The sequence below is a fragment of the Gordonia sp. 11cp genome (assembly GCF_057767225.1).
Genome location: NZ_CM173437.1, coordinates 4,197,001 through 4,312,343, shown reverse-complemented (window position 1 = coordinate 4,312,343; position 115,343 = coordinate 4,197,001). Strand labels below are relative to the sequence as shown.

101 protein-coding genes and 1 riboswitch (2 of these 102 only partly in view) are annotated in these 115,343 nt (G+C 68.7%); of the genes, 25 read left to right on the top strand and 76 right to left on the bottom strand.

Going from position 1 to position 115,343, the window contains the following annotated elements; all coding sequences use genetic code 11:
• From AC3B6C_RS19340 to AC3B6C_RS19330, 3 genes are all read right to left on the bottom strand, one after another.
• Positions 1-986, bottom strand: the 5' portion of a protein-coding gene (locus AC3B6C_RS19340) for an SPFH domain-containing protein (RefSeq protein ID WP_010841049.1). It extends 241 nt beyond the left edge of the window; 986 of the gene's 1,227 nt are visible here — the first part of the coding sequence; it begins with the start codon at positions 984-986; its stop codon lies off the left edge, out of view.
• A 63-nt stretch (positions 987-1,049) separates the two neighbouring features.
• Positions 1,050-1,478, bottom strand: coding sequence for an NfeD family protein (locus AC3B6C_RS19335; protein WP_010841048.1), 429 nt, complete (start codon positions 1,476-1,478; stop codon positions 1,050-1,052).
• Between the two features lie 82 nt (positions 1,479-1,560).
• The gene (locus AC3B6C_RS19330) at positions 1,561-2,388 is read right to left on the bottom strand and encodes a DUF3097 domain-containing protein (protein ID WP_010841047.1); all 828 of its coding nucleotides are present in this window, start codon (positions 2,386-2,388) and stop codon (positions 1,561-1,563) included.
• A gap of 144 nt (positions 2,389-2,532) precedes the next feature.
• Here AC3B6C_RS19330 and AC3B6C_RS19325 point away from each other — a divergent pair, with 144 nt between their 5' ends.
• Positions 2,533-3,399, top strand: coding sequence for a serine/threonine protein kinase (locus tag AC3B6C_RS19325; RefSeq protein ID WP_488373787.1), 867 nt, complete (start codon positions 2,533-2,535; stop codon positions 3,397-3,399).
• 70 nt (positions 3,400-3,469) lie between these two features.
• On the opposite strand, the gene AC3B6C_RS19320 is transcribed toward AC3B6C_RS19325, so the two are convergent.
• The 8 genes from AC3B6C_RS19320 to AC3B6C_RS19285 all read right to left on the bottom strand — a co-directional run bounded on the left by AC3B6C_RS19320 (position 3,470) and on the right by AC3B6C_RS19285 (position 12,158).
• Positions 3,470-4,612: a ferrochelatase gene (locus AC3B6C_RS19320; RefSeq protein ID WP_488373786.1), complete on the bottom strand. Its 1,143-nt coding sequence runs from the start codon at positions 4,610-4,612 to the stop codon at positions 3,470-3,472.
• The gene (gene inhA, locus AC3B6C_RS19315; RefSeq protein ID WP_004019121.1) at positions 4,609-5,448 is read right to left on the bottom strand and encodes an NADH-dependent enoyl-ACP reductase InhA; all 840 of its coding nucleotides are present in this window, start codon (positions 5,446-5,448) and stop codon (positions 4,609-4,611) included. Before inhA ends, AC3B6C_RS19320 begins: the two co-directional genes overlap by 4 nt.
• 62 nt (positions 5,449-5,510) lie before the next feature.
• Positions 5,511-6,245, bottom strand: coding sequence for a 3-oxoacyl-ACP reductase FabG1 (gene fabG1 / locus AC3B6C_RS19310; protein ID WP_010841043.1), 735 nt, complete (start codon positions 6,243-6,245; stop codon positions 5,511-5,513).
• A gap of 123 nt (positions 6,246-6,368) precedes the next feature.
• The gene (locus AC3B6C_RS19305; protein WP_010841042.1) at positions 6,369-7,337 is read right to left on the bottom strand and encodes a VWA domain-containing protein; all 969 of its coding nucleotides are present in this window, start codon (positions 7,335-7,337) and stop codon (positions 6,369-6,371) included.
• 4 nt (positions 7,338-7,341) lie between these two features.
• Entirely contained in the window at positions 7,342-8,280 is a 939-nt protein-coding gene (locus tag AC3B6C_RS19300; protein ID WP_488373785.1) for a DUF58 domain-containing protein, read from the bottom strand.
• Positions 8,270-9,466, bottom strand: a complete 1,197-nt coding sequence (locus AC3B6C_RS19295) for an AAA family ATPase (protein ID WP_488373784.1) — start codon at positions 9,464-9,466, stop codon at positions 8,270-8,272. Before AC3B6C_RS19295 ends, AC3B6C_RS19300 begins: the two co-directional genes overlap by 11 nt.
• A 193-nt stretch (positions 9,467-9,659) precedes the next feature.
• A complete protein-coding gene (locus tag AC3B6C_RS19290; protein WP_010841039.1) occupies positions 9,660-11,171 on the bottom strand; it encodes an NlpC/P60 family protein in 1,512 nt (503 codons plus the stop codon).
• Between the two features lie 375 nt (positions 11,172-11,546).
• Positions 11,547-12,158, bottom strand: a complete 612-nt coding sequence (locus tag AC3B6C_RS19285) for an Rv1476 family membrane protein (RefSeq protein WP_488373783.1) — start codon at positions 12,156-12,158, stop codon at positions 11,547-11,549.
• Positions 12,159-12,531: 373 nt separating this feature from the next.
• Between AC3B6C_RS19285 and AC3B6C_RS19280 the strand changes: the two genes are divergently transcribed.
• The 8 genes from AC3B6C_RS19280 to AC3B6C_RS19245 all read left to right on the top strand — a co-directional run bounded on the left by AC3B6C_RS19280 (position 12,532) and on the right by AC3B6C_RS19245 (position 23,940).
• On the top strand, positions 12,532-15,354 hold the full coding sequence (locus AC3B6C_RS19280) for an aconitate hydratase (RefSeq protein ID WP_148281189.1): 2,823 nt from the start codon (positions 12,532-12,534) through the stop codon (positions 15,352-15,354).
• 15 nt (positions 15,355-15,369) lie between these two features.
• Positions 15,370-15,936, top strand: coding sequence for a TetR/AcrR family transcriptional regulator (locus tag AC3B6C_RS19275; RefSeq protein ID WP_010841036.1), 567 nt, complete (start codon positions 15,370-15,372; stop codon positions 15,934-15,936).
• 205 nt (positions 15,937-16,141) lie between these two features.
• Positions 16,142-17,707, top strand: coding sequence for a GMC oxidoreductase (locus tag AC3B6C_RS19270; RefSeq protein WP_488376309.1), 1,566 nt, complete (start codon positions 16,142-16,144; stop codon positions 17,705-17,707).
• A 112-nt stretch (positions 17,708-17,819) separates the two neighbouring features.
• Positions 17,820-19,373, top strand: coding sequence for an AMP-binding protein (locus tag AC3B6C_RS19265; RefSeq protein WP_488373782.1), 1,554 nt, complete (start codon positions 17,820-17,822; stop codon positions 19,371-19,373).
• Positions 19,374-19,548: 175 nt separating this feature from the next.
• Positions 19,549-21,198, top strand: a complete 1,650-nt coding sequence (locus AC3B6C_RS19260; protein WP_488373781.1) for a thiamine pyrophosphate-binding protein — start codon at positions 19,549-19,551, stop codon at positions 21,196-21,198.
• Complete coding sequence (locus AC3B6C_RS19255) at positions 21,195-21,860, top strand: hypothetical protein (protein ID WP_014926687.1); 666 nt, start codon at positions 21,195-21,197, stop codon at positions 21,858-21,860. Before AC3B6C_RS19260 ends, AC3B6C_RS19255 begins: the two co-directional genes overlap by 4 nt.
• Positions 21,857-22,885 (top strand): 3-oxoacyl-ACP synthase III family protein, encoded by a 1,029-nt coding sequence (locus AC3B6C_RS19250; RefSeq protein WP_488373780.1) that lies wholly within the window; start codon positions 21,857-21,859, stop codon positions 22,883-22,885. The genes AC3B6C_RS19255 and AC3B6C_RS19250 overlap by 4 nt, the downstream gene beginning before the upstream one ends.
• Entirely contained in the window at positions 22,882-23,940 is a 1,059-nt protein-coding gene (locus tag AC3B6C_RS19245) for a pyridoxal phosphate-dependent aminotransferase (protein ID WP_488373779.1), read from the top strand. The genes AC3B6C_RS19250 and AC3B6C_RS19245 overlap by 4 nt, the downstream gene beginning before the upstream one ends.
• Here AC3B6C_RS19245 and AC3B6C_RS19240 read toward each other — a convergent pair.
• A complete protein-coding gene (locus AC3B6C_RS19240) occupies positions 23,924-25,552 on the bottom strand; it encodes an ABC-F family ATP-binding cassette domain-containing protein (protein WP_010841029.1) in 1,629 nt (542 codons plus the stop codon). The genes AC3B6C_RS19245 and AC3B6C_RS19240 overlap by 17 nt on opposite strands.
• A gap of 99 nt (positions 25,553-25,651) precedes the next feature.
• Here AC3B6C_RS19240 and AC3B6C_RS19235 point away from each other — a divergent pair, with 99 nt between their 5' ends.
• Together AC3B6C_RS19235 and AC3B6C_RS19230 are read left to right on the top strand one after the other, a co-directional pair.
• Positions 25,652-26,461 (top strand): SDR family oxidoreductase, encoded by an 810-nt coding sequence (locus AC3B6C_RS19235; RefSeq protein WP_488373778.1) that lies wholly within the window; start codon positions 25,652-25,654, stop codon positions 26,459-26,461.
• Positions 26,462-26,519: 58 nt separating this feature from the next.
• Entirely contained in the window at positions 26,520-27,647 is a 1,128-nt protein-coding gene (locus tag AC3B6C_RS19230) for a lycopene cyclase family protein (protein WP_488373777.1), read from the top strand.
• A gap of 15 nt (positions 27,648-27,662) precedes the next feature.
• On the opposite strand, the gene AC3B6C_RS19225 is transcribed toward AC3B6C_RS19230, so the two are convergent.
• The 10 genes from AC3B6C_RS19225 to AC3B6C_RS19180 form a co-directional block, all read right to left on the bottom strand.
• The gene (locus AC3B6C_RS19225) at positions 27,663-28,652 is read right to left on the bottom strand and encodes an SGNH hydrolase domain-containing protein (RefSeq protein ID WP_488373776.1); all 990 of its coding nucleotides are present in this window, start codon (positions 28,650-28,652) and stop codon (positions 27,663-27,665) included.
• Between the two features lie 23 nt (positions 28,653-28,675).
• Positions 28,676-29,914, bottom strand: a complete 1,239-nt coding sequence (locus AC3B6C_RS19220; protein WP_488373775.1) for an acyltransferase family protein — start codon at positions 29,912-29,914, stop codon at positions 28,676-28,678.
• Between the two features lie 105 nt (positions 29,915-30,019).
• On the bottom strand, positions 30,020-30,412 hold the full coding sequence (locus AC3B6C_RS19215) for a DnaJ family domain-containing protein (RefSeq protein WP_488373774.1): 393 nt from the start codon (positions 30,410-30,412) through the stop codon (positions 30,020-30,022).
• Between the two features lie 103 nt (positions 30,413-30,515).
• The gene (locus AC3B6C_RS19210) at positions 30,516-30,941 is read right to left on the bottom strand and encodes a metal-sulfur cluster assembly factor (RefSeq protein ID WP_051129751.1); all 426 of its coding nucleotides are present in this window, start codon (positions 30,939-30,941) and stop codon (positions 30,516-30,518) included.
• On the bottom strand, positions 30,938-31,405 hold the full coding sequence (sufU, locus tag AC3B6C_RS19205; protein WP_010841021.1) for a Fe-S cluster assembly sulfur transfer protein SufU: 468 nt from the start codon (positions 31,403-31,405) through the stop codon (positions 30,938-30,940). The genes AC3B6C_RS19210 and sufU overlap by 4 nt, the downstream gene beginning before the upstream one ends.
• Before the next feature lie 3 nt (positions 31,406-31,408).
• Positions 31,409-32,698 (bottom strand): cysteine desulfurase, encoded by a 1,290-nt coding sequence (locus AC3B6C_RS19200; protein WP_488373773.1) that lies wholly within the window; start codon positions 32,696-32,698, stop codon positions 31,409-31,411.
• A 44-nt stretch (positions 32,699-32,742) separates the two neighbouring features.
• Entirely contained in the window at positions 32,743-33,516 is a 774-nt protein-coding gene (sufC, locus tag AC3B6C_RS19195; protein WP_010841019.1) for a Fe-S cluster assembly ATPase SufC, read from the bottom strand.
• Between the two features lie 51 nt (positions 33,517-33,567).
• Positions 33,568-34,755, bottom strand: coding sequence for a Fe-S cluster assembly protein SufD (gene sufD / locus AC3B6C_RS19190; RefSeq protein WP_010841018.1), 1,188 nt, complete (start codon positions 34,753-34,755; stop codon positions 33,568-33,570).
• Complete coding sequence (gene sufB / locus AC3B6C_RS19185) at positions 34,755-36,206, bottom strand: Fe-S cluster assembly protein SufB (protein ID WP_010841017.1); 1,452 nt, start codon at positions 36,204-36,206, stop codon at positions 34,755-34,757. Before sufB ends, sufD begins: the two co-directional genes overlap by 1 nt.
• Positions 36,203-37,054: a helix-turn-helix transcriptional regulator gene (locus AC3B6C_RS19180; protein WP_014926676.1), complete on the bottom strand. Its 852-nt coding sequence runs from the start codon at positions 37,052-37,054 to the stop codon at positions 36,203-36,205. Before AC3B6C_RS19180 ends, sufB begins: the two co-directional genes overlap by 4 nt.
• Before the next feature lie 133 nt (positions 37,055-37,187).
• Here AC3B6C_RS19180 and mptB point away from each other — a divergent pair, with 133 nt between their 5' ends.
• The 4 genes from mptB to AC3B6C_RS19160 all read left to right on the top strand — a co-directional run bounded on the left by mptB (position 37,188) and on the right by AC3B6C_RS19160 (position 41,979).
• Positions 37,188-39,017, top strand: coding sequence for a polyprenol phosphomannose-dependent alpha 1,6 mannosyltransferase MptB (mptB, locus tag AC3B6C_RS19175; protein WP_010841015.1), 1,830 nt, complete (start codon positions 37,188-37,190; stop codon positions 39,015-39,017).
• Positions 39,018-39,083: 66 nt separating this feature from the next.
• Positions 39,084-40,115, top strand: a complete 1,032-nt coding sequence (locus AC3B6C_RS19170) for an ABC transporter ATP-binding protein (protein ID WP_488373772.1) — start codon at positions 39,084-39,086, stop codon at positions 40,113-40,115.
• Complete coding sequence (locus AC3B6C_RS19165) at positions 40,112-40,927, top strand: ABC transporter permease (RefSeq protein WP_010841013.1); 816 nt, start codon at positions 40,112-40,114, stop codon at positions 40,925-40,927. The genes AC3B6C_RS19170 and AC3B6C_RS19165 overlap by 4 nt, the downstream gene beginning before the upstream one ends.
• Entirely contained in the window at positions 40,924-41,979 is a 1,056-nt protein-coding gene (locus AC3B6C_RS19160) for a COX15/CtaA family protein (protein ID WP_488373771.1), read from the top strand. The genes AC3B6C_RS19165 and AC3B6C_RS19160 overlap by 4 nt, the downstream gene beginning before the upstream one ends.
• 13 nt (positions 41,980-41,992) lie before the next feature.
• Here AC3B6C_RS19160 and AC3B6C_RS19155 read toward each other — a convergent pair whose 3' ends face one another.
• A complete protein-coding gene (locus AC3B6C_RS19155) occupies positions 41,993-42,379 on the bottom strand; it encodes a hypothetical protein (RefSeq protein ID WP_055474620.1) in 387 nt (128 codons plus the stop codon).
• Between the two features lie 32 nt (positions 42,380-42,411).
• Here AC3B6C_RS19155 and AC3B6C_RS19150 point away from each other — a divergent pair, with 32 nt between their 5' ends.
• The gene (locus tag AC3B6C_RS19150) at positions 42,412-43,386 is read left to right on the top strand and encodes a quinone oxidoreductase family protein (RefSeq protein ID WP_488373770.1); all 975 of its coding nucleotides are present in this window, start codon (positions 42,412-42,414) and stop codon (positions 43,384-43,386) included.
• A gap of 7 nt (positions 43,387-43,393) precedes the next feature.
• Here AC3B6C_RS19150 and AC3B6C_RS19145 read toward each other — a convergent pair whose 3' ends face one another.
• Positions 43,394-44,389 (bottom strand): heme o synthase, encoded by a 996-nt coding sequence (locus AC3B6C_RS19145; protein ID WP_010841009.1) that lies wholly within the window; start codon positions 44,387-44,389, stop codon positions 43,394-43,396.
• 309 nt (positions 44,390-44,698) lie between these two features.
• On the opposite strand from AC3B6C_RS19145, the gene tkt reads away from it, so the two are divergent.
• From tkt to pgl, 5 genes are read left to right on the top strand one after another with little or no spacing between them, the layout of a single operon-like run.
• On the top strand, positions 44,699-46,777 hold the full coding sequence (gene tkt, locus AC3B6C_RS19140) for a transketolase (protein WP_010841008.1): 2,079 nt from the start codon (positions 44,699-44,701) through the stop codon (positions 46,775-46,777).
• Positions 46,778-46,828: 51 nt separating this feature from the next.
• The gene (gene tal / locus AC3B6C_RS19135; protein ID WP_010841007.1) at positions 46,829-47,950 is read left to right on the top strand and encodes a transaldolase; all 1,122 of its coding nucleotides are present in this window, start codon (positions 46,829-46,831) and stop codon (positions 47,948-47,950) included.
• A gap of 6 nt (positions 47,951-47,956) precedes the next feature.
• Positions 47,957-49,510: a glucose-6-phosphate dehydrogenase gene (zwf, locus tag AC3B6C_RS19130; RefSeq protein WP_010841006.1), complete on the top strand. Its 1,554-nt coding sequence runs from the start codon at positions 47,957-47,959 to the stop codon at positions 49,508-49,510.
• A 49-nt stretch (positions 49,511-49,559) separates the two neighbouring features.
• Positions 49,560-50,492 carry a glucose-6-phosphate dehydrogenase assembly protein OpcA gene (locus AC3B6C_RS19125; protein ID WP_010841005.1) on the top strand — a complete coding sequence of 311 codons (933 nt, stop codon included), beginning with the start codon at positions 49,560-49,562 and terminating at the stop codon, positions 50,490-50,492.
• Positions 50,489-51,226 carry a 6-phosphogluconolactonase gene (gene pgl / locus AC3B6C_RS19120; RefSeq protein WP_010841004.1) on the top strand — a complete coding sequence of 246 codons (738 nt, stop codon included), beginning with the start codon at positions 50,489-50,491 and terminating at the stop codon, positions 51,224-51,226. Before AC3B6C_RS19125 ends, pgl begins: the two co-directional genes overlap by 4 nt.
• A 29-nt stretch (positions 51,227-51,255) precedes the next feature.
• Here the strand turns inward: pgl and ppc are convergent, their stop codons facing one another.
• From ppc to AC3B6C_RS19025, 19 genes are all read right to left on the bottom strand, one after another.
• Positions 51,256-54,087, bottom strand: a complete 2,832-nt coding sequence (ppc, locus tag AC3B6C_RS19115) for a phosphoenolpyruvate carboxylase (protein ID WP_488373769.1) — start codon at positions 54,085-54,087, stop codon at positions 51,256-51,258.
• Positions 54,088-54,132: 45 nt separating this feature from the next.
• Positions 54,133-54,369 (bottom strand): preprotein translocase subunit SecG, encoded by a 237-nt coding sequence (gene secG, locus AC3B6C_RS19110; RefSeq protein WP_010841002.1) that lies wholly within the window; start codon positions 54,367-54,369, stop codon positions 54,133-54,135.
• Positions 54,370-54,499: 130 nt separating this feature from the next.
• Complete coding sequence (gene tpiA / locus AC3B6C_RS19105; protein WP_055474622.1) at positions 54,500-55,288, bottom strand: triose-phosphate isomerase; 789 nt, start codon at positions 55,286-55,288, stop codon at positions 54,500-54,502.
• Positions 55,289-55,291: 3 nt separating this feature from the next.
• On the bottom strand, positions 55,292-56,503 hold the full coding sequence (locus tag AC3B6C_RS19100) for a phosphoglycerate kinase (RefSeq protein ID WP_488373768.1): 1,212 nt from the start codon (positions 56,501-56,503) through the stop codon (positions 55,292-55,294).
• Positions 56,504-56,536: 33 nt separating this feature from the next.
• Positions 56,537-57,556 carry a type I glyceraldehyde-3-phosphate dehydrogenase gene (gap, locus tag AC3B6C_RS19095; protein WP_010840999.1) on the bottom strand — a complete coding sequence of 340 codons (1,020 nt, stop codon included), beginning with the start codon at positions 57,554-57,556 and terminating at the stop codon, positions 56,537-56,539.
• 192 nt (positions 57,557-57,748) lie between these two features.
• Entirely contained in the window at positions 57,749-58,726 is a 978-nt protein-coding gene (gene whiA, locus AC3B6C_RS19090) for a DNA-binding protein WhiA (RefSeq protein ID WP_174316851.1), read from the bottom strand.
• A 70-nt stretch (positions 58,727-58,796) separates the two neighbouring features.
• Positions 58,797-59,822, bottom strand: coding sequence for a gluconeogenesis factor YvcK family protein (locus tag AC3B6C_RS19085; RefSeq protein WP_014926662.1), 1,026 nt, complete (start codon positions 59,820-59,822; stop codon positions 58,797-58,799).
• A complete protein-coding gene (gene rapZ, locus AC3B6C_RS19080) occupies positions 59,819-60,751 on the bottom strand; it encodes an RNase adapter RapZ (RefSeq protein ID WP_488373767.1) in 933 nt (310 codons plus the stop codon). Before rapZ ends, AC3B6C_RS19085 begins: the two co-directional genes overlap by 4 nt.
• Complete coding sequence (uvrC, locus tag AC3B6C_RS19075) at positions 60,744-62,795, bottom strand: excinuclease ABC subunit UvrC (protein ID WP_488373766.1); 2,052 nt, start codon at positions 62,793-62,795, stop codon at positions 60,744-60,746. The genes rapZ and uvrC overlap by 8 nt, the downstream gene beginning before the upstream one ends.
• A gap of 10 nt (positions 62,796-62,805) precedes the next feature.
• Positions 62,806-63,300 (bottom strand): PH domain-containing protein, encoded by a 495-nt coding sequence (locus tag AC3B6C_RS19070; protein WP_010840995.1) that lies wholly within the window; start codon positions 63,298-63,300, stop codon positions 62,806-62,808.
• Entirely contained in the window at positions 63,297-63,809 is a 513-nt protein-coding gene (gene ribH / locus AC3B6C_RS19065; RefSeq protein WP_010840994.1) for a 6,7-dimethyl-8-ribityllumazine synthase, read from the bottom strand. The genes AC3B6C_RS19070 and ribH overlap by 4 nt, the downstream gene beginning before the upstream one ends.
• Complete coding sequence (locus tag AC3B6C_RS19060; protein WP_010840993.1) at positions 63,806-65,128, bottom strand: bifunctional 3,4-dihydroxy-2-butanone-4-phosphate synthase/GTP cyclohydrolase II; 1,323 nt, start codon at positions 65,126-65,128, stop codon at positions 63,806-63,808. The genes ribH and AC3B6C_RS19060 overlap by 4 nt, the downstream gene beginning before the upstream one ends.
• Positions 65,129-65,148: 20 nt before the next feature.
• Complete coding sequence (locus AC3B6C_RS19055; protein WP_488373765.1) at positions 65,149-65,787, bottom strand: riboflavin synthase; 639 nt, start codon at positions 65,785-65,787, stop codon at positions 65,149-65,151.
• A gap of 44 nt (positions 65,788-65,831) precedes the next feature.
• Positions 65,832-65,988: riboswitch (FMN riboswitch) on the bottom strand.
• 82 nt (positions 65,989-66,070) lie between these two features.
• A complete protein-coding gene (gene ribD / locus AC3B6C_RS19050) occupies positions 66,071-67,096 on the bottom strand; it encodes a bifunctional diaminohydroxyphosphoribosylaminopyrimidine deaminase/5-amino-6-(5-phosphoribosylamino)uracil reductase RibD (protein WP_488373764.1) in 1,026 nt (341 codons plus the stop codon).
• Positions 67,097-67,100: 4 nt separating this feature from the next.
• The gene (gene rpe, locus AC3B6C_RS19045; RefSeq protein WP_488373763.1) at positions 67,101-67,805 is read right to left on the bottom strand and encodes a ribulose-phosphate 3-epimerase; all 705 of its coding nucleotides are present in this window, start codon (positions 67,803-67,805) and stop codon (positions 67,101-67,103) included.
• Between the two features lie 53 nt (positions 67,806-67,858).
• A complete protein-coding gene (locus tag AC3B6C_RS19040; RefSeq protein ID WP_488373762.1) occupies positions 67,859-68,590 on the bottom strand; it encodes a hypothetical protein in 732 nt (243 codons plus the stop codon).
• Between the two features lie 32 nt (positions 68,591-68,622).
• A complete protein-coding gene (locus AC3B6C_RS19035) occupies positions 68,623-71,157 on the bottom strand; it encodes a TPR repeat domain-containing protein (RefSeq protein WP_488373761.1) in 2,535 nt (844 codons plus the stop codon).
• A complete protein-coding gene (locus AC3B6C_RS19030) occupies positions 71,157-71,465 on the bottom strand; it encodes a hypothetical protein (RefSeq protein ID WP_488373760.1) in 309 nt (102 codons plus the stop codon). The genes AC3B6C_RS19035 and AC3B6C_RS19030 overlap by 1 nt, the downstream gene beginning before the upstream one ends.
• Positions 71,466-71,562: 97 nt before the next feature.
• Positions 71,563-72,822, bottom strand: coding sequence for a DUF222 domain-containing protein (locus AC3B6C_RS19025; RefSeq protein WP_488376308.1), 1,260 nt, complete (start codon positions 72,820-72,822; stop codon positions 71,563-71,565).
• Between the two features lie 190 nt (positions 72,823-73,012).
• Here AC3B6C_RS19025 and AC3B6C_RS19020 point away from each other — a divergent pair, with 190 nt between their 5' ends.
• The 3 genes from AC3B6C_RS19020 to AC3B6C_RS19010 are packed head-to-tail and all read left to right on the top strand — an operon-like array spanning position 73,013 to position 74,468.
• Positions 73,013-73,357 carry an ArsR/SmtB family transcription factor gene (locus tag AC3B6C_RS19020; RefSeq protein WP_488373759.1) on the top strand — a complete coding sequence of 115 codons (345 nt, stop codon included), beginning with the start codon at positions 73,013-73,015 and terminating at the stop codon, positions 73,355-73,357.
• Entirely contained in the window at positions 73,357-73,836 is a 480-nt protein-coding gene (locus AC3B6C_RS19015; protein ID WP_488376307.1) for an SRPBCC domain-containing protein, read from the top strand. Before AC3B6C_RS19020 ends, AC3B6C_RS19015 begins: the two co-directional genes overlap by 1 nt.
• The gene (locus AC3B6C_RS19010) at positions 73,833-74,468 is read left to right on the top strand and encodes a dihydrofolate reductase family protein (RefSeq protein WP_014926651.1); all 636 of its coding nucleotides are present in this window, start codon (positions 73,833-73,835) and stop codon (positions 74,466-74,468) included. The genes AC3B6C_RS19015 and AC3B6C_RS19010 overlap by 4 nt, the downstream gene beginning before the upstream one ends.
• Before the next feature lie 15 nt (positions 74,469-74,483).
• Here AC3B6C_RS19010 and AC3B6C_RS19005 read toward each other — a convergent pair whose 3' ends face one another.
• The 18 genes from AC3B6C_RS19005 to AC3B6C_RS18920 form a co-directional block, all read right to left on the bottom strand.
• A complete protein-coding gene (locus AC3B6C_RS19005; protein ID WP_488373758.1) occupies positions 74,484-75,857 on the bottom strand; it encodes an RsmB/NOP family class I SAM-dependent RNA methyltransferase in 1,374 nt (457 codons plus the stop codon).
• On the bottom strand, positions 75,854-76,813 hold the full coding sequence (fmt, locus tag AC3B6C_RS19000) for a methionyl-tRNA formyltransferase (protein WP_488373757.1): 960 nt from the start codon (positions 76,811-76,813) through the stop codon (positions 75,854-75,856). Before fmt ends, AC3B6C_RS19005 begins: the two co-directional genes overlap by 4 nt.
• The gene (locus tag AC3B6C_RS18995; protein ID WP_014926648.1) at positions 76,814-78,778 is read right to left on the bottom strand and encodes a primosomal protein N'; all 1,965 of its coding nucleotides are present in this window, start codon (positions 78,776-78,778) and stop codon (positions 76,814-76,816) included.
• Positions 78,779-78,842: 64 nt separating this feature from the next.
• Positions 78,843-80,051, bottom strand: coding sequence for a methionine adenosyltransferase (gene metK / locus AC3B6C_RS18990; protein WP_488376306.1), 1,209 nt, complete (start codon positions 80,049-80,051; stop codon positions 78,843-78,845).
• A gap of 88 nt (positions 80,052-80,139) precedes the next feature.
• Entirely contained in the window at positions 80,140-81,411 is a 1,272-nt protein-coding gene (coaBC, locus tag AC3B6C_RS18985; RefSeq protein ID WP_488373756.1) for a bifunctional phosphopantothenoylcysteine decarboxylase/phosphopantothenate--cysteine ligase CoaBC, read from the bottom strand.
• Between the two features lie 15 nt (positions 81,412-81,426).
• On the bottom strand, positions 81,427-81,726 hold the full coding sequence (gene rpoZ, locus AC3B6C_RS18980; protein ID WP_010840978.1) for a DNA-directed RNA polymerase subunit omega: 300 nt from the start codon (positions 81,724-81,726) through the stop codon (positions 81,427-81,429).
• Between the two features lie 41 nt (positions 81,727-81,767).
• The gene (gene gmk, locus AC3B6C_RS18975) at positions 81,768-82,397 is read right to left on the bottom strand and encodes a guanylate kinase (protein WP_014926645.1); all 630 of its coding nucleotides are present in this window, start codon (positions 82,395-82,397) and stop codon (positions 81,768-81,770) included.
• Positions 82,398-82,437: 40 nt separating this feature from the next.
• Positions 82,438-82,752 carry an integration host factor, actinobacterial type gene (gene mihF, locus AC3B6C_RS18970; RefSeq protein WP_004021989.1) on the bottom strand — a complete coding sequence of 105 codons (315 nt, stop codon included), beginning with the start codon at positions 82,750-82,752 and terminating at the stop codon, positions 82,438-82,440.
• 475 nt (positions 82,753-83,227) lie between these two features.
• Positions 83,228-84,088 carry an orotidine-5'-phosphate decarboxylase gene (gene pyrF / locus AC3B6C_RS18965; protein ID WP_488373755.1) on the bottom strand — a complete coding sequence of 287 codons (861 nt, stop codon included), beginning with the start codon at positions 84,086-84,088 and terminating at the stop codon, positions 83,228-83,230.
• The gene (carB, locus tag AC3B6C_RS18960; RefSeq protein ID WP_488373754.1) at positions 84,085-87,420 is read right to left on the bottom strand and encodes a carbamoyl-phosphate synthase large subunit; all 3,336 of its coding nucleotides are present in this window, start codon (positions 87,418-87,420) and stop codon (positions 84,085-84,087) included. The genes pyrF and carB overlap by 4 nt, the downstream gene beginning before the upstream one ends.
• Entirely contained in the window at positions 87,420-88,589 is a 1,170-nt protein-coding gene (gene carA / locus AC3B6C_RS18955; RefSeq protein WP_488373753.1) for a glutamine-hydrolyzing carbamoyl-phosphate synthase small subunit, read from the bottom strand. The genes carB and carA overlap by 1 nt, the downstream gene beginning before the upstream one ends.
• A complete protein-coding gene (locus AC3B6C_RS18950) occupies positions 88,586-89,206 on the bottom strand; it encodes a PH-like domain-containing protein (RefSeq protein ID WP_488373752.1) in 621 nt (206 codons plus the stop codon). The genes carA and AC3B6C_RS18950 overlap by 4 nt, the downstream gene beginning before the upstream one ends.
• Entirely contained in the window at positions 89,203-90,528 is a 1,326-nt protein-coding gene (locus AC3B6C_RS18945) for a dihydroorotase (protein WP_488373751.1), read from the bottom strand. The genes AC3B6C_RS18950 and AC3B6C_RS18945 overlap by 4 nt, the downstream gene beginning before the upstream one ends.
• Positions 90,529-90,559: 31 nt before the next feature.
• Positions 90,560-91,510, bottom strand: coding sequence for an aspartate carbamoyltransferase catalytic subunit (locus AC3B6C_RS18940; protein ID WP_488376305.1), 951 nt, complete (start codon positions 91,508-91,510; stop codon positions 90,560-90,562).
• On the bottom strand, positions 91,510-92,094 hold the full coding sequence (gene pyrR / locus AC3B6C_RS18935) for a bifunctional pyr operon transcriptional regulator/uracil phosphoribosyltransferase PyrR (RefSeq protein ID WP_010840970.1): 585 nt from the start codon (positions 92,092-92,094) through the stop codon (positions 91,510-91,512). The genes AC3B6C_RS18940 and pyrR overlap by 1 nt, the downstream gene beginning before the upstream one ends.
• 118 nt (positions 92,095-92,212) lie before the next feature.
• Positions 92,213-92,698, bottom strand: coding sequence for a transcription antitermination factor NusB (gene nusB, locus AC3B6C_RS18930; protein ID WP_010840969.1), 486 nt, complete (start codon positions 92,696-92,698; stop codon positions 92,213-92,215).
• Between the two features lie 3 nt (positions 92,699-92,701).
• Entirely contained in the window at positions 92,702-93,265 is a 564-nt protein-coding gene (gene efp / locus AC3B6C_RS18925; RefSeq protein ID WP_010840968.1) for an elongation factor P, read from the bottom strand.
• A 21-nt stretch (positions 93,266-93,286) separates the two neighbouring features.
• Positions 93,287-94,396, bottom strand: coding sequence for a M24 family metallopeptidase (locus AC3B6C_RS18920; protein WP_488373750.1), 1,110 nt, complete (start codon positions 94,394-94,396; stop codon positions 93,287-93,289).
• Between the two features lie 96 nt (positions 94,397-94,492).
• Between AC3B6C_RS18920 and AC3B6C_RS18915 the strand changes: the two genes are divergently transcribed.
• Complete coding sequence (locus tag AC3B6C_RS18915) at positions 94,493-95,023, top strand: B-4DMT family transporter (protein ID WP_010840966.1); 531 nt, start codon at positions 94,493-94,495, stop codon at positions 95,021-95,023.
• A 40-nt stretch (positions 95,024-95,063) separates the two neighbouring features.
• On the opposite strand, the gene aroB is transcribed toward AC3B6C_RS18915, so the two are convergent.
• From aroB to aspS, 15 genes are all read right to left on the bottom strand, one after another.
• Positions 95,064-96,224, bottom strand: coding sequence for a 3-dehydroquinate synthase (gene aroB, locus AC3B6C_RS18910; protein WP_488373749.1), 1,161 nt, complete (start codon positions 96,222-96,224; stop codon positions 95,064-95,066).
• A gap of 11 nt (positions 96,225-96,235) precedes the next feature.
• The gene (locus AC3B6C_RS18905) at positions 96,236-96,805 is read right to left on the bottom strand and encodes a shikimate kinase (protein WP_014926636.1); all 570 of its coding nucleotides are present in this window, start codon (positions 96,803-96,805) and stop codon (positions 96,236-96,238) included.
• Entirely contained in the window at positions 96,802-98,010 is a 1,209-nt protein-coding gene (aroC, locus tag AC3B6C_RS18900; protein ID WP_014926635.1) for a chorismate synthase, read from the bottom strand. Before aroC ends, AC3B6C_RS18905 begins: the two co-directional genes overlap by 4 nt.
• Before the next feature lie 51 nt (positions 98,011-98,061).
• The gene (locus AC3B6C_RS18895; RefSeq protein WP_488376304.1) at positions 98,062-98,466 is read right to left on the bottom strand and encodes an A24 family peptidase; all 405 of its coding nucleotides are present in this window, start codon (positions 98,464-98,466) and stop codon (positions 98,062-98,064) included.
• 87 nt (positions 98,467-98,553) lie between these two features.
• Positions 98,554-99,441 (bottom strand): shikimate dehydrogenase, encoded by an 888-nt coding sequence (locus AC3B6C_RS18890; protein WP_488373748.1) that lies wholly within the window; start codon positions 99,439-99,441, stop codon positions 98,554-98,556.
• On the bottom strand, positions 99,438-101,333 hold the full coding sequence (gene mltG / locus AC3B6C_RS18885) for an endolytic transglycosylase MltG (protein ID WP_488373747.1): 1,896 nt from the start codon (positions 101,331-101,333) through the stop codon (positions 99,438-99,440). The genes AC3B6C_RS18890 and mltG overlap by 4 nt, the downstream gene beginning before the upstream one ends.
• Positions 101,320-101,781 carry a Holliday junction resolvase RuvX gene (ruvX, locus tag AC3B6C_RS18880; RefSeq protein WP_014926631.1) on the bottom strand — a complete coding sequence of 154 codons (462 nt, stop codon included), beginning with the start codon at positions 101,779-101,781 and terminating at the stop codon, positions 101,320-101,322. The genes mltG and ruvX overlap by 14 nt, the downstream gene beginning before the upstream one ends.
• Positions 101,781-104,492, bottom strand: coding sequence for an alanine--tRNA ligase (gene alaS, locus AC3B6C_RS18875; RefSeq protein ID WP_488373746.1), 2,712 nt, complete (start codon positions 104,490-104,492; stop codon positions 101,781-101,783). The genes ruvX and alaS overlap by 1 nt, the downstream gene beginning before the upstream one ends.
• A gap of 121 nt (positions 104,493-104,613) precedes the next feature.
• Positions 104,614-105,999, bottom strand: coding sequence for a replication-associated recombination protein A (locus tag AC3B6C_RS18870; RefSeq protein ID WP_010840957.1), 1,386 nt, complete (start codon positions 105,997-105,999; stop codon positions 104,614-104,616).
• 7 nt (positions 106,000-106,006) lie between these two features.
• Positions 106,007-107,182 (bottom strand): hypothetical protein, encoded by a 1,176-nt coding sequence (locus tag AC3B6C_RS18865; protein ID WP_035716982.1) that lies wholly within the window; start codon positions 107,180-107,182, stop codon positions 106,007-106,009.
• Between the two features lie 148 nt (positions 107,183-107,330).
• Positions 107,331-108,236, bottom strand: coding sequence for a transglutaminase family protein (locus tag AC3B6C_RS18860; RefSeq protein WP_488373745.1), 906 nt, complete (start codon positions 108,234-108,236; stop codon positions 107,331-107,333).
• Positions 108,233-110,941 (bottom strand): circularly permuted type 2 ATP-grasp protein, encoded by a 2,709-nt coding sequence (locus AC3B6C_RS18855; RefSeq protein ID WP_488373744.1) that lies wholly within the window; start codon positions 110,939-110,941, stop codon positions 108,233-108,235. The genes AC3B6C_RS18860 and AC3B6C_RS18855 overlap by 4 nt, the downstream gene beginning before the upstream one ends.
• Positions 110,938-114,423 (bottom strand): transglutaminase family protein, encoded by a 3,486-nt coding sequence (locus AC3B6C_RS18850; protein ID WP_488373743.1) that lies wholly within the window; start codon positions 114,421-114,423, stop codon positions 110,938-110,940. Before AC3B6C_RS18850 ends, AC3B6C_RS18855 begins: the two co-directional genes overlap by 4 nt.
• Entirely contained in the window at positions 114,420-114,572 is a 153-nt protein-coding gene (locus AC3B6C_RS18845) for a hypothetical protein (RefSeq protein ID WP_488357802.1), read from the bottom strand. Before AC3B6C_RS18845 ends, AC3B6C_RS18850 begins: the two co-directional genes overlap by 4 nt.
• Positions 114,573-114,593: 21 nt before the next feature.
• On the bottom strand, positions 114,594-115,343 hold the final stretch of the coding sequence (gene aspS / locus AC3B6C_RS18840) for an aspartate--tRNA ligase (protein ID WP_488373742.1). The gene runs 1,083 nt beyond the window's last position; the window shows 750 of its 1,833 coding nt (coding positions 1,084-1,833); its start codon lies off the right edge, out of view; its stop codon occupies positions 114,594-114,596.

Sequence of the window (115,343 nt, the reverse complement as noted above, 5' to 3'; positions counted from 1 at the left end):
GGCGGTGAGTCCGCCGGTTCGTACCGGAACACGCCGTCGTCGCCCTGCACACCGAAGGACTTGGCGAAACCCTGCAGGGCCGAACCGAAGTCGGAGGGCACCACCCACACCTTGCTGCCCTCGCCCTTCGCCATCTCGGGCAACTGCTGCAGGTACTGGTAGGCCAGCAGCTCCGGGGTCGGCTTGGCGGCCTTGATCGCGGCGAAGGTCTTCTCGATCGCCTTCGCCTCACCCTGCGCGTTGAGGTACGACGCCGCGCGCTCACCCTGCGCGCGCAGGATGCGCGACTGCCGTTCGGCCTCGGCGGCCAGGATCGCGGCCTGCTTGGCACCCTCGGCGGCGAGGATCTGCGACTGCTTGTTTCCCTCGGCGGTCTTGATCGCCGACTCGCGCTGGCCTTCGGCCGAGAGGATCGTCGCCCGCTTCTCGCGGTCGGCCTTCATCTGCTTCTCCATCGACTCCTGGATCGACGGCGGCGGCATGATCGATTTCAGCTCGACGCGTGCGACGCGGAGTCCCCAGCGGCCGGTCGCCTCGTCGAGCACGCCGCGCAGCTGACCGTTGATGGAATCGCGGGACGTCAAGGTCTCCTCGAGCGTCATCCCGCCGACCACGTTGCGCAGTGTCGTGATGGTCAGCTGCTCGACGCCCGCGATGTAGTCGTCGATCTCGTACACGGCGGCCCGCGGGTTGGTGACCTGGAAGTAGACGACGGTGTCGATGGACAGGGTCAGGTTGTCCTCGGTGATGACCGGCTGCGGCGGGAACGACACCACCCGTTCACGGACGTCGACGCGGGCACGGATGCGGTCGATGAACGGCAACAGCAACGTGAGCTGTCCGGACACGGTTCGTGTGTAGCGGCCCAGCCGCTCGATGACCGCTGCCTCCGCCTGCGGGATGAGCGCCACCGACTTGACCAGGATCACCACCACGAGCAACACGAGCAAGACGAGGACGGTCAGGCCGAAGATCTCGTACTCCATGGTCACCTTCCTGCGTTGTCGTTCTCGGCGGTCCGCGCTGCTGGTGCCGCAGCGCTGCACGTCTCAGGCGCGAAACACCACCGCGGTCGCGCCGTCGATCTGCACGACGGTCACGTGGGTTCCGGGTTCGAGCACCTGGGACGGGTCCATCGCGCGGGCCGACCACACGTCGCCGTCGATCTTGACGCGTCCGTCGGTGGCGTCGACCTGTTCGGTCACGACCGCCGGTCGTCCCTCGAGTGCCTCGGTGTTCATCAGCACCGCGGGTCGGTTGAGCATGTGGCGGCGGGCCACCGGACGGATCGCGACCAGCAGCAGCACCGAGACGAGCGCGAAGACGAGACCGTCCACCCAGAGCGGTGGCTCGAAGACGAAATCGACGCCTGCGGCGGCGAGTGCACCGCCGGCCAGCATGAGCAGGACGAGTTCGCCCCCGAACATCTCCGCGACCGTCAGGACGATCGCGGCCGCCAACCACAGCAGGGCGCTCACGCGTCCAGTCTGCCAGAAATGCCCGGACCGGCCTCGCCGCTCGGGACCCGGATGGGCCGCCGGCGGCGTCCGGCCGACGGCGTCAGCTGGGTTCTTCGGCCGCGGTCACGAAGTCGATGAGTTCCTCGACCGAGCGCAGGAGATCGACCTCGAGGTCGCGGAAACTGCTCACGCCGTTCAGCACTCGGCGCCAGCCGGCGCGGGGATCGCCCCAGCCGAGCTCGGTGCACACCCCCGTCTTCCAATCCGTGCCCCGCGGGATCCGCGGCCACGCCCGGATGTCGACGGAGGCAGGCTTCACGGCCTCCCAGACGTCGATGTAGGGATGCCCGCACACGAGGACGTGCTCACCCACCTCGGCGGTGAGGTGTGCCTCCTTGGAGCCGGCGACCAGATGGTCGACGAGTACCCCCGCCCGACGGTGGGGCGCCGGCTGGAATTCGTCGAGCGCCGCGTCGAGGTTGTCGAGGCCGTCGAGACTGACCACGACCACGCCCTCGGCGCGGAGATCGTCGCCCCACACGCGTTCGAGAAGCGTGGCGTCGTGCACCCCCTCGACGAAGATCCGGCTCGCGCGGGCCGTACGCGCGCGGGCACGGGGGGCGGCGCGCGAACCCGACGCCGTCGTGGCCGGCTTCTGCGGGCCCCTGCTGCGCGGCCGCACGAGCGTCACGGGCCGCCCGTCGATCAGGAACGCGCCCGGGTGCATCAGGAACACCCGCGTCTGACCCCGGCGATCCTCCAGACGTACGAGGTCGCCGGCGTAACTCTTCTCGAGTCCGACGACCGCACCGCAGAATCCGGTGGCGGCGTCCTCGACGACCAGGTCTCGCTCCGCCGCGACCTCCGCAGGACGCGGCTTCGCCCGGCGGGGCTGAGAGAGCACGTCGCGACCGTATCGGTCATCCATCGCACACCACCTTCTCGATCCGTCTTCTCGCCGCCGTGGTGGAACCCGTTTCGGTGGCGCACACACCCTAAGCCCCGGCGACTTCGACCACCGGGTTGCCACGCCCGGCCCGGCCGTCGGCCCCGGCGGTATCCTGGCATCTTGATGAATCGCAGCCTCTTCTCCTCGACCGTCGCGTGGCCGACGTGCGCACTCGGCGCATGGTCGGCCGCCTGGCTCACCGGTCGTTGCTCCCCCGACGACGTGATCGAGGCACTCGCGGAATCCGCCGACCGGCACGCGGTGCGGTGGCCGGACGGGCCCGGAACACCGGACGAACAGGTGTCGCCCGCAACGGGTTCGGCGAACGGCGTGCTCGATCTCCTCGCGCTTCTCCGACCGGCGCGGCGCCTCGTGGTCCGCCTGCCGTCCACGGGCGACCCGCAGGGTCTGCCGCCTCATCCCGCGACGTCGGCCGCCCTCGGCGCGGGCGAGGTGCTGCTCGTCGACGACGCGTCGAGCACCGGCACCCTCGCACTCGTGCCCGCATTCACCGCGCGGGCGTCCGCCGCGGAGGCCACCGACCCGCCGTTCGTCTCGTGCACATGGTCGGCCTACCGCTACGACGCCGCACTCGACCTCGGGCACCTCGTGTCCGCCGGACCCAGCGCCGGTGACCTGGAATACGAACTGCGCCAAGCTGTTCGGGATGCGACCTCGATCATCGGCGGGCTCGGCGGACGCCGGACGGCCGACGCGACCGATCTCCGGACTCAACTCGCCGCGCTCACCTCACGGCACCGGGTCGCCCTGCCCCCGCACATCCTCGACGCGCGGTCGACCCGTCTGATCGACACGGCCGCGCAGGTGGAGGCCATCGTCGACCTCGCGGGCGCACGCAGTGTCGAGATCGGCGACACTGCCGGACAATGGGATTCCGGCGACGCGACCCTTCGTGGACTGCAGGTGCTGACCCGGACGGCGCGTGCGGCCGCGGTCAACCAGACGATCCTCGAACTGCTGCGCCGCTGAGTCCCCGACCTGTCGCACCCGTGGCCGCGGCGGGCGTTCGGAGACGACGCTGCACGGGTTGCCTGCGTCTCTACCGACCGCGGCCGGCAGGACTCGCCGACGACCTCGGACGAGCCGCGGGCACACAACAGTTCTCCCGGCACGTGCGGCCGTTGTCGGCGCACCCCATCGCGGAGAGATCACCGAGCCCCCCGGCGTAGGCCTCCACGAACTCGCCGATCATCGAGATGAAACGCGGGTCGGCACCCACGGTGTCGGCGCGCGCATAGTCCATGCCCAGGCGTTCGGCGACCTCGGCGGCCTCGTTGTCGAGGTCCCAGATCACCTCGAGATGATCGGAGATGAACCCGACCGGGTACACCACCACTCGCCGGACTCCCTCGGCGGCAAGGTTCTCCAGATGATCGCAGATGTCCGGCTCCAGCCACGGGATCTGCGGTGGACCCGACCGCGACTGCCAGACCTGGTCGAAGTCGGTGACGCCGAGCTCGTCGGCGACCGCCTGCGACGCGGCCATCACCTGACGCGAGTACAAGCGCCCACCGTCCGCTGCCGGACCCGACGCGGCGTCGGCCGAGGTCGGTACCGAGTGGGCGGTGAACACCAACCGCGGCGTCTCGTCACCGGGCCCCAGGGTGTCCAGCGCGCGGCGCACCGCATCCGCCCCCGCCGCGACGAACGCGGGGTGCGACCAGTACTGGGGAAGCTTGCGCAGCACCACCGTGGCGTCGGGTCCGGCGCTCGCCGGCACACGTTCGGCCAGGGCCTTGCGCGCGCGGTCGATGTCCTCGTGGTACTGCCGGCATCCCGAGTAGCCACCCCACGCCGACGTCGGGAACACGAGGATCCGGCGGTGTCCGGCCCGGTACATCTCTTCCAGCGTGTCCTCGACCATCGGGTGCCAGTTGCGATTTCCGAAATACACCGGGAGGTCCACACCGCGTCGGCCGAGCTCACGCCGAAGCGCGTCGATCATCTCCAGGTTCAGGCGGTTGATCGGCGAGACACCCCCGAAGTGGAGGTAGTGCTCGGCCACCGACTCGAGCCGCTCGCGCGGGATTCCCCGACCGCGGGTGACGTTCTCCAGGAACGGCATCACGTCCTCGGGTCCGTCCGGCCCGCCGAACGACAGGAACAGGACGGCGTCGAAAGGAGCCGAATCGGTCGGAGTGGGGTCGACGGGTGCCGCATTCCCCGGTGCTGACGAGCTCATGAGCCGGTGGTCATGCCCTCCGGGAACCAGGTGTTGTGGCTGGCCCCGCCGTCGACGTAGACGATGGAACCGGTGGTCGCCGGCAGCCAGTCGCTCAGCAGCGCACAGACCGACTTGGCGACGACGGTCGGGTCGTCGACATCCCAGCCGATCGGCGACGCGCCGTCCCAGTACTCGTTGAGCATGTTGAGCTGCTTGGCGTCGTCGGTGGCGGTGCCGGCGATGGCCTTCGCGGCCAGGGTCTTGATCGGTCCGGCGGCCACGAGGTTCGACCGGACGTTCTTGGCGTTGCCCACTTCCCGCGCCACGTACCGGTTCACCGACTCCAGGGCCGCCTTCGCCACGCCCATCCAGTTGTAGTACGGCATCGCGGTGCGGGGATCGAAGTCCATGCCGACGATCGAGCCCCCCTCGTTCATGGCGGGGAGCACGGCGCGCGCGAGCGAGGCGTAGCTCCACGCCGAGATCTCGAAGGCCTTCGCGGCGTCGGGGCCGGGCCCCTCCAGGAACGGCTTGGCCTCGGGACCCATCAGCGTCCGGGGCGCGAAGGCGATCGAATGCATGACGCCGTCGATGCCCTGCGGCGCCAGCTCGGTGATCTTCCCGGCGAGCGCGTCGAGGTCGTCCTCGTTGGTGACGTCGAGCCCGATCGCGGGCGGCACCTCCTTCGGCAACCGCTTGGCGATCCGGTCGATCAGCCGCAGCCGCTCGGGGATGCCGGTGATGATGACGGTCGCGCCCTGCTCCTGCGCCATGGCGGCGGCGTGGAAGGCGATCGACGCATCGGTGATGATGCCCGTGATGAGGACGGTCTTCCCGTCCAGGATTCCGCTCACGTAGATGTGCTCCTGAGATCGACGTTGATTGACGTGTCGTGCAGCCGCGCGGTGCGGGTCGGTCAGTGCCCCATGCCCATGCCGCCGTCGACGGGCAGGACCGCACCCGATATGTAACCGCCCTCGTCCGAGGCGAGGAAGCTGATGGCGGCGGCGACGTCTTCGGGCTTGCCGGTACGGCCGAGCGGGATCGCCTGCTTGGCCATCTCGATGTAGCGGTCCTCCATCGACGCGGTCATGTCCGTCTCGATGAACCCGGGCGCGACGACGTTGGCGGTGATGTTGCGCGAGCCGATCTCCCGCGCGATGGAACGCGCCATACCGATCAGGCCCGCCTTCGAGGCCGCGTAGTTCACCTGGCCGGGGATACCGGACATCGCGACCACCGAGCCGAGGAAGATCATCCGCCCCCACTTTGCGCGCTGCATCCCCTTGGTGGCGCGCTTGGCGCAGCGGAATGCCCCGGTGAGGTTCGCGTCGAGAACCTTCTCGAAGGATTCCTCGGACAGTCGCATGAGGAGCATGTTCTCGGTGATTCCCGCGTTGGCCACGAGGATCTCGACGGGTCCCTGGTGCTCCTCGACCTCGGCGAAGGCGCGGTCGACCGACTCCGAGTCGGTCACATCGCACTTGACGCCGAACAGGCCGTCCGGGGCTCCGGAACCGCGATGGGTCACCGCGACCCGGTGGCCGTCCGCGGCCAGGCGCTGTGCCACGGCCAGGCCGATTCCGCGGTTGCCGCCGGTGACCAAGACCGAGCGGGAGGGATTCTGCGCTTCGTTGCTAGCTGCCGTCATGGGTGTTCAACCTATCCGTTCTCGTTGCGGGGGTGGCATCGCGGTGGCCCGCTCGGGCCGGGACGACCCCGGCGCCGTGTCAGTGTGGGCCGCTCGCTTCCATCCCGGCGCCGGCAACCCGACTCAGGGCAGCCGGCGGTTGATGGCCAGCGCTGCGAACGCCGACACCAGCGCGAACAACGTACCCGCGATCAGCCACGGCTTCGAATTGTCCCCTCGACGGGTCTCGTAACCGATCTCGTCCTGGAGCTGCTCGTAGACCTTGTTCAGTTCGTCGAGGCTGGCCGCGGTGAAGAAGTCGCCACCGGACAGGTTGGCGATCTTGCGCAGCGAGTCGTCGTCGACGGGGACCGGCACCCGGTCACCCTCGAGTTCGACGGTGCCCGTCCGGGTGCCGAAGGAGATGGTGGAGACCGGGATCTTCTCTTCCTTGGCCTTGCGGGCCGCGGTGAAGCCACCGCGCGGGTCGTCGGGATCGTCCGGGACGGTCTCCTTGCCGTCGGACAGCAACACGACGCGGGCGGGCGGCGCCCCTTCGGTGCCGCCGAGGACCGCGTTCAGCGTGCTGATCTGCTGGAGCGCGGCGAAGATGCCCTCACCGGTCGCCGTCTTGTCGTCGAGCCGCAGCTTGTCCACGGCGACCTTGGTCGCGTTGTGGTCCGGTGTCGGCGACACCAGGCTCGCCGCGGTCCCGGCGAACGAGATCAGTCCGAGGTTGATCCCCTCGGTCAGCTCGTCGGCGAACTTCTTGGCCGCCTCCTGTGCCGCGTGGATCCGCGAGGGCGACACGTCCGTGGCATTCATCGACCGCGACACGTCCATGACCAGGACCACGGTCGCCTTGTTGCGCGGTACCTTCCGGTCCGCCTGTGGGCCGGAGAGCGCAACCGTCAGCAGGATCAGCGCGATGATCAGCAGCGCGATCGGCACGTGCCGCAGCCGGCCGCGGTCGGCCGGCGCGACCGACTTCAGCAGGTCGAGGTTGGCGAAGGTCAACGCGCGTTGGCGGCGGCGGCGCAACATGTACACGTAGGCGACGCCGAGCAGCACGACGACCAGGAGCAGCAGCAACCACCAGGGACTGGACAACATCGGCCTACCCCACCCCCGCCGCCAGCCCGCGGCGGCGTCGTGCGACGAACTTGACGGTGTCGGCGATCCATTCCCGGTCGGTGCGCAGCGTGAGGACCGAGCCGCCACAGCTCCGCAACGTGCGGTGTACCCGTTGCTGGTGAGCCGCGGCCGCGGCCGCGAAGTCGCGCCGGAGGTCCTCGGTGATCGTCACGTCGTGGATCTCGCCGGACTCGGCATCCGCCAGGGTGACCTCCCCGATCGCCGGGAGGTCGAGGTCACGGGGGTCGAGGACCTCGACCGCCAGCAGTTCGTGATGGGCGCCGATGGCGCGTAGCGACCGTTCCCAGTCGATGGGTCCGAGGAAGTCGCTGATGACGACCGCGAGGCCGCGCCTGCGCTGAGGCCGGCGGAGCGCCTCGATACCCGCCTTGAGATCACCGCGCACGCCGGGTGAACTGCGCCGGGTGGTGGCGATGGCCTTCAGCAGGTTCTGGGCGTGCGCGCGTCCGGCCCGGGCCGGCACCCGCACGATGTTGTCGCCGGTCACCACCAGCGCACCGTGCCGGTTGCCGCCGCCGGTCGTGAGGTGGACCAGAGCCGCGGCCGCGGCCACCGCGAGGTCGCGTTTGGTGCAGTCGACGGTGCCGAAGTCGAGACTGGCCGAGGCGTCGACCACCAGCCACGTCTCGAGTTCCCGGTCGGCGATCATCTGTCGGACATGGGGCTGGGTGGTGCGGGCGGTGACCGACCACTCCATGCGCCGGACGTCATCGCCCGGCTGGTAGGCCCGTGCCTCCCCCGGTTCCGAACCCGGTCCGGGGATCAGCCCGAGGTGCTCGCCCTGCAGCACGCCGTCGAGCTTGCGTCGCACGGTGAGCTCGAGCATCTTCAGTGCCGCCGTCAGTTGCGGCTCGTCGAGCAGACCGGCGCCGAGGCGCGGAAGGTCCCGGTTAGCCGCCATACTGAGGCGAATTCCGGTTCGCCGGGGCCGAATTCGGGTCCAGCGGGCCGGCGGACTGCGAGACCTGTTGTCCTGCATAACCGTTCGGCCCGTGCCCGGCGTTGGGCGCCTGTGCCTGCCCGGCGGGGTACTGCCCCTGCGGCACGGGCTGCGCGCCGACCTGCGGCAGTCCGACGGTCTGCAGGACCCGGGCGATGACCTGATCGGCATCGATCTCGTCGGCCAGTGCGTCGTACGACAGCACCAGACGGTGCCGGAGCACGTCGGGCATGATCTCGACGACGTCCTGCGGGATCACGTAATCGCGCCCGCGGACCAGCGCCAGCGCCCGGGCGGCGGCCACGATGCCCAGCGTCGCGCGCGGGGACGCGCCGTAGGACAACCAGGACGCGACGTCGTTGAGGCCGAGCTCGGCCGGGCGGCGGGTGGCGTTGATGACTCGGACGACGTAGTCGACGAGGGCGTGGTGGACGAAGACGTTCGCCGCGGTCCGCTGCAGACGGAGCATCGCCTCGGGGTCCAGGACCTGGGACGCGGTCGGCGGGACGTTGCCCATCCGGTAGACGATCTCGCGCTCCTCCTCCACCGACGGATAGTCGACGAGGACCTTGAACAGGAAACGGTCCCGCTGCGCCTCGGGCAGCGGGTAGACGCCCTCGTTCTCGATCGGGTTCTGCGTCGCCATCACCAGGAACGGATCCGGCATCGCATACGTCTTGCCGCCGATCGACACATGACGCTCGGCCATCACCTCGAGCAGGGCGGACTGCACCTTCGCGGGTGCGCGGTTGATCTCGTCGGCGAGCAGGAAGTTCGCGACGACCGGGCCGAGTTCGGTGTCGAACTCCTCACGGCCCTGCCGGTAGATACGCGTACCGATCAGGTCGGTCGGCACCAGGTCGGGGGTGAACTGCACACGGGAGAACGATCCGCCGACGACGCGGGCGAACGTCTCGACCGCGAGTGTCTTGGCGACGCCGGGCACACCCTCGAGCAAAATGTGGCCGCGCGCGAGGAGTCCGACGAGTATGCGCTCGACGAGCTGATCCTGGCCGACGATGACGCGCTTGACCTCGTAGATGGCCCGCTCGAGCAGGGCGACGTCGGCGTCGCTCAGCACCGAGTCCGCTCCTGCCGCCGCGGGATCCCCCGTGGCCGCCTTGCCGAGGGAGTGCGATTCGGTCAACCCGTGCTCCTGTTCCTCTGGACTGCTGTTCCGTCGAACCACGATGCGTCGGCCCGTGGGCGCGGCCGCGATCGCGCAGCGCGCAGGCGTCGACCCCGCGTGTCTGTGCCAGCCTAGCCGTGTGAACTGAAAAGGTGCCAAGAAGACTCGGCGGGTGTCGGTCGTTCACGAGCCCCGCCCGAATCGTCGGCTGTCAGAGCAGACGCACCACGTTCGGCATCGCGCCGTCGGTGCGCAACGGCGACACCTTCACGACGTCACCCGACTGCGGTGCCTCGACCATCTTGTTGTCACCGAGGTACAGCGCGACGTGTGCGCTCGCGTTCGGGCCGTAGAAGATCATGTCGCCACGACGCATCTGTGACAGCGGGAACTGCGGACCCGAGGTGTACTGGTAGCCCGTGTAATGCGGCAACTCGATGCCCACGCCGGCGAACGCGTAGATCATCAGGCCCGAGCAGTCGAAACCGATCTTGTTGTAGTCGCCGTAGCTGTCGGCGACGCCGCCGTCGCGGATGCCCTGTGTCGGCCCGTTGGCGTCACCGCCCCCCCAGGCGTAGGGCACGTTGAGCTGCGAGAGCGCGCGGTTGACGGCGATCTCCACGGCCTGCGGGCCGCGCAGTCCGGGACGGACCATGCCGCCTCCGCCGCCACCCCCGGAGGAACTGCCGAACAGGGTGCCGAGGCTCCCGGAACCGAGTCGCGCACTGAGGGTGTCGCCCCCGCTGCTGCCGGTGAGGTCCGCACCCCCGATGCCTAGTTCGTTCAGCAACTCCGACTGGGGCAACTGTTGCTGACCGACGAGCCCCGCGAGGATCGACTGACCGACGTCGAGGGCCAGGCGTGCGGCGGCCTCGGCCGCGACGGCGAGTGCCTGGTTGTCGGTGGCGGGGGTGGCCGGCAGCGCCTTCAGGGCTCCCTCGGCCGACGGACCCGTCGGGAACAGGTTGGTGAGCAGATCACTCGCCGACGGCCCCTCGACCGTCTTCTTCGGGACGTATCCGCGAATGGTGTTGAGGCGCTTCTGCACCCGGTCGCGTTCACCGATCAGCGTGGCCTTGCGCTTCTGCTGGGTCGCGATGGCCGTCTTCGCCTCGGTGACCGCCGCCATCGCATCGATCTTGCGCTGCTCGGCGCTCTTGGCCGCAAACGACGCCTGGCGGCGGGTGGCCTCCACGGCGGCGAGGCGGTTGGCCTTCTGATTGCGTGCGACCTGCAGGCGCCGGATCATCTCCTGCTGCTTCTTGCCGACCTGGTCGATCAGCTTCATCCGGTCCAGCACGGCCTGCGGGTCTTCCGAGGACACGTAGTTCGACATCGAGCCCTGCTCGGGACCCTGCTGATAGGCCAGACGCGCGAAGCGGTCGAACTCCTTCTGCGCGTCGACGACGGCCTTGCTCGAGCGGTCGAGTTCGGTCCGGGCTCCGCGCGCAGCGACCGTGGCCAGGCGCCGCTGCGCGAGTGAGTTCTGGAAATCGGCGATCGACCGGTTCACGTTCTCCTGACGGGCCGCGAGCGCCTGGTCGAGGTCGGCGATGTCCTGGTTGACCGTCGCGATGCGGTTGATCAACCCGGAGATGGGCGACTCGGGCGTCTTCTTCGGTGCCGCGTCGGCATGACCCGCGCCGACCGCGCAGATGAGTACGACAGCCAGGGCCGCCGAGACGCGCGCCGGCCACGACGCACCAGTTCTTCCTCGCCTCACCTGGAACTCCTCGCGGTATGTGCGGGGATCTCGCGATCCCCGGCCCGGCGATCGTCCGGGTTGTCGAGAACCGCGGCGATCACGCACTGCACTTACGTCACAAGGGACCCTGCAGGGGACACAGGCATCACACGTGACATCAGAACCGTACGTCACATCAACCACACGCGAAAACCGCGTTCGCGAATTACAAACGCGTGATTACCTGCGAAAATGCCGTGAACTGGCGAAAGATCGGACCGTCGTCAAGGTCTCGAATTGGCAACAGACCGCCCGACACGCCGGACAGCGTCCGCGCGCGACCGGATGCAGATGGCATGGGCTCGGATCGTGCGCCGCGCAGCTGCGGTTCGGAGCAGGGCGCGAGGGGCCGGACTACTGACTGGAGGAGGGGGGTTCGCGATCTCGCGACGACGGTTCGTCCGAGGCGTCGACCGTCGCCTGCACGGGCCCCAGCGGGCCGGCGGCCTCGGCCTTGCGGGCGCGGACCCGGCGCACCCTGGCCAGCACGGCACCGGCCGCGACGACGAGGACCAGCAGGATGCCGACGATCGTCCAGTCCACGTTGGGACCGGTCATCGTGTCGATCATCTGGCGGGCCGCACCCGCCGGGTCGGTGAGGGTCAGTCCGTCGGTGGCCTGCTCCTGCACCACGCGGCTGAAGTCAGGCGACGAGCTGCCGACCGAGTTCGGACCCAGCACGATGACGGTGCCACCGACCTGATCCTGCAACTGGTTGGCGATGTCCCGGTAGAGGGTGAACCGCGGCTGCACCTGATCGACGACCACGAAGCTCACGTCGTGACCCTTGGACCCGGCGTACTCGACGACCTCGAGCATCCGGGGCAGTTGCTCGGGGGTCGCGCCGGCGACACCGTCGTCGGCGATGTCCCGGGACAGTTCGCCCATGTCGACTCCGACGAGTCCGGTGAGTTCGTTGTTCTCCGTGGGAGCTGCCAGCACCAGCGTCGTCGCCTGCGGACCCATCCGCCACCCCTGCCTCTCGAGATCACCGGGGTTGCGCGGACGTTGACAGCCGGTTTCGCGTCGGCGTCGAGTGCCCACTCGCCGAACCCCGCCCTGCACCGTACGACACAATGGAGTCGTCTGGGTATTCCGGTGTCGGCACGTCCGCCCGGCGCGTCCCGGGCCCGAGCTTGGTAACAGTACGCTCGTACTGTTAGACTGGACGATGTTGTCGCGGGTGGCCCTCGCGGACATCCGATGGCGCCGGTGCAGCCCGCCGGTGCAGAACGTCAGACCGCGCGGACACCGACGGAACGGGAGTGACGCCCGCCCGGCCGGAACCGCCCGACCGCAAGTGGATCATCGAGTAATCGCCGGCGCAGCCCGTCGGCACATGAGGAGAGTGGATTTAGACGTGAGTATCAATTCCTTCGGCGCCCGCGGCACGCTGGACGTCGGTGACAACAGCTACGAGATCTACCGTCTGAACGCCGTCGAGGGCACCGGCAAGCTCCCCTACGCGCTCAAGGTCCTGGCCGAGAACCTGCTCCGCACCGAAGACGGTGCCAACATCACCAAGGAGCACATCGAGGCCATCGCGAACTGGGATCCGAACGCCGAGCCGAGCATCGAGATCCAGTTCACCCCGGCCCGCGTGATCATGCAGGACTTCACCGGTGTGCCCTGCATCGTCGACCTCACGACGATGCGCGATGCGGTGAAGGAACTCGGCGGCGATCCCGACAAGGTCAATCCCCTCGCACCCGCCGAGATGGTCATCGACCACTCCGTCATCATCGAGGCCTTCGGCAACGCCCAGGCGTTCGAGCGCAACGTCGAGATCGAGTACCAGCGCAACGAGGAGCGCTACAAGTTCCTCCGCTGGGGCCAGGGTGCCTTCGACGACTTCCGCGTCGTGCCGCCGGGCACCGGCATCGTCCACCAGGTCAACATCGAGCACCTCGCCCGCTCGGTCATGGTCCGTGACGGCGTCGCCTACCCCGACACCTGCATCGGCACCGACTCGCACACCACGATGGAGAACGGCCTCGGCGTCCTGGGCTGGGGCGTCGGCGGCATCGAGGCCGAGGCCGCGATGCTCGGCCAGCCGGTCTCGATGCTCATCCCGCGCGTCGTCGGCTTCAAGCTCACCGGCTCGGCGAAGCCCGGCGTGACCGCCACCGACGTGGTCCTCACCATCACCGAGATGCTGCGCAAGCACGGTGTGGTCGGCAAGTTCGTCGAGTTCTACGGCAACGGCGTCGGCGAGGTCCCGCTCGCCAACCGCGCCACCATCGGCAACATGAGCCCCGAGTTCGGTTCCACCTGTGCGATGTTCCCCATCGACGAGGAGACCGTGAAGTACCTGCGGCTCACCGGCCGCAGCGAGGAGACGCTCGCGCTCGTCGAGGCCTACGCCAAGGAACAGGGCATGTGGCTGGAGAAGGACGCCGAAGAGGCGGTCTACTCCGAGTACCTCGAACTCGACCTCGCCGACGTCGTGCCCTCGATCGCCGGACCGAAGCGCCCCCAGGACCGCATCGAGCTGTGGGACGCCAAGAACGCATTCCGCAAGGACATCCACAACTACGTGGAGAACGGCAACTCGGCCCCGCAGACCAAGCTCGACGAGGCCGTCGAAGAGACCTTCCCGGCTTCGGATCCCGCGACGCTGTCCTTCGCCGACGACGGCGCCGAGCCGCTGCATTCGGCGGCGAACAACGCCGAGGGCCGCCCGACCAAGCCGGTCCGGGTCGATTCCGAGGAACGCGGCTCGATGATCCTCGACCACGGGATCGTGACCATCGCGTCGATCACCAGCTGCACCAACACGTCCAACCCGTCGGTCATGCTCGGCGCGGCACTTCTCGCCAAGAAGGCCGTCGAGAAGGGCCTGACCTCCAAGCCGTGGGTCAAGACGTCGATGGCCCCCGGTTCGCAGGTCGTCACGGGTTACTACGACAAGTCCGGCCTGTGGCCGTACCTGGAGAAGCTCGGTTTCTACCTCGTCGGTTACGGCTGCACCACCTGCATCGGCAACTCGGGTCCGCTGCCGGAGGAGATTTCCAAGGCCATCAACGAGCACGATCTGACGGCCACCGCCGTGCTGTCGGGCAACCGGAACTTCGAGGGTCGCATCAACCCCGACGTGAAGATGAACTACCTCGCGTCGCCGCCGCTGGTCATCGCCTACGCGCTGGCCGGCACGATGGACTTCGACTTCGAGTCCGACGCCCTGGGTCAGGACAACGACGGCAACGACGTCTTCCTCAAGGACATCTGGCCCACGAACGAGGAGATCGAGGCGACCATCGCGTCGTCGATCTCGCCGGAGCAGTACGCCTCGGACTACGCCGACGTCTTCAAGGGTGACGAGCGCTGGCAGAACCTGCCGACGCCGTCGGGCAAGACCTTCGAGTGGGATGAGAAGTCCACCTACGTCCGCAAGCCTCCGTACTTCGAGGGCATGCAGCGTGAGCCGGCACCGGTCACCGACATCAAGGGCGCTCGCGTCCTGGCCAAGCTGGGCGACTCGGTGACCACCGACCACATCTCCCCCGCCTCGACGATCAAGCCCGGCACCCCCGCCGCGCAGTACCTCGACGCCAACGGTGTGGCACGCAAGGACTACAACTCGCTCGGTGCCCGCCGCGGCAACCACGAGGTGATGATCCGCTCGACCTTCGGCAACATCCGCCTGCAGAACCAGCTGCTCGACGGTGTGACCGGCGGTTACACCCGCGACTTCACCCAGGAGGGTGCACCGCAGTCGTTCATCTACGACGCCGCGCAGAACTACGCCGAGCAGAACATCCCGCTCGTCGTGCTGGGCGGCAAGGAGTACGGCACCGGGTCGTCGCGCGACTGGGCCGCCAAGGGCACCAGCCTGCTCGGCGTCAAGGCCGTCATCACCGAGAGCTTCGAGCGCATCCACCGCTCGAACCTCATCGGCATGGGCGTGATCCCGCTGCAGTTCCCGGAGGGCGAGTCGCACAAGTCGCTGGGCCTCGACGGCACCGAGACCTTCGACATCGCCGGCATCGAGGAGCTGAACAACGGCACCACGCCGTCGACCGTGCACGTCACCGCCACCAAGGAGGACGGCTCGACGGTGGAGTTCGATGCGAAGGTGCGCATCGACACCCCCGGTGAGGCCGACTACTACCGCAACGGAGGCATCCTGCAGTACGTGCTGCGCAACATGATCAAGAGCTGACAGGAGGCACGCGACGTGCCCAAGGTCAGCGATGACCGGCTTGCCGCGCGTCGTCGGGAGATTCTCGACGGCGCGCGGCATTGCTTCGCGGAGTACGGATACGACGGCGCGACCGTCAAACGGATCGAAGAGTCCACCGGCTTGTCCCGGGGTGCGATCTTCCATCACTACCGGGACAAGGAAGCGCTGTTCCTCGCTCTCGCGCGTGAGGACGCCGAACGGATGGCCGATGTGGCGGCCGAGCAGGGTCTGGTGCAGGTCATGCGCGACATGCTCACCCGGCCGCAGGATTTCGACTGGCTCGGGACGCGCTTGGAGATCGCACGAAAACTGCGGACGGACAACAGCTTCCGGGCGGAGTGGGTGTCCTATTCGGCCGAGGTCGAGCAGGCGACACTCAGCCGGCTGGAACGCGGCCGCCAGGCGGGGCGCCTGCGCGACGACGTGCCGACGGACGTCCTGTTGAACTATCTCGACCTGGTGCTCGACGGCCTGATCACCCGGCTGGCGACCGGGCAGCCCACCGACGACCTACACGCCGTGCTCGACCTCGTCGAAGAGTCCGTGCGCGCGTCCGACTGAGCGCCTCATCCCGCCGTTCCGAGCCGAAGGTCATGGTCATCGTGCCGGCGGGTGTGTATCCCGCCCCGGTGACGGACGAGCCGAGTGGTGATCCATCCCACAGGAAGCGCAAAGGGTTAAGGAGTTCCTAACCTTACTTAGCTCACGCTAAGGTTCCGTGGTGAACTACGACAATTCCGGTCCGGCAGTCTCTCGCCGGACCCTCATGCGCTCCGCGGCCGGCGTCGGGGCCCTCGCCGCGTTCGGCGCGACCGCGACTCCGGCGCAGGCGGCGCCGGGGCAGACCGCGATCGTCATCGGCACCGGCTTCGGCGGCGCGGTGGCGGCCCGACGCCTCGGCGCGGCCGGGTTCAAGACAACGGTTTTCGAGCGCGGTCGCCGCTGGCCGATCCGCCCGGACGGCAACACCTTCGCCACGACGACCAATCCGGACAAACGCGCGGCGTGGTTCGGCAGCCCGGCCGGCGCAAGTGCGGCGAGCGGCATCCCGGTCGAACCGTACCCCGGCGTTCTCGATCACGTGATGGGCAACGGCGTCGAGGCCGTGTACGGCGCCGGCGTGGGCGGCGGGTCACTCGTCTTCGGCTCGTTCACGCCCGTCCCCCGCCGCCAGGACTTCGACCACATCTTCCCGGCGGCCGCGAACTACGCGCAGCTCTCCCAGACCTACTTCCCGCGCGCCAAGGCGGGGCTCGGCGTCTCGCCGCTGCCCGCGGACATCCTCGCCCATCCCAAGTACGTCGGCGCCCGCTCGTGGCTCAAGGTCATCGAGCGTTACGGCGCGTCACCGCACTTCTTCGACTTCGCCATCGACTGGGACATCGTCCGCGACGAACTCGCCGGCCGGGCCACCCCGTCGGTCTCCGCCGGCGAACTCAGCTACGGAGTCAACAGCGGCGCCAAGAAGTCACTCGACCGCAGCTACCTCCTCGCCGCCGAACGGACCGGCAACGTCTCCGTCAAGGCGATGCACGAGGTCTTCGACATCCGGCCCCGGTCGCGGCGCGCCGGATTCGTCGTCACCGCAAGGGTTCTCGACGAACAGGGGCGCACGGTACGCACCGTGACCAGCGAGGCCGATCATCTCTTCATGGCCGCGGGCTCCTTCCACACCACCAGGCTGCTGGTCGAGGCCCGCGCCCAGGGGCGCCTGCCACGGCTGTCGTCGCGCATCGGTGACGGCTTCGGCGTGAACGGCGACTTCCTCACCATCCGGGCGAACCCGCGCGAGGACTTCGGTGCCGTCCAGGGCGGACCGGGCTACGCCCGGATCTACGAGGACGACCTGCCCGGCGGGCCGGTCTCGATGGTCTATCAGGCCACCCCGCTGCCCGCCCCGCTCGGCAAGGCCGCGACCACCCACCTGGTGCAGGCGCACACCGACGAGCGCGGCACGATCGACTACGACCACCGCACGCGGCGCGCACAGCTGAACTACCCCCACCCGGCCGACCGCAATGATCTCGACCGCCGCAGCAATGCGTTCATCGCACGGTTCCACGAACGCACCGAGGGCCGCTTCGGCTTCCGCGCGAACGGCACTCACATATCATCGCGAGCGCTCGGATTCGGTTCCGCGAGCACGTATCACGGACTCGGCGGCGTGGTGATGGGCGCGGCGGCCGACATGGACGGCGGCGTACGCGGGTACGACAACCTGTGGGTCGTCGACGGCTCGTTCGTCCCGGGCGCCGTGGGTCTGGTGAATCCCGCGCTGACGATCACCGCCCTCGCGGAACGCACCATGGACAGGTTTCTCGCGACGCACTGAGGATCTGCGAAATCGGACACGGCGCTAGGGTAATGTGACTCGCACCACCCCGAACGATCGTTAGATACGGTCGTTCGGGGTGACCATCCCTTCGTCACGAGGAGCGCCACCCTTGTTCCCTGGAGTCTTCGCGAAATCCACTCCCGACAAGCCGGCCGTCATCCGTGCCGCGACCGGTGAGGAACTGACCTACCGCCAGCTGGACGAGAACTCAACCCGGCTCGCCAACTACCTCGAGTCACTGGGCCTCCGGCGCGGTGACAACATCGCCGTGGTCTCGGCCAACGACTTCCACGTCTTCGAGGTGTACTGGGCGGCACTGCGCAGCGGCCTGTACGTGACCGCCGTCAATCACCATCTCACCGCAGCCGAGACCAACTACATCCTCTCCGACTGCAACGCGCAGGTCCTGTTCGCCGGCGCATCCGTCGTCGACGCCGTGGCGACGTCCGGGGAGATCGAGGCACTGACGGGTCCGGGGCGACGCGTCGTCTGGGGTGGGGATCTCGACGGCTTCGAGAGTTATGACAAGGTCCTGGCGAATGCGTCGGCCGAGCCGCGCACCGATCAGCCGCGCGGTACCGACATGCTCTACTCCTCCGGGACCACCGGACGCCCCAAGGGCATCAAGACACCGATGCCGGAGGGACAGGTCGACCAGGTGCCCGACGCCTACACCGCGATCTTCGCGCCGATGTACGGCTACGACGACACCGCCGTCTACCTCTCCCCCGCGCCGCTGTATCACGCTGCGCCACTGCGCTATTGCGGGATGACGAACTCGGTGGGCGGCACCGTCGTCATGATGGACCGGTTCGATCCCGAGGCGGCCCTCGCCGCCATCGAGAAGTACCGCGTGACCCACAGCCAGTGGGTTCCCACCATGTTCATCCGGATGCTCAAGCTCCCCGCCGACGTCCGCACGAAGTACGACGTCAGCAGCCTCAAGGTGGCGGTGCACGCCGCCGCACCGTGCCCCGTCGAGGTCAAGCGCGCGATGATCGAGTGGTGGGGACCGGTCATCCACGAGTACTACGCGTCGACCGAGGCCGCCGGTGCAACCTTCATCGGTCCGCAGGAGGCGCTGGATCATCCGGGTTCGGTGGGCAAACCGCTACTCGGCGTGGTCCACATCTGCGACGAGGACGGCAGGGAACTGCCGACCGGTGAGGTCGGCCAGGTGTACTTCGAACGCGAGGAGGTGGCCTTCCAGTACCACAACGACCCGGACAAGACCCGCAAGGCCCAGCACCCCGAGCACGAGAACTGGTCCACCACGGGCGATGTCGGGTATGTCGACGACGAAGGCTATCTGTACCTGACCGACCGCAAGGCGTTCATGATCATCTCCGGCGGCGTCAACATCTATCCGCAGGAGGCCGAGAACGTCCTCATCAACCACCCCGCGGTGTTCGATGTCGCGGTGATCGGCGTTCCCGACGCCGACCTCGGCGAGGTCGCGAAGGCGTGCGTCCAGCTCGCCGACGGCATCGAGCCCACCGATCGGCTCGCCGAGGAACTGATCGCGTTCACCAGCGACAACATCGCGGCGTACAAGGCGCCTCGATCGGTCGACTTCGTCGACGACCTACCTCGTACGCCCACCGGAAAGCTCGTGAAAGGCGATCTGCGCAAGCGGTATTGGCCGGAGACGCCGGTCGGCTGAGGCGCCGGGCACTCGCCGAGTCACTCCCCCTGCCGCCGGACATTAGCTTACGCTAAGCTAATTAGCACTGAGTGTGTCCGATGTTCGGACACCGACGAATCGACCGGTGCCGCACCACGGTTCGGGGCTGGGAGTACAGGGTTTGAACGCGCGAGACGGGCACACGGCTCCTACGGTGGCCGACCGGGTCGTCGCACGACTGGTCGACGCCGGTGTGCGTACCGCCTTCGGCGTCCACGGCGCCAACATCGAAGACGTCTTCGACGCGGCTGTGCGGCACCCGCGACTCGCCCCGGTCGTCGCCAAGCACGAGTTCGGCGCCGGCGCGATGGCCGACGGGCACACGCGGCTCACCGGTGAGCCGACCGCGGTCCTGACGACGTCGGGCGGCGGGGCACTCAATGTCGTACCGGCACTGGGCGAGGCCTACGACAGCCGCGTTCCGGTGATCGCCCTGATCGGTTCGGCACCGACACCCGCGGTGGGACGCGGCGGGTTCCAGGACATGCTCGACCCGCCCGACACCGTCGACCTGCGTGCCGTGTTGTCCGGCGTGGTCGGCTTCTGCGGGCTGGTCGACGAGCCCTCCCGTCTCGACGGGGTTCTCGACGAGGCATTCGCCACCACGGCGCGGGGGCTACCGGCCGCGGTGATCCTGCCGAAAGACGTCCAGACGTCGCCCTGGACCGAAGCACATTCGCCACCGGCGAGGCCGGCAGACCTCGCATCGGTACCGGCCGCAACGGTCGACGATCTCGCCGACCGCCTCGCGGAGGTGTCGCGAGCCGGCGGGACCGTGTGCATCTGGGCCGGCGAGGAAGCATCCCGGCTCGGGCTGGCGGATGCCGTCGACGATCTCGCGGGCCTCCTCGGCGCCGCTGTCGTGGTCTCCCCGGGCGGCCGCGACATCGGCCGTACGTCGTGTTCCGGGGTCACCGGCGTGATGGGACATCCGTCGGCACACCGGGCCGTGCGCGATGCGCAGTTGATCCTGGCGATCGGCTGCCGAATGTCGATGACGGACCGCGCGGGCCTCGACGACGCCTTGGCGACGATCCCGGTCGTCCATCTCGGCGGCGCGCCGCCGCGCACCGCGGCCGCCGTCGAGCACATCGCCACGCAACGTCTCACCGACACCGTCGGCGCGCTCCACCGGTCGCTCGCCGACCGGGTTCCCGGACCTCGCCCACCCCGGGTCCATCCGATCGAGCATCTGGAGGTCGTCCCGTCGGCGACGGCTGTCGGTATGCGCGACGCGCTCGTCACCATCGGCGACGCGCTCCCCACGGGCTGCGCGGTGTTCGCCGACGCCGGGAACACCGGTGCCGCGGCGATCCACCACCTCCCGTTCGGCGTCGGCCGGTTCGTCGTCGCATTGGGTATGGGCGGGATGGGGTGGGCGATCGCCGCGGGAATCGGGTCCGCGATCGCCGCGCGCCGTCCCATCCCGGGCGGCCGGATCGTCGTCATCGCCGGTGACGGCTCGTTCCTCATGCACGGCATGGAGATCCACACCGCGATCGAACACGACGCGCCGATCACCCTGATCGTCCTCAACAACGACGCGCACGGCATGTGCGTCACCCGCGAGGCCCGCTTCTTCCCCGGGGCGCCGAGCGTCAACAGGTTCCGTCACACCGACGTCGCGGGCGGGCTCGACGCGATGTTCGCCGGCCTGGCGGTCCGCTCCGCCCCGGACCTGGAGACCCTGCGTGCGGCGTGCGACGAGCTGCTGTCGCGTCCCGGACCGAATTGCATCGTCGTGGATGTCGATCCCGACGAAGCACCCCCGTTCGCCCCACTGATCGCGAGAGGCACTCCATGACCACGCACTCCTCGGCCCTGTCCGACCTCGGGGACACCGCGGCCACGCTCGACGGCGTGGTCCGGGTGGAGACCCACCCCCGCTCCGCCAACACCGCACTCGTCGTCGACAAGGTCCGCTCGGTGTATCCCCATCACCAGGTGTTCGGCGACTACTGCCCTGTCCAGGGATACGTCGACGCACCTCCCCGCGAACTGTTCGAGTGGCTCGCCGACACGCGTTCACTCGAGGAATGGACCTACAGCACACGGGATTTCACGGAAACCGAGGAACCGGGCCTGTGGGTCGGCCACGATCGCCTGAACGAGGACACGAAGATCTACGTCCGCACGGTGGCCAACGCCGACGCCATGACCGTCGACTATCACTGCGCGTGGGATCAGGGAAAGCATCTGTGGATGATCTACCTGATGCGCGTGGTCGACGCACAGCTCGTTCTCGACCGCCCCGGTTCGGTGGTCCTGTGGAACAACTGCCACCACCCGTTCTACGACGAGAACCCGTACCCCGACACCGCGCCTGCCGGTCGTGAGGAGTGGGTCGGCGACCTGTGGGACATGTTCGGCGCCGGACACCAGATCGAACTCGACAATCTCACGGCCATCGCCGAACACCGCCACCGCAACGGACTTCCGCTGACCCCCGAATGGATGCGCTCATGACCGCGATCGCCCCGGCCGTCGCCCTCGCCGATCTCGCCACCTACCGGCCCGCCGCACGGGTGCCCGCGGAGTTCTTCGCGCAGTTCGCCGAGGACGACGAACTCGCCGACAACGTCATGTTCCGGGCACCGGCCTTCCGCCACCATGCGGCCGACGGCGAGACCTCCGCGGACATGATCGTCGCGGCTGCGCGCCGGCTCCGGGACCGGCACGGCGACGGTTACCTCGATGACGTGGACGTCGTGCTCACCCACAGTCAGCTGCCGGAGGTCCCGGTCCGCGGGTGCGTGGGCGAGGTCGCCCACCGCCTCGGACTCGCTCCGCGGACCGTGCTCGATGTGCACAACGGCGGCTGTGCCGCGTTCGTCCATCTGATCGAGATCGCCGGCGCGCTCCTCCGCGCCGGCGGCGGTCGAAAAGCCCTGATCGGGTTGGCGCAGAACAGCGCCGGTCAGATCTTCACCCAGGAGCAGGTGCGCGTGAAGGCGCAGGCCGCGATTCCCGGAGACGGGGCGGCGGTCGCCACCCTGACGCTCGGGGATGCGGGGAACCCGGTGCTGGGCACCGAATCCCGGTCCTTCGGCCAGTTCTCGGCGGACATGACCGCCGTCGCCCAGCCGGAGCGCAAGTACTGGGAGGCGGGTCCGGGCCAGATCCACGTCGGTTTCACCGAGGCGAAGATCGCGAAGGTCCTGGCCCGCGGAAACCGGATGGTTCCGGAAGTGGCTGTTGCGCTGGCCGATCGGATCGGCATTCGACCCGCCGACCTGGACGTCCTCGTCACCAATCAGCCGAACCGGATCTTCCTGCGCAACTGGCGCGAGGCCCTCGAGTTGCCCGAGTCGCGACATCCGGACACCTTCGACGAGTGCGGCAACCTGTTCGCGGTCGGGATACCGATGACACTCGACGCGGCGATCGACGACGGACGTGTCCGCCCCGGAGACGTCGTGATGATGTCGGCGTTCGCCCATGCGGGCGACTTCGCCGCCGCCGGCGCGATCCGGTGGAGCGGGCGTTCGTGACCGTCGTCCTCCCCGAACCGTCGGGTGCACGCCTCGAACAGGCGCCCACGCGGTCGACGGACATCGTGCGATGCGACCGGAACGAGTCCGCGTACCCACCTCTTCCCGCCGTCGTCTCCGCGCTGCGTCGCCACTCGGGCGACGCGCACCACTATCCGTCCTTCCGTCCCGAGCACCTGCGGACGACGATCGCCGAGCACATCGGATCGGAGGCCGACAACATCACCATCGGCGCGGGTGCGACCGCGGTTCTGTCGGCGATGTTGCAGGACTCAGCGGCGCGGTTCCGGACCGCCGGCTGTCGGACACCTCGAATCGCCACCCCGGCACCGACCTTCGAAGGCTTCGCACTGCTCGCCGGCATGATCGGGATGATGCTCGACACGACCCCGCTGCTCGACGACGGGCGCCCCGACATGACCGCGCTCGCCGCGGCGGCCGGCCCTGACACAGCGGCCGTCATCGTCTGCAGCCCCCACAACCCGACCGGATCGGTGGTCACCGACGACGAGATCCGGGGATTGCTGGCGACCGTCGACGCGTCCACTCCGGTGATCCTCGATCAGGCCTACGTCGAGTACAGCTCGACTGCGCCCGACATCGGGACGCTGCTGGCCGAGCATCCCAATCTGATCGTGGTGCGGACCTTCTCCAAGGCCCACGGCCTCGCGGGCCTGCGTGTCGGATACGCGATCGGATCGGCGACTTCGATCCGCGGCGCGCGGCGCCACGAAGTCCCCTTCTCGATCACCGCGGCCGCCGAGCAGGCGGCGTCGCTCGCGCTCGCGGCCTCCGACGAACTGGCCGGCCGGGTGACGGCGATGCGCCGCGAACGCGACCGTCTCGCCGCCGCCCTGGACGACGCGGGCCATCCGGCGCTGCCGAGCGAGGCCAACTTCCTGTACGTCCCGGGGGCCGGCGGCCTCGAGTTCGGTCGACGGTTGCGGTCCGCCGGAGTCGTCGGCCGGGAGTTCGACGGTCACGGACACCGGCTGACGGTGCCTGACCGGGCCGGTACCGACCTGGTGATCGCCGCGATCAGGCGAGCTCGATGAGCTCCTGGTACTCGTCGCTCCAGTGGTCCTCGGTGCCGTCCGGCAACAGGATGACGCGCTGCGGGTCGAGAGCGGCAGCCGCCCCGGGGTCGTGCGTGACGAGTACGACAGCGCCGGTGTAGCTCCGGAGGGCGTCGAGGACCTGTTCGCGCGAGATCGGGTCGAGGTTGTTCGTCGGCTCGTCGAGGAGCAGCACGTTCGCCGCCGACGACACGAGACCGGCCAGCGTGAGACGGGTCTTCTCGCCGCCCGACAGGGTGCCCGCCGGCTGGTCGAGCTGCGGACCGGTGAACATGAACGCGCCCAACAGGCTTCGGAGATCCTGCTCGCCCGCGTCGGGTGCGGCGTGCCGGATGTTCTCCCACACGGTCGCCTGGTCGTCGAGGGTGTCGTGTTCCTGGGCGAAGTAGCCGATCTTCAGCCCGTAACCGGGCTCGAGGCGACCGGTGTCCGGCTTCTCCACCCCGGCAAGCATTTTCAGCAGCGTCGTCTTGCCCGCGCCGTTGAGACCCAGGACGACGACTCGACTGCCCTTGTCGATCGCCAGATCGACGCCGGTGAAGATCTCCAGCGAGCCATAGCTTTTCGAGAGACCAGACGTCATCAGCGGGGTCTTGCCGCAGGCGGCGGGTTCGGGGAAGCGGATCCGCGCCGTACGGTCGGCCACCCGCTCGTCGTCGAGCGCGTCGATCATCCGCTCGGCCCGCTTCAGCATGTTCTGGGCGGCCGTGGCCTTGGTCGCCTTGGCACCCAGCTTCGCGGCCTGCGTGCGCAGTGCGGACGCCTTCTTCTCCGCGTTGGCCCGTTCGCGACGACGACGCTGCTCGTCGGTTGCACGCGCGTCCAGGTACCGCTTCCAGGTCATGTTGTAGATGTCGGCCTCACCGCGCACCGCGTCGAGGAACCAGACCCGGTTCACCACATCGGCGAGCAGGTCGACATCGTGACTGATCACGACGAGCCCGCCCTCATGGTTCTGCAAGAAGCCGCGCAGCCAGGCGATGGAGTCGGCGTCGAGGTGGTTGGTCGGCTCGTCGAGCAGCAGGGTGGTGTCGGATTTACCGGAGCCGTCGGACGCCGCGAACAGGATGCGGGCCAGTTCGATGCGTCGACGCTGACCACCGGAGAGCGTGCGCAGCGGCTGGTTGAGGACGCGGTCCGGCAGACCCAGGCTGTTGCAGATGCGGGCGGCCTCGGACTCGGCGACGTACCCGCCGAGGGACGAGAAGCGCTCTTCGAGGCGTCCGTAGCGGGCGACCGCCTTGTCGCGGAGTTTGTCGTCGGCGGCCTCGGCCATCGCCGCCTGCTGCTTCTCCATGTCGCGCAGGATCTCGTCGAGCCCACGCGCGGAGAGCACCCGATCCTTGGCGAGGACGTCCAGATCACCCTCTTTGGGATCCTGCGGGAGGTAGCCGAGTTCACCGGAGCGGCGGATCGAACCCGCGTAGGGTTCGGTCTCCCCCGCAAGTATGCGCAATGTGGTGGTCTTCCCCGCACCGTTGCGGCCCACGAGGCCGATGCGGTCGCCGGGCTGGATGCGCAGCGCATCGCCGGGCGCCGACAGCAGGGTCCGAGCGCCCGCTCGTACCTCAAGGTCGGTCGCGGTGATCACGACGTTCCATTCTACCGGTGCCGCGCCACTGGTTTGACCACGCGCTCATCGCCGGCGACGCCACCGACTCCGCCCGCGGCGACACGGTGGACCGATACGGTGTGGAGCGTGACGCACTCCACAACGATTCCGCAGAACTTTCCCCAATCCTCCGACCTCACGGGACGCTCGGCACTGGTCACCGGCGCCAGTCGCGGCATCGGAGAGGCGATCGCGACCGAACTCGCCCGGCGCGGCGCCTCGGTCGTCATCACCAGCCGCAAGGCCGAGCCCCTCGAGGAGGCGGCCGGCCGGATTCGTGAGTCGGTGCCCGGCGCGACCGTCTCGGTGTGCGCGGCCAACACCGGTGACGCCGACGACCGGTCGGCTGCGGTGGCCGCGGCCGTCGCCCAGGGCGGTATCCACATCCTCGTCAACAACACCGGCATCGCGCCGCTGGCCGGCCCGCTGATGGGCGCCGATCTCTCCGCGTACCGCAAGACCTTCGACACCAACGTGGTCGCCGCGCTGGGGTTCGTCCAGGAGGCCTACCGGGCGGGGATGAAGGAGACCGGCGGTTCGATCGTCAACATCGCGTCCGTGGCGGGCCTGCGGTCGACGGGGGTGATCGCGGCCTACGGCACGTCGAAGGCGGCGCTGATCCGCCTCACCGCCGAACTCGCCTGGGAACTGGGGCCGAACATCCGGGTCAATGCGATCGCCCCGTCGGTCGTGCGGACGAAGTTCGCCTCGGTGTTCACCGAGGGCGACAACGAGGCACGCGTCGCGAGTTCGTATCCGCTGAAGCGCATCGGCGAGCCGGAGGACGTCGCCCGCGCCGTCGCGTTCCTCGCGAGCGACGAGTCGGCGTGGATCACCGGCGAAACCCTCACCGTCGACGGTGGCATGCTGGCCACCGGCGGTTCGTGAGCCTCCTGCCCGACGGCGCGTGCCCGTCCGGATCGCCGCCCGCGACGAAGGACGGGATGTGAGTTCTGGAGTCATCGTCGCGGGGGCCGGGCCGGCCGGGCGGGCCCTCGTGCACCGACTGGCACGCGCGGGTGTGTCCGTGACCCTCGTCGACCCGTCTCCCGAGCGGATCTGGCGGTCCACGTTCGCCTGCTGGTCCGACGAGCTGCCCGACTGGATCGATCCGGCCGCGATCGCCGCCAGCACCGCGCGCATCGGCGTCGCGGGTCGCGACCTCGAGGAGATCGCCCGCGGCTACACCGTCTTCGACACCCCCGGGCTGCAACGGTCGCTGACCCTCGACGGGGTTCCGGCCGTGGCCGCACGCGTGGTCGAGATCGACGGTGCGCGTGTGCATCTCGACGACGGAAAGGTCCTGACCGGCGAGGCGGTGGTCGACTGTCGTGGTGCGCTCCCCCACGACGCACCCCGGCAGACCGCGTACGGGATCGTCGTCGGCGTCCGGACCGCCGAGCCGATCCTGGCCGGACACGAAGCGCTGCTGATGGATTGGCGGGGCGGCGCGAAGCATCATCGGGCGCTGCCGTCCTTCCTGTACGTCGTACCCCTCGGCGGGGGCGAGTATCTCCTCGAGGAGACCTGTCTCGCCGGATACCCCGCGCTGGGCCTCGACGAACTCCAGCGGCGGCTCGCCGACCGCCTGGGCGGAATGCCGTCGGAGATCCTGCGGGTCGAGCACGTCGACTTCCCGCTGACCGGCTCGTCGCCACAACCGTGGCGCGATCCCACTTTCCGGTTCGGCGCCGCGGGTGGTTTCAAGAACCCGACGACCGGCTACAGCGTCGCGACATCCCTGATGTGCACGGACGCGGTGGTCTCCGCTCTTGCCTCGGGTCGCGACCCTGCCACCGAGCTGTGGCCGTCGTCCGCCCGCGCGGTACACAACCTCCGTCTGCGCGGGCTCAGCGCGCTATTGCGGCTGAGTCCTTCGCAGACCATCGCCTTCTTCGAGGCGTTCTTCGCCATGCCCATCGCCGCCCAGCGCAGCTATCTCAGCGGACGCGACGATCTCACCGGCACGATGGGCGCGATGACGCGTGTCATCAAGGCCGTCGACATGCGCACCCGCGCCGTGGTGGCGCGGGGTGCGATGTCGACGCCGGCATGGGCCGGCGACACCGACTGACCGCTCGCGCAGGTGTCAGGGTTGCGCGCGCAGCGCGGGCGCCATGATGTCCTCGAGCGGACCCGACAGGTGGCGGGCGTACTGGCCCGTCACGTGGAACTTGCCGGAGTACACCAGCCGGTCGGCGATCACCGCGGGGCACGTCTGAGCGCAGAACCAGGGGTCGACGTCGATGAAAGTCTGTCCGGTGAGCTCCGCGGCAGCCGACCACCCCGCCTGGACCGGGAGGGCGTCGGCGGCCGGTTCCGCGCACCGGGTGAGGTCGGCGGGGTTGGCCGCCACGCACTCCGACGGACTCTGTGACGGACGCGGGACACCGCCGAGCAGAAATACCTTCGTGCCCGCCGGCAGGTCGTTGATCGTGGAGACCAGGCCGTCGCGCCACACCTCCGGCGTCGTGTCCCGTCCGGGTCCCTGGTTGCCGCCGTCGTGCCAGCCGGCCATCACGACGATCTCGGCGTTCTCGCGGGCGATGGTCTCCATCCGCCAGTCCTGCCAGTCGTCACATTCGGTGTAGGCCCGCTTGAGCTGCCACTGGTAGTACGTCAGCGCGGCCGGTCCGCAGTTGCTCTTGGTCAGCGCGAGTACTCGCCAGCCGTGGCGTTTGCCGACGAGATCGAGCGCCGAATGCCACATCGATGCCGCCGAGTCGCCGATCAGCGCCACGGTCCGGTCGCTGGTCGTGTCACCGAGGATGCACGGTCCGATGTCGTCGAGACGGCTGACCTCCAGGGGTGGTTCGCACCCCTCGATCGACCATTGATCGGAGTAGTCACCGCTGGCGGCGAGCAACTCGTCGGTGGTGATCGTCGGCGGGAGGTCTCGCACCGCGGTCGCGGCCCGGACCGCTGCGAGAACATCGGCGGTGGACACCGCCGCCGGGACCGCCTCGGACTCCGACGTCGCGGCGGCGGGCCGTTCAGGCACCGCCTGGCAACCGGCCACCATCACGGCCACACACAACGACACGACCGCCACGACCGTGGCGGTGACTCTCCTGGTCATCTGCTGACCCTTTCGTGAAACTCTCAGAACAGTTGTTGGAAAAGGGGAACGGGGAGCGCCCATCGATAGCGCTCGAATGCTGCGACCGCGAACACGACCGCGATGCTCACCGGGATGACGGCCAGGCTCCACCACGGCCGGCCGGCGAGTCCGCGCGACCGGCGGATCGGGTTCTCGAACGCGTGGTACATGACCGCCGCACACACGACGGTCACACCGACGAGGAGCAGCTGCATCGGCAACGTGAAGTCGGCGCCGATGCGGGCGGCGGTGAGGGTGAACAGCGGCCAGTGCACGAGGTAGAGCGAGTACGAGATGTTCCCGAGGTAGACCAGCACGCGGTTGCCCAGCACCGACACGGGAACCGTGCCGCGACTGCGCATTCCGGCGATCAGCAACGCGGCGGTGCCGAACACCGGGACGACGGCGACCCACCCCGGGAAACCGTCGGTGCCGTCCAGGGCCACGACCGACCACGCGATGGCCGCGAACCCGGCCCAGCCGAGCCCGGCGGCCACGACCGGCCGATCCGCGACAGCGTTCATCAACCACGGGCCCGCGACGGCGAGCAGACAGCCGACTGCGAGCTCCCAGGCACGGGTGAACGGCGAGAAGAAGGCCTCGGTCCCGTTGACCGGCGTCAGCACGATCGAGTAGAGGTAGGCGGCCACCCCCAGCACGATCAGAAGAGCGAACAGCAACTGTCGCAACGTCACCCGGCTCGTCCGGGCGGCGATGCCGATCGCCACGATCATCAGCGCCGGCCAGACCAGATAGAACTGCTCTTCGACGGCCAGCGACCAATAGTGCTGCAGCGGTGACGGATCGGCGCCGAGCCGGGCATAGTCGGACCCGGTCTCGATGAAGTGGAAGTTCGCGAGGAACAGCGACGCGGCCGTCGCGTCCGGCAACACCCGAGCCCCCCGGACGAAGTTCGTGAACTCGAATGTCGCGATGACGGTGAGAACGATCACCAGGGTCGCCGCGGGCACGATACGTCGCGCACGTGCGGCGTAGAAACCGAGGAACCAGGCGCCGCGCGATTCGGTGGACCGCCGCAGGAGCATCTGGGTGATGACATACCCGGAGATCACGAAGAAGACGTCGACGCCGATGAAACCGCCTGGGAAACCGGGCATTCCGACATGGTCGAGGATCACCACCAGAACCGCGACCGCGCGCAGGCCCTGCACGACGGGACTGCGAAGGTGTCCGGAAACGGCGGGCTGATCATCGCGCGCGGCACCGACTGCGACTGCCACCGGCCCCTGCCTTCGCTCCCCTGTGAGCTACCCGCGCAGCTCCTGAGGCGAAGCTAGCATGCAGGTTAGGCTAACCTCAAATCCTGGCATCCCGGGCACTACCGATCAGCGCCGCAGTGCCCGCCAGCGCCTGATCATGTCGTCGACGTCGACGGTGTGCGCGACGACACTGTGCGGCAGCGCGATCTGGCGCGACGCGAGATGTGCTTCGCGCACACGGCGATTGAAGTCGACGAGGATGTCACGGACCGCCGCCTCGTCGGCGATGTCGCGCAACGACTCCGGGAAGTCCTGCGCCTCCCGGCGCAATTGCAGCGGCGCGGGAAGCAGCGCCGACGAGTCCAGGTTCTCGTCGCGGATCTTGCGTTTGACCCACCAGTCGGGGTCGTCGCTGTCGGTGAGATCGAGCGGCTTGCCCGCGCCCGGCAGATTGTCGAACTCGCCGCGTTCGGTTGCCTCGCGGATCATCCGCTCGACTCGCGGCTCGAAACGTCTCATGCGATCAACTCCTCGCACGCCCAGCACCATGATCGGAAAAACGCCGGCACCCGGTCACCGATGGTGACCCGAGTGCCGGCGCGTGGGAGTTCCCGGCCGTCGGCTAGACGGTGAAGCCCAGGGCGCGCAGTTGCTCGCGACCGTCGTCGGTGATCTTGTCGGGGCCCCACGGCGGCAGCCAGACCCAGTTGATCTCCAACTCGGTGCACAGACCACTGCTGACCAGTGCCCCGCGGGACTGGTCCTCGATCACGTCGGTCAGCGGGCAGGCCGCCGAGGTGAGGGTCATGTCGATCTTCGCGACCGCGTCGTCGGTCACCTCGATGCCGTAGACCAGCCCGAGGTCGACGACGTTGATGCCCAGCTCGGGATCCACCACGTCGCGCATGGCCTCCTCGACGTCCTCGATGGCCGGCAGCGAGGTCGCCGGTGCCGGGGGTGTGCCCGTCACGCCGGTGTCGGTGGTCGCTGTCTCGGTGGTCGCTGTATCGGTGGTGACCGTATCGGTGGTCACTGTGTCGTCAGTCATGCTGTCTCCGCTCGTGTCTCGTGGCTGTCCATCGTCTGCGCGAGTGCGTCCTTGAAGGCCATCCAGCCCAGGAGTGCGCACTTGACGCGCGCCGGGTACTTGCTCACTCCGGCGAAGGCGATCCCGTCGCCGATGACGTCCTCGTCCCCGGCATCCTTACCGCGTGAGGTCATCATCGAGCTGAACGACTCGACGGTGGCCAGGGCTTCCCCGACCGGGCGGCCGACGATCAGATCGTGCAGCACCGACGTCGACGCCTGCGAGATCGAACACCCCTGTCCGTCATAGGACACGTCGTCGATCCGGGAGCCGTCGTCGGACACCGCGACGCGTAGGGTCACCTCGTCACCGCAGGTCGGGTTGACGTGATGGACCTCGGTGCCGAACGGCTCACGGAGTCCGCGGCCGTGCGGATGTTTGTAGTGATCGAGGATCACTTCCTGGTACATCTGTTCCATCCGCATGGCTCAGACCGTCCCGAAGAACTTCTGCGCCTTCACGATCGCGGCGGCGAGTGCATCGACCTCGTCGAACGTGTTGTAGGCGGCGAACGATGCGCGTGCGGTCGCTGCGACACCGAAGCGACGATGCAGCGGCCACGTGCAGTGGTGACCGACCCGGATGGCCACGCCCTCGTCGTCGAGGATCTGACCGAGGTCGTGGGCGTGGATGCCGTCGACCAGGAAGGCCACGGCCCCGCCGCGATTCTCCGCGGTCTGCGGTCCGATGATCCGTACGCCGTCGATGCCGGCGAGCTGCTCGAGCGCCCGCGCCGTCAGCGCGTGCTCGTGCGCGGCAACGGTTTCCATGCCGAGATCGGTGAGGTACCGCACCGCAGCACCGAGTCCGACGACCTGCGAGGTCATCGGCACGCCGGCCTCGAACCGCTGGGGCGGCGGAGCGTAGGTCGACGCCTCCATCGTCACGGTCTCGATCATCGACCCGCCGGTGATGAACGGCGGCAACGCGTTCAACAGGTCCGACCTGCCGTACAGCGCGCCGACGCCACTGGGACCGAACATCTTGTGACCCGAGAAGGCAGCGAAATCGACGCCGAGGGCGCGGAAGTCGACCGCCATGTGCGGCACCGACTGGCACGCGTCGAGCACGACGAGCGCGCCCACCGTACGAGCGCGTGAGACGAGCTCGGCCACATCGGCGACCGCGCCGGTCACATTGGACTGGTGTGTGAAGGCGACGACCTTCACCGACTCGTCGAGGGTCAGCGAATCCAGGTCGATGCGGCCGTCATCGGTCACCCCGAACCACCGCAGGGTCGCACCCGTGCGTCGGCACAGCTCCTGCCAGGGAACGAGGTTCGCGTGGTGTTCGAGCTCGGTGATGACGACGGTGTCGCCGGGTCCGAGTGCTGAACCGCCGAGAACATCGGCGGCCCGCGGGTCGCCGAGGGTGTAGGTCACGAGGTTGAGCGCCTCGGTCGCGTTCTTGGTGAACACGAGTTCGTCGGCGGATGCCCCCACGAAACCCGCGATGACCTCGCGGGCGTCCTCGTAGGCGTCGGTCGCCTCCTCGGCGAGCTGGTGCGCACCGCGATGCACGGCGGCGTTGTGATGCGTGAGGAAGAACCGCTCGGCATCCAGCACCTGGACCGGACGCTGCGAGGTCGCGCCGGAATCCAGATACACCAACGGCTTCCCGTCGCGCACCGTGCGGGACAGGATCGGGAAATCAGCCCGCAACGCGTCGACGTCCAGTGCCGCGGGAGCCTGTGTCGTTGCCTCTGTCGAGAGTGTCACCTGGTACACCTCCTGTACTGAGGGACTCGGACCGGTCGGGTGACTCAGACGGCCTTGGCCGCCGAGGTGAACCGCTCGTACCCGTTCTCCTCGAGTACGTCGGCGAGCTCGGATCCACCCGACTCGACGACGCGCCCGTTGACGAACACGTGCACGAAGTCCGGCTTGATGTATCGCAGGATGCGCGTGTAGTGGGTGATCAGCAGCACGCCGCCGTTGTCGCGCTCCTTGTAGCGGTTCACGCCCTCGCTGACGACGCGCAGGGCATCCACATCCAGGCCCGAGTCGGTCTCGTCGAGGATGGCGATCTTCGGCTTCAGCAGATCCAGCTGCAGGATCTCGTGGCGCTTCTTCTCGCCACCGGAGAAGCCCTCGTTGACGCTGCGCTCGGAGAACGACGGATCGATCTCCAGGGCGGTCATCGCCTCCTTGGTCTCCTTGACCCAGTGGCGGAGCTTGGGCGCCTCACCGCGGACGGCAGTGGCGGCGGTGCGCAGGAAGTTCGACATCGAGACACCGGGCACCTCGACCGGGTACTGCATGGCGAGGAACAGGCCGGCGCGTGCGCGCTCGTCGACGCTCATCTCGAGGACGTCTTCGCCGTCGAGCGTGATCGACCCGGAGGTCACCTGGTACTTGGGGTGTCCGGCGATGGCATAGGACAGCGTGGACTTGCCCGAGCCGTTCGGGCCCATGATCGCGTGCGTCTCACCGGACTTCACGGTGAGGTCGACACCCTTGAGAATGTGGATGGGCTCGGCGTCGGTGTCGGTCTGGACGACGTCGACGTGCAGGTCACGGATTTCGAGTGTGGTCATGTGTGTTCTTTCTCAGGCTGTGGAATGTTCGTGGTCCGGCGCGCTGTGCGGTCAGGCGTCCGCGAGCTCGAGCTCTCGCTCGACAGCTGCGGACAGGCGTTCGCGGAGCTCCGGCACGCCGATCTTGGCGATCACCTCGCCGAAGAAGCCGCGGATCACCAGTCGACGCGCCTGATCCTCGGGGATGCCGCGCGCCTGCAGGTAGAACAGCTGCTCGTCGTCGAATCGTCCGGTGGCACTGGCGTGTCCGGCGCCGACGATCTCGCCGGTCTCGATCTCGAGGTTGGGCACCGAGTCGGCGCGCGCATTGTCGGTGAGCACCAGGTTGCGGTTGAGTTCGAAGGTGTCGGTGCCCTCGGCCTCCGCGCGGATCAGCACATCGCCCACCCAGACGGTGTGGGCCTCGCGGGTCCGATCACCGGAGGTGTCGCCCTGCAGCGCACCCTTGTAGACCACGTTCGAGCGGCAGTGCGGCTGACTGTGGTCGACGAGGAGACGCTGCTCGAGGTGCTGGCCGGCGTCGGCGAAGTACAGACCCCACAACTCGACGTCACCACCCGGTGCGTCGTAGTGGACGATCGGCGACAGGCGAACCAGGTTGCCACCGAAGCTGATCGCGAAGTGCCGCACCACGGAATCGCGACCCGCGCGCACGTGGTGTGTCGCGACATGAACGGCGTCGTCTGCCCAGTCGTGGATGTTCACGACGGTCAGGGCCGCGCTGTCGCCGACGACGAACTCAACGTTCTCCGCGTACGTTCCGCTGCCCCTCTGGTCGAGGACGACGACTGCGCGGGCGAACGCCTCCAGACGGACCTGGGTGTGGCCGAAGCCGGTTTCGCCCTCACCGGGGCCGGTGACCGTGACGGTGACCGGCTCGGCGAGTTCGACCTCGCGACCGACGGTCACCACGGTCGCCTGCGTGAACGACGAATAAGCCTGCGCGGCAACACGATCGAACGGCACACCGCCATCGCCGAGTCGCTTGTCGTCGCGACCGACGGTCTCGACGGTCACACCGTCGGCAAGCCCGGTCACCTCCACGTTCGCCTCCGCGGTGCGTACCGCGGAACCGTCGTGCAGACCACGGAGACGACGGAACGGGGTGAACCGCCAGGCCTCCTCCCGGGGACTCGGCACCTCGAAGGCATTCACGTCGAACGAGGTGAACAGCTCACCCTTGTTGACGACGGGCGCCTGGGAGCCGGGGGTGGACACGGGGAGTGTGGGATCGGCCATCAGCCGACAGCTCCTTCCATCTGGAGCTCGATCAGGCGGTTGAGCTCGAGCGCGTATTCCATCGGGAGTTCCTTGGCGATCGGCTCGACGAAGCCGCGAACGACCATGGCCATCGCCTCGTCCTCGGTCAGGCCACGACTCATCAGATAGAAGAGCTGGTCGTCGCTGACCTTCGAGACGGTCGCCTCGTGGCCCATCGTCACGTCGTCCTCGCGGATGTCGACGTAGGGGTAGGTGTCACTGCGGGAGATCGTGTCCACCAGCAGCGCATCACATTTCACCGTCGACCGGCTGCCGTGAGCACCGTTGTTGATCTTGATCAGGCCGCGGTAGGACGCGCGGCCACCGCCCCGCGCCACCGACTTGGAGACGATGTTGCTCGAGGTGTTCGGCGCCAGGTGGACCATCTTCGATCCGGTGTCCTGGTGCTGGCCGGGACCTGCGAACGCGACCGAGAGGACCTCGCCCTTGGCGTGCTCACCGGTCAGCCAGACCGCCGGGTACTTCATGGTGACCTTGGAGCCGATGTTGCCGTCGACCCACTCCATCGTGGCGCCGGCCTCGGCCTTGGCGCGCTTGGTCACCAGGTTGTAGACGTTGTTCGACCAGTTCTGGATGGTCGTGTACCGGCAGCGGCCGCCCTTCTTCACGATGATCTCGACGACCGCCGAGTGCAGCGAGTCGGTCTTGTAGATCGGCGCGGTACAACCCTCGACGTAGTGCACATAGGCACCCTCGTCGACGATGATCAGCGTGCGCTCGAACTGGCCCATGTTCTCGGTGTTGATCCGGAAGTAGGCCTGCAGCGGGATGTCGACGTGGACACCCGGCGGCACGTAGATGAACGAGCCGCCCGACCACACCGCGGTGTTGAGTGCGGAGAACTTGTTGTCACCGGCCGGGATGACGGTTCCGAAGTACTGCTGGAAGATCTCCGGGTGCTCCTTGAGCGCGGTGTCGGTGTCGAGGAAGATGACACCCTGCTTCTCGAGGTCCTCGCGGATCGAGTGGTACACGACCTCGGACTCGTACTGCGCCGCGACGCCGGAGACCAGACGCTGCTTCTCCGCCTCGGGGATGCCGAGCTTGTCGTAGGTGTTCTTGATGTCCTCGGGCAGGTCGTCCCACGTGGCGGCCTGCTTCTCGCTGGACCGCACGAAGTACTTGATGTTGTCGAAGTCGATGCCCTCGAGCCCCGCGCCCCAGCCCGGCATCGGCTTCTTGTCGAAGATCTTGAGTGCCTTGAGGCGCTGCTCGAGCATCCACTCGGGCTCGCTCTTCTTCGCCGAGATGTCGGCGACGACCGCCGGGGACAGCCCGCGCTTGGCGCTCGCGCCCGCGACGTCGGAGTCGGCCCAGCCGTAGCCGTACTTGCCGAGGGCGGCGATCGTCTCCTCTTGCGTGAGGGGCGCCGCTGGGGTCGGGGTGGCGGCCGGATCGGTGACAGTCATCGCGTGGCCTTTCGGGTTGTCGTGGCGGTCGGGGTGGGAATCGGGGTGGCGCGGCGCGATACGGGCTGCGTATCGGACACCGCGACGGCCCCGGATCGATCAGGTCTCTCGTCGGTGGTCCCGCCCGGCGGCGGGTGGATCGGCACGTGGGTCGTGCAGGCGCAGTCACCGTTGGCGATGGTCGCCAGGCGCTGCACATGCGTGCCGAGGAGTTCGGTGAAGACCGCGGTCTCCGCCTCACACAGCTCCGGGAACTCGGTGGCGACGTGCGCCACCGGGCAGTGGTGCTGACAGATCTGCAGGCCGGTGCCCACCTGCCGGGTGTTGGTGGAGTATCCGGCGCTGGTGAGCGCGTCGGCGATCTCCTCGACCGTGTCGGCCACCGTCACCGGGTCGGTGTTGGGACGGACGCCGGCCACGATGCGTTCGACTCGCTCGCGGGCGAACTCGGTGACCGCGTCGGATCCGCCGAGGTCGCGGAGCTTGCGCATCGCCGCGCCGGCCAGATCGTCGTAGGCGTGGCGCATCTTGCCGCGTCCGGAAGCGGTGAGCTGAAAGTATTTCGCCGGCCGGCCGCGACCGCGCTGGCCGAATCCCGGAGAGGCGACCTCGATGTCCCCCGCGCCTTCGAGGGCGTCGAGGTGACGTCGGACACCCGCCGCGGAGATCCCGAGGCGCTCGCCGATCTCGCCCGCGGTGAGCGGGCCGTCCTCGACGAGCAAGGTGACCACGGCCTCACGGGTCTGACCGTCGTGGTGCGGGTCGGCACCACCGGTCGTCGTGGCACCGGTACCAGCGGATGGCACGGCGCCGGAGCTGTCTGAAGACAGCACAACATCGTTCCGCATGGTTTTCACAACACGAGTGTGACGTAATTGCTTCCCAGCTGCCAGCAAGGGTGCCCTAATCGCAGGGGGTCGTGAGGCCCCCACGTCCGCCGATTACAGTCGTCGTGTGCCCGAAACCACAGCTCCGCGCCGCGTGCCGGACTACTTCGGACTCGTGTGGACGCGATTGCTGGCGGTGCTGAACTATCTCGGACTGCGCAAACAGCGCCCTGCCGACGCCGCGTCCGCCGACACCGCCCGCGGCGACTACGGCAAGACCGTCGCCCGCCTGCACGACGACGAGCGCGAGGTCGGGCCGCTCAACGCCGAGGAGAACCGCAGGCTCCGCCGCATCAAGCTGTTCGGTGCCACCGGGTCGGTCCTCATCCTCATCGGCGCCCTCGGGACCGGCGCAGTACCCGTGCTGCAGAATCCGGTGGCCGGGATGCGGGTCCTGTCGTTGCCGTCACGGATGTTCGGCACCGCGCTCGCCCTGTCCATCGGCGGCGCGATCACCCTGGTCGTCGCATGGCTGCTGCTAGGGCGGTTCGCGGTCGGCCGGTTCAGCGTCGAGGTGCGCCACGGGCGAAGCCCAGAGCGCCGTATGAGCCGCCGCCAGGCCGACCGGACCCTGATGCTCTGGATCGCCCCGATCATCGTCGCGCCCCCGCTCCTCAGCAAGGACATCTACTCCTATCTCGCCCAGAGCGCGATCGCGTTCCGCGGCATGGATCCGTACTCGGTCAGCCCGGTCCGGGGACTCGGGGTCGACCACATCCTGACCCGGTCGGTGCCCAACCTGTGGCGTGACACCCCGGCGCCCTACGGTCCCTTCTTCCTGTGGATCGGCGAGGGCATCACCAAGGTCACCGGCGACAACATCACCGCCGCGATCTTCCTGCACCGCATCGTCGCGCTGATCGGAGTGGCACTCATCGTGTGGGCACTCCCCCGGCTCGCACGGCGATGCGGGGTGTCGTCGGTGGCCGCACTGTGGCTCGGCGCGATGAACCCGCTGGTCATCCTGCATCTCGTCGGCGGCATCCACAACGAGGCCTTGATGCTCGGGCTGATGCTCGTCGGTCTCGAGTTGAGCTTCCGCGCGATCTACGGCGCCGAACGCCTCCGCAGACCCGGCACCCTCGTCCCCACCCGCGCGGGCTGGTTGCTCATCGCCGGGGGCGCGGTCCTCGCGGCGTCGGCGATGATCAAGGTCACGTCGATGCTCGCGCTGGGCTTCGTCGGCATCGCCCTCGCCATGCGGTGGGGCGCGACCCTGCCCGCGCTCCGGCACGCGCCGGTCCGCGAATGGTGGGGCCGGTCGCGGTGGTCGGTGTTCATGCTGAGTGCGTCCGCGGCCTTCTACGTGGTGGTCCTCGGCGTCGTGATGATGGCCATCTCCCTCGGCACCGGGCTCGGCTTCGGCTGGACCGGCACGCTGTCGACGGGTGAGATCGTCCGCTCCTGGATGTCGATGCCGACGCTGCTGTCGGTGACCACCGGGCGGATCGGGGTGACCCTGGGCCTCGGTGAGCACACGCAGGCGATCCTCGAGGTCGCCCGGCCGATCGCGCAGCTCGTCGCCGCGCTCTTCATCGTCCGGTGGATGCTCGCCACGCTCGGCGGCCGCCTCCATCCGCTCGGCGCGCTCGGTGTGTCGATGGCCACAGTGGTGTTGTTCTTCCCGTTCGTCCAGGCCTGGTACCTCCTGTGGGCCGTGATCCCGCTGGCCGCGTGGGCGACCGGCGCCTGGTTCCGGATCTCGACGATCGCTGCGTCGGCGATCATCGCCATCGTGGTGATGCCCACGAGTTCGAACACCAGCGGAGTGGTGCTGGCACAAGGACTTCTGGCCGGCGTGATCATGGTCGCGGTCCTCACCGCGCTGTTCTTCGAGGACCGCGCGCCGCGACGCCGACGTCGGCGTGCATCCGCTCCGGATGACGACGAGACCCCGGCCGCGTCGGCCTCGACGCGCCGATGACGACGTGCGTGGTGGGCCGGGTCACCGTTTTTCGTCCCTGGGCTCCGAGCGCCTAGTCTGACCTGTGTGCGAAGCACGACCTCTCGGCAGATCAACGACGACGATCGGGTGAACGATCGTCGGCTCCGCGATCCCGGGTCCGGTTCCGGAGAGGTGACCGCGGACCGGTCGGACTCCGCCGGTCCCGCGGTCGAGATCAGCGGCCTGGTCAAACGTTTCGGCGACCGTGCGGCCGTCGACCGGCTCGACCTCACGCTCCGACGCGGCGAGATCCTGGCTCTCCTGGGGCCCAACGGGGCGGGCAAGACGACCACCGTCGAGATCTGCGAGGGATTCACCGAGCCCGACGCCGGTACCGTCCGCGTCCTGGGACTCGACCCCATCGCCGACAACGATGCACTCCGGCGCCGCATCGGCGTCATGCTCCAGGGCGGCGGCGCCTATCCGGGAGCGCGTGCCGAGGAGATGTTGCGCCTCGTCGCGGCGTACGCGGCAGATCCCATCGACCCCGAGTTCCTTCTGGACGCACTCGGCCTGACCGAGGTGCGGCGTACGTCCTACCGGCGACTGTCCGGCGGGCAGCAACAGCGCCTGGCGCTGGCGTGCGCCGTCGTCAACCGGCCAGAGCTGGTCTTCCTCGACGAGCCGACCGCCGGGCTCGACGCCCACGCCCGGCTCGTCGTGTGGGAACTCATCGACCGGCTGCGGGCCGACGGCGCATCGGTGCTCCTGACCACGCATCTGATGGACGAGGCCGAGGAACTCGCCGACCACGTGACGATCATCGATCACGGCCGGGTCGTCGCCGACGGGACACCCGCCGACCTCACCAGCACCGGCGCGGAGAACGAACTGCGTTTCACCGCTCCCCGCGGACTGGATCTGTCGATGCTGGTGCTGGCCCTGCCGGAGGGATATCACTGCACCGAGGCCACCCCCGGTTCGTACCTCGTGATCGGTCCGATGACGCCGCAGGTGCTGGCGACCGTGACGGCGTGGTGCGCCAAGATCAACGTCCTGGCCACCGACCTCCGGGTCGAGACCCGCAGCCTCGAAGACGTCTTCCTCGACCTGACCGGACGGGCCCTACGACCGTGACCTCACCTGTTCCCACCGACGCGCAGCGGTCCGGCACGTTCCCCGACGGCCTGTTCCGTCCGGCTCCTCGTCCGGCGTCGCTGCCGGCCATGATCGCCGCGCAGTCCGGACTCGAACTCAAGCTCCTGCTCCGCAACGGCGAACAGCTTCTGCTCACCATGTTCATCCCCATCACGCTGCTCGTCGGCCTGTGCCTGCTGCCGATCGACACCGGTTTCGGCGCGGGCCCGGCGGAGCGCGCGGCACTGTTCGTCCCGGCGATCCTGACCGTGGCGGTGATGTCGACGGCGTTCACCGGGCAGGCGATCGCGGTGGGCTTCGACCGCCGCTACGGAGCCCTCAAACGGCTCGGCGCCACCCCGATCCCGCGTTGGGGGATCATCGTCGGCAAATCGATCGCGGTGCTCGTGGTGGTCGCGTCGCAGTCGGTGATCCTGGGTGCGATCGGTGCGACCTTCGGCTGGCGACCGAGTCCCGTCGGCCTGCTCATCGGCGCGGTGGTCCTGGTGGTCGGCACCGCGTGTTTCGCGGCTCTCGGTCTGCTCCTGGGCGGCACGCTCAAGGCGGAGGTCGTCCTGGCCCTGGCGAATCTGCTGTGGTTCGCGTTGATCGGCCTCGGCAGTCTCGTCGTCGTCGATTCCAATGTCCCCGACGCCGTGTACTGGATCGCGCGGTGCCTCCCGTCGGGGGCCCTGAGCGAGGCGCTCGAGATGGCTTCGGAAGGTTCGTTCGACGCCTTCGGGGTGGGTGTCTTGCTGGTGTGGGCCGCGGTGGCCGGCACCTTGGCGGTGAGGTGGTTCCGATTCCGATGACATCCGATACTTCGAACGCGCCGGCGGCATCCCGGTCCGGCGAGCGACCGGCGCCGACCGACGCACCGCGCCCGCTGACCGGTCCGTGGCGGTTCATCCCCGGCTTCGGCCGGCCGACCGCGCGATTCGTGCACCGCTGGGCGATCGCCCTGCTCATCTCGAACGTGGGCATCGTCGCCACCGGCGGCGCCGTCCGCGTCACCGGCTCGGGACTCGGTTGCCCGACCTGGCCGCGATGCACCGACGAGTCCTTCGTGCCGCACGGCGAGCTGGGCGTGCACGGCGCGATCGAGTTCGGCAACCGCATGCTCACCTGGGTGCTGATCGTCATCGCCATCGCGACCTGGGTGGCCGTCCTCCGGTTCGCCGGGTCGGCGCGACGGGACAAGTGGCTGGTCACCCTCATCGCCCTGGGCATCCCTTTCCAAGGGGTCATCGGCGGCATCACGGTGCTGACGCAGCTCAACCCGTGGGTCGTCGCACTGCACTTCCTTCTCTCCATGGCCTTGGTGTCCGCGGCCACGGTGCTGGTCTACCGGATGCGGCCGTATCCGACGCCCGTCGCGCCCGAGTCGTCCGACTCCGACGCTCCGCCCACCGCAACCCGCCGACTCGGTATCTACCTCGCCTGGCTCGTCTACCTCGTCACCTGGGGAACGATCTACCTCGGCACGGTGGTGACCGGCTCCGGGCCGCATGCCGGCGACGCGGACGCGCCACGCAACGGCCTCGACCCCGACAACGCGACCCAGCTGCACGCCGACGCCGTCTTCGCCCTCGTCGGACTCGCGATCGCAGCTCTCGTCTACGCCCGCGTCTTCGCTCGCCCGCAGCAGCGATCGGCAGTGGTGTTCATGCTGCTCCTGCTGCTCCAGGGCCTGATCGGGTTCGTCCAGTTCGCCACCGATCTGCCCGTCGCTCTCGTCATCGCGCACATGTTCGGCAGCGCTCTGCTGCTCATCGGCGCCACCTGGCAGCTCGTGGTCGCGAAGAACACAGACGTGAGTAACTCAGGCACGAAAAAGGCAGACCCGCTGCGCGAGTCTGCCTGATCGACGCCCGGCCTCAGAGGATGGCGCGGTTACGCGCTCGGGGGAAGCGCTTCTGCCGAGCGACCCAGCCCGCCATCTTGCGGTAGTGAGAGGTCGACACCGTCGTCTCCGAGGTGAGGTCGCGGTCCCACTCGGCGATCTCGAGACCGTCGACCGCATCGACCACGGCCTGTGCGGTCGCCAGGTCCGGCACCACCCGGTCACCGAGGATGCCGTTCGCGTCGCCCACCATGGTGATCCGTACCCCGGCGTCCCCGATCGCCTGGAGAACCACCTTCGCGCTGCCACCTTCGCGCTCGACGAACTTGCGTACCGAGGCGACGACCTCGGTGGGTGCCTCGACCTTCTTCTGCTGGCTCGAGTTCTCGTCGGCGGTGGTGTTCGTCATGGGGGTCAGCATACCGGGGCGGTTTCGGCGTGTAGAACGGTGTCGTGCGAGCGATTCAGGTGACCCGCCACGGCGGACCCGACGTCCTGACCTTCGGCAGCGTCGACGACCCCATACCCGCGCCCGACGAGGTGATCGTCCGGACGTCTGCGGTGGGCGTCAACTTCATCGACACCTATCTGCGACGCGGCCTCTATCCCTCGACCCCGCCCTACATCCCCGGCAGCGAGGGCGCCGGCGTCGTCGTCGCGACCGGCTCGGACGTGACGTCGCTGCGGGAGGGTCAGCGTGTGGCGTGGTGTGCGGCGCCCGGTTCCTACGCCGAGTTCGTCGCGGTCCCGGCGTCGAAAGCCGTTCCGGTGCCCGACGCGGTCGACGATGCGGTCGCCGGTTCGTCGCTGCTCCGCGGCCTGACCGCGCACTACCTCCTCGACGGAAGCGCTCATCCCCGGTCCGGCGAATCGATTCTCGTGCACGCCGGTGGCGGCGGTGTCGGGCTGATCCTGACCCAGCTCGCCAAGCGCCGCGGACTGAGGGTCATCACGACGGTGTCGTCCGACGAGAAGGAAGAACTCTCCCGGGCGGCTGGCGCCGACCACGTACTCCGCTACGGCGAGGACCTGAGCTCGCGGGTCCGTGAACTCACGGACGGGCGCGGCGTGCCCGTGGTGTACGACGGCGTCGGCGCCGACACCTTCGAGCAGTCACTGGCGTCGACCGCGATACGTGGGATCGTCGTGCTCTTCGGAGCGGCGAGCGGACCGGTTCCGCCGTTCGATCTGCAGCGTCTCAACCCGGCGGGATCGCTGTCGGTGACCCGCCCGACACTGGGCCATTTCACCGACACGGCCGAGGAACTCCACTGGCGAGCGGGCGAGTACTTCGAGGCGATCGTCGACGGCAGCGTCGAGGTGCGCGTCGGGCAGCGGTACCGACTCGCCGACGCCGCGGCGGCGCACACCGATCTGGAGGCACGCGTCACGACGGGCACCACGGTGCTGTTGCCCGCCGGGATCTGAGCGGGGCTCAGAAGTAGGACGAGATGGTCTGCAGTCCGACGACCGCGTCGATCGCGAGTCCGCAGAACACGATGGCGAGGTACTCGTTGGACTGCAGGAAGACCTTCAGCGGAGCGACTTCGGCGCCACGCTTGGTATCGCGGTACAACTTGTGCACGCGCTCGAGGAACCAGCCCCCGGCTGCCAGCGCGATCACGGTGTAGATCCAGCTCGTCGCCGGGATGAGCAGGAGCGAACTCACCACGGTGAGCCACGTGTAGATGAGCATCTGCCGGGTGACGCGTTCCTCGGTCGCGATGACCGGGAGCATCGGCACGCCTGCCGCCTTGTAGTCCTCCTTGTAGCGCATCGCGAGCGCCCAGGTGTGCGGCGGCGTCCAGAAGAAGATGACGGCGAAGAGAACGATCGGCTGCCAACTCAGCGAGCCGGTGACCGCAGCCCACCCCACCAGGGTCGGCATGCAGCCCGCAGCACCACCCCAGACCACGTTCTGCCAGGTCCGACGCTTGAGGATGAGCGTGTAGACACCGACGTAGAAGAGGATGGTCGCCGAGACGAGCAGGGCGGACAGCAGATTGGCGGCGAAGTACAGGACCGCGAAGGACGCCGCCCAGAGGACGAGACCGAAGATGAGGGCACTGCGGGTCGCGACGGCGCGGCGGGCCAGCGGACGCCGGGCGGTGCGCTTCATCTTCTTGTCGATGTCGGCGTCGGCCACCATGTTGAGAGTGTTCGCACTCCCGGCTCCGAGCCAGCCGCCGATCAGGGTGAAGGCGATGACCGCGATGTCGACGTGGCCGCGGTCGGCTTGCAGCATGACCGGGATCGTCGCGACGAGAAGCAACTCGATGACGCGCGGTTTGGTCAACGCGATGTAGGCGAGCACCGTCGCACGCACGCGCCCGGCCCACGACTGATCGGCCGGTGCGACCGGATCGGTCGATACCTGCGGATTCGATGCGGTGTCGGTCGAGTGAGATGCGGCGGAACTGTCCCCGCTCACACGCTCCCCTATCCTCACGAACACTCCTCGTCCGCCCGCACAGACGCCCGCGGGCTACTACACAGCATGGTAGACGTTTGCCTTTGCGAACCGTGAATCGAGGCACGGCGACGACGCGGGCGGGCCCACGACCGGCGCGGACGCCTGAACTCGCCGGTAACCATCGGTCGGCGCGCAGTGCGAGCCCGGCGCCGATTACTCTGGACCCGTACGCGCCGACGGGCGTCGGTCGCCCGAGCGCCGACAGCCCCAGTACCGATCGCCACTTGTACGAATCGCACCGAGCAGGCACAGGAGACAATCAGCATCGTGGCCGACACAGACGAGATCCGCGCATTGACCACCCCCCGTCACCCGGACGACTGGACCGACCTCGACACCCGCGCCGTCGACACGGCCCGGCTCCTGGCGGCCGACGCAGTGCAGAAATGCGGAAGCGGACACCCCGGCACCGCGATGAGCCTCGCGCCGCTCGCCTACACCTTGTTCCAGCGGGTGATGCGCCACGACCCGACCGACACCGACTGGGCCGGCCGCGACCGTTTCGTCCTCTCGTGCGGGCATTCGAGCCTGACGCTCTACATCCAGCTCTACCTCGGCGGATTCGGCCTCGAGCTCTCCGACATCGAGGCGCTGCGGACCTGGGACTCCCTCACCCCGGGCCACCCCGAGTTCCGTCACACGCGCGGCGTGGAGATCACCACCGGCCCGCTCGGTCAGGGTCTGGCGTCGTCGGTGGGCATGGCTATGGCCGCCCGTCGCGAACGCGGCCTGTTCGACCCGGATGCGGCCCCAGGGCAGAGCCCGTTCGACCACTACATCTATGTCGTCGCCTCCGACGGCGACATCGAAGAGGGCGTGACCTCGGAGGCCAGCTCGCTGGCCGGTACCCAGCAGCTCGGCAACCTGATCGTGTTCTACGACCAGAATCAGATCTCGATCGAGGACGACACCGACATCGCGCTGTCGGAGAACGTCGCCAAGCGGTACGAGGCCTATGGCTGGCACGTCCAGACGGTCGAGGGCGGCGAGGACATCGTCGCCATCGAGGCCGCGGTCGAAGCCGCCCGCCAGGTCATCGACAAGCCGTCGATCATCTGCCTGCGGACGATCATCGGCTACCCGGCGCCCAACATGATGAACACCGGCATGGCCCACGGTGCGGCGCTCGGCGAAGACGAGGTCGCGGCGACGAAGAAGGTCCTCGGCTTCGACCCCGCCAAGAACTTCGAGGTGAGCGACGAGGTCATCGGGCACACCCGCAAGCTCATCGACCGCGGCGCCGAGCAGCGCAAGGCGTGGACGTCGTCGTTCGACGCCTGGGCGGAGAAGAACCCCGACGCCAAGAAGCTGTTCGACCGGCTGACCGCCCAGGAGCTCCCGGAGGGCTGGACCGACGCCCTCCCGAGCTGGAACGTGGGCGACAAGGACGTCGCGACCCGAAGCGCGTCGGGCAAGGTGCTCGGCGCCCTCGCGCCCGTGCTGCCCGAGCTGTGGGGCGGTTCGGCCGACCTCGCCGGCTCCAACAACACGACGATGGACGGCGAACCGTCGTTCGGACCGACCTCGATCAGCACCAAGAAGTGGTCGGCGAACCCGTACGGCCGCACCCTGCACTTCGGTGTGCGCGAGCACGCGATGGGCTCGATCCTGTCGGGCATCGTCCTGCACGGTCCCACCCGCGCCTACGGCGGCACGTTCCTGCAGTTCGCCGATTACATGCGTCCCGCGGTCCGGCTCGCCGCCCTGATGGAGATCGACCCGATCTACGTCTGGACCCACGACTCGATCGGTCTCGGCGAGGACGGCCCGACCCACCAGCCGATCGAACACCTCGCCGCGCTGCGTGCGATCCCGAATCTCGATGTGGTGCGCCCCGGCGACGCCAACGAGACGGCGTTCGCATGGCAGCACCTGCTGACGCGACGCAACCATCCGGTCGGCCTGGCACTCACCCGGCAGAACATCCCGATCCTCGAGGGCACCTCGGCGCAGGGCGTCGCCAACGGCGGGTATGTCCTGAGCGACTCCGAGGGTGACCCGCAGGTCGTGCTCATCGGCACCGGTTCCGAGGTCCACCTGGCCGTCGACGCGCAGAAGGCGTTGGCGGAGAAGGGAATCAAGGCGCGTGTCGTCTCGATGCCCTGCGTCGAGTGGTTCGACGAACAGCCGCAGGGCTACCGGGACGACGTGCTGCCGCCGTCGGTCCCGCGCGTCGCCGTCGAAGCCGGTATCGCGATGCCGTGGTACCGCATCGTCGGCGCCGGTGGCGAGATCGTCTCGATCGAGCACTTCGGTGCCTCCGCCGACTACAAGGTGCTGTTCACCAAGTTCGGTATCACCGCCGAGGCCGTGACCGCGGCCGCCGAGCGCGTCGTCGCCGGCTGACAAAGCCGTAGACAACACCGGCTGACAAGCCAACCCCATGAGGAGAGAATCGTGACCCAGAACGAGAAGCTCGCCGAACTGTCCGCCGCCGGAGTCTCGGTGTGGCTGGACGACCTGTCCCGGGACCTGATCAGCTCCGGCGACCTCGCAGACCTGATCGCGACCAAGTCGGTCGTCGGGGTGACCACCAACCCGTCGATCTTCCAGGCCGCGCTGTCCAAGGGCAACGCCTACGACGATCAGGTCAACGAGCTGGCCGCACGGGGCGCCGATGTCGACGCCACCATCCGGACGGTCACCACCGACGACGTCCGCAACGCCTGTGACGTCCTCGCCCCGACCTTCGAGGCGACCGACGGCGTCGACGGCCGGGTCTCGATCGAGGTCGACCCGCGCCTGGCCCACGACACCGACGCCACGGTGGCCCAGGCCGTCGAACTGTGGAAGATCGTCGACCGGCCGAACCTGCTCATCAAGATCCCGGCCACCGAGGCGGGCCTGCCGGCCATCGCCAAGGTGATCGCCGAGGGCATCAGCGTGAACGTCACGCTGATCTTCTCGGTCGAGCGCTACGAGAAGGTCATCGACGCCTACCTCGACGGCCTCGACGCCGCCGCCCAGGCAGGCCATGACCTGTCGCGCATCCACTCCGTCGCGTCGTTCTTCGTGTCGCGCGTGGACACCGAGATCGACAAGCGGCTCGACGCCATCGGAACCCCGGAGGCCGTGGAACTGAAGGGCAAGGCCGCACTGGCCAACGCCCGCCTCGCCTACTCGGCCTACCAGCAGGTCTTCGAGGTCGAGTCCCGCTTCCCCGACCTGCTCGCCAAGGGCGCGCGGCCGCAGCGCGCACTGTGGGCGTCGACGGGTGTGAAGAACCCGGACTACCCGGACACGCTGTACGTGAGCGAGCTCGTCGCGCCGAACACGGTCAACACGATGCCCGGCAAGACGATGGACGCCTTCGCCGACCACGGCTGGGTCAACACCGGGTCCATCATCGGTCTCGCCGCCGAGTCGCAGGAGATCTTCGACAAGATCTCGGCGGTGGGCGTCGACGTCGCCGACGTCTTCAAAGTTCTCGAGGACGAGGGAGTCAGCAAGTTCGAGGACGCGTGGAACGATCTGCTCAGCGCGACCGCCGAGCAACTGTCCGCAGCGAACGAGGGCTGAGCGCAGGTGGCCGGAGGCGAGCAGTCGGTCGGGTCCGGTTCGTGGACCAATCCGCTCCGTGACCCACAGGACAAACGGCTGCCACGCATCGCGGGACCATGCAGCCTGGTCATCTTCGGGGTGACCGGTGACCTGGCACGCAAGAAATTGATGCCGGCGGTCTACGACCTGGCCAACCGCGGCCTCCTGCCACCCTCGTTCGCTCTCGTCGGGTTCGCCCGTCGCGACTGGACCGACGAGGACTTCGGCGCCATCGTCCACGACGCCGTCCGCGAGCACGCACGGACCGGATTCCGCGAAGAGGTGTGGGAACGCCTCGCCGAGGGATTCCGCTTCGTGCAGGGCGCCTTCGACGACGACGCCGCCTTCGACCGGCTGCGCGACACCCTCAAATCACTCGACGTCGAACGCGGGACCGACGGCAATCACGCCTTCTACCTGTCGATCCCACCGAAGGCGTTCCCCACGGTCTGCGAGCAGCTCGAACGCAGCGGACTCGCCGCCCCGACGGGCGACAGCTGGCGCCGGGTGGTGATCGAGAAGCCGTTCGGTCACGACCTCGAGTCCGCCCGCGAGCTGAACGCGATCGTCAACAACGTCTTCCCGGAGTCGTCGGTGTTCCGCATCGATCACTACCTCGGCAAGGAGACCGTCCAGAACATCCTGGCCCTGCGGTTCGCCAATCAGCTCTTCGACCCGCTCTGGAGTTCGCATTACGTCGACCACGTCCAGATCACCATGGCCGAGGACATCGGTCTCGGCGGTCGGGCGGGTTACTACGACGGCATCGGCGCGGCGCGCGACGTCATCCAGAACCACCTCATGCAGCTCATGGCCCTGGTCGCGATGGAGGAGCCGATCTCCTTCGAGCCCAAGCAATTACAGGCCGAGAAGATCAAGGTCCTGGCCGCGACCCGCAACGTCCTGCCGATCGACGAGAACACCGCCCGCGGTCAGTACGGACCCGGTTGGCAGGGCAGCGAGAAGGTCCCGGGCCTCAAAGAGGAAGACGGCTTCGCGAAGGACTCGACGACGGAGACCTTCGCCGCGATCGCACTCGAGGTCGACTCCCGACGCTGGGCCGGTGTGCCGTTCTACCTCCGTACCGGTAAGCGTCTGGGCCGACGGGTCACCGAGATCGCGCTCGTGTTCAAACGCGCACCACACCTGCCCTTCGATCAGACGATGACCGAGGAGCTCAGCCAGAACGCGCTCGTCATCCGGGTCCAGCCGGACGAGGGCATCACCCTGCGCTTCGGCTCGAAGGTCCCCGGGTCGAGCATGGAGGTCCGGGACGTCAACATGGACTTCAGCTACGGCACCGCCTTCACCGAGGCCTCGCCGGAGGCCTACGAGCGGTTGATCCTCGACGTCCTGCTGGGTGAACCCTCGCTGTTCCCCGTCAACGAGGAAGTCGAGTTGTCGTGGCGCATCCTCGATCCGGTGCTCGAACACTGGGCCGCGTCGGGGTCCCCCGACACCTACGAGTCCGGCACGTGGGGTCCGCCGTCGGCCGAGGAGATGATGGCCCGCACCGGTCGCGCGTGGCGCCGGCCGTGACGAGAAGCCCGCACGTCCTCACCGACCGTTCCGTTCAGGAGGCCACCCGATGATCGTCGAACTGCCCGACACGTCGACCGGAAAGGTCGCGAAGAAGATCATCGAGGTGCGTGCCGCGGGTGGTGCGCTCAGTCTCGGACGCGTCCTCACGCTCGTCGTGTGCGTCGAACTGGGCGAACCGATGGAAGGCGCCATCGAGGCGGCGGTCGGCGCCAGTCGCGAGCATCCCAGCCGCGTCATCGTCGTGTATCGGGGTGTGCGCGAGGGTGACTCACGGCTCGACGCGCAGATCCGCGTGGGCGGCGACGCCGGCGCCTCGGAGGTGGTGGTGCTGTCGCTGCAGGGCGAACTGGCCGACCATCCCCACAGTGTCGTGACTCCGTTCCTCCTGCCCGACACCCCGGTCGTCACCTGGTGGCCGGGCAAGGGCCCGGTGCGTCCCGCCGACGATCCACTCGGCAGGCTCGGACATCGGCGCATCGTCGACGCGAGCAAGGCCGACGACTCGCTCGCCGTGCTCGCGCAGCGCCTCGAGACCTACTCCCCCGGCGACACCGACCTCGCCTGGACCCACGTCACGCACTGGCGCGCGATCCTCGCCTCCGCATTCGATCGTCCGCCGCACACCCCGGTCACCGAGGTCCAGGTGACGGGAGCGCAGAACTCGCCATCGGTCGATCTGCTCGCCGGGTGGCTACGATCCACCCTGCGCGTGCCGACCCGGCGGCGGCGTGGGAGTTTCGAGATCCGCCTGTTCCGCGACGACGGCCCGACCATCCTCGCCGTGGACGAAGAGAACAACGCGGTGCTCTCGATGCCGGGTAAACCCGACGGGCGCGTCGCGATGGGCCGGCGCGAACTGCCCGCCTGTATCGCCGAGGAGTTACGACGACTCGACACCGACGAGGTGTACGTCGAAGCACTCAAGGGAGTGCCCGAGGTCGAGTTCGCAGACGACGCCGAAGGAGTTGCCGCCCGATGACCACCGAGACCCTTGTCTTCGACTCCAAGCAGGAACTGGTCGAGACCGCAGCCACCCGTTTCGTGGACCTCGTCACCCGCGCCCAGGCCGAACGCGGTGTCGCCAGCGTGGTGCTGACGGGCGGCAGCAACGGGATCGGACTCCTCTCGGCGCTCGCGGCGGACAGTGGCACCATCGACTGGTCGAAGGTCGACATCTACTGGGGCGACGACCGATTCGTCCCCGCCGACGACCCGGAGCGCAACTCCGGTCAGGCACGTGAGGCGCTGCTCGACAAGGTTCCCGTCGACCCGTCGCGGGTGTTCCCGATGGCGCCGTCGGACGGTCCGCTCGGTGACGACATCGAGGCGGCGGCAGCCGATTATGCCGCGATCCTCGCCGGCCGGTCGAGTGACGGTGTGGCCCCGGACTTCGATCTCCACCTGCTCGGCATGGGTGGTGAGGGGCACGTCAATTCCCTGTTCCCGCACACCGCGGCAACTGCGGAGACCACCAAGTCGGTTGTCGCCGTCGAGGATTCGCCGAAACCACCACCGCGCCGGATCACGCTGACCCTGCCCGTGGTGAACCGCTCGCGACAGGTGTGGTTCCTGGTCGCCGGGGCCGACAAGTCCGAGGCGGTCGGTGCCGCCCACCGCGGCGCGGATCCGGCCGACTGGCCCGCCGCCGGCGCCCGCGGCACCGAGGAGACGATCTGGTTCCTCGATGACGCGGCCGCCGCCGACCTCAAGTGATCGGCCGACTGGCCCCATCTGCCTTGTGATCAGCCCGAATTGCGCAGCGCGGTAGCGAGACCGTTCATGGTGAGCTGGATCCCGCGTCGCACGATGGGGGTGTCCTCCCCGGCCCGGAAACGGCGGAGAAGCTCGACCTGTAGCAGGTTCAGCGGTTCGAGGTACGGGAACCGGTTGTAGACCGACCGCTTGAGTGCGGCGTTGTCGTGGAGCAGGTCGTCGGTGCCGGTGATCTTCGCGCACATCGCGATGGTCCGTTCGTGTTCGTCGACGATCATGCCGAACACCCTGTCGCGCAACTCCTCGTCGGGAACGAGCTGCGCGTACCGGTGAGCCAGCCCCATGTCGGATTTCGCCAGCACCTGGGCCATGTTCGACATGACGGTGCGGAAGAACGGCCACTTCGCGTAGTACCGGCGCAGTGTCTCGAGGCGGTCCGGGTCGTCACCGACCCACTCCTCGAACGCCGACCCCGTGCCGTACCAGCCGGGCAGCATCACCCGTGACTGGGTCCACGAGAGCACCCATGGGATCGCACGGAGGTCGGAGATCTTCTCGGTCTGCTTGCGCGACGCGGGGCGGCTGCCGATGTTGAGGGCCCCGATCTCCGACAGCGGTGTCGAGGTGGTGAAGTACTCGACGAACCCCGGTGTCTCGTGGACCAGGCGGCTGTAGGCGGCTCTGGCCTTTGCTGCGATGTCGTCCATGATCTCGTAGGCGGAATCGGATTCGTCACCGAGACCCTCCACGTCCAGGAGTGAGGACTCGATGGTCGCGGCGAGCAGCGTCTCGAGATTGCGACGAGCCGTGACCGGTTCGGCGTACTTCGCGGCGATGATCTCGCCCTGCTCGGTGATGCGCAGCGAACCCTGGACCGCGCCCGGAGGCTGGGCCAGGATGGCGTCGTAGCTGGGACCGCCGCCACGTCCGACGGTGCCGCCGCGTCCGTGGAACAGGCGCAGCCGGATCCCCGACCGCGCCGCCGCGTCGACCAGGTCGAGCTCGGCTCGATAGAGTGCCCAGTTCGCGGCCATGTAGCCGCCGTCCTTGTTGGAATCGGAGTAGCCGAGCATGATCTCCTGAATCCCGTTCTGGGACTGGACCATCGCGCGGTAGAACGGGACGTCGAGGACTGCGAGCAGCGTTTGTGCACCCTGCTGGAGATCCTCGATGGTCTCGAACAGCGGAACCACCCGGACCGTACAGCGAGGCGTACCGCCATCCGGGTCGTAGAGTCCGGCCTCTTTGAGCAGGATCAGTGCCTCGAGCATGTCACTCACCGAGGTGCACATGCTGATGATGTAGTTCGGTACGGCTGCCGGTCCGAAGGTGGCCACAGCCCTGGCGGCTGCCCGGACGATCCCGAGTTCCTTGGTCGCGAGTTCGCTGAGTTCGGCGTCGGGGCTGGTCAGCGGACGACGCGCACTCAGCTCGGCCGACAGGATCCTCACCCGCTCGGACTCCTCGAGCGACGCGTAATCCGGATGCACCCCCGCCCACGCCAGGAGTTCGGCGACAACTTCCTCATGCATGTCGGAGTTCTGCCGCATGTCCAGTCCGGACAGGTGGAAACCGAACGTGCGCACCGCTTCCCGCAAGGCGAGCAGCCGATCGTCGGCGATCGAGTCGTCGTTGTTGGCGCGGAGCGCACCGTCGATCACGTCGAGATCGGCGAGAAGCTCGGCCGCATGGCCGTACGGTTGCCTGCCGTCGATCAGGGACTCCTCGCTCGAGGTGAGGAAGTCGTCGTCGAACATGTCCCGAGCGGTCGCCAGCAGACGGGAGCGGATGGCGCGCAGGGCGAGCCGGAAGGGTTCGTCGGCGCCCGGATCATCGGCCGACGCGCCGGCGAGGTCGAACAGGGTGTCGCTGGCATCGATCAGTCGCGCCGACATGCTCAGTTCCTGAGCCAGGCTCTCGAGCTCGGACAGATGATGTCCGACGGCGGTCTGCGCGGCGAGGGTCGTGGCCAGGGTCACGACCTCGGAATTCACGAACGGGTTGCCGTCGCGGTCGCCGCCGATCCACGACCCCATCTGGATCATCGGCTCGTCGGCGAGTCCCGCATCGGGGTACGTCGCGCGCAGCGCGGCACGCACCGCGGTGTTGATGGCCGGCACGACCTCGAAGAACGACGCATCGTAATACCGCAGCCCGGAACGGATCTCGTCCTGGATGGTGAGGCGTTCGAGTCGGATGAGAGCGGTCTGCCACAGCGTCAGGATCTGACGTCGGATGGCCTCGGTGACCTCTGCGTCCTCGTCCGGTGTCAGCTCGGTGCGGCCGCGGAACCGCATGAGCTCGGTGATGCGGTTCTGGGCCTCGAAGACGGTGCGGCGGCGGGTCTCGGTGGGGTGCGCGGTGATGACCGGGACCACCGCGGCGTCGGCGAGGGTCCGGCCGACCTCCTCGTCGCCCAGGCCCGCGGCGGCGAGTTTGCGGTAGGTGGCGGCGAGACTGCTGTCCTGCGGCGGGTCTCCGGCCCGGACGTGGATGGCCCGACGCCGCTCGCGGTGGATGTCCTCGGCCAGATTGGCCATCAGGGCGAAATGGCTGAAGGCCCGAATGACCGGGACGGCGGTGGAGATGTCCAGATCGACGAACATGTCCGCGAGTTCGTTCCGGTCGATCTCGTTGCGGCGCACGCGGAACGCGGCAACGCGGGCGGCTTCGACGAGATCGAACACGTCGGCGCCGGAGTGCTCTCGGACGACGTCACCGAGGATTCCGCCGAGCAGGCGGATGTCCTCGCGCAAAGGTTCGGTGAGCGCACGGCCCTCGTCGTCGACGACGATGTGGTCGACGATCGAGATGGACGGGCGCCAGTCCGGGACTCCCCGTGTGGGGACGGTTTCACTCATGCCGACAAGTATCCCGGCATCACCCGGGAGCGGCATCCCGAGATGCTATCCGGACAGTTTGATGTCGACGCCGACGCCGACGATGAAGATCACCCAGATCAGGCCGACGAAGATGGTCAGCCGGTCGAGGTTGCGTTCGACGACGCTCGAGCCCGACAGGCTGGACTGGACACCGCCGCCGAACAGCGACGACAGACCGCCACCCTTGCCGCGGTGCAGCAGGATGAGCACGATCAGCAACACGCTGGTCACGATCAATCCGATGTCGAGTGCACCTTGCACAGTCACGAGTCGAAACGCCCTTCCGTAAAGCCTTTACATACAGCTGTGGCAGGCCGGCCCCCGATCGAGACGACGTGAATCGCATCGACTCGAGGCCAACCTGCCACAGTGTACGCGTGGGTATGACCCGTCAGGGCAAGGGGCCACCCGCGGCGATCGCCGACAGCGTCGCGAACTCGTCGGACTTCAGCGAGGCCCCGCCCACCAGCGCGCCGTCGACGTCCGGTCGTCCGACCAGGTCGCCGACATTCTTGGCGTTGACCGATCCGCCGTAGAGGATCCGCACCGATGCCGCGGTGTCGGCGTCGGCGATGTCCACCAGGGCATCGCGGATGGCCTTGCACACCTCTTGGGCGTCGTCCGCGCCGGCCACCCGGCCGGTGCCGATCGCCCAGACCGGCTCGTAGGCGATGACGGTCTTGGCGATCTCGGCGGCGGACAGACCGGCGAGCGAGCCCTTGAGCTGCGCGACGTTGTACGCCACGTGCTCGCCGGCCTCGCGGACGTCGAGACCCTCGCCGATGCACACGATCGGCGTGAGCTCGTGCTTGAGGGCGGCCTTGGTCTTCGCGAGCACGACCTCGTCGGTCTCACCGTGCAGCGTGCGCCGCTCGGAGTGCCCGACGACCACGAACGTGCAGCCGAGCTTCGCGAGGAACGCGCCGCTGATCTCGCCCGTATAGGCACCCGAGTCGTGTGCGGACAGATCCTGCGCACCGTAGGTGAGCAGCAGCTTGTCCCCGTCGACGACGGTCTGCACGCTGCGGATGTCGGTGAACGGCGGGATCACCGTGACGTCGACCTTGTCGAAGTACTTCGCCGGCAGCGCGAACGCGATCTTCTGCACCAGCGCGATCGCCTCGAGATGGTTCAGGTTCATCTTCCAGTTGCCCGCGATGAGCGGCTTACGCTGTGCCATGGTTCAGCTCTCCAGGACCTTGAGACCGGGCAGTTCCTTGCCCTCGAGGTACTCCAGCGACGCGCCACCTCCGGTGGAGATGTGCGAGAAGTCGGAGTCGGGCAGGCCGAGCGTGCGCACCGCGGCGGCCGAGTCGCCGCCACCGACCACGGTGAACGCGCCGTTCCCGGTCGCGCCGGCGATGGCCTCGGCGACACCGCGGGTGCCCGACGAGAACTTCTCGAACTCGAACACCCCCGACGGACCGTTCCAGAAGATGGTCTTGGCGCCGGACAGCACCGCGGCGAACCGCTTCACCGACTCCGGCCCGATGTCGAGTCCCATCCAGCCGTCCGGAATCGCGTCGGAGGCCACCGTGTCCGACTCGGCGTCGGCGGCGAACTTGTCGGCCACCACGACGTCGACGGGCAGGTGGATGACGTCGCCGAACCGCTCGAGCAGGCTCTTGCAGACATCGATCTGGTCTTCCTGCAGGAGCGAGGTGCCGACCGAATACCCCTGCGCGGCAAGGAACGTGAACGCCATCCCGCCGCCGATGACCAGGGTGTCGACCTTGGGTGCCAAGGCCTCGATGACGCCGAGCTTGTCCGAGACCTTCGAGCCGCCGAGGACGACGGCGTAGGGACGCGTGACCTCGTCGGTGAGCTTCGACAGCACCTCGACCTCGGCGGCGACGAGCTCACCCGCGTAGTGCGGGAGCAGCTTGGCGACGTCGTAGACCGAGGCCTGCTTGCGGTGCACCACTCCGAAACCGTCGGAGACGAACGCGCCGTCGTCGCCGACGAGCTCGACGAGCGCCTTGGCGAGCGCCTCGCGTTCGGCTTCGTCCTTGGAGGTCTCCCGCGGATCGAAGCGGATGTTCTCCAGCAGCAGGACGTCGCCGTCGGTGAGCCCTTCCGCGCGTGCCAGCGCGTCGGTTCCGACGACGTCACCGGCGAGCTGCACGTTGCGGCCGAGTTCCTCGCCGAGCCGGGCGGCGACCGGGGCCAGCGAGAACTCCGGGTCCGGCTCGCCCTTCGGACGACCCAGGTGCGCGGTGATGATCACCTTCGCACCGGCGTCGATGAGCGCGTTGAGCGTCGGCAGGGACGCGAGGATGCGACCCGGATCGGTGATCGTCGACCCGTCGAGCGGGACGTTGAAATCCGACCGGACCAGCACACCCCTGCCCGAAACACCTTCCTCCAGAAGGTCTTTCAGAGTGGGAACACCCATGAGGCGTTGACTCCTAAAGTCGTTGGGGGTGGATCAGAGCGACTTGCCGACGAGACCGATGAGGTCGACGAGTCGGTTGGAGTAGCCCCACTCGTTGTCGTACCAGGAAACGACCTTGGCCTGGTCGTCGATCACCTTGGTCAGGCCGGCGTCGAACAGCGAGCTGTGCGGGTCGGTGACGATGTCGGACGAGACGATCGGCGCGTCGTAGTACTTGAGGATGCCCTTGAGCGGACCGTCGGCAGCTGCCTTGAGCGCCGCGTTGATCTCGTCGGCGGTGGCGGTCTTCGACAGCTGTGCGGTGAGGTCGGTGACCGAACCGGTGGGGATCGGGACACGCAGCGCGTAGCCGTCGAGCTTGCCCTTCAGTTCCGGGAGGACCAGGCCGATGGCCTTGGCGGCACCGGTCGAGGTCGGCACGATGTTGATGGCCGCGGCGCGCGCGCGACGCAGGTCCTTGTGCGGGCCGTCCTGCAGGTTCTGGTCCTGGGTGTAGGCGTGGATCGTAGTCATGAGGCCCTTGACGATGCCGAACTCGTCGTTGAGGACCTTCGCCAGCGGGCCGAGGCAGTTGGTGGTGCACGAGGCGTTGGAGATGATGTTCTGGCTGCCGTCGTACTTGTCGTCGTTGACGCCCATCACGATCGTGATGTCCTCATCCGACGCCGGGGCGGAGATGATGACCTTCTTGGCGCCGGCATCGAGGTGTCCCTGCGCCTTGGCGCGCGCGGTGAAGATACCGGTCGACTCGACGACAACGTCGACGCCCAGGTCGCCCCACGGGATCGCGGCCGGGCCTTCCTTGACCTCGAGGGCCTTGATCTTCTGCTCGCCGACGACGATGGTGTCGTCGCCCTCGAGGGAGACGTCGTCGGAGAGGCGACCGAGGATGGAGTCGAACTTCAGCAGGTGCGCGAGGGTCGCGTTGTCGGTCAGGTCGTTGACCGCGACGATCTCGATGTCGGTGGTGCCCAAAGCTTTTTGCGCTTCGACGGCGCGGAAGAAGTTGCGGCCGATCCGGCCGAATCCGTTGACGCCTACCCGAACAGTCACAGTTGTGCTCCTTAGCGGTATTCATGGTCGGGCCTGGTGGTCAAGCCCTGTCTGGCCGCGCGTGCGCGGTCAGCGAGAGCACACCTGAGTGGTCACGCCTCCGCGCACGTCGCCACCAGCCTAGTAGGCGACCCTGCGCTCGGCACACCGCAGGTCCGGGTCACGCACGCCGGTGGTGCTCCGGCGCGGGTCTCAGGCCTCGTCGAGCAGCTCGGAGGTGACCGCGGACTCGGTGTCGGGGATCCCGTCCTGGCGGGCCTTCTTGTCGGCCATCGACAGCAGCCGGCGGATTCGTCCGGCGACGGCGTCCTTGGTCATCGGCGGGTCGGCGAGCTGACCGAGCTCCTCGAGAGACGCCTGCCGGTGCGTGATGCGAAGCTGCCCAGCCGCGATGAGATGGTCGGGCACCTCGTCGCCGAGGATGTCCAGCGCGCGTTCCACCCGGGCCGCGGCCGCGACGGCCGCGCGCGCCGATCGACGCAGGTTCGCGTCGTCGAAGTTGGCGAGGCGGTTCGCGGTGGCGCGGACCTCCCGCCGCATACGGCGTTCTTCCCAGACGAGCCTCGTGTCGTGGGCACCCATGCGGGTCAGCAACGCGCCGATGGCCTCGCCGTCGCGGATGACGACCCGGTCGGCGCCGCGGACCTCGCGCGCCTTGGCCGTGACACCGAGCCTCCGTGCCGCGCCGACCAGGGCGAGTGCCGCCTCCGGTCCGGGGCAGCTGACCTCCAGAGCCGACGACCGACCGGGTTCGGTGAGCGAGCCGTGCGCGAGAAACGCTCCGCGCCAGGCGGCCTCGGCGTCGGCGACGCTGCCGCCGACGACCTGTGCGGGCAGTCCGCGCACCGGCCGGCCGCGCAGGTCGAGCAATCCGGTCTGCCGTGCCAGGCCTTCGCCGTCCTTGGTGATCCGCACGATGTAGCGCGCCGATTTCCGCAGTCCGCCGCCGCGCAGGACGTGGACATCCGAGGCATAGCCGTAGAGGTCGTGGATCTCGCGGCGCAAGCGACGCGCCACGTTGCCCATGTCGACCTCGGCCTCGACCACCACGCGACCCGCGACGATGTGCAGGCCGCCGGCGAAACGCAGCAACGCCGACACCTCGGCTCTCCGACAACTCACCTGAGTCACCGACAGGCGACTGAGTTCGTCCTTCACCGCCGCCGTCATCGCCACCGGTACCTGTCCTCCTGTCAACAGACCACACGTCCCTCGAGAAAGTCGCGGAACATCGCCCGGGTCAGGCGTCCGCTCGGCCAGAGTAACGGGTCAATTCACCTTCGCACAGTTCGTTCACCACGGCGGCGACTTTCGCCGGGTCATGGACCTGACGGCCGGGCACCGCGACGTCCCCGACATTCAGCTCCGCACCGAACAATCCGGCCGCACGCTCGAGGTGATCACGTTCACGCCCGGCCGGGACCGACGACGCATCCACGAGGACGTGGTCGACGCGGAACGTGTTCGCGTGGGCGTGCAGCACGTGGAGGTGTCGCTCGACCGAGAACCCCGGGGTCTCCCCCGGCTCGGGAGCCAGGTTGACCACCAGCACCTTGCGAGCACGGCTGCGCTGCAAGGCCTTCAGCTGCTCGGGCACCAGGACGTGCGGGATCACGCTCGAGAACCACGAGCCCGGCCCCAACATCACCAGATCGGCCGATTCGATTGCCGCGAGGGCCGATTCGCAGGCCGGCGGATCGTCCGGCAGCAGCCGTACACGACGCACCTTGCCGGGGGTGGTGGCGACCGCGACCTGCCCGCGGATCTCACGGCTGATGCGCGGATCGGCCTCGAGTCCCGAGACGTCGGCCTCGATGTCGAGCGGCACGGTCGACATGGGCAGCACGTGTCCCGTGATGCCGAAGATCGCCCGCAACTCCGCGAGCGCCCCGACCGTGTCGCCGAGCACCTCGGTGAGTCCGGCGAGGAGCAGGTTGCCGATGGGATGTCCGGCCAGGGCCCCGCGGCCGCCGAATCGGTGCTGGAGGACCTCGGCCCACAGTTCGTGGCGGCGGCGGACGACCGGATCGGCGGGCTGTCCATCCTCGAGCCCCTCGGGGGTACTCATCAACGCGGCGAGCGCCATTCGCAGGTCACCGGGTGGGATGAGTCCGAGTTCGGCACGCAGTCGCCCCGACGATCCCCCGTCGTCGGCGACGGTGACCACCGCGGTGATGTCGGCACTGAGGTAGCGCATCGCGGTCAGCGTCGCGTAGAGGCCGTGTCCGCCGCCGAGGGCGACGATCCGCGGCTCGGCGGAACTCATTCGCGCCCCAGGTCGCGGTGCATGACCCGTACGTCGTAGGACGCGAGCCCGGCGTCGTCGACGGCGCGGCGCAGACGAGCCGACAACTCCTCGGCGATGGCCACACTGCGGTGCTTGCCACCGGTGCATCCGACGCTGATCGTCATGTAGCGCTTGCCTTCTCGCAGATATCCGCGACCGACGATCGAGACCAGTCCGGTGTAGAGGTCGAGGAACCCGTTGGCGTCCGGCTGACCGAGCACGTAGTCGCGAACCGGCGCCTCCCGGCCGTTGTGGTCGCGCAGCTCGTCGATCCAGTGCGGGTTGGGCAGGAACCGGACATCGGCGACGAGATCGGAGTCGATGGGCAGCCCGTATTTGAAGCCGAACGACTGCACCACGATCGACAGGCGGGGCTCGGTGTCGCCGGGCGCGACGCCTTCGACGATCGCGCGCAGCTTCGCCGCGGTCAGCGCCGAGGTCTCCACCACCAGGTCGGCGACGTTCTTGATCGGGGCCAGGATCGCGCGCTCGCGGGCGATCCCCTCGACGAGGGTCTCCTTGCCCTGCAACGGGTGACGGCGGCGAACCTGTTCGAACCGGCGCACCAGCACCTGATCGCTGGCATCGAGATACAGCAGTCGGGTGCGGATCCCGGACTGTTCGAGACGGTCCCGCAGTTGCTCGAGTTGGTGGGCGAGGTTGTCGTCGGAGGCGCGCAGCACCATGGCGAGCCGCGTGATCGAGGGATCGTCCTCCCGCACCATCCCGACCATCGTCGAGATCAGTGAGGGCGGCACGTTGTCGGCGACGTACCAGCCGTCGTCCTCGAGCACGTTCGCCGCGGTGGATCGTCCCGCGCCGGACATCCCCGTCACGAACAGCACGGTGAAGTCGGTCCCGGTCTGCTCCGCGGTCACCGTGCTCTCCGCTTCGGTGTGGTCACTCATCGACACCTCGTCCCGCGTCACCGGTTGCCACCGTCATCTCCTTCTCGGCCTCCGCCGGGGCCGGGGTCGGGGTCTGCTCCGGCACCGGCGCCTCGTCGGAGAGCGCGGACTTGACCGCGCGCGCCGTGGTGAGGCCGATTCCGTGTACCTGGGATATCTCGTCCAAGGATGCCTCACGCAGGCGTGCGACCGAGCCGAAGTGGGTCACCAGCGCGGTGCGGCGGGTTCGGCCCAGACCGGGAACGCCGTCGAGCACCGACTCGGTCATGCGCTTGCTGCGCTTGCTGCGGTGGAACGTGATGGCGAAGCGATGGGCTTCGTCACGCACTCGCTGCAGCAGGAACAGGGCCTGGCTGTTGCGCGGCAGGATCATCGGGTCGTCGTCGCCGGGGACCCACACCTCCTCGAGGCGTTTGGCCAGCCCGATCACCGAGACGTCGGTGATGCCGAGCTCGTCGAGTACCGCGGCCGCGGCGTGGACCTGCGGCGCACCACCGTCGACGACGAACAGGTTCGGCGGGTAGGCGAACTTCCGCGGCTGTGCCGGCGTGTCGGCGGCGGCGCTGATCTCCCCGGACACCGGTGGCGGTGCGTCACGGTCGGTACGGTGCCGCAGGAACCGCCGTCGCGTGACCTCGGCGATGGACGCGACGTCATCGGAGTGACCCTCGCCGGCGGCATGGCGGATCGAGTAGTGCCGGTAGTCGGACTTGCGCGGCAGGCCGTCTTCGAAGACGACGAGCGAGGCGACCACGTCGGTGCCCTGGACATGCGAGATGTCCACGCATTCGATGCGCAGCGGTGCCTGATCGAGCAGCAGCGACTCCTGCAGCTCGGTGAGGGCCGCCGAACGGGTCGTGAGGTCGCCGGCGCGCCGGAGCTTGTGCTGCGCAAGGGCTTCGGACGCGTTACGGGCGACGGTCTCGAACAACGCCTTCTTGTCGCCGCGCTGGGGAACCCGCAGCCGCACGCGGCTTCCCCGGAGACCGGACAGCCACTCCTCGAGTTCCTCGGCGTCGGAGGGCAACTCCGGGACCAGCACCTCGCGCGGTATGGACTCCCCGTGTGCCCGGTCGGTCCCGACGTCGACCGTGGCGTCGAAATCGACCTGGGCGCCGTAGAACTGGGTGACGAACTCCCCCACCACATCGCCGTCGGTTCCGTTGTCGCTGCGCTCGACGACCCATCCGCGCTGACCGCGTACCCGCCCGTCGCGGACGTGGAAGACCTGGACCGACACCTCGAGCTGGTCGCCGGCGAGGGCGATCACGTCGGCGGTGGTGCCGTCGCCGAGCACGACCGCCTGCTTCTCCATCGCGCGTCGCATCGCGCCGATGTCATCGCGCAGCCGTGCGGCGCGCTCGAAATCGAGTTCCTCGGCGGCGACGGTCATGTCCCGTTCCATCCTGCGGATCATCAGGTCGGTGCGGCCGGCGAGGAAGTCGCAGAAGTCCTCGACGATCTCCCGGTGCTCCTCGGCGTCCACCCGCCCCACACAGGGGGCCGAACACTTGTCGATGTAACCGAGCAGGCACGGCCGGTCGATCTGGCGATGCCGTTTGAACACACCGGCCGAGCAGGTCCGGGCCGGGAAGACCCGGGTGAGCAGGTCGACCGTCTCGCGGATCGCCCAGGCGTGCGCGTACGGGCCGAAGTAGCGCACGCCGCGCCGGCGCGGGCCCCGGTAGACGAACAGCCGGGGATACTCCTCGTTGAGCGTGACCGCGAGCATCGGGTAGCTCTTGTCGTCGCGATAGCGGACGTTGAAGCGCGGGTCGAACTCCTTGATCCAGTTGTATTCGAGCTGCAGCGCCTCCACCTCGGTGCCGACGACGGTCCATTCGACCGACGCGGCGGTGGTCACCATCTGGCGGGTGCGCGGATGCAGGGAGGTGATGTCGGCGAAGTACGACGTCAGCCTCGACCGGAGATTCTTGGCCTTGCCCACGTAGATGACGCGACGATGCTCGTCGCGGAATTTGTACACCCCGGGATCGGTCGGGATGGACCCCGGCGCGGGGCGGTAGGTAGTCGGGTCGGCCACGTGTTCCAGGCTAGTGGCCGGGCCGGACAGTCCCGCGGTAGCGCTCCTCCAGCTCGCGGAACCGGCCCATCGCGTCGATGGCGCGCTGGCCGTCGCCGGCCTGAACAGCCAGGACGGTGATGTGTTCGTCGGCCGGGAACAACAGCCACGCCCCGAAACCCTTCTCCGGGTAGGTGAGACCGAGAACACGGTCCCACTCGAAGAGTCGCACCGAGACCAGGTTGCGGACCTCGACCCCGGCGGCGCCGACACGCAGGCGCGGGCGGGTGAACAGCAGGATGGCCGCCGAGATCAGGACGCCGATGAGGATGATCGCGACCTGGTCGGAGCCGCCCAGATTGCGGACGCCGACGTCGTCGATGGTCAACAGCAGGCCGAACGTGATGTGGATCGCGAGCACCACCGCGGCTGTCACGATCGCCCATCGCGGCAGGTTGCGGGGCCGGTACACCAGGTCCCACCCGGCCGCGTCGGTGCCGGCCGGGTGGGAGTCCGCAGAACTCACGCCGACGCTCCTCCGACCGCCACCGGGAGGGTCTCGCCGCGCTGCAGCGCGCGCAGGGTCAGCGCCGACGCCAGCGCGGCGACGGTGGCCTGTGCGCCCTTGTCCTCCGTCGAACCCGGGAGCCCGGCACGGGCGATCGCCTGGTCCTCGGTGAGCACGGTGAGCACCCCGTTGCCCACCGGTGTCGACTCGTCGAGGGACACCCGCGTGAGTCCGGCGGTCACCGCGTCGCACACGTACTCGAAATGCGGTGTCTCACCCTTGATCACGACGCCAAGCGCCACCACCGCGTCGTGGGTGCGGGCCAGCGCCTGCACGATGACGGGCAGCTCGATCGCGCCGGCGACCTGCACGATCGTCGGTTCGGTCACGCCGTTGTCGCGTGCGGCCCGGATGGCACCGTCGAGGAGTGCACCGCAGACGGTCTCATGCCATTGCGACGACACGATGGCCAGACGCAGCGTGCCGGCATCGGCGAGTTCGAGGGTCGGCTCTCCGTGGCCGCTCATGCGGGTGCTCCTTCGGACGCGCCGTCGGTGGGCTGGGCGTGATCGTCGAGCCCGACGAGGTCGTGGCCCATCCGATCGCGCTTGGTACGCAGGTAGCGCAGGTTCTCGGCGTTGGCGCGCACCGGCATCGGGACCCGGTCGACGATGTGCAGACCGTACCCGTCGAGGCCGACGCGCTTCGCCGGATTGTTGGTCAGCAGGCGCATGGACCGCACCCCGAGGTCGACCAGGATCTGTGCGCCGAGTCCGTAGTCCCGCGAGTCGGCGGGCAGGCCGAGCTCGAGGTTGGCGTCGACGGTGTCGGACCCCGCATCCTGCAGCTGATAGGCCTGCAGCTTGTGCAACAACCCGATGCCACGGCCCTCGTGACCGCGCATGTACAGGATGATGCCCCGGCCCTCGTCGGCCACCATCTCCATCGCCGCGTCGAGCTGGGGCCCGCAATCGCAGCGGAGTGAACCGAACACGTCGCCGGTCAAGCACTCCGAATGCACGCGCACGAGAACATCGTGACCGTCGGCTTCGCCGGTGATGTCACCCTTGACGAGCGCGACATGCTCGACGTCGTCGTAGACGCTGGAGTACCCGACAGCGCGGAAATCGCCGTGGCGGGTGGGGATCCGGGCGTCGGCGACGCGGACCACGTGCTTCTCGTGGCGGCGGCGCCAGGCGATCAGGTCGGCGATCGAGATCAGGGCGAGGTCGTGTTCGTCGGCGAACACCCGCAGTTCGTCGGTCTGCGCCATCGAGCCGACGTCCTTCTGGCTCACGATCTCGCAGATCACCCCGGCCGGCGAGAGGTCGGCCAGGCGGGCGAGGTCGACCGCGGCTTCGGTGTGACCCGGGCGGCGAAGTACGCCGCCTTCCTTCGCACGCAGCGGAACCACGTGGCCGGGTCGGGTGAAGTCGGCCGCCGCGGCGTCGGGATCGGCCAGCAGGCGCATCGTCGTCGCACGGTCGGCGGCACTGATACCGGTGCCGATGCCTTCGCGGGCGTCGACGGTCACGGTGTAGGCCGTGCCGTGTTTGTCCTGGTTCATCGAGTACATCGGGGGCAGACCGAGCCGGTCGCACGCGTCGCCGTCGAGCGGGACACACAGGTATCCGGAGGTGTAGCGCACCATGAACGCCACCAGTTCGGGGGTCGCCTTCTCCGCCGCGAAGATCAGGTCGCCCTCGTTCTCGCGGTCCTCGTCGTCGACCACGACGACGGCCTTGCCCGCCGCGATGTCGGCGATGGCGCGTTCGATCGTGTCGAACGCGACTCCGGTGCCCTCGGCTGCGGTCACGTCTTCACCGTCTCGCGACGACTCGCTCATCAGAACCTCACTCGTTGTGCTCATTTCGCCCCCGCAACATCAGGAGTACCAGTCGTGTCCGAACCCAGGTGGAGGCGCTCGACGTACTTGGCGATGACATCGACCTCGAGGTTGACCACGGTGCCGGGTCGGGCGGCGCCGAGGTTGGTCTCGTTGAGTGTCGTCGGGATCAGGGAGATCTCGAACCAGGAGTCGTCGCCGGCCCCGCCGACGGCCGACACGGTGAGCGACACCCCGTCGACGGTGATCGATCCCTTCTCGACGAGGTAGCGCGTGAGCTTCGCGGGAACCGCGATCCGTACGACCGTCCAGTTCTCCGACGGGTTGACCGCGGCGATCGTCCCGGTGCCGTCGACGTGTCCCTGCACGATGTGGCCGCCGAAACGACCACTCGCGGGCATGGCGCGCTCGAGATTGACGGTGCTCCCGGCACCCAGGTCGGACAGCGAACTCCGGCGCAGCGTCTCGCCCATCACATCGACGGTGAACTCACCTGGGCGGAGGTCGACGACGGTCAGACACACGCCGTTGACGGCGATCGAGTCGCCGTGACCGGCGTCGGCGGTGACCACGGGCCCGCGAACGGTGAACCGGGCGGCGTCGGAGAGATCCTCGCGGTCGGCGATGACGCCGAGTTCTTCCACGATTCCGGTGAACACGCACTCCTCCTGCTCGCTCGGAGCAGACAGGGCGGCCTCGTGTCGCCTGTTCTCTCGCATCCGGACTGTGACCGTCGGCTTCGGATTCGCACCGAATCTGCTGTCCCTACCTGGTGGCAGGCGCTCGCGGGCTGGACGATGCGGATCCACCGCACCCTCATCACCGCCGGTGGGGAGTTTCACCCCGCCCCGAGAACTGGTGACATCGACGCTAGCACGGTCCGAGATGTCAGTCGCATTGCGATTCCGGTGAGCGAAAGGCGCCGCGGGCATGTCGTGCCGCTCACCGTTCACGCGAGGTGGTCGAGGGTCGCGACAGAGTCAGGAGGACGTCGTCCCCGAGCCGCGTCACCGACGTCGTGCGGAACCGCAGGCCGTCGGTGAGGGTGGTCACGCCCGGGATCTCCACCGAGCCGCGTCCGGCGCCCAGCACCAGCGGGGCGACGTAGGCGTGCACCTCGTCGACGAGTCCGGCCCCGAAGAAGGCCCCCAGGATGTGCGGTCCGCCCTCGACCAGCACCCACAATGCGTCCGGCAGTGCGGCGAGCACGTCGGCGGGGTCGTGGGATTCGACCCGGATCAGCGGGCCGCCCGCCGGATCCCGGAGACGGGCGTCGGCCGGAAGGTCGCGGTGACCGAGGACGACGCGGGCGGGCTGGTGCGTGCGCAACGTGCCGTCGGCCGTGCGCGCGGTGAGAGTGGGATTGTCGGCCAGCGCGGTACCGGTGCCGACGACGATGGCGTCGATGCGAGCGCGCTGCGAGTGCGCGTGGTCGCGGGCCTGCGGGCCGGTGATCCACTGGCTGGTGCCGTCGGGCGCGGCGATCCGGCCGTCGACTCCGGCGGCGATCTTCGCGGTGACGTGCGGCCGCCCGAGACGCTGCCGGGTGAGCCACGGGCGGAGCGGGCCGTTCTCGACGTCGTCGGCCGCGACTCCCCCGGTGACGCGCACCCCGGCGGCCCGAAGCGTGTCGGCGCCGCCGGCGGCGACCGGGTTCGGGTCACTCACCGCGTAGTGGACTTCGGCGACACCCGCCTCGACGAGTGCCTGCGCGCACGGGCCGGTCCGGCCGGTGTGGTTGCACGGTTCGAGGGTGACGACCGCGGTGCCGCCGCGCGCGGCGTCGCCCGCGGCTCGCAGGGCCATGATCTCCGCGTGCGGTCCGCCGGGCGGTTGGGTCGCGCCGATGCCGGCTAGGGTGCCGTCGGCGGCGAGGATGACAGCGCCGACCGGCGGATTCGGTGAGCTGACCCCCATCGCCTCCCGGGACGCGCTGATCGCGCGTTCCATGGCACCGGCGATGTCCATCGGGTCAGGCCTGGCTCTGCGCCCGTGCGGTGGCGGCCGACTCACGGAGTGCGGCGACGGCCTGTCCGGGATCGTCGGCGCCGTAGACGGCCGAACCGGCGACGAAGCAGTCGATCCCGGCCTCCGCGGCCTCCTCGATCGTGTCGGCGTTGATGCCGCCGTCGATCTCGACGAGAAGCCTCAGCTCCTCGGAATCGATGAACTTCCGGATGGCGCGGGCCTTTTCGAGAACCTCCGGGATGAACTTCTGACCTCCGAAGCCCGGCTCGACGCTCATGATCAGCAGGGTGTCGAAGTCGCGCAGGATCTCCAGATACGGCTCGAGCGCGGTACCCGGCTTGATCGACAGCCCCGCCTTGGCCCCGGCGGCGCGGATGTCACGGGCGACGCCGACCGGGTTCTCGGTGGCCTCGGCGTGGAACGTGACATTGTGTGCCCCCGCCTCGGCGTACGGCGGCGCCCACCGCTCCGGGTTCTCGATCATCAGGTGGCAGTCGAGCGGGATGTCGGTGGCCTTCAGCAGGCTCTCGACGATCGGTAGTCCCAGGGTCAGGTTCGGCACGAAGTGTGCGTCCATGACGTCGACGTGCAACCAGTCGGCCCGGGTCTCGCCCGGCCGCGCCACGGCAGCGGCCTCGGCCGCGAGATTCGCGAAGTCCGCGGACAGGATGGACGGGGCGATCATGGGCGCGGAACCGGCGGTGCACATGGTCGACAAGTGTAGGACGCGGGTTCCGGTACGGACGAAAGCGCTCCGGAGTCTCAGAGACCGTTGGCCGGCCAGCCGGGAGTGGGTGGCTCAGGGGGGCGAGGGGTGGGGCCGGTCCCGCGAAGCTCTTCTTCGGGTGGGACGCCTGCGGGTCGGGGTTTTGCGTCACACCCCTCCATCTCGGGGTAGTACTCCTTTCCCACCGCGAGATACTCGAAGTCCGTGACTTTCCAGTCCCCGAAGACATTGTCCGACGGCCGACGAGCGTCACCGCGTTGCCTGGCGGGCGGCTCCTTGCCCGATCGGGTGAACTCGATGACCGTGGCCCAGCTGTATCTCGGATATGTACGCCAGAAGCTTCCATGGCTTGTGTAGTCGAGACTCGATTTAAAACCGAATTCGCACAGCACCACTCGGGTGAGCTGACCGCGATTTTTACGACTAAGCGCACTGAATACAGACGTACCTATCAATTGGTTGGTCGCGACCTCACTGGACACTTCCAGGACTTCCTTCTCGATGCCTTGCGGGGAGGCTTCAAGGAACCCGGGAAAGGCCCATGACATCGACTGACCACTGTTCGCAATCACGAACGACTCCACATACGCTCGGACGAATGTCCCTTCCGCACTTAACGGGTCGAACTGGTCGTCGGCCGTCCATCGGAAGGTGACATCGAACCCGGGAGGCAGGTCGCGACCACGATCAGCGCCAGACGTCGCGGATGTCGTGTCGCCATTACCCGGGCCACCACAATTCGCACATACCAGCGCGACAAGCAACAACGACATTCCTCGGAGAACCCGGTAAATTGGATTCACCACTTTGCACCATCAGGGAAATTCGGATCTTTCAAGCGGTTCAACTGGTTCTCGTAGCCGTCCAGGAAATCATTATCCTGGCTTCCCAGAGTTCGAGCCACAACCTTCTCCACGAGGTCGTAATCAGTGTCACCAGGCAATCCATCACGGAGGACCTTAGAGACGAACTCGGGGTTATCGACCTGGTCTCCGTAGATCGCTCTCATCTCCGCGCCTGTAAAGAAATCCGGGTCCTTCTTGAGGATTCCCTCCAGCATTTCCCCGTAGACCGAACCCAGTGAAGTACCGTCGTAGAGGGCGGCCCGAAGACTGTCGAACTTCGTCGCAGCCGACACCTCGGCTGGATCAGGCGGCATGCCGACTTCGCCGAGCTTCAGCGACGGGGCCGAGATGTCAATGATCGATTTGAGTACTGGACTGAGCCCAGGAACTGCGGAACCCAGCGCTTTAACCGTGTCGAATGTCGCCCCTCGGAGGGTATAGTCACGCGCCGCATCAAAACGCCTGTCTGCGATGTCTTCATCTAGCATCGAGTTCATTCCAGCAGTCATACCTCCGTGCAATCTTCCTACGATCTCACCGAGATCTGTTCGAGTTGGATCGGCGCCGAAGACCTGCTCTAAGACAGTCGCTTGCAACAGTGCGTTCGTGTTCATCACACGTCCCGCGTCAGGGTCCGAGTCGAGGATCTGGAACAACGACTTGAACTGATTCGCTTCCTCCAGCGCGGTGACACCGCGGGTATCGAACAGCATCGGATCTACCGCGGCGAGTTCGGCTAGGTAAGGTGCGATCGTTCGCGCCAGAGTCCTTGTCAATTCAGGATTGACCTCGCCAAGCGAGGCGGACCCGCCGTTCATGTCTTCGAAGTCACTCTTGTTCTCGGCGATGATCCGAGCCAACTCGCTCGCGATCTGACCGGATCTGACCCCGTCGGCCATGCGCTCCCCTGACACCCCGTCCGGGGTACTGGCAACCTCTGGCATCCAATTGAACAAGCGGTTGATCCCATCGTTCTCGTGTCCCGCCTTGTCGGTCCAGTCGAACTGGAAGAGGTCCTTCATCGCCACCGATGCGTCGTAAGGCTTTTCGTCGCCGCCCAGGCCGTGAACGACGGGCATCGGCGACTGCGGAGCAACCCCCGTGTCTCCGCCAGTCACCACCGCATCGTGCACAGCTATGTGGTCGGACCCGGCGACTCCCAGCATTCTGTCCAGCAGTGACTCGACAGAGGAGTGCGGGATGGTGCTGTTGTGCTTTGTGACATACCGCTCGGCGTCGTCACCGGCGGCAATCTCGCTCGCACGAGCAATGAGAGCCCGGTCGACGTCACTCCCCAGTTGGACAGACTGAGAACCGTACGAGGCAAGGCCCGAATCCTCCGATCGATGCTCCAAGACGCTCATGAGACTGTTGAAGTCCTCGAAGGAGTCGAGCCGGGTGACGTCGATCATCCGGCTGCCGTCTTGACCATACGGATCGTTCGAGATGCTCGCCTTTGATGCTGCCGGGCTGCCGAGAAGGTCACGGATCGGCGCCGGGAGTTGACTCATCCCACCGCTTACGAACGGGGTGCTGGTCCCCCAGATCTCGGCGAACGGATTCGAGTCGGTCTGCTCGGTCCCTAGATGAGTATTCCCGAGCATGAACACACCGTCAGCGAGACTCTGTTTCAAAGTCTCTCGCTCTGCGCCGGTGTACTTGTCGCCGAACGACTCCAGGGCGCCGAGGGACAGCGGCTGCCCTTGAGGTCCGCCACCCCAACTCGGTGTGTAGATCGCCTTCAGGTAGTCGAACTGCTCCTTCGGGATGACTGCGAAGTCACCGCGGGCGAGTGCTGCTCGCTGCTCTGGGGTCAGACTGGTGGCGTGGGAGAAACGGTCCTTCTGCTCGGTGGTGGCCGTGCCGCTCATGATGGCCTGGACGTCGAGGCTCGCCTGGCCCGGTGAGTAGCCGGACGCCAGTGGCGCGTTGCCCTCTGCATCACCGAAGGCCGTGGCGAGAACGCGCGCCCCGTTACGATCGTCCTCGCCCATCTGGTCGGCCAGGGACTGGAGCGAGACGGTCGCCGTCTGGGCCTCCTCGGAGCGTGCCGCCTGGGCATCGAGTATGGAACGCTCCGTTGCGCTGCCCGCCTCCACGCCCTTGAGCTCGGCCGCATAGTCACGGGTGTCGCGCACCGTCCAGTCGTCGGCAACGCTGAACTTGTCACGTTCCAGGGCGAGCGCGCGGACAAGCGCCGTGGTGCGATTCGGACTGATCGCGGCCGACGTGTTTCGCAAGACGTTGGCGGCGTGCGTGAGGTCGGCCCCCAGTTTGTTGATCTCGGCTCGATCCGAGTCGGTGCGGCTCTCACACCCGAGTTGGGAGGCCCCCACCCATCCTCTGGAATCGCCGGCTCTCATCGGCGCTTCGGCCATCCGTTGGGTCAGACCGCTGAGGTCATCCACCGCCGTGTCGAGCGCACTGGCCGCAGCATCGAGAGACATCAGGTCCCAGCCGTTGACGATGGAGCGCGATGGACGCGACATCAGAATTCGCTGATCGCGCGGAAACCGCTGGCGAGCGACTCCTCCGTGTCGGCGACTTCGCCGGCTGCCTGGTAGCAGGTCTGCGACACCTGGTCCATCCTCGCGGCCGCCCGGCCGAGCAGCGACCGGACGGTCTCGTCCTTGCCGGCGCACGCAGCCCCGATGGCCGAGGCCGGCATCGCGTTCGAGGCGTCGCCGAAAGCGGACTTCCCGGTCCACAGGGCGCGGGTCTCCGAGGAACACCGAGCCAGCGCATCTCCGACGCCGGTGATGGCACCCAGTTCCTCGACACCAAAGCGCTCAGCCATACAAACCCCCCGAGTTTGCAGCAATCCTCGACGTGGCACACCGCCACGACGAACAACTTAGTACGACTCGACCCCACCGTGCGTCGGTCATCCACACTCAGGAGGCGGCGAGTATCTGGATCAGCCGCGTCTCGACACCACTCCGTGCAGCTGGCTTGTGTCCGATCGCAGGCGGAGGCACGCTCCGATGTCGGGCCGCGGTCGGGGTGATCACGTCGATCACGCGCACCCCGTCTACGACTCTGACGTCGTAGAACCACCCGGGAGCCTCCTTGGCGCGGTTGTGGATCACGCACGTTCCGTCGGCGTTGACCGCGCTGGTCGGGCCGTTGCGACGATGCGGTCTGGCGTGGTCGATCTCGGCGATCGGCGCACCGCAGTACGGAGTTCGGCACCGTTGATCACGCATCCGGATGTACTGGGCCAGCGCGGGCGGGAAACCTCGCGCGCGTGACTCCATCGCCACCAGCGCGCCATCGGAGGGTCTTGCGTACAACTTCCGCAGCGTCGATGCGGTCTCCCCCGCAGCGGTCACCGAATCGGCGACCAGAAGCCGCGCAACGGTCGCCGGGATCGGTCCGTACCCTTGGAGCTCGGCGGCGGCGTCGTCCAGGCCGAGCAGAGACCGTTCGGACAGAACGAGATTCACCGCGATCGGCGTCGGTTCCGCAACGGAACGACCGGTGACACGTTCGACCAAGGTGTCAGCCATGACCTGTGTGTGATTTCGGCTGTCTGTCCCGACCACCGAGTCGGCGTGCTTCTTCAGCGCGGCGTACACCGCGATCCCCTCGGTCATCGGCAGCAGCGCCGACAGTTGCGTTATCAGATCTGGAGCGGGCCGGATGGTGACGTGACGATCCTTCTCGGCCTTCGACTTACGTGCCGCCACCGCTTCGGGTTCCAGCTCGTAGGCGTGGCGTTTGGCCAGGGCCTCGATCTCGCGATCGGAAACGCCTGTCAATGCCGTTGTATCACCACACATCCGGCGGTCGATCTCTTCGCGCGATTCACGGATCAGGTAGGCGGTTTCGCGTACCAGGATCATCGCCCGCCACTCGGTGAGGACTCCGTCGGCGAGTGCCGCCAGAGTGTGCGGCATCTCGTACGCCAGGGCGCGGGCGAACCCGAGGCACTGACTCCCCTTGCGAGGAGACACCTTCCGGGCCAGGCCGACCTCGGCGGCCAGGCCGCGACCGCGCCGCTGGTGCGGGACGTTCCGCGCGGCTTCATCCGCCGCGCGCAGGTCATCGAGATTCGCGGTCTCCCGCACCTGAGCCGCGGTGCACGCCGCCTTGATCTCTTCGAGAAGGGTGAGCCGACACACCGACTCGGCCTCGTCCGCGCCGGTGAGCATCCCGCCGAGCCCCCTCACGATGGACCGCAGATGATCCGTGTCCAGCCGAACTGTTGTGTTCGAAGTCTCCTCGTGCATACGTTCGATACTACCGAAGTTCGGCCACATCAGCGGGCGCTTTCCACAGGGTCGGGACCGTCTGAATGCTTAGCCATTGAGATCAGTGATGGAATCTGCAACACTTAGCCATATGGCACATAGTACGGTCCCTTTGGACGACATCTTCGGCGCGCTCTCCGACCCGACGCGCCGCGCCGTCGTCGAGCGGCTGGGGCGCGGACCGGCGAGCGTCGGCGAACTCGCCCACCCCTTCCCCATCACTCTGCCGTCCTTCATGAAACACCTACGCGTACTGGAGGACAGCGGGCTGGTTCTGACCAAGAAGGTGGGCCGCACGCGTATGTGCACGCTCGACCGACGTCGTCTACGACGGTTGTCCACCTGGCTGGACCATCAGCGGACCGTCTGGACCGAACGCACCGACCGACTCGAACACTTCGTCACCGACACCGACACCGACACCGAGGAGACATGATGATCGACCCCGAACTGGACCTCACCCTGCAGCGGGTGATCCGCGCTCCGCGACAACGTATCTGGGACGCGTGGACTCAACCCGATCAGTTTGCCAAGTGGTGGACTCCGGCCCCCACGGTCACCCGTGTCGACCGCCTCGAGCCCGCGCCCGGCGGTGCGCTCGTGACCCGGATGAGCGAGGACGGAACCACTTTCGTCCCGCACATGGATGCCGTCTTCCTCGTTGCGGACGTATGCGAGCGTCTGGTGTTCACCAATGCCGTCGACAGTTCGTGGCGTCCCGCCGAACCAGCACCCGTCGCCATGACCGCAGAGATCACGTTAGCCGAGCATGCGGACGGAACCGAGTACAACGTCGTGGTGCGCCATCGCAGTCCGTCTGACCGTGACCGCCACGACGAACTCGGCTTCTACGACGGCTGGGGTTCGGTCACCGCCGCACTTGCCGCGCTCGTGGAACGCGAAGTCTCACAATGAAGATCACCATCACGCAGTTCATCACACTCGACGGGGTCACCCAGGGTCCCGGTGCCGCCGACGAGGACACCTCGAACGGATTCCTCGCGGGCGGTTGGCTGGTGCCTCACATGGACGAGCAGTTCATCCGCCAGGCGTCGCGGTGGCTCGATCTCGCCGACGGGCTACTTCTCGGACGGCGCACCTATGAGGCGTTCGCCCGCGACTGGCCCGCGATCACCGATCCCGACGACCCGTTCACGGTGCGGATGAATGGACTGCCGAAGTATGTGGTGAGCAGCTCACTCACCGAGACTGATCTGGCATGGCAGCCGGCGACACTGCTGGTCGACGACCCGATCGGCGCGATAAGGGACCTGCGCACAGACTCCGACCGTGAGCTGCAGGTCCACGGAAGCGCGACGCTGGCGTCGTCGCTTCTCGAGGCGGGTGTCGTGGACACCCTGCGCCTCGTGGTTGCGCCCACCCTGTTGGGCTCCGGGCGAACGCTGTTCGGCCGCAACAGGGTCGGGACCGGATTCCGACTGGCCGAACACCACGCCACGACCGGAGGTCTGATGATTCTCGAGTACGAGGCGGTGGGACCGCCGGCGGTCGCGGACTACGCAGGAGCGAGCGCCGTGACCCGATAGACCGCGAGCTGGGGGCTAGTCACGCGTCAACGCCGCCAGGAACATGGCGTCGGTGCCGTGGACATGCGGCCAGAGCTGCACGTGGGGGCCGTCGCCCAACAGATCCGGGCCCAGCTTGCCGACCGTCACGAGCGGGCGGGCATCGAGCTGGCGTACGCCGTCGACCGACGCCACCACGTCGGCCACCACCGCGGTCGTCTCGGCCGGGTGCGGCGAACAGGTCGAATACACCACGACGCCACCGGGTTTCACCAACCGTAGGGCCTCGGTCAGCAACTGCTTCTGCAGAACGACGAGTTCGTCGACATCGGAAGCGGTCCGGCGCCAGCGGGATTCGGGTCGTCGGCGCAGCGAGCCAAGCCCCGAACACGGGGCGTCGAGCAGAATCCGGTCGTAACCGGTGTCGAGTCCGCTCGACCGCGCGTCGGCGACATGGATGGTCACGGGCAGATCGGACACGACCTTGCGGATCAGCCCGGCTCGATGCTCGGACACCTCGACCGCGTCGAGCCGGGCACCGTCGATCTCGGCGAGCGAACCGATGAGTGCGGCCTTCCCGCCGGGGCCGGCGCACATGTCGAGCCATCGCCCGCCGTCATCGACAACCTCGGCCACGGTCACCGCACGTGCGACGAGCTGACTGCCTTCGTCCTGCACGCCCGCGTACCCCTCGCGGATCGCCGCGACGTCACCGGGATCACCACCCGGGAGATACACGCAGTACGGGGAGAAGTCGCCGACCTCACCGTCGCTCGTGAGGGCGAGTTCTTCGGCGGTGATGAATCCGGGGCGGGCCACCAGATGCACCGGCGGTCGCTCGTCATCGGCGGCCAGCGCCGCCTGCAGTTGTCCCGCCGAGCCCCCGAGTGCATCGCGGAACACCTCCGCGATCCATCTCGGATGCGCGTACTGGAAGGCGAGGTAACCGACGAGATCGTCCGCGGGTGACGGGGCGAGCTCGTCCACCCACAGGTCCTCGTCCTTCTGCGACACCTTGCGCAGCACCGCATTCACGAAGCCCGACGGCCCCATCCCGTTTTCCGCGCGCACCAGATCCACCGACGTCGACACCGCCGCGTGCGCGCCGACCCTCGTCCGCAACAACTGATAGGTGCCGAGGCGCAGGACGTCGAGGACAGTGCCGTCGATGTCGGCGACGGGCCGTTGGGCCGCGGCGGAGATCACTGCGTCCAGCAACCCCTGCGCCCGCGCGGCGCCGTAGGCCAGTTCGGTGGCGAAGGCGGCGTCGCGGCCTTCGATTCTCCTGTCCCGCAGCATCTTCGGGAGGACGAGATTGGCGTAGGCATCACGTTCACGCACCGCGCGCAGGGTGTCGCGGGCAGCCACACGCGCGGGATCGAGATCCTTCTGCCGGAACTTGCCGCTCATCGCAGGACCGTCCCGTCGGTCAGCCGTGCACCGCGCGCCCAGTCGGCGGCGGGCATGGGTTTCTTACCCGGCGGCTGCACGGTGCCGAGAGTGACCGGCTGCGAACCGGTTCCGACGAAGACCGCCTTCTTGGTGACCGCGAGCACACCGGGCGCGAGCGCACCGTCCCGCACCGCATCGGGCAGACCGGGATCGTCGGTCGACGCGACGACCGACACCGGCCCGACCTTGATCCGAGCCTCGTCGAGACTCGTCCACGGCCCGGGCGCGGGGGTGTACGCGCGGATCAGGCGATCGATGATGTGCGCCGGCAGATCCCACCGGACCCGCGCGTCGTCGACCTCGACCTTCGGCGCATGGCTCACCCCGGTCGTCGGCTGCGGTTCAGGGGCGAGTTCGCCGGCCTCCAGGCCGTCGAGGGTGGACAGCAACAGTCCCGAACCGGCATCGGCCAGGCGTGCCAGGAGGTCACCGCTGGTGTCGGTGGGTCGGATGGTCTCGGTCAGCACGCCGAAGACCGGGCCGGTGTCGAGGCCTTTCTCGAGCCGGAACGTGCTGGCTCCCGTCACCTCGTCGCCGGCCGCGATCGCGGCCTGAACCGGGGCCGCACCGCGCCAGGCGGGCAGCACCGAGAAATGCAGATTGATCCAGCCGTGCTGCGGGAGGTCGAGCAGCCCGGGTGGCACGAGCCCGCCGTAGGCCACGACGGCCCCGCAGTCGGGCGCCCAGCGCCGGAGAACATCATCGACCTCCGGTTCCGACAACCGTCGCGGGGTGATCACCTCGAGCGAATGCTCGTCGGCGAGCCGGCCGACGGGAGACCGCATCACCTTGCGACCGCGGCCGGACACGGCGTCGGGGCGGGTGATGACCCCGGCCACCTCATGCGACGAGTCGATGAGGGCCTGCAACGACGGCACGGCGACCTCGGGGGTCCCGGCGAAAACGATGCGCATTCATCCGATCGTAGGCGGGTCGATCTGCACCCGGATCGGCCCGGTCTGCCGATGCGTGTTGCGCCGGACCTGACCCGCGACGAGCGCCTCGGCCAGCAGGCGTCCGTGCTTGCGCGGCAACCGCACCAGGATGCGATCCATCTCGTCGTCCGGAGCGGCCTCCCACTCGGCGCTGCCGGCCGGCGGGCGCACCCCCGGCGGCAACGGCACGGGCCCGAGGACGTCGGCGTCGGTCGGCAACTCCAGGTGCTCGACGAAGTCGGTGATCACCCCGGTCGGTCCGTCGACCGATGCCATCGTCACGGCGGGCGGGAACCCGAGCTCCACTCGTTGCCGAAGCTGGATGGAGGCGAAACCCACCGGGTCCCAACGGATCAGCGCCTGCACGGGTGCGAGTGAGGAATCGGCGACGATCACCACGCGACCGCCGTCACCGTGCGGCGTGACCATGGCGGCCAACGCCATCCAGCGGCGGACCGCATGCTCCTCGGCACGCAGATCGGCACGGTCGAGTTGCGCCCACGTGTCGACGACGATCGCCGCGCCGTACCCGCCCGGCGCGACCGGCTCGGCGCCCGGTGTCGCGACCACGAGCCGTGCACCGGGTTCGATCTCGTCGAGGATGGTGTCGCCTCCGCTGGTCAGCACCGGCACACCGGCGAAAGCGCGCCCCAGCTCCTCGGCGGTCCGGCGCGCACCGGTGACCGTCGCGCGCACCGAGGTGTTGCCGCACTCCGGACAGCGGAAGGAGCGCTCGGGGCGTCCGCACCATCGACAGCTCAGCCGTTGGTCGGAGTCGAGCTGCAATGGACCGTGACAGGCGCGACAGCGCGCGTGTTCGCGGCAGCGCGTGCACGCCAGCGACGGCACATAGCCGCGCCGCGGCACGCTGAACACCACCGGACGATCGGCCGCGAACGCCGACCGCGCCGCGTCGAACGCGACTTCGGGGATGCGTGCGGACCTCGCCATGGGGTCGCGGGCGATCTGACGGTCGTCGTCGGAGATGGCCTGGACCCGTGGACTGCGGGTGCGGACGGTCGCGCGGTCGGCGACGAGATCGTGTGCCCAGCCCGACGCCACCAGCGCCTGTGCCTCGGCGGTCCGGGCGAAACCGCCGAGCAGGAGACCACACCGTTCGTGATGGGAACGCAGCACCGCCACCTCGCGGGGATGCGGATAAGGCGCCCGCGGGTCCGACATGCTGTCGTCACCGTCATCCCAGACGACGACGAGCCCGAGATCGGCGACCGGCGCGAACACCGCGCTGCGCGTACCGATCACCAGTTGCGCCGCGCCACGACGCACGGCCAGCCACCGCCGGTAGCGAGCGGTGGGTCCGAGTCCGGCGGACAGCGCGACACCGCGGTCGCCGATCAACGGCTCGACCTCGGCCCACACGCGGTCGAGATCTCGCTGATCGGGGACGGTGAGGATGCACCCCCGTCCGGCGGCGAGGGTTGCTGCGGCGAGTTCGGCGAGACGCCGTGGCCAGTCCTCCCCCGGCAGGGCCTGCCAGACGGCACGAGGATGACCGTCGACGAGGTTCTCGACGTAGGAATCGGCAAGCGGGTACCGGTGCCAGTCGGTGAGTTCGGGGGTCTCGACGACGGCGGTCGGTTCCGGTGTCGTCTCCTTCTCGGTGCGCGCGTGCCGCGGCGGTATCGCCAGGCGCACGACATCGCCCATGGTGCCCGCGTACCGGTCGGCCACCGCGCGACACAGCGTGGCCAGCTGCGGGGTCAGGACCGGTTCGGCGGACACGACACGGTCGAGCCAGCCCAGCTTGCCGGGATGATCGCTCTTGTCGATCCGCTCGAGGAGGTATCCGTCGACGAGCCGGCCGGAGAATCGCACGCGGACGCGCACGCCGGGCTGCGCGGCCTCGTCCTGGTCGACGTCGATGAGATAGTCGAAGGGCCGATCGAGGTGCGCGAGTCCCAGAACAGGCAGAACACGGGCCACCGGCAGCTCAGCCGCCGGGACCCGCGCTCCTGTGGGTGTCAGTGAGAGTACTTCCGCAGAGGGTCTACAGACCCGCGGCGGCCCGCAGCTTCTCCGCGCGGTCGGTCCGCTCCCACGGCAGGTCGACGTCGGTGCGGCCGAAGTGGCCGTACGCGGCGGTGGGTGCGTAGATCGGGCGCAGCAGGTCCAGGTCACGGATGATCGCGAGCGGACGCAGGTCGAAATTCTCCGCGATGACGCGCTCGATGACCGCGGTGTCGACCTTCTCCGTGCCGAAGGTCTCGACGAACAGGCCGACCGGGGCGGCCTTGCCGATCGCGTAGGCGACCTGCACCTCGATGCGGCTGGCCAGGCCTGCGGCCACTGCGTTCTTGGCGACCCAGCGCATCGCATAGGCCGCGCTGCGGTCGACCTTCGACGGATCCTTGCCGGAGAACGCGCCGCCGCCGTGACGGGCCATGCCACCGTAGGTGTCGACGATGATCTTGCGGCCGGTCAGACCCGCGTCGCCCATCGGGCCGCCGAGGACGAACTTGCCCGTCGGGTTGACCAGCAGGCGGTAGTCGGTGGTGTCGAGGCTGGGCAGGTCGATCTCGGCGAGCACCGCGTCGACGACGTGCTTCTTGATGTCCGGGGCCAGGAGGTTGTCGAGGTCGATGTCGGCGGCGTGCTGGGTGGAGAGCACGACGGTGTCGAGGCGGACCGGGGTGTCACCGTCGTATTCGATGGTGACCTGGGTCTTGCCGTCGGGGCGCAGGTACGGCAGGGTGCCGTTCTTGCGGACCTCGGTCAGGCGTCGCGACAGGCGATGCGCCAGGGCGATCGGCACCGGCATGAGTTCGGGGGTCTCGTCGGTGGCGTAGCCGAACATGAGGCCCTGGTCACCGGCACCCTGGCTGTCGATCTCGTCCTCGGAGATGCCGCTGCGGCTCTCGTGCGAGTTGAAGACGCCGCCCGCGATGTCCGGGGACTGCGCGCCGATGGCGACGTTCACACCGCACGACGCGCCGTCGAAGCCCTTGGTCGACGAGTCGTAACCGATCTCCAGGACCTTGTCGCGCACGATCTTCGGGATGTCGGCGTAGGCGGTGGTGGTGACTTCGCCGGCGACGTGCACCTGTCCGGTGGTCACGAGGGTCTCGACCGCGACACGCGCCTTCGGATCGTCGGTGAGGATGGCGTCGAGAATCGAGTCGCTGATCGCGTCACAGATCTTGTCGGGGTGTCCCTCGGTAACGGATTCGCTCGTGAACAGGCGTGACGAGGTGGTCATCAGATCCTCTCGAGATCTACGCGCGTCGATGGTCGCCGCGCCGCTGGCAGTGTCGGCCAGGTGCGACTGGCCGGGGAATACATCCAACCTAATCGGTCGGTCGAGCTCCTCGACCATCAGGCACCAGTTGGCGCACTTCGTCAAGTATCCGACTCGACATGAGTGTTTTCGACCCGAAGGGCAGTGCGGTCTCGTCGCCGTTGGCGGCGAGCAACCAGCCGGTGTTGTCCTCGGTTCCGAAGGCCTTGCCATCGCCGACGGCGTTGACGACGAGCAGGTCACAGCCCTTGCGGGCGAGCTTCGCGCGACCGTGGTCGAGGACGCCGCCGGACTCGTCGCCGGTCTCGGCGGCGAAGCCGACGATCACGGTGTCGCGCGGGATCCGGCCATTGTCGCGGGCGGTGACGAGGCCGCGCAGGATGTCGGGGTTGGTCGTCAGCCGGATCGGCGCGGGGCCCTCGTCGCCCTTCTTGATCTTGGACTCGGCGACGGCGACCGGGCGGAAGTCCGCGACCGCGGCAGCCATGATCACGACGTCGGCGTCGGCCGCGCGCTTGGTCATCTCGTCGGCGAGTTGTTCGGCGGTCGAGATCCGCACGATGGAGACACCGGCCGGGTCACCCGCGCCGGACGTCGATCCCGCGACCACGGTGACGCTCGCCCCGCGCTGTGCCGCGGCCCGGGCCAGCGCGAAACCCTGCTTGCCCGAACTGTGATTGCCGAGATAGCGGACCGGGTCGAGCGGCTCCCGGGTACCGCCGGCACTGATGAGCACGCGGACTCCGTGCAGGTCGTACGGCAGGGCGTCGGCGCGGTCGAGGAGCAGCTCACCCAGAAGAGCGATCTCCTGCGGGTCGGGAAGACGGCCGCGACCGGAATCGGTACCTGTGAGGCGTCCCGACGCGGGGGTCATCACCACCGAGCCGTGGGCCCGGAGCGTCGCCACATTGGCCTGCGTCGCTGGGTGCTCCCACATCTCCGTGTGCATCGCCGGGACGAACAGCACCGGACATCGCACGGTCAGCAGCGATGCGGTCAGCAGATCGTCGGCGCGACCCTGGGCGGCGCGGGCCATGAGGTCGGCGGTGGCGGGGGCGATGACCACGAGGTCGGCGCCCTGCCCGAGACGGACGTGGGCGACCTCGTCGACATCGTCGAACACGGTCGTGGAGACGGGGTTGCCGCTCAGCGCCTCGAAGGTCGCCTTACCGACGAACTCCAGCGCGGCCGGGGTGGGCACGACGCGGACGTCGTGGCCGGCCTCGGTGAAGTGCCGGATCACCGAACAGACCTTGTAGGCCGCGATCCCGCCGCCGACGCCGATCAGGACGCGGCGTCGGGTTCCGATCGCAGTGCTCATCAACGGCGCCGGAGACTATTCGCCCTCGGTGTGCTCGAGAAGGTCGGAGTGGATCTCGCGCATCGCGATCGACAGCGGCTTCTCCTGGAGGCCGGGCTCGACCAGCGGGCCGACGTACTCGAGGATCCCGTCGCCGAGCTGGTTGTAGTAGTCGTTGATCTGGCGCGCGCGCTTGGCCGCGTAGATGACGAGCGCGTACTTCGACGACGCGCGGTCGAGCAGATCGTCGATCGGCGGATTCGTGATGCCCAGCGGCGTGTCGTACGCCGGTGCGTCGCTGATCTCGGAGATGTCGAAATTGGTCGGGGTGCTCACACGAACTCCTGCGTCGAGGTCTGGGTGTCGGAAAGGGCCGGTCAGGTCGCGGATGCGGCCGGCTGTTCGGGTCCGACCAGCAAGGATACCAACTGATCGGCGGCCCGGTCGACTTCGCTGTTCACGATGACGTGATCGAACTCGTCCTGGGCGGCCATCTCGGTCCGAGCGGTGGCGAGTCGGCGCTCGATCGCCTCGGGCGTCTCGGTGGCCCGGCCGGTCAGGCGGGACACGAGTTCGTCCCAGCTCGGTGGTGCGAGGAAGACGGTGACCGCCTCGGGGAGTCGGGCCACCACATTGCGTGCGCCGACCAGGTCGACCTCGACCAGAACCGGCTTACCGGCTTCCAGTGCGGCCAGGACCGGCGCGATCGGGGTGCCCGAGCGCTGCAGCCCGCCGTGGATCTCGGCCCACTCCAGGAGCTCGTCGGCGGCGATCATCCGGTCGAACTCGCCGGCCGAGACGAAGTGGTAGTCGCGGCCGTCGACTTCGCCGGGCCGCGGGTCGCGCGTCGTCGCCGACACGCTGAAGTAGACGTCGGGCACCGCGGCGCACACCTTCGCGACCACGGTGGACTTGCCGACGGCCGAGGGGCCGACCAAAACGATCAGTCGACCCCTCGTGCGTCCGGTTCCCTCGTGGTTCGGGCGGTTGTTCACCGTCCGGTCCACGGGTTCGTCTCGCTGCCGTATTCGGTTCGGTTGCTCACGCTCAGGAGCTGAACTTCTCGAGCAGAGCCTTGCGCTGACGGTCGCCGAGACCGCGCAGGCGGCGGGTCGGGGCGATCTCGAGCTCGGTCATGATCTCCTGTGCCTTGACCTTGCCGACCTTGGGCAGGGCCTCGAGCAGGGCCGAGACCTTCATCTTGCCCAGGATCTCGTCGTTCTCGGCATCTTTGAGCACCTGCTGGAGATCGGTGCCACCGCGCTTGAGGCGCTCCTTGAGCTCCGCGCGGACACGACGAGCGGCAGCTGCCTTCTCCAACGCAGCGGCGCGCTGCTCATCGGTCAACTGGGGAAGGGCCACGGGGTTCCTCCGTCTTTCGTTCTCGAGTGGGACTGCATCGTTCGCCCTGGGGCGTCCGAGGCGCTGTTGCCGTGCGACCGCGGCTGGATCGCCATCGCCGGCCTGTCAGCCGGGTCTGCACCCGGCCGACGCCATCAAATGTTGGCGGCGAATGCGACCGTACCGACGTGAGCAGGCATTTGCGAGTGCGACCCCCCGTTTTCGCGGCGTTTTCTCATGTTGTAGGGCAGTCGGTGCGTTCACGGGAGCACAGCACCGATTCACCGTTCCCGTCGTCGTCCTGACTACGCGTTTTCCGGTGTTCTAGCAGGTCAGCAGGTCGGCTGGAGAGGGCCGGGTCGATAGCACGACGAAAGACCTGCATTGTGACCATGCACCAGGTGATACGCGTGTGACGCCAGAGGTGTGACGGAATCCGTGCGAAATCGGCGACGCTCCGCGCGTGTCGCAGGACGATCGATCCTCGACCGGACCGTCAGCCCAGTGTGGCCTCGACCTCGTCGCGGGTGCGGACGAACGCGTCCCGCAGCGCGGTCGCGTCCGGCCCGGCGCGGAGCACACCGCGGGAGCTGGCGGGCAGCAGCCATGCGGGGTCGGCCCCGTCGAACACGATCGGCAGGTCCGCGGGAGTGGCCCCCTGGGCGCCCAGGCCGGGGGCCAGGATCGGGCCGCGGAGGTCCGCGAGATCCAGACCGTGCTCACGCGTGGCCCCGACGACCAGACCGACCGTGGCCGTGCCGTCGGCGTTCTCGGCCGCGGCGGCGTCGACGATCGACTGCGCGACCGTCCGTTCGCCCGCCCGGGCCCGCTGGATGTCGGCGCCCTCGGGATTCGACGTCCGCGCCAGCACGAAGACCCCCCGCTCCCCCTGGCGTGCGAGATCGAGGGCCGGGCGCAGGGCTTCGTACCCCAGATAGGGAGAGGCGGTCACCGAGTCGGCACACAGCGGCGACGACTCGGACAGCCAGGCCTGCGCGTACGCGGCCATCGTCGATCCGATGTCCCCGCGTTTGGCGTCGGCGATGACGAGCGCCCCGGCCTCTCGGCAGGCGGCGACGACGCGTTCGAGGACGGCGAAACCAGCCGCCCCGAACGGCTCGAAGAACGCCACCTGGGGCTTGACGACGGCCGCCACCGGGGCCAGCGCCTCGACGCAGAGATCGGCGAACGCCGACAGCCCGTCGACGTCCACCGACAGACCCCACTCGTCGAGCAGCGCCGCGTGTGGATCGATCCCCGCGCACAGACGCCCGCGTTCGGCGACCGCACGGGCGTAACGGCCCCCGAAACCGGGGCCGCCCGAACCGAAGTCGCCGATACCGGACGTGTCCGTCACGACCGCCCGGCCAGGTCGGCGTGGCGATTCTGCAGCGAACGCACGCCGATGTCACCGGTCATCGCGGCCTCGATGCCCTGCACGGCGGCCGAGGCACCCTGCACCGTGGTGATACACGGGATGTTCACCGACACCGCGGCGCTGCGGATCTCGTAGCCGTCGACGCGCGGGCCCGAGTTTCCGTACGGGGTGTTGATGACCATGGTCACCTCGCCGGCGCGGATGATGTCGACGATGGTGCGCTGCCCCTCGGCGGCCTCGAAGTGCTTGCGCACCGTCTCGCATTTGATCCCGTTGCGGCGCAGCACGTCCGCGGTGCCCTCGGTGGCCAGGATCTCGAATCCCAGGTCGGCGAGGTGTTTGACCGGGAAGATCAGCGCCCGCTTGTCCTTGTTGGCCACCGACACGAAGATCTTGCCGCTGGTGGGCAGCGATCCGTAGGCGGCGGTCTGCGACTTGGCGAACGCGCGCCCGAAGTCCGCGTCGATGCCCATGACCTCACCGGTCGACTTCATCTCCGGGCTCAGCAGGTTGTCGACCCCGCTGCCGTCGTGACGCCGGAACCGGTTGAACGGGAGGACCGCCTCCTTCACCGAGATCGGGGCCGTCGCCGGGGCCTCTCCGCCGTCGCCGGTGGCGGGCAGGATGCCCTGCTCCCGCAGGTCGGCGATGGACGCACCGAGCATGACGCGCGCGCACGCCTTGGCCAGCGGCACGGCGGTCGCCTTGGAGACGAACGGGACCGTCCGGCTCGCGCGGGGGTTGGCCTCGAGCACGTACAGGACGTCGTCCTTGAGCGCGTACTGGACGTTCAGCAGCCCCTTCACGCCGATCCCCTTGGCCAGGGCCTCGGTCGAGGTCCGCACCATCTCGAGGTCCGCGCGTCCGAGGGTCACCGGCGGCAGCGCACACGCCGAGTCACCGGAGTGGATACCGGCCTCCTCGATGTGCTCCATCACGCCGCCGATGTAGACCTCGTCACCGTCGCACAGGGCGTCGACGTCGATCTCGATCGCGTCCTCCAGGAACCGGTCGACCAGCACCGGGTGGTCCGGGGTCAGCTCGGTCGCGCGAGAGATGTAGTCCTCCAGCGACTTCTCGTCGTAGACGATCTCCATGCCGCGACCACCGAGGACATACGACGGCCGGACGAGCACCGGGTAGCCGATCCGGGCGGCGGTATCCCGGGCCTCGTCGAAGCTCGTCGCGGTGCCGAACGCCGGAGCCGGCAGACCGGCCGCGGTCAGCACCCTGCCGAACTCACCACGGTCCTCGGCGAGGTCGATGGCGGCCGGGCTGGTGCCGACGATCGGCACGCCGGCCTCCTCGAGACGGTGCGCGAGGCCGAGGGGGGTCTGGCCGCCGAGCTGCACGATCACACCTTCGACGGTGCCCGACTGCGATTCGGCGTGGTAGACCTCGAGCACGTCCTCGAAGGTCAGCGGCTCGAAGTAGAGGCGATCGGCGGTGTCGTAGTCCGTGGACACCGTTTCCGGGTTGCAGTTGACCATGACGGTCTCGTACCCGGCGTCCGACAGCGTGAGCGCGGCGTGCACACAGGAGTAGTCGAACTCGATGCCCTGCCCGATGCGGTTGGGGCCCGACCCGAGGATCAGCACCTTGGGCCGGTCGGTCTGCGGGGCGATCTCGCTGGTCGCCCCGGGATCGAGCTCGTAGCTCGAGTAGTGATAGGGCGTCTTCGCCTCGAACTCGGCGGCGCAGGTGTCCACGGTCTTGTAGACGGGACGCACGCCCAGCTCGATCCGCCGTGCGCGAACGGCCGCCTCGTCGGCGAAATCCGTTCGCAGAGCGGCGATCTGACGGTCGGAGAAGCCGGTGGACTTGGCTTCGCGCAGCAATGCCTCGTCCAGCGAGTCGGCGTCGCGGATCTCCGCACCGAGCGCGGCGATCCCACCGATCTCGGCGAGGAACCACGGATCGATCGCGGTGGCCTCGTAGAGGTCCTCGATCGTCGCGCCGGCCTCGAAGGCGAGCATCAGCTTGTACAACCGGCCGTCCCGGGGCGTCTTGACGTCCTCGAGCAGCGCGGGCAGGTCGACGGTCGCCGGGTCCGGCCGATTGGGCTCGGCCCAGAAACCGCCGGCCTTGGTCTCCAGCGACCGCATGACCTTGCCCAGGGCCTCGGCGAAGCTCCGGCCGAGGCTCATCGCCTCGCCGACCGACTTCATCGTCGTGGTGAGGGTGTCGTCGGCGCCCGGGAACTTCTCGAACGCGAACCGGGGCGCCTTGACCACGACGTAGTCGAGGGTGGGCTCGAAGCAGGCCGGGGTCTCCTTGGTGATGTCGTTGACGATCTCGTCGAGGCTGTAGCCGATCGCGAGTTTCGCGGCGATCTTGGCGATCGGGAAGCCGGTGGCCTTCGACGCCAGTGCCGACGACCGCGACACCCGCGGGTTCATCTCGATGACGACGAGGCGACCGTCGCGCGGGTCCTGCGCGAACTGGATGTTGCAGCCGCCGGTGTCGACGCCGACCTCGCGGAGGATGTCGATCGAGAGGTCCCGCATGATCTGATACTCGCGGTCGGTGAGCGTCATCGCCGGGGCGACCGTCACCGAGTCGCCGGTGTGGACGCCGACCGGGTCCAGGTTCTCGATCGAGCAGACGACGACCACGTTGTCGCGGTTGTCGCGCATGAGCTCGAGTTCGTATTCCTTCCACCCGAGGATCGATTCCTCGATGAGGACGTTCGCGGTGGGCGAGGCGGCGAGGCCACCACCGGCGATCCGGTCGAGGTCCTTGTCGTCGTAGGCCATACCCGAGCCGAGGCCGCCCATGGTGAACGACGGGCGCACGACGACCGGGAAACCGAGTTCGGCGACGGTGTCGCGGACCTCGTCCATCGTGTGGCACACGCGCGACCGCGCGCTCTCGCCGCCGACCTTCTCGACGATGTCTTTGAACATCTGCCGGTCCTCGCCGCGCTGGATGGCGTCGAAGTCGGCACCGATCAGCTCGATGCCGTACTTCTCCAGCGAGCCGCGATCATGCAGGGCGACCGCGGTGTTCAGCGCCGTCTGACCGCCGAGGGTCGCGAGGACGGCGTCGATGGGATGTCCCGCGTCGCGCTCGGCCTCGATCACCTTCTCCACGTACTCGGCCGTGATCGGCTCGATGTAGGTGGCGTCGGCGAACTCCGGATCGGTCATGATCGTGGCCGGGTTGGAGTTCACCAGGCTGACCCGCAGGCCCTCGGCCTTGAGCACCCGACACGCCTGGGTGCCGGAGTAGTCGAATTCGCAGGCCTGGCCGATGACGATCGGTCCGGAGCCGATGACCAGGACGTGGTTGATGTCTACGCGGCGCGGCATCAGGCACTCGCTCCTTGCTCACGGTCGCCCTCGAGCAGGGTGACGAACTTGTCGAACAGATACGCGGCGTCGTGGGGTCCGGCGGCCGCCTCCGGGTGGTACTGCACGGAGTAGGCGCGGCCGGAGAGCAACTCGACGCCCTCCACCGTGCCGTCGTTGGCGCAGACGTGGCTGACGCGCGCGCGGCCGAAGTCGGAGTCGAACTCCTCCCCCGCCTCGCCCTCGAGCGCGAAGCCGTGGTTCTGCGAGGTGATCGACACCTTGCCGGTGGCGTGGTCGACGACCGGGATGTTGATGCCCCGGTGCCCGAACTTCATCTTGTACGTCGAGCGGCCGAGTGCGCGGCCCAGGATCTGGTTGCCGAAGCAGATGCCGAACAGCGGGATGTCCCGGCCGAGAACCCCGCGGGTGAGTTCGACGATGTCGTCGGCTGTGGCCGGGTCGCCGGGACCGTTGGAGAGGAACACCCCGTCCGGCTTGAGGTCGGCAATGGCGTCGAGCGCGACGGTCGCCGGCAGCACGTGGGTGCGGACGCCGCGTTCGGCGAACATCCGCGGTGTGTTGGTCTTGATCCCCAGATCGATCGCGGCCACCGTGAAACGGTGCTGGTCGAGGGGTTCGACGACGTAACCGCTCTCGGTGGTCACCTCGTCGGCCAGCCGGGCGCCCTTCATGTCCGGCTGGTTGCGCACGCGGGAGACGAGTTCGTCGGTGTCGGCGAGCGCCGGGCCGGAGAAGATCCCGGCCTTCATCGACCCGTGGTCGCGGAGGATGCGCACCACGGTGCGGGTGTCGATGCCGCCGATCCCGACGATGCCCTGGCGGTCCAGTTCCTCCTCGAGGGAGGTCGTCGCGCGCCAGTTGGAGACGCGTCGGGTGGGGTTGCGCACGGCGTATCCCGCCACCCAGATCTTGCCCGAGTCACCGTCGACGCCGGTGCTCCCGGCGCTGCCCGTGCTCTCGCCGTCCTCGGTGTTCCACCCGGTGTTGCCGATCTGCGGCGCGGTGGCCACCACGATCTGCCGGTGGTAGCTCGGATCGGTCAGGGTTTCCTGATAGCCGGTCATCGCGGTGCAGAACACCGCCTCGCCAAGGGTCTCGCCGACTGCGCCGTAGCTCCGGCCGGTGAACACCTGGCCGTTCTCCAGCACCAAGACCGCTGTGTTCATTCCTGTGCCCCTTGTCCACTGTCATGCGTCCCGGCGAAGGCGTTCACCCAGCCGGGGTAGATCGTTTTGTCGTCGGCGCGCAGCCCGGAGTCGATCTCGGTGCCGCTGGGCAGGACCCAGCGGATGGCGAGGACCCCGTCGGCGGTCATCACCTTGCCGGCGATACCGCGCTCCGTCCGGACCGCGGTGATCGACTCGCGCGGGATCCAGATGTCGCTCGCGCCCTGACGTGCGATGAGAATGCCCGTCTCGAATTCGGTCAGCACCGACGACGCGCGGTCACCGATGTCACCGACGGTCACCCGGTTCTGCCAGCTCGGCGCGATGGTGCTGCCGAGGTAGAGGCCGGTGTCTGGACCTCTGAGCACCGCACCCGGGTCAGCGGGGATCGGCGGGAGTGCCCCGATCGCGTCCGCCTGAGCCGCGGTCTTCTTCTGATTCCCGGTGGCCAGCAGGTAGAACACCGAGACCACGCCGATGGCGACCAAGGCGACGACGCCGATGAACCACGCGTTGAAGACGATTTTGCCGTATCCGAGCACCGAGGCGATCACCGAGGCGATCACCAGCACCGCGAGGATCGCCGGCACCACGCCACGCCTGGAGATCGCGGTCATCGGGTCACCTCACCGTCGCGGGCGGTCACCACACCGCGCAGCACGGTCGCGGTGATCGTGGCGGGCATGGTCATGGCCTCGAACGGGGTGTTGGCCGACAGGCTCGCCAGGTCGGGACCGTGCACCACCCAGGACGTCTCGGGATCGACGACGGTCAGGTTCGCCGGCTCGCCAACCTCGATCGGACGACCCTGATCGGTGAGTTCGACGATCTGCGCGGGCCGCTCGCTCATGACGCGCGCGACGCCGCGCCAGTCGAGGAGGCCGGGTTTCACGAGGGTCTCGACGATGATGGGCAGCGCGGTCTGCAGGCCGAGCATCCCGGGCTTGGCCTGGGCGAACTCGCAGCACTTCTCCTGCGCGGCATGCGGGGCGTGGTCGGTGGCCACACAGTCGACGATCCCCTCGGCCAGCGCCTGCCGCAACGCCGTCTTGTCGCGGACCTCGCGCAGCGGCGGATTGACTTTGTTCACCGGGTCGTAGGTGTGGAGAACCGAGTCGTCGAGCAGCAGGTGGTGTGGCGTCACCTCGGCGGTGATCGCGATCCCCTGGTCCTTGGCCCAGCGCAGCAGTTCGACGGTGCCCTCGGTGGAGGCGTGGCAGATGTGGATCCGGGCGCCGGCGTCGCGCGCGAGGAGGGCGTCGCGGATGACGATGGACTCCTCGGCGGCGCGGGGCCAGCCCGCCAGGCCCAGGCGTGAGGCCGTCGGCCCCTCGTTGGCGACGGCACCGACGGTCAGCCGCGGCTCCTCGGCGTGCTGGGCGATGAGGACGCCGAGACCGGTCGCGTACTCCAGCGCGCGACGCATCAGGAGCGGGTCGTCGACGCACTTGCCGTCGTCGCTGAACATCCGGACGCCGGCGGCACCGGCGGCCATCATGCCCATCTCGGCGAGTTGCTTGCCGGCGAGACCGACGGTGACCGCGCCGACCGGGTACACGTCGACGAGTCCGACCTCGCGCCCGGACCGCCACACGTTGTCGGTGACGGTCGAGTTGTCGGCAACCGGACTGGTGTTGGCCATCGCGAAGACCGCGGTGTAACCGCCCAGCGCCGCGGCCGCCGAGCCCGAGCGGATCGTCTCGGTGTCCTCACGACCCGGTTCACGCAGGTGGGTGTGGAGGTCGACGAAACCGGGCAGCAGCACGCCACCCCTGCCGTCGATCGTCTCGGTGCCCTCGGGAGCGGTGACCGCCGAGCCCATCTCGCTGATGACGCCGTCGACGACGAGGACATCGATCGGGTCTCCCTCGCCATACGGGCGGACGGCACTGATGACGACGGACCCGGTCTGCGGTACGGATCCGGTGGAGGCGCTCACTGTCCAACTCCTGCAATGGTGTCGAGGGGGGTCATAGGTGGGCTCCCGCGGAATCCGAACCGACGAGCAGGCGGAAGAGAACCGCCATCCGCACGTGCACACCGTTGCGGACCTGTTCGAGAACGGTGGCCTTGGGCGAATCGGCCACCGAGTAGCCGATCTCCATGCCGCGCAGCATCGGCCCGGGATGCAGGACCACCGCGTCGTCGTGCAGCAGTCCCAGGCGGCGGTCGTTCAGCCCGAATCGGACCGAGTACTCGCGGGCACTCGGGAAGAACCCGCCGTTCATGCGTTCGGCCTGGACCCGGAGCATCATCACCGCGTCGACGGCGGGGAGTTCGGCGTCGAGGCTTCCCGAGACGCTCACCGGCCACTCGTCGACGCCGACCGGCAACAGCGTCGGGGGCGCCACCAGGACGACCTCGGCGCCGAGCGTCGACAGCAGATGGGCGTTCGACCGCGCGACACGGGAATGGATGATGTCGCCCACGATCGCGATGCGTCTGCCCTCGAGCGACCCGAGGCGCTGGCGGAGCGTCAGCGCGTCGAGCAGCGCCTGGGTGGGATGCTCGTGTGTCCCGTCACCGGCGTTGATCACCGCGGGGCCGTCGCCGTCCGGCGTCGTCGTCCAGTCGGCGATCTGGGCCGGCGCACCCGAGGCCGGGTGGCGGACGATCAGCGCGTCGGCGCCGGCCGCGTGCAGGGTCTTGGCCGTGTCGCGCAGCGACTCCCCTTTGCCCGCAGAGGAACTCGAGGCACTGACGTTGATGACGTCGGCGCTCATCCACTTGCCCGCGACCTCGAAGGAGACCCTGGTGCGGGTGGAGTTCTCGTAGAACACGGTCATCACCGTGCGCCCGCGCAGCGTCGGCAGCTTACGAACCTCGCGCCCGGTGAGGGCCTGTTCGAAACGTTCGGCGTCGTCGAGGAGGGCGGTGGCGTCGTCGCGGCTGAGGCCTTGGGTCGACAGCAGGTGCCGCATCACGAATCACTTTCTGCTGCAGCCGAACTCGACGCCGACCCGAGGACGACCTCGTCGATGCCGTCGTGCTCGACGAGGTGCACCGAGACCTGCTCGTCGCGGGCGGTCGGGATGTTCTTGCCGACATAGTCTGCGCGCAACGGGAGTTCGCGATGGCCGCGGTCGACGAGGACCGCGAGTTGAACGGCCGCGGGACGACCGAGATCACGCAGCGCGTCGAGCGCCGCGCGCACCGTCCGCCCGGAGTAGAGGACGTCGTCGACGAGGATCACGATCGCGTTGTCGACGCCGCCGGCCGGCACCATCGTCCGCTCGAGCGGACGGTGCGGCTTACCGCGCAGATCGTCGCGGTACAGCGTGATGTCGAGGTAACCCACTGGTACGTCGACGCCCGCGAACTCACCGATCTTGCCACCCAGCCGGGTGGCGAGAGATGTTCCGCGAGTGGGGATTCCGATGAGAACGACGCGGGGTGCGTCGGGCGAGTCCAGAGCAGTCTTCTCGATGACCTGGTGTGCGACACGGGCAATCGTGCGCGACACGTCAGCGGCATCGAGCAGCACCCTGGGAGCGGGGCTGGCCACAGCCGACCTCCTTCTCCGCCTCTCGGGACGGATCGTTAAAGGATGTCTGTCTCGCGACACTCTACACCGGGCGGCGACGCGGACGAATTCCCGCGACCTACGCCACACCCGGTGCGGATCAGTTCGGCTCCGGCCGTCCGGGTGCGGCACCACCGGGCTCGGCGGACGCGGCCGCGCGGACCTGCGGAGCGAGTTCGGCGATCTTTGCCAGCACCCCGTTGACGAAGGCCGGCGAGTCGTCGGTGGACAGTTCCTTGGCGAGCTCCACCGCCTCGTCGACGACCACGATCGTGTCGACGTCGAGAGAGTTGAACAGCTCCCAGGTCGCCAGGCGCATGATCGCGCGGTCGACCGCCGGGAGTCGTTCGAGGGTCCAGTCCCGCAGGTACGAGGAGATGACCGCGTCGACCTGCGCCTGATCGTCGGCGAGGCCTTGGATCACGGTCGCGGTGTAGTCGTGGATCGAGCCGACGCTCTCGTCGGATCGGACGTACTCGCGGCGTTCGGCGACGAGCTGCGCGGGACTGACTCCCTTGGCCTCCGCTTCGAAGAGCAGGTCCACCGCGCGGCGCCGCGCCTTGTGTCGGGTTCCGGGTTGTTTCACAGGTCAGGAGTTGACGCGGCCGAGATAGCTGCCGTCGCGCGAGTCGACCTTGAGCTTGTCACCGGTGTTGATGAACAGCGGCACCTGGATCTCGGCGCCGGTCTCGAGGGTGGCCGGCTTGGTGCCGCCGGTCGAGCGGTCGCCCTGGAGTCCGGGATCGGTCTGGGCGACGATCAGCTCGACGGTGACCGGGAGCTCGACGAACAGCGGGTTGCCCTCGTTCAGCGACACCTGCACGGTCATGTTCTCCAGCAGGAAGCGCGCACCGTCGCCGACGGTGGCCGGCGGCAGTGAGAACTGCTCGTAGTCCTGCGAGTCCATGAACACGTAGTCGGTGCCGTCGTTGTAGAGGAAGGTCATGTCACGACGGTCGACGGTGGCGGTCTCGACCTTGACGCCGGCGTTGAAGGTCTTGTCGACGGTCTTGCCGCTCAGCACGTTCTTGATCTTGGTACGCACGAACGCAGGCCCCTTGCCCGGCTTGACGTGCTGGAACTCCATGATCTGCCAGAGCTGGTCGTCCATGCGCAGCACGAGGCCGTTCTTGAAGTCGGCGGTGGATGCCATGTGGTATTCGTTCCCTTGCAGTCAGATGACGGTGAATGTCTTGTCGGTGGCGGTCAGCAGGTCGGGGTCGCCGTCGGTGACCACCAGAGTGTCCTCGATCCGGACCCCGCCCCATCCGGGCAGGTAGACACCGGGCTCCACGGTGACCGCAGCACCGCATGGCAGTGTACCCGCCGCGAGTTTGCCGATTCCCGGCGCTTCGTGGATCTGCAACCCCACCCCGTGGCCGAGACCGTGCACGTAGTGCTCGCCGTGTCCGGCGTCGTCGATCACGTCCCGGGCCGCCGCGTCGACCGCCCGGAGGTCGGCGCCGGGCGTCAGCGCCGCCCGGCCCGCGGTCTGCGCGGTCGCGACGAGCTCGTAGAGGTCTCGCTGCCACGACGCCGCGCGCCTCAGGACGAAGGTCCGCGTCATGTCCGAGTGATACCCGCCGACGACCGACCCGAAGTCGATCTTGACGAGATCGCCGTCGGCGAGGGCGGTGTGCGTGGGCCGGTGGTGAGGGATCGCCGAGTGCGCGCCGGCCGCCACGATCGTCTCGAAGGCGATGCCGTCGGCCCCGAGCCGATACATCTCCCACTCGAGGGCACGTGCGACCTGACGTTCGGTCGTCCCGGACCGCAGCACGCCGTCGGCGACGATCTGCGCCAGGGCGGCGTCGCCGATCGCGCACGCCGCCCGCAGCAGTTCGATCTCCCCCGCGTCCTTGACCGCGCGGAGGTTCTGCACGATCCCGGACATGCCGACCAGCTCGACCCCGGAGTCCCCGACGGCCGTGGACAGCGCCCGATGCCCGGCCACCGTCTCGGTGTCGGACTCGAAGCCGACGCGACCTGCCCCGGCGGTCCGTGCGTGGTCGACGAGCGCACCGACCACCGCGCGTTCGATGATCGGTTCGATGTCGGGCACCTGTTCGGCGACCTGGGTGAGGTAGCGGCCGTCGGTGGCGATCCGATCGCCCGCGGGATCGTTGACGTCGATCAGCACAGCGGCATTCGAGCCGGTGAAACCGGTCAGATAGCGGACGTTGACGAGGTCGGAGACGACGAGGAACGAGACCGGGTCGGCTGCGGATCGCAGCTCGGTACGCAACCGGTCGCGGCGGCCACCGGTGTCATGGATGATCGGCACCCCCGCCACGCTACGGCGGGCGTCCGAACCGCGCGAACCCGACCACTTCGACCAGGTGTGTCCGCTGTCACGCGACCCGTGCGTAAGATGACGCGCATGTCTTCGTGGTTGGTGCGCGGTCTGACGATGACCGCAGTTCACGTCCTCGCCCGCGTGTTGCTCGGGTTCGCAGTGGTCCAGGCGCCGCTGAACTCGACCGTCTGGCGCACCATCGCGATCGCCGCCGTCGTCCTCATCGCCCTGGTGTGGGGTGGCTATGACGGGATCCGCGACGCCCGCGCGAACCCGGATCCCGACGACTACGAGGACCTCACCGTGCGCTGGCTGCAGGCCGGCGTCCTGGCGGGTGTCCTCGCCGGGCTGATCTCCTGGATCCTCGGCACGGTCGTCCTCGCCGGCATCGGGCAGGCCAGCCTGTTCGTCGAACTCATCGCCGGTGCGTCGTTCACCGCACTGCTCGTCTTCGTCCCGGCCTTCGTCGGCGCGGCGATCGGCCGGTTCCTCGTCCGGCGCGACCAGAACAAGAACGCCGCCGACGACGACTGGTCGGTCCACGAGGACGATTCACCCCGCCACGAGGACGGCACCCCCACCGACGCGGACGCGCCGACCCAGCGCATCCGCTGAGGCGGCACCGGTCGTGACCGCCGGCTGACGGCACCGGGTCCTAGAGCAGTACCGAGGTGCTCTTCGACGCCGGTCCGCCGGCCACCGCGGAGTAGGCGGCCGCGATCAGCCCGGGGTCCGGCCCTTCGAGTCGGCCGGGCTTGGCCAGCCCGTCCAGGACCACGAAGCGCAACACACCCGAGCGGTTCTTCTTGTCCCCCGCCATGCCCTGCAGGAGATCGGCGAACGCATCCGGGTCATAGGTCGTGGGGAGCCCCACGAGATCAAGGATCGCCTTGTGCCGATCCGCCGTGGCGTCGTCGAGGCGCCCCGCCAGGCGGGAGAGCTCGGCGGCGAACACGAGCCCCACCGACACCGCCGCGCCATGACGCCAGCGGTAGCGCTCACGGCGCTCGATCGCATGTCCCAGGGTGTGGCCGTAGTTGAGGATCTCGCGCAGCGACGACTCCTTGAGGTCGGCCGAGACCACGTCCGCCTTGACCTGGACCGAGCGGCGGATGAGCTCTGGGAGCACCCCCGACGTCGGGTCGAGGGCGGCCTCGGGATCGGCCTCGATGATGTCGAGGATCGTGGGATCGGCGATGAAGCCGGTCTTGATGACCTCCGCGAGCCCGGCGACGATCTCGTTGCGCGGGACGGTCTCCAGGGTGCCGATGTCGATCAGCACGGCGTCGGGCTCGTGGAACGACCCGACGAGGTTCTTGCCCGCCTCGGTGTTGATGCCGGTCTTGCCGCCGACGGCGGCGTCGACCATCGCCAGCAGCGTGGTCGGGATGTGGATGACCCCGATGCCACGCATCCAGGTGGCCGCGACGAACCCGGCGAGATCGGTGGCTGCTCCGCCGCCGAGGCTGATCACCTTGTCGTTGCGCTTGAGGCCGATCCGGCCGAACACCTCCCAGCAGAAGGACGCGACCGAGAGGTCCTTGCCGTCCTCGGCGTCCGGGATCTCGATCCGATGGGCGTCGAACCCCTTCTCCGCCAGGAACTCTCGAACCTGCTCGGCTGTCTTGGCCAGCGGCGGCTGGTACAGGATCGCGATGCGGTCGGCACCCTGTGCAGCTGCGGCCACCTCGCCGAGGAGTCCCCGGCCGATGATCACGTCGTAGGGCGCTCCGGCGTTGACCCGGATGGCCACCGGTTCGGTCCCTGCGGCGTCGGTCCCTGCGGGTTCGTTCCCGGGCTGTTCGTTCACTGACATTCTCGGCTTCCTCACATCAGTTCGCGGGCGAGTCGGACGACGACGGCATCGGCCACGGTGTCGGGGTCTGCGTCGGCATCGACGTCGAAGGTGCACATCGCCTCGTAGGTGGCCGTCCGTTCGGCGAGCAGTTCGGCGTATCTGGCGGCAGGGTCCGCCGACGCCAGGAGCGGGCGATCAGTCCCGGAGACGCGTTCGTATCCGCGCTCGGGCGAGACCCGAAGGTATACGACGCGATGATCGGTCAGGGCCTCCCGGACGCCGGCGGTGGTGACCGCTCCGCCACCGAGCGACACCACGCCACCATGGTTGTCCAGGACGTCGGTGACGACATTCTCCTCGATCGTCCGGAACGCCTCGACGCCATCGGACACGAAGATCTCCGGGATGCTGCGCCCGGTCCGTCGGACGAGCTCGACATCGGTGTCGATGAAGTCGACGCCGAGCCGATCGGCGAGCACGCGCCCGACCGTGGACTTCCCGGCCCCCATGAAGCCGATCAGCACGGCCGCCGGACGACGACCCGTCGTCGTACGCGTCGGGGTCGGGGGCGGGGTCGGCGGTACCGGGGGCTGGGTCATGCCCGGGGCGGGCGCGCGTCGACGGCAGCCCGGTAGGCGGCGAGATTCGCGGCGGTCTCGGTGACCGAGTCCCCGCCGAACTTCTCCAGCGCGGCCTGGGCCACGACGAGTGCGACCATCGCCTCGGCGACCACACCCGCCGCGGGCACGGCGCAGACGTCGGAACGCTGGTGGATCGCGCTGGCCGTCTCCCCCGTCGACATGTCGATCGTCGACAGTGCGCGCGGCACCGTCGAGATCGGCTTCATGGCTATGCGTACGCGGAGGTCCTCGCCGTTGGTCATGCCGCCCTCGAGCCCGCCGGCACGGTTGGTCGAGCGCAGCACACCGTCGGCGCCGGGCACCATCTCGTCATGGGCCTCGCTGCCACGGCGGCGGGCGGTGGTGAAGCCGTCGCCGACCTCGACGCCCTTGATGGCCTGGATGCCCATCAGCGCGGCCGCCAGTCTGGCGTCCAGTCGGGTCTCACCGCTCACGTGCGAACCGAGGCCGACCGGTACTCCGGTCGCGACGATCTCGACCACGCCGCCGAGGGTGTCGCCGTCCTTCTTCGCCGCCTCGATCTCCGCGATCATCGACTTCTCGGCGTCGGAGTCGAAGGCGCGGACCGGACTGGCGTCGATGGCCTCGAGGTCGGAGATGCGCGGTGGCGGACCGACATACGGATCGCTCGCGCCGATCGAGATGACGTGGGAGACGATGTCGATGCCGAGCACCTGACGGAGGAAGTTACGGGCGACGGTGCCGGCCGCGACGCGTGCCGCGGTCTCCCGAGCGCTGGCGCGTTCGAGCACCGGGCGGGCGTCGTCGAAGCCGTACTTGAGCATGCCCGAGTAGTCGGCGTGGCCGGGCCGGGGACGGGTCAGCGGTGCGTTGCGGGCGCTGCCCTCGAGTTCGGCGGCGTCCACGGGGTCGGCTGCCATCACCGTCTCCCACTTTGGCCACTCGGTGTTGCCGATCTCGATGGCGACCGGGCCGCCCATGGTCTGGCCGTGGCGGACCCCGCCGAGCACGGTCACCTTGTCGGCCTCGAACTTCATCCGAGCACCGCGGCCGTAGCCGAGTCGGCGGCGAGCCAGTTGCTCGCCGATGTCGGACGAGGTGACCTCGACACCGGCCACCATGCCCTCGACGATGGCGACCAGGGCGGGACCGTGGGATTCTCCGGCAGTTATCCAGCGCAACACAGTGGACGATTGTTCCATGCTCCCGCGCCCCGTCCGACGGCGGCGCCGCCGAACCACGGGTAGCTCCTGTCACAGCAGACCGGCGACGACGATCGTCGCGGCGACGAGCGCCGGTCCGTGCGGATGCGCACCCGTACCGGCGGGGTCCCGCCGACCCATCCGGTCGGTGACCACCGTGCCCGCCGCGACGAGCGAGGCGAGCGCCGCCACGAGAAGCGCGGCATCCCAGCGCAGGGCGAGCGCGCCGCAGGCCGCGGCGAGCTTGACGTCTCCGCCGCCGCACCATCGCATGCCGAACGCGAACGCGTACGGGGTCGCCGCCGTCAGTGCGGCCACCGCCGCCCCCGGATGAACCAGGCACGCGCCCATCGCACCGCAGATGCCCGGCCAGACGAGCACGTTCGGGATCCGGTGGGTGTCGGCATCGGTCACGGCGATGACCGACAGCCACAGCAGGATCGCGCACTCGCCCATGGGCCGAGCATGGCGCGACATCGGCACCTCGCCGCCGGTCCGTTCACAAGCCCCATGTCCTGTGGACGGTCTCGGAACGACCAGGCGTCAGTCTGCGCTCAGGGCCTCGATCATCGCGTCGCGGGGCGCGGGGAGCCCGGTGAACAGCTCGACCTGCCGGAAGGCCTGGTTGACCAGCATGACCAGACCGCCGACGACGGTTCCGCCGGCCGCGTCGACCGCGGTCGCGAGAGGCGTCGGCCAGGGGTCGTAGATCACGTCCACGACCTTGCGCGCCCGCGCCACCGCCGATGTCAGGCAGGCGGCCGCCTGGGCGGGCACGGTCGACACGACGACCGCGGAGTCGCGGCACCGGCGGTCGAGGGCCTCGCCGGGTTCGAAGGGCAGGATGTCGCCGCTCATGCCCAACCGTTCACAGAGGTTGAGGACGGGTGCGGCGCGCCCGGCGTCTCGGGCGACGACCACGACGTCGGTGACGCCGGCGTCGTCGAGCGCCATGATCGTCGGCAGGGCGGTTCCGCCCGCCCCGACGACCACGGCGAGAGGTGTTGTCCCGGAAGCGATGTCGGCACCGATCGCGAGATCGCCGAGGGCACCCGACATGCCGTCGATGTCGGTGCAGTCGGCGCGCCATCCGGACGGCACCCGGACGAGGGTGTTGGCCGACCCGACCAACTCCGCGCGCTCGGTGCGTTCGGTCGCGAAGTCGAGGGCCGCGCGTTTGTTCGGCATGGTGACCGAGAACCCGATGAAGTCGGCGTCGGCGCGGGAGACGATCTCCGGCAGGCGCTCGGCGGTGCACTCGATCCGGTCGTACCGCCAATCGGCGAGCCCCAGCGCCCGATAGGCGGCGAGATGGACGCGCGGTGACCGCGAATGGGTGATCGGCGAACCCAGGACCGCGGCCCGACGGTGGTCGCCGTGCGGGGAACGGACGTCGGCGGGCACGGTGTTCACGGCGGGTCCGCTGGTCACTGACTACATCCCGTGGCCACCAGCTTGTTGCGGCAGGCGACCTCGCGATTGCGCTTGTGGTCCTCGAAGGTGTTGGCGAACAACGTGGTCCCGGCGGTGTCGACGGTGACGAAGTACAGCCAGCCGCCCGGGGCGGGGTCGAGCATCGCCTCGAGAGCCGGTACGCCCACCGCCGCGATCGGTGTGGGCGGCAACCCCTTGTAGCGGTATGTGTTCCATTCGTTGTCGTTCTTGTACGCCTCGCCGTGCACATCGATGTTCGTGATGTCGGCGGTGTAGTTCTGCGTCGAGTCCATCTGCAGCAGCTGGTCGCGGTCGAGGCGGTTGCGGATGACCCGCGCTACCTTCGGCGCGTCCTCGACGTGGCGGACCTCACGCTCCACGATCGACGCCGCGATCAGCGTCTCGTACGGCTCGAGCCCGGAGTTGTTGCGGTCCAGCAGTCCCCACTGCTCGAACATCGACCCGCTCTGGGAGATCATCTCCTGCAGGATCTGCGTGGCGGTGTGATCGGGTTCCACGCGCTCCCAGGTGGTCGGTGCGATCAGCCCCTCGATCCGACGGTGATCGCCTGTCATCCCGGCGACGTTCTGGCGGGCCCATTCGGGTACGCCGAGTTCCTCCGGCGTGGCCTCGGCCGCGGCCTTCTCGAGGTCGGCGACGGTCACACCCTCCTGCTGACCGTTGACCGAGAACGACGTGGCGTTTTCGATCAGCTGGAAGATCCCCGGGGTGACCTTGCCGTCGATACCGGTCTTCGAATCGAGTTGCAGCCCCGGCGGGATCACCACTCGCCCGACACGGTGCTCGGCTCCGTCGTCGGTGAGCATCTCCACGGCGGTGGTCGCCGGGATCTGGGTGCGCATCTTGTACAGCCCGCCGGAGATCGGCTGTCCGCCGGCGGCATCGACGAACGCCCGCACGCTGCCGACCACGTCGGCGTCGACGAGGATGCGGCCGAAGTCGGCGAGTGTGGAGTTGTCCGGGATGTCGACGACGACGTCGCCCGCACCGGCGGCGTTGGTGTAGTCCTTGCGCGACTCGAGCAGGCCGGTCGCGCGCACACCGTAGTAGCCGACGCCGGTGATCAGCGCAAGCATGAAGACGATCGCGATCGCCAGCACCGCACGACGCTTCCCCCGGCTGCGCTTGCGGCGCGGAGCCCGGCGCGTCTGCTGCGCTGCCTCGGCGTCGTCGACCCCGGCCCACCAGTCGTCGTGCTCGTCGGCCTCCCGGACGGGTGCAGGGGTGACCGGGCCCGGGTCGCGCACCGGACGCGCGGTGTCGGCAGGCCGGTCCTGGCGCGGGTCGCCGTAGCTCTCCTCGGCGTACCTCTCTTCGGGGTAGTGCTCGTCGCCGTGGTGTTCGTCGCGGTAGTTCTCGTTGCCGTAGCCAGGGTCGGCGTAGTCGTCATGCCCTTTCCCCGCGGATTCGTATCCGGCGGGGGCAGAACGGAATCCCTCGTTGCGGGCGCCACGGACGGGCGGTTCGGGAGTGGCCGGGCGAGCCATCGTGAAGTCGGTGTCGACGTCGTCCTCGACCCGCGGCCGCTGAGGCGGGGCCGGTCGAGGCGGGGCGGGGGGCGGCGTGGGTGCCTGTCCCGGCGGGATGCGGACCGGTGTCGCGCGCGGTCCGGGCGTCCCGGTGACCGGTCGCGCCTGTTCGGCCGGCGGGACGGGCGGCGGGGCCGGTCGACGACCGGCGGAGTCCCCGGATTCCGGGCCGGTCCTACGCCGACGGTGCCGCGTGTGCGGGGACCCGGCGGCCGGCTGGGTGAAGTACCGCAGACGCTCGGGGTCCATGCCCTCGGTGCGGCGGCCCTGGCCGTCGCGGTGGCGTGTGCGACGCCGATCGTCGGTCACCGGAGGCTCCCCTGACTCACCGTCGTGCATCCAACCACCCCTGAAGAATAGCGACCGCCGCGGCCTGGTCGATCACCGCGCGTGAGGACTTCACCGTCCGGCCGCTCGCGTGCAGTGCCTGCTGTGCGGTCACCGTCGTGAAACGTTCGTCGTGCCAGTGCACCGCCACCGGGTCGATCCGGGTCGCGAGACGGTCCCCGAAGGCACGCGCGGTCTCCGCCGCCGCGCCCGCGGTGTTCTTGAGGGTCTTCGGCAGCCCCACGACCACGCCGACGGCCTCGTACTCGGCGACCAGGGCGGCGATCCGGTCGAGATCGTCTGCGCCCGTGGGAGTCCGACGCACGGTCTCGACCGGCGTGGCGAGGATGCCGTCGGGGTCACACACGGCGACGCCGATCCGCACGCTCCCGACGTCGATCCCGAGGAGTCGTCCTCGGGTCCGCGGCGCAGCGTCGGGCCGGGCTTGCGGGTCGGGCATCAGGCGACGAACTCACGGATGCGGATCAGCGCGGCGTCGATCCCGGACGGATCGGTGCCAGCGCCCTGGGCCAGGTCCGGCTTGCCACCGCCACGGCCGCCGAGTAGCGGCGCGACCTCCTTGACGAGGTCGCCGGCCTTGATCCCGGCATCACGGGCGGCCGCGGTGGTGGCGATCACGAAGGGCACCTCGGCCTCCTGCCCGTCACCGCTCGGCGAGAAGAGCGCTATCACCGCCTGTCGGTCGGCGACCCGGCCACGAAGGTCGGTCACCACCGAACGCAGCCCGTTGGCGTCCAGGCCCGGCACCCGGCCCTCGACCACGAGGGTGGCCCCGACGGTCGTCGCGGTGTCGAGGAGACCGGACACCGCGGCCCGCGCGGCTTCGGCACGCACCCGCTCGAGTTCCTTCTCGGCGTCGCGCAGTTTGGTGACGAGCTGCTCGACGCGCCCGGGCACCTCCTCCGACGGCACCTTCAGCGACGAGGCCAGACCGGCGAGCAGCGCCCGCTCCTTCGACAGGAATCGGAACGAGTCCATGCCGACATACGCCTCGACGCGCCGGACCCCGGAACCGACCGAAGACTCCCCGATCAGTGTGATCGGGCCGATCTGCGACGACGACGCGACGTGCGTGCCGCCGCACAGCTCCATCGAGAAGGGCCCGCCGATCTCGACGACGCGGACGACGTCACCGTAGTTCTCGCCGAACAGCGCCATCGCGCCCATCGCCTTGGCCTCGGACAGCCCGGTCTCGAATGTGTTGACCTGGAAGTTCGCCTCGACCGCGGCGTTGCTGATCTCCTCGATCTCGCGGCGCTGGGCCTCGGTCACCGGACCGGTGGCATTGAAGTCGAAACGCAGGTAGCCGGGACGGTTCAGCGAACCGGCCTGTGTCGCACCGGGGCCGAGGACCTCGCGGAGCGCGGCGTGGACCATGTGGGTCCCCGAGTGCCCCTGGGTGGCACCGTGCCGCCACGCCGTGTCGACCGCAGCCAGGACCTCGTCGCCCTCCTCGATCTCGCCCTCGTCGATGCGCACCTTGTGCAGCCACACCGATTTGCCGACCTTCTGCACGTCGGTGACCGACATGCGCACACCCGAGCCGGTGGTGATGGTGCCGACGTCGGCCATCTGACCGCCGGATTCGGCGTAGAGCGGCGTCCGGTCGAGGACGACCGTCAGTTCCTGTCCGGCGGACGCGGCGGGCAGCCGGGCACCGTCGGCGACGAGGCCGAGCACCCGCGCCTCCGACACGAGCTCGTCGAAACCGGTGAACTCGGTGGGCCCGCGGTCGAGGAAGTCGCGGTACACACTGAGGTCCGCGTGTCCGGTCTTGCGGGCGGTGGCGTCGGCCTTGGCGCGCTGCTTCTGCTCGGCCATGAGGGAGGTGAAGCCCTCCTGGTCGACCGCGAGACCGGCCTCGGCCGCCATCTCCAGGGTCAGGTCGATCGGGAAGCCGTAGGTGTCGTGCAGCGTGAAGGCGTCGGAGCCACTGATGGTCGTGCGCGACGCGCTCTTGGTGGCGGTCGCCGCGTCGGCGAACAGCTTCGAACCCGCGGCGAGGGTCTTGGAGAACGAGGTCTCCTCGCCCACCGCCACGTCGACGATGTGCCGGCGCTGCGTCTCCAGCTCGGGGTACGACGGCGACATCAGGTCGATGACCTTGCCGATGATCGCGCCCATGGTGGGCTCACTGTCCCCGGTACCGAGCTGACCCGGCCCGCTCGCTCCGCTCCCGGCGCCGAGTAGCCGCATGGACCGGACGACCCGGCGCAGCAGACGACGCAGGACGTACCCGCGGCCGTCGTTTCCGGGCAGCACACCGTCGCCGATCAGCATGGCCGAGGTCCGCGCGTGGTCGGCGACCACGCGGAACCGGACGTCGTCGGCGTGCGAACCGGCACCGTATGCGCGCCCGGACAGCTGCGCGGCGAGGTCGATGATCGGCTTGCACAGGTCGGTCTCGTAGACGTTGTCCACGCCCTGCAGCAGACACGCCACGCGCTCGACGCCCATGCCGGTGTCGATGTTCTGCTTGGGCAGCGGTCCCAGGATCTCGTAGTTGTCCTTGCCGCCGCCGGGACCGCGGACGTTCTGCATGAAGACGAGATTCCAGATCTCGATGTAGCGGTCCTCGTCGGCCTCCGGGCCGCCCTCGACGCCGTAGTCGGGTCCGCGGTCGTAGAAGATCTCCGAGCACGGCCCGCAGGGGCCGGGAACGCCCATCGACCAGTAGTTGTCCTTCATCCCGCGCCGCTGGATGCGCTCGGCCGGCACACCGATCTCGTCGCGCCAGATTGCCTCGGCCTCGTCGTCGTCGAGGTAGACCGTCGGCCACAGCTTCTGCGGGTCGATCCCGTAGCCGCCGTCCTCGACGCTGTTGGTCAGCAGCGTCCAGGCGAACGTGATGGCCTCGCGCTTGAAGTAGTCGCCGAACGAGAAATTGCCCGCCATCTGGAAGAAGGTGTTGTGGCGGGTGGTGATGCCGACCTCGTCGATGTCGAGAGTCCGGACGCATTTCTGCACGCTGGTCGCCCGCGAGTAGGGCGGGGTCTGCTCACCCAGGAAGAACGGCTTGAACGGGACCATGCCGGCGTTGACGAACAGGAGGTTGGGATCGTCGAGCAGCAACGAAGCGCTCGGCACCTCGGTGTGCCCGGCCTTGATGAAGTGGTCCAGAAAGCGCTTCCGGATGTCATGCGTCTGCACTGTGGGTCTCGTCCTCGCCGTTGGTGGTAGCGGCCGTTGATGTCGCGACATCCCAGACTACCGTCGGCGGGTCGCCGCAGAGCGGAGGGACTCTCGACCGCGACGACGTTGTCGCGGACCGTCAGCGGGACCGGCGCCGTGAGACCGCGCCGCGCACGATCGACCGCAACTTCGCGACCCGCGGCCCGATCTCGCGCTCCAGACCGTGGTCGGTGGGCACGTAATAGTCCCTGCCGACGAGTTCGTCGGGCGGATACTGTTGCGGTACAACACCATCGGGGTCGTCGTGCGGGTATCGGTAGGCGACGCCGTTGCCGAGCTTCTTGGCTCCCGGATAGTGACTGTCGCGCAGGTGGGCCGGAACCGCGCCGGCCTTGCCCGACTCGACATCGGCGAGGGCGGCGCCGATGGCCGAGACCACACCGGCCGACTTCGGCGCCGTCGCGAGATGGATGGTCGCCTGGGTGAGCGCCAGTTTGGCCTCCGGCATCCCGACGAGGTTCACGACCTGGGCGGCCGCGACCGCGGACTGCAGGGCCGTCGGGTCGGCCATCCCGATGTCCTCGCTGGCGTGGATCATCAGGCGCCGTGCGATGAAGCGCGGGTCCTCCCCCGCCGCGATCATCCGCGCGAGATAGTGCACGGCAGCGTCGACGTCGGAACCACGGATGGACTTGATGAACGCGCTCGTCACGTCGTAGTGCTGATCGCCGTCCCGGTCGTAGCGCACCGCGGCGCGGTCGATGGCGGTCTCCACGTCGGCGAGGTCGATGCGGTCGGTCGAGTCGGCACTGGCCTCTAGGGCGGTCAGCGCCCGGCGCGCGTCCCCGCCCGACACCGCGACGAGGTGGTCATAGGCGGCGTCGGTGACCTCGACCTTGCCGTCCAGCCCGCGCGGGTCGGCGACCGCCCGGGTGAGCACCTCCCGGATGTCGGAATCGGTCAGTGACCGCAGCTGCAGCACCAGGGATCGGGACAACAGCGGTGCGACCACAGAGAACGACGGATTCTCGGTCGTGGCGGCGACGAGCAGGACGATGCGGTTCTCCACTGCGTCGAGCAACGCGTCCTGCTGCGTCTTGGAGAACCGATGCACCTCGTCGATGAACAGGACCGTCTGTTGACCGCCGGACCTGGCGTCACCGATGAGGCGGCGCCGGGCCACGTCGATGACCGCACGTACCTCTTTGACCCCGGCCGTCAGCGCGGACAGGGCCTCGAAACGGCCGCCGGTGGCTCGCGCGATGAGCGAGGCCATGGTGGTCTTGCCGGTCCCGGGCGGCCCGTAGAGCAGCACCGACGCCGCGCCCGAACCGCTGATCAGCTTCCGCAGCGGCGAGCCGGTTCCGAGAAGGTGTTGCTGCCCGACGATCTCGTCGAGGGTCTGTGGCCGCATCCGGACCGCCAGGGGTGCCGACGGAGACGGCGGGGCGGTGAGGCCCCCGGCGGCACCACGCCCACCGGAGCCGGCCCGAGGGTCGTCGGGTGGGTCGAACAGTCCGTCCACGAGCGGGTCAGGCCAGCCAGATGCGCTGTAGCGCGACGCCCATCGCGGTCGCGAACACGGCGATCTCGTCGTCACCCGCACGTCCCGCCGCGGCGGCGAGATCGGTCCAGCGGCTGACGATCACGCGCGGGTCGTTCGTGTGCAGGGCCCAGTCGTGGGTGAAACCGGACGCGCCGAAGTCGGCCACGTCGAAGTCGGCGTCGGCGTGATCGGCCTCCGGATCGCCCGGCAGCATCCACACCGTCGACAGCCACACCCAGAGCTGACGGGCGAGCAGCACCTTGCGCTGCATCTCCCGCTCGTGGGCGAGTGCCGGCCAGATCGAATGCACCTCCGAGCGCCACGCGTCGACCATCGACACCTCGAGGTCGGTGGCACGAGCGGAGGCACGGGGCGGCAGCTGCGCGGTGATGGTGACGACCGCATAGGCGATGTCGAGGGTCGCGTCGCGGAATCCGCCCCACTCGTAGTCCATGAACTGCACGCCGTCGTCGTTCAGCAGGATGTTCTCCGGACCGACGTCGGAGGGACTGAACGCACGGTGGTCGCCCTCGTCGAACAGCGTGGCCGCGGTACGCAGAGATTCCACCACCCGGTCCGGGACCACGACGTCGAGGGCCGCGGCGTGCCCTACCACGGAGTCGATCGACCGCAGTGCCTCGTCGCGCAGGATGTCGCGTCCGTGCATGCCCGACGGTCCGCGGCGCAGCAGCGCGAGGAAGTCCCCTTCGCCGCCGACCGTCGCCGCGTGCATCCGGCCGAGGGCCTGACCCCAGGCGCTGACCGCGCGGGAGGTCTCGACCGGGTCGACGCCGGCGAGATACTCGAGCATCGAACGACCGTGGCCGAGGTCGGAGAGGACCATGATGCGCAGGTCCGGATCCGACGCGATGAGCTGCGGACCCGGGCGTGACTCGTTCGGCAGCGCCGTCGCGTACTTGTAGGACGCGATCTCCCGATGGAAGGCCTGCGGGTCCTCGTGTTCGGGAAGAGCCTTGATCACGAGTGATCGGTCCAGGCTCAGAGGATTCTGGGCGACCCGGACCCGCACCACCGTCGTGCGTCCGCTGCCACCGAGGTCCTCGGGATCGTCGAGGACCACTGCTGATCCGGCGCGGTGTGACAGCAGCGCCTCTGCCGCCCGCACCACGCTGGTGATGCGGCTTTCCGTAATGACCGTCATGTCGCCCACCAACCTACCCGTTGCAACGATGTCGCAACAGCAATATTCGTTCATCTGTATCACGTCGCAGCTGACAAATCGCCGAACCGGTTGCCGAATACACTGCGGCAGAAAGGATCACCAGGTGGGTCATCAGACCGTGCCCCGTTCAGCCCGGCGTGAGGCCATCCGTCGGGCTGACGTCCACCGAGACGTCGATGCGGCTCTTCGTGGAGTCGGTGTAGATGACCCCGCGAAGCGGCGGCACGTCGTCGTAATCACGTCCCCACGCCAGCGTGACGTGGCGTTCGTCGACCAGCTTGTCGTTGGTCGGGTCGAAGGGCAGCCACCGGCCGTCGGGCATCCAGACCGCCGCCCACGCGTGGCTGGCATCGGCGCCGTAGACCTTTTCTCTGCCGGGAGGCGGTTCGGTCGCGAGGTAGCCCGACTCGTACCTGGCGGCCAGGCCCTGCGACCGCAGGCAGGCGATCGCGACCCGCGCGAAGTCCTGGCAGACGCCCTCGCGCCGCTGCAGGACGGTGTCGACCCGGGTGGTGATGGCCGTCGACCCCGACCGGTAGGTGAAGTCGGCGAAGATCCGTGAGGTGAGGTCGGTGACGGCCTCGACGAGCGGACGGCCCGGGGTGAAGACCCCGGCGGCGTACTCGCGGACCGCGTCGGTGATCTCGGGCGGATCGAGATCGAGGACGAATTCGGCAGCCAGGGCGCTCTCCCGGCCGTCGACGACGCAGGGTCGTGCCAGTTCCCAGGGCGTCCGGGCCGCCGGGCTCAGGAGCACGCCCGGGTCCACGGGATCCACCTCGACGACCGACCGCGCGGTGACGGTGAGCTCGCGATGCGAGGTCCGGACGTGGAAGTAGCTGTCGTGGTTGCCGTACACGTCGAGCCCGGTCGACCGGTCGTCGGGTTCGGGCTCGATCTCCAGCGATGTCGAGTGCACGCGCTGGCCCGGCAGGTCGCGCGGGGTCAGGTGACAACGCCCGTACGACGACGACACGTCGTCGTCGTAGGTGTAGCTCGTCCGGTGCATCACGCGGTAGACGCGCGAACTCACGACTGCCCACCTGCCCAGATCGGTCGCGCCTGGCGCGGGGTGGCGAATCGGGTCCGGGTCAGCAGGTCGGAGAGCTCGGTCGCACCGGTGCGCAGCGTCGTCATCAGTTCGACCAGTTCAGGGCGCCTGCGGTCGGTGTCGACGCGCACCAGGTCGGCGGGATCACCGCGACGCAACTCGGCGATCATGTCCTGGACGGCTCGTTCGGCACCGGCCGACCGAAGGGTCTCCGGTACCGAGGACAGGTCGGCGTTCATCCGCTCCAGGCAGAAGATCATCGATCTCGGATTGGTCGGGTCGAAGAGCAACAGCTCGGCGACACTGGCCGGTTGGTACAGACCGCGATTGCGGCGGCGATAGATGACCGACGACTCATTGGCCACCAGGTACGACTCCAGCAGCGTCTGCTCGACGTCGGTGTCCTGCGCCTCGGCGAACATCGCGCGCGTGAGGTCGGCGAGGGTGACCGCGCGTTCGATGCGTCGGCCGACGTCCATGAACATCCACCCCGGGTCGTGCACCATCGACTCGGCCTGCAGTCCGGTGAGGGCCAGCACACCGTGCAGGATCTCGTCGTGTGCGCGGGCCAGGTCGGGTCCGAGATCGAGTGCGGCGTCGCCGACACCGGCGTCGGCGTCGGTGCGCGACCGGGCGACCAGCCGGGTCGTGCTCGCCATGATCCGTTCGACGGGCGCGAGCACCATCCAGGTGCTGGTCGACATCTGATCCCGGACCGCCCGGGCCGTACTCAGAAGCCGGTCGACCGAATACGCGATGGTCCCGGGCACCGACCGCGACACGGTGAGGTCGGCGATCTTCTCGATCGCCTCGTTCACCTGGTCGGGCGACGGCGGCCGGTCCGAACCCGACATCAGGAGATCGGCGGTGTCGAGGTAGCGCGCGGTGCCCGTCACCGTGGCGACGGCGTGCAGCAGCAGCGGCACCGCCGGTGTTCCCGACATCCACGGGCGGTACTGGAAGTCCTGATACCGCTCGCGGGACACCTTGGCCAGGCGCGTCACCAGCTCGGTCCGTTCGCCGTAGCGGCCCAGCCAGAACAGGTCCGCCAGCACACGAGGGCTGGCCGCGGCCGCGACGTAGGAGTATTCACGGGTCACCGGACGCCCCGCCGCGCCCGCGGCCACCTCGGCGGCCGGCTCGCCGCGCGTCTCCGAACGGCGCGATATGTGCCCGCCCACCTCGGTGCTGGTGACCCAGACGTCCTTGGCGGCCACGACATGGTGAGCGGCACCCTCGACCCCGTCGGCGAGGACCGCGCCCAACCCGCCCGGCATCACCGCGTAGCCGGGACCCTGTGCGACGCTGAAGGCGCGGACCGACACCGGTGCCGCGCGCAGCGTCGCCGGTGGACCGCCGGAACCACTGCCGGGGGTGACCGTGGGGGCCACCGAGAACGCTTCGAGGTCGCGCGCCACCCACTGCCACGTCTGCGCCTCGACCCGGGCGTCGAGCTCGGCGCGATCGGCAGCGGCGAGCAGCGGACCGATGAACTCCTCCCCCGTGCATGTGTTGGTCAGCACCAGGGAGGCCAGCCGGTCACGGATCAGACCGCGCTGCAGCCGATCTCCCGCCCAGTGGGTGGTGACCGACCTCAACCGCAGATCCTCGTCGAGCAGGACCGGCGCCAGACGCTCCAGCACGGTGTGCAGCGCCGGGTTCTCCAGGACGCCCGAGCCGAGGGTGTTGAGGACCGTCACGGTGCCGCGCGAGATCGCCTCGACCAGGCCCGCGACGCCGAGCTGGGAGTCCGTCCGCAGGTCGAGCGGATCCGCGTAGGCGGCGTCGACGCGCCGCAACAACACGTCCACGCGCTTGTACCGGCCCAGCGATCGCATGTAGACCGCACCGTCGCGGACGGTGAGATCGGCACCTTCGACGAGCGGGAAGCCGAGCACCGAGGCGAGATAGGCCTGGTCGAACGCGGTCTCGGACATGCTGCCCGGACTGAGGACCGCCACCGTCGGGTCGTCGACCCCCGGCGGCGCGTACTCGGTGAGCGCCAGCCGCATCGTGGCGGCGAAGTTGGCCATCGGCCGTGGCGCGCACGCCTGGAACAGCTGCGGGAAGGTCTTCGACATCAGCCGGCGACCGACGATCGCGTACCCGACGCCCGACGGCGCCTGGGTGCGATCGCGGTAGGCGACGAATTCGCCGTCGGGGGTTCGCGAGATGTCGACCGCGTGCAGGAACAAGGCATGCGGGCCGGCGACCTCCAGGCGCGCGGCCTTGCGGATGTACCCCGGATGCCCGAAGACCATCTCGGGCGCGACGAGTCCGGCGGCGATCGTCTTCTGATCGCGATAGAGGTCACGCAGCAGCAGGTCCAGCAGCATAGAACGCTGCGTGATGGCCTTCTCGAGTTCGGCCCACTCGACGCCGTCGACGACCAGCGGCACCGCGTCGACCTCCCAGTCGCGGGTCACGGTGTCGCGGCCGTCGAACTCGTTGTAGACCACGCCGTCGTCGCTCACCGCGGCGGCCAGCCGGGCGGCGGAATCCCGGAGGCGGTCGGGTCCGCGCAGCTGGTAGATGCGGGCCAGGTCCGCCCATGCCGGGCGGATTTCCCCACCGGGTTCCAGGAGTTCGTCGTAGGAGTCGAGCGGCCGGCCCGGATCGAAGAGCGTGTGGCCCTCGGCGCGGTAGCGGTCGAACACCGCGGAAGCGTTGCCCGGCGAAGAGGTCACCGAAGAACTGTACGTGCCCGCCGCAGGTCGAGGATTCCGGGCACCCCGAAGTCGATGGCCTGCCGGGACTGCCGCTCGCGCAACAGTCCGACGTCGACGGTGCCCGTGGTGTGTCCGGCGGCCTCGAACCGCCCGTTGCGTCGCGATTCGGCCTCGACGGCGTTGACCGGCGGACGATCGTAGGCGCGTCCGCCGGGGTGCACGACGTGATAGGTCGCGCCGCCCACCGACCGGCCATTGACCGTGTCGATCAGGTCGAAGGTCAGCGGGGTGTCGATGGTGATTGTCGGGTGTAGCGAGCTCGGCGGCTGCCAGGCCCGGAAGCGGATGCCGGCCACGCGTTCGCCGGTACGTCCCGTGGCACGCAGCGGGATCGGGAACCCGTTGCAGGTCAGCAGATATCGATCGTCCTCGCCGCCCAGGACCCGCACCTGTACGCGTTCGACGGAGGAGTCCACGTACCGGGCGGTGCCGGTTCCGGTCGACTCCTCCCCCAGCGTGTTCCACGGTTCGATGGCACTGCGCAGCTCGATCTCCTGGTCGCGGATCTGCACGGTCCCCAGACGCGGGAAGCGGAATTCGGTGAACGGATCCAGCCACGCGGTCTCGAACGGGTAGCCGGCCTCGCGCAGTTCCTCGGCGACCAGCGCGATGTCGGCGATGACGTAGTGCGGCAACAGGTGTTTGCCGTGCAGGTCACCGCCGTGGCGGATCAGCCGGGCACGGTAGGGCTTCTCCCAGAACCACGACACCAGGCTGCGCACGAGCAGCGACTGCACCATCGCCATCCGGTGGTGCGGCGGCATCTCGAAGGCCCGCAGTTCCAGCAGGCCCAGCCGGCCGCGCACCGAGTCCGGACTGTAGAGCTTGTCGATGCAGAACTCGGCCCGGTGGGTGTTCCCGGTGATGTCGGTCAGCAGGTGTCGCAGCGCCCGGTCGGTGACCCAGGGATTGGGCGGCGCGCCGTCGAATCGCCCGCCGGTGGCGTTCTTGACCGCGAGCCGGTCGATCTCGGCGAAGGCGATCTCCAGTTCGTACAGCGCCGACTCGCGTCCCTCGTCGACGCGCGGTGCCTGCGACGTGGTGCCGATGAACCGGCCGGAGAACAGGTACGACAGCGCGGGATGACGCTGCCAGTAGGTCAGCATCGACACCAGCAGGTCGGGGCGGCGCAGCATCGGCGAATCCGCGGGCGTGACGCCGCCGAGGGTGATGTGGTTGCCGCCGCCCGTGCCGCCGTGGCTGCCGTCGAGATCGAAACTCTCCGTGCCCAGGCGCACCTGTCTCGCGTGCTCGTACAGCGATTCGAGCAGTTCGGACTGCTCGGCGAAACCATGGGTCGGCTGGATGTTGACCTCGACGACGCCCGGGTCCGGGGTCACCGACAACGAGACGAGGCGCGGATCGGCGGGCGGTCCGTATCCCTCGACGACGACCGGCGTCGATGTCGCGGCCGCCGCGTCCTCGACGAGTTCGACGATCGCGAGGTACTCCTCGAGCGTCGAGGTCGGTGGCATGAACACGTGGACCACACCGCCGCGGACCTCGGCGACGAGGGCCGTACGCGGGAGGAACTGCGCGGGGTCCACCGCGCGCACGGTGTGGCCCAGGGCTTCCGACGGGTCGGCCGGGAGGTCCTCGTGGCGTGCGGACGGGTCGGCCTCGAACAGTGTCGGCGCCGGACCCCACGACAATGAGTTGAGCGGCAGGCGCAACCCGGCCGGCGAGGTGCCGGGGGTCAGCACGATCCGTCCTCGCCGGGTCGTCCACACCGCGCTCTGCCACGCGGTCCGGTCCTCCGACCGGCTCAACGGCAACAGGTGGGCGCTCGGCTCGGTGACGGCGGCGTCGAGCCGGGCGATCAGCGCTCGCCTGCGGTTGACGGAATCCACTGCCGGCGAGAGGCTCTCGTCGTCGTCGCCCTCCGTCGAGTCGGCGTCGACGGCGATCTCGGCCTGCGCGAACGACCGCGCGGCGGGCAGGGTCGGGTCGGTCCCGGGATCACCGGGTGGCATCGCGGCGAGCTCGCGCATGCGCACCAGCGGGTCCTCGTAGGCGGGCACGACCTGGCCGGCCGGGAGCCCGAGCGCCTCGGCGAACGCGGTGAGCAGTTCCCGCGCGGGGCCGGCATCGCCGATGTTCTCCGGATCCGGGCCGTGGGTCTCGGTCTCGATCGCGGCCGCGCACTGTACCGGCGTCGCCCACGGATCGGCGAGCAATTGCGGGTCCCGCCAGATCGGCAGACCGTCGGCGCGCCACATCAGTTCGAGCTGCCAGCGCGGGAGCGGTTCGCCGGGATACCACTTGCCCTGGCTGCGCCGGATCAGCCCACCTTGTGCATACGCCTGGTGCAGACGGCCGGCCAGCCGTCCGGCCAGCAACCGTTTGTGCGGGCCGTCCGCGGCGGTCCGCCATTCCGGATCCGTCTGATTGTCGATGGACACGAACGTCGGCTCGCCACCCATCGTCAGGCGCACGTCGTTGCGTTCCATCCGCTCGTCGACCAGGGCGCCGAGGTCGGTCACCCGGTTCCACTGTTCGGCGGTGTAGGGCAGGGTGACGCGCGGGTCCTCGTGGAACCGCGTGACCGTGTTGGTGAAATCGAGTGTCGCGTGGCACGGACCGGTCGATCCGGTGATCGGGGCGGCGCCGACGGGGTGCGGGGTGGCGGCCAAGGGAATGTGCCCTTCGCCGGCGAACAACCCGGACGTCGGGTCCAGACCCACCCATCCGGCACCGGGGAGGTACACCTCGGTCCACGCGTGCAGATCGGTGAAGTCGGCGTCGGGACCCGACGGGCCGTCGAGCGACTTCACATCCGAGGTCAGCTGGACGAGATAGCCGGAGACGAAACGCGCCGCGAACCCGAGTTCGCGCAGGAGTGCGACCAGCAACCAGGCCGAGTCCCGGCACGACCCGATGGCGCTGGACAGGGTGTACTCCGGTGATTGAACGCCGGCCTCGAGACGAACCGTGTAGCCGACGGCGTCTCGGACCGCCGCGTTGAGGCGCACGAGGAAGTCGATGACCCGCGTACGACCGGCCGGACGGTGCTTGGCCGCGAACTTCGCAATCTCCGGATGTACTGGTGCACCGGCGAATTCACCTTCGGTGACACCGGCCGGGCGAAGGAAGATCTCCAGGTCGCGCCGTAGTTCCGCGGGATACTCGAACCCGAAGAACTCGGCCCAGTCCTCGATGAAGAAGTCGAACGGGTTGATCGCGGTGAGGTCCGCGACCAGGCTCACGGTGATCCCGAGGGAGTTCGACGGCTCCGGGAACACCAGGCGCGCGAGGTAATTGCTGAACGCGTCCTGCTGCCAGTTCAGGAAATGCGCACCGGGCTCGACGGTGAGCGAGTAGGCCTCGATGGGAGTGCGTGAGTGCGGCGCCGGACGCAGGCGGACGACGTGCGGGTAGATCCTGGTCGGCCGGTCGAAGGAGTACACCGTCCGGTGTTCGAGGGCGACCTTGATCGTCACCGACTGACCTCCCCGCCGGTGCGTGTCACCACGGTCCCGGCAGCCGACTCGGTCCCACCGCTGTGCGCCATGGAGGAGATCTCATCACAGATGACCGGAAGGCGCCGGGTGGCGAGCACCGCGGAAGGACCCGCGGTGGCCGAACTCACGTCCGGCCACCGCATTTCGGCTCAGGCCGAGGTACCTTCGGCGCCCGTCTCGGCACCCTTCTGCTCGCTGTCCGGCCGGCCGGCGCCGCCCCGCGGCGCGGGCTTGGCGTCGATCCCCGATTCCTTGCGCTGCTGCGCGGTGATCGCGGCCGGGGCATCGGTCAGCGGGTCGACGCCACCACCCGACTTCGGGAAGGCGATCACCTCGCGGATGGACGACTCACCGGCGAGCAGCGCGGTGATGCGGTCCCAGCCGAAGGCGATGCCGCCGTGCGGCGGTGCGCCGTAGGCAAAGGCGTCGAGCAGGAAGCCGAACTTCTCCTGCGCCTCGTCGTGGCCGATGCCCATGATCTCGAAGACCCGCTCCTGCACGTCACGGCGATGGATACGGATCGATCCGCCGCCGATCTCGTTGCCGTTGCACACGATGTCGTAGGCGTAGGCCAGGGCCGCGCCGGGATCGGACTCGAGGGCGTCGATCGACTCCGGCTTGGGCGAGGTGAACGCGTGATGCACCGCGGTCCAGGCCGAATGCCCGAGTGCCACATCGCCGGAAGCGGTCGCGTCGGCGGCCGGTTCGAACATCGGCGCGTCGACCACCCAGGTGAACGCCCAGTCGCCGTCCTTGATCAGACCCAGCTTCGAGGCGATCTCGCCGCGGGCGGCGCCTAGCAGCGCGCGCGTCGACTTCACCTCTCCCGCACCGAAGAAGACACAGTCGCCGGGCTTCGCGCCGACGTGAGCGGCCAGACCGGAGCGCTCCTCCTCGGA

Coding starts and splice junctions, on each gene's coding strand:
- AC3B6C_RS19330 (WP_010841047.1), bottom strand. CDS start 2,388: ATGGATGACCGATACGGTCGCGACGTGCTCTCTCAGCCCCGCCGGGCG.
- AC3B6C_RS19325 (WP_488373787.1), top strand. CDS start 2,533: ATGAATCGCAGCCTCTTCTCCTCGACCGTCGCGTGGCCGACGTGCGCA.
- AC3B6C_RS19320 (WP_488373786.1), bottom strand. CDS start 4,612: ATGAGCTCGTCAGCACCGGGGAATGCGGCACCCGTCGACCCCACTCCG.
- fabG1 (WP_010841043.1), bottom strand. CDS start 6,245: ATGACGGCAGCTAGCAACGAAGCGCAGAATCCCTCCCGCTCGGTCTTG.
- AC3B6C_RS19305 (WP_010841042.1), bottom strand. CDS start 7,337: ATGTTGTCCAGTCCCTGGTGGTTGCTGCTGCTCCTGGTCGTCGTGCTG.
- AC3B6C_RS19300 (WP_488373785.1), bottom strand. CDS start 8,280: ATGGCGGCTAACCGGGACCTTCCGCGCCTCGGCGCCGGTCTGCTCGAC.
- AC3B6C_RS19285 (WP_488373783.1), bottom strand. CDS start 12,158: ATGGGTCCGCAGGCGACGACGCTGGTGCTGGCAGCTCCCACGGAGAAC.
- AC3B6C_RS19280 (WP_148281189.1), top strand. CDS start 12,532: ATGAGGAGAGTGGATTTAGACGTGAGTATCAATTCCTTCGGCGCCCGC.
- AC3B6C_RS19270 (WP_488376309.1), top strand. CDS start 16,142: ATGCGCTCCGCGGCCGGCGTCGGGGCCCTCGCCGCGTTCGGCGCGACC.
- AC3B6C_RS19255 (WP_014926687.1), top strand. CDS start 21,195: ATGACCACGCACTCCTCGGCCCTGTCCGACCTCGGGGACACCGCGGCC.
- AC3B6C_RS19250 (WP_488373780.1), top strand. CDS start 21,857: ATGACCGCGATCGCCCCGGCCGTCGCCCTCGCCGATCTCGCCACCTAC.
- AC3B6C_RS19225 (WP_488373776.1), bottom strand. CDS start 28,652: ATGACCAGGAGAGTCACCGCCACGGTCGTGGCGGTCGTGTCGTTGTGT.
- AC3B6C_RS19215 (WP_488373774.1), bottom strand. CDS start 30,412: ATGAGACGTTTCGAGCCGCGAGTCGAGCGGATGATCCGCGAGGCAACC.
- AC3B6C_RS19210 (WP_051129751.1), bottom strand. CDS start 30,941: ATGACTGACGACACAGTGACCACCGATACGGTCACCACCGATACAGCG.
- sufU (WP_010841021.1), bottom strand. CDS start 31,405: ATGCGGATGGAACAGATGTACCAGGAAGTGATCCTCGATCACTACAAA.
- sufC (WP_010841019.1), bottom strand. CDS start 33,516: ATGACCACACTCGAAATCCGTGACCTGCACGTCGACGTCGTCCAGACC.
- sufD (WP_010841018.1), bottom strand. CDS start 34,755: ATGGCCGATCCCACACTCCCCGTGTCCACCCCCGGCTCCCAGGCGCCC.
- sufB (WP_010841017.1), bottom strand. CDS start 36,206: ATGACTGTCACCGATCCGGCCGCCACCCCGACCCCAGCGGCGCCCCTC.
- AC3B6C_RS19180 (WP_014926676.1), bottom strand. CDS start 37,054: ATGCGGAACGATGTTGTGCTGTCTTCAGACAGCTCCGGCGCCGTGCCA.
- AC3B6C_RS19160 (WP_488373771.1), top strand. CDS start 40,924: ATGACATCCGATACTTCGAACGCGCCGGCGGCATCCCGGTCCGGCGAG.
- AC3B6C_RS19155 (WP_055474620.1), bottom strand. CDS start 42,379: ATGCTGACCCCCATGACGAACACCACCGCCGACGAGAACTCGAGCCAG.
- AC3B6C_RS19125 (WP_010841005.1), top strand. CDS start 49,560: ATGATCGTCGAACTGCCCGACACGTCGACCGGAAAGGTCGCGAAGAAG.
- pgl (WP_010841004.1), top strand. CDS start 50,489: ATGACCACCGAGACCCTTGTCTTCGACTCCAAGCAGGAACTGGTCGAG.
- ppc (WP_488373769.1), bottom strand. CDS start 54,087: ATGAGTGAAACCGTCCCCACACGGGGAGTCCCGGACTGGCGCCCGTCC.
- tpiA (WP_055474622.1), bottom strand. CDS start 55,288: ATGGCACAGCGTAAGCCGCTCATCGCGGGCAACTGGAAGATGAACCTG.
- AC3B6C_RS19100 (WP_488373768.1), bottom strand. CDS start 56,503: ATGGGTGTTCCCACTCTGAAAGACCTTCTGGAGGAAGGTGTTTCGGGC.
- whiA (WP_174316851.1), bottom strand. CDS start 58,726: ATGACGGCGGCGGTGAAGGACGAACTCAGTCGCCTGTCGGTGACTCAG.
- AC3B6C_RS19085 (WP_014926662.1), bottom strand. CDS start 59,822: ATGAGTTCCGCCGAGCCGCGGATCGTCGCCCTCGGCGGCGGACACGGC.
- rapZ (WP_488373767.1), bottom strand. CDS start 60,751: ATGAGTGACCACACCGAAGCGGAGAGCACGGTGACCGCGGAGCAGACC.
- ribH (WP_010840994.1), bottom strand. CDS start 63,809: ATGAGCGGCCACGGAGAGCCGACCCTCGAACTCGCCGATGCCGGCACG.
- AC3B6C_RS19060 (WP_010840993.1), bottom strand. CDS start 65,128: ATGAGCGAGTCGTCGCGAGACGGTGAAGACGTGACCGCAGCCGAGGGC.
- ribD (WP_488373764.1), bottom strand. CDS start 67,096: ATGGACATCGCCGGTGCCATGGAACGCGCGATCAGCGCGTCCCGGGAG.
- rpe (WP_488373763.1), bottom strand. CDS start 67,805: ATGTGCACCGCCGGTTCCGCGCCCATGATCGCCCCGTCCATCCTGTCC.
- AC3B6C_RS19035 (WP_488373761.1), bottom strand. CDS start 71,157: ATGTCGCGTCCATCGCGCTCCATCGTCAACGGCTGGGACCTGATGTCT.
- AC3B6C_RS19030 (WP_488373760.1), bottom strand. CDS start 71,465: ATGGCTGAGCGCTTTGGTGTCGAGGAACTGGGTGCCATCACCGGCGTC.
- AC3B6C_RS19025 (WP_488376308.1), bottom strand. CDS start 72,822: ATGCTCACCGGCGCGGACGAGGCCGAGTCGGTGTGTCGGCTCACCCTT.
- AC3B6C_RS19020 (WP_488373759.1), top strand. CDS start 73,013: ATGGCACATAGTACGGTCCCTTTGGACGACATCTTCGGCGCGCTCTCC.
- AC3B6C_RS19015 (WP_488376307.1), top strand. CDS start 73,357: ATGATCGACCCCGAACTGGACCTCACCCTGCAGCGGGTGATCCGCGCT.
- AC3B6C_RS19010 (WP_014926651.1), top strand. CDS start 73,833: ATGAAGATCACCATCACGCAGTTCATCACACTCGACGGGGTCACCCAG.
- AC3B6C_RS19005 (WP_488373758.1), bottom strand. CDS start 75,857: ATGAGCGGCAAGTTCCGGCAGAAGGATCTCGATCCCGCGCGTGTGGCT.
- fmt (WP_488373757.1), bottom strand. CDS start 76,813: ATGCGCATCGTTTTCGCCGGGACCCCCGAGGTCGCCGTGCCGTCGTTG.
- metK (WP_488376306.1), bottom strand. CDS start 80,051: ATGACCACCTCGTCACGCCTGTTCACGAGCGAATCCGTTACCGAGGGA.
- coaBC (WP_488373756.1), bottom strand. CDS start 81,411: ATGAGCACTGCGATCGGAACCCGACGCCGCGTCCTGATCGGCGTCGGC.
- carB (WP_488373754.1), bottom strand. CDS start 87,420: ATGCCGCGCCGCGTAGACATCAACCACGTCCTGGTCATCGGCTCCGGA.
- carA (WP_488373753.1), bottom strand. CDS start 88,589: ATGAACACAGCGGTCTTGGTGCTGGAGAACGGCCAGGTGTTCACCGGC.
- AC3B6C_RS18950 (WP_488373752.1), bottom strand. CDS start 89,206: ATGACCGCGATCTCCAGGCGTGGCGTGGTGCCGGCGATCCTCGCGGTG.
- AC3B6C_RS18940 (WP_488376305.1), bottom strand. CDS start 91,510: ATGCGGCACCTGCTGTCGACCCAAGGCCTCAGCCGCGACGACGCCACC.
- efp (WP_010840968.1), bottom strand. CDS start 93,265: ATGGCATCCACCGCCGACTTCAAGAACGGCCTCGTGCTGCGCATGGAC.
- AC3B6C_RS18915 (WP_010840966.1), top strand. CDS start 94,493: ATGTCTTCGTGGTTGGTGCGCGGTCTGACGATGACCGCAGTTCACGTC.
- aroB (WP_488373749.1), bottom strand. CDS start 96,224: ATGTCAGTGAACGAACAGCCCGGGAACGAACCCGCAGGGACCGACGCC.
- AC3B6C_RS18905 (WP_014926636.1), bottom strand. CDS start 96,805: ATGACCCAGCCCCCGGTACCGCCGACCCCGCCCCCGACCCCGACGCGT.
- aroC (WP_014926635.1), bottom strand. CDS start 98,010: ATGGAACAATCGTCCACTGTGTTGCGCTGGATAACTGCCGGAGAATCC.
- AC3B6C_RS18895 (WP_488376304.1), bottom strand. CDS start 98,466: ATGGGCGAGTGCGCGATCCTGCTGTGGCTGTCGGTCATCGCCGTGACC.
- mltG (WP_488373747.1), bottom strand. CDS start 101,333: ATGCACGACGGTGAGTCAGGGGAGCCTCCGGTGACCGACGATCGGCGT.
- ruvX (WP_014926631.1), bottom strand. CDS start 101,781: ATGCCCGACCCGCAAGCCCGGCCCGACGCTGCGCCGCGGACCCGAGGA.
- AC3B6C_RS18865 (WP_035716982.1), bottom strand. CDS start 107,182: ATGACGGTCATTACGGAAAGCCGCATCACCAGCGTGGTGCGGGCGGCA.